Below are 94,489 nucleotides of genomic sequence, written 5' to 3' on the forward strand. Positions count from 1 at the left end.
CGATCCAGAGAAGAAGCAGGAAGAAGGTCGCGTGAATCCGCACCTCGGTGCCAAGGATGCGGCCAACGGGAAACGACCATGTCATGCGCCATCACCCCCTTTGGTGGCGCGGTGCAGCACCCTCAGAACGGAATTTCGTCGTCGAGATCGCTGCGCGCGGGCGCCTGGCCGCCACCGCCTCCGCCGTAGCTGTCGCCGTATCCGTCATCGCGCGAGCGGTCGTCGGGATAGCTGCCGCCACCGCCACCGCCGCCTTCGCCACGCCCGTCGAGAAGGGTCAGTTCGCCCCGATAGGGCCGCAGGACGACCTCGGTCGTATATCGGTCCTGGCCTGACTGGTCCTGCCATTTGCGGGTTTCGAGCTGGCCCTCGATATAGACCTTCGATCCCTTCTTCAGATACTGCTCGGCGATGCGGGCAAGCGGCTCCGAGAAAATCGCCACCGAATGCCATTCCGTGCGTTCGCGGCGTTCGCCGGTGCTGCGGTCCTTCCAGTTCTCGGAGGTGGCGATGCGCAGGTTGCAGACCTTGCCGCCGTTCTGAAACGTGCGAACCTCGGGGTCGCGTCCCAGATTGCCCACCAGGATGACCTTGTTCACCGATCCCGCCATTGCGCCGCCTCCGTTCGATTCGCCGATTTCCGGCAAACTTACACTCGGGGGATCGTGGTTAACAGGCCGCTAAGCCCTGCATCCGGCGCCCCGCGCGCGGCCTCGGCACCGCGAGTCTGGCGTTCGGCGCGCATTTCCGGTAGCGTGCGGCCGGCGATACGGACAACCGCGACGAGGGCAAAGAGTGACGCGCCGGATAACGTTTGGGATCGCTCTTGTGGCCGGGCTTGGGGCGCTGGCCGCGGGGGCGGGGGCCGAAACCCTCAGCATGTCGTCGAAATCCCGCATGGACATCTTCGCCAAGCAGGCGCGCGTCCTCGATCAGCGGGCGACGACGCAATACGAATTCTCGCAGCGGCTTCTGCCCGACTCGGTGCGCGAGGTCGGCGCACGGATGGGCACGCCGCGCTACACCGGCAGCTATCGGGGCGAGTTCTACCAGATGGCCCGCGACGCCGCCCGCCGGCACAACGTGCCCGAGGACCTGTTCCTTCGGCTGGTCCAGCAGGAAAGCGGCTGGAACCCCCGCGCCGTGTCCCACAAGGGCGCGATCGGTCTGGCCCAGCTGATGCCGGGCACGGCCGAGCTGTTGCGCGTCGACCCGACCGATCCGGCGCAGAACCTTGACGGCGGCGCGCGCTACCTGCGCACGCAATACGACCGCTTCCGCGACTGGCGGCTGGCGCTGGCGGCCTACAATGCCGGACCCGAGGCGGTGGAAGAACACGCCGGCATCCCGCCCTACCGCGAGACGCGCAATTACGTGGCGCGGGTCTGGGGCCTCTGAGTTTGGGGCCTTTGGCCCTGGGGCGTCTGGGCCTGCGGCTTCTGCTCGACTGAGCGGCGGAACTCGGTAGGACTTGTGCCCGTGCCCGACCGGAAGGCGCGCGTGAAATAGGCGGCCGAGGTGAAGCCAAGCGCCTTCGCGATGTCCTTCACCGGCTCCTGCGTCTCGGCCAGCCGGCGCCGCGCCTCGTAAAGCTTGCGGTCCGACAGAAGATCAAGCGCGCCGCGCCCGCAACTGGCCTTGCACGCACGGGTCAGATGCGTGGGTGTGACGCCCAGTTCGGCGGCATAGTCGGCCACGGGGCGCGGGCTGGGGAAGTCCCGCTCGACCAGCGCGGTGAAGGCGGCGGCCAGCCTGTCGGCCGACCTGCGCCGGCGCGGACCGGCGAACAGGTCGGGATCGTCGGCGTGGCGTTCAAGAAAGACCGAGATCAGCCCGGCCTGGAAATGCGCGGCCCGCGCGCTTGGGGCATCGGCGCCCTGCAACTCGCGCTCGAGCGTTTCCAGAAGGCCGGTCAGGTCGGTCTGGCCACGCACGTCGCGCAGGCGCAGGTGCAGCGGTTCGTCCGGCCAGGACAGACCGCCGCCGTCGCGCGGCAGGAACAGCGCGTGGCCGAAGACCTGCCCCAGCATGTCGAAGCCGTGCATGGTCCCGGGCGGCAGGAAGATCGCGTTGTGCGGGCCATAGCCGCGCGTGAGACCGGCCACCGTGATCCGGCCCTGGCCCTTGGTGAACCACAGCAGCAGCGGCACGGAATAGCTGCGCATCGCCTCGGTCCGCCAGCGTCCGCCGGCGGCAAGACGCTGGATCGGCACCATGCGCATGTCAGGCACGGCATGGAACCCGGCAACGGGCATGCTCAGACGCGGCGCCGTCATCGGCGTATGTCCCCCACTCACGAAAAACGTGCCGACCATGACGCAAGTCACGGGCCCGGGTCAATCCACTTCCACTCTGCCATCCGCGACCGGAACCAGGTGCGCTGGCGCTTGGCGTATTGCCGCGTCAGCGTGCAAAGCCGCGCGCCGGCCTCGTCAAGCGTGATCTCGCCCCGGTGGCAGGACACAAGATCGGCCGCGCCGATCGCCTTGGAGGACGGCAGGTCCGGCGCGAAACCCGGCGCGTTTCGCGCGACCTCGTCCATCAGGCCGGCCCCAAGCATCGCCTGGAAGCGCCGGTCGATCCGGGCGGCCAGCGCGTTGCGGTCGGGCGACAGGACGATCGCCGTCACACCGCCCAGCGGCAGAAGCGGCGGGCCGGTGCGGTCCTGCCAGCGGGCGATGCCCTCGCCGGTGGCGCGCAGCACCTCCCAGGCGCGCTGGACACGCATCGGGTTGGCGCGGTCGATGCGGGCGGCGCTTTCGGGGTCAAGTTCGGCCAGAAGCGCCGCGATCCCGCCGGCCGCGCGCCGCGCGTCCGCCTCGGCCCGCAGGGCGGGCGGGGTGGGCGGGATCTGCGCCAGTCCTTGCGTGAGGGCCGTGAAGTAAAGCCCTGTTCCGCCGACGACAATCGGCCGCTCGCCGTGCAGGAACGGCGCCGCGTCGCGCAGCCAGTGACCGACCGAATAGGGGCGATCGCCGGGCACATGACCGTAAAGCGCATGCGGCGCGCGCACGATGTCGTCGTCATCGGGGCGCGCGGTCAGGATGCGCCAGTCGGAAAAGACCTGAAGCGCGTCGGCGTTGATCACCCGGCCGCCCTGCGCCTCGGCGATGGCCAGCGCCAGGTCGGACTTGCCGCTGGCCGTCGGCCCGGCGATCAGCACCGGGGCGTCGGGCGCGATGCCGGCCAGAATGTCCGCCTTGCCTGTCATGTCCCGCGCCGTCCCGCTGTCCGTCTTCGCGATTGAACCCGCCCGCGTTTTCCGACATTTTGCGCCCGAAGCAAAGAACGGGCGGACATGATGGGCGAGAACGGGTCGACGGCGGCGAAGCCGGTCTATGGGCGGGTGCTTCTGAAGATCTCGGGCGAGGCGCTCATGGGCGATCAGGGCTATGGCCTGCATCCGCCGACCGTCAACCGCATCGCCGACGAGGTGAAGCGCGTCCACGACGCCGGTGTCGAGATCTGCATGGTGATCGGCGGCGGCAACATCTTCCGCGGCCTGTCGGGCGCGGCCCAGGGGATGGAGCGGACCACCGCCGACTACATGGGCATGCTCGCCACGGTGATGAACGCGCTTGCGATGCAGGCCGCGCTCGAGGCGCTGGGCATCCACACCCGTGTGATCAGCGCGATCCGCATGGACGAGGTGGCCGAACCCTACATCCGCCGCCGCGCCGTGCGGCACCTCGAGAAAAAGCGCGTCTGCATCTTCGCGGCGGGCACCGGAAACCCCTATTTCACCACTGACACGGCGGCGACTTTGCGCGCCAATGAAATGAGTTGCGAGGCGATCTTCAAGGGAACGAAGGTTGACGGCGTCTACGACAAGGACCCCAAGAAGCATTCCGACGCCAAGCGCTATGACCGCATCACCTTCGACGAGGTGCTGCAAAAGCATCTGGCGGTGATGGATGCCTCGGCCATCGCGCTGGCGCGCGACAACGATCTGCCGATCATCGTCTTCTCGCTGGACGAGCCGGGGGGCTTTCTGGGCGTGCTCGAAGGCAAAGGCACCTATACAATCGTGGAAGGTTAGCGCTATAAGGACCCCGCAAGGGACCGCGTGAAGACGACCGACGCAAGAAGAAGACGGACAGAAGAACAGGCCATGCAGGACGACACACTCGAACCGGACCTAGACGATCTGCAGCGTCGGATGGAAGGCGCGATGAGCGCGCTCAAGACCGAATTCGCCAGCCTGCGCACCGGGCGCGCCTCGGCCAGCATGCTCGAGCCGGTCACGGTCGACGCCTATGGCGCGCAGACCCCGATCAACCAGGTCGGCACTGTCAACGTCCCCGAGCCGCGCATGATCACTGTCAATGTCTGGGACAAGGGCTTGGTCAGCAAGGTGGAAAAGGCGATCCGGGACTCGGGTCTCGGGATCAATCCCGTGGTCGATGGCACGATCATCCGCCTGCCGATACCGGAACTGAACGAGGAACGCCGCCGCGAGCTGACGAAGGTCGCGGCGCAATACGCCGAACACGCCCGCGTGGCCATCCGCAACGTCCGACGCGACGGGATGGACCAGTTGAAGAAGGCGAAGTCGGGGGGAATGTCCGAGGATGACCACAAGGTCTGGTCGGACGAGGTGCAGGAGCTGACCGACGCCGCGATCGCACGGATCGACGCGGCGCTGGCGGCGAAGCAGGACGAGATCATGCAGGTCTGACCGCCTGTCTGCCCGTCCCCGAGCAGGAGAACGCCTGTGCCAGATGGCCAGATGAACGCACGAATGCCCCGCCACGTGGCCGTCATCATGGACGGCAACGGACGCTGGGCCCAGGCCCGCGGGCGGCCGCGGCTTTACGGACATCACGCCGGCGCCAAGCGCGTGCGCGAGATCGTCGAGGCCTGTCCCGACTTCGGCGTCGAGTACCTGACGATCTTCGCCTTCTCGACCGAGAACTGGAAGCGCACCCAGGCCGAGGTTTCGGGGCTGATGCGGCTGTTCCGCCGCTATCTGACGCGCGAGGCGCAGGCGCTGTTCGAAAGCGGCGTGCGCGTGCGGTTCATCGGCGACCGCGTCCGGCTGGACGAGACGCTTGTGCGCATGATGGACGAACTCGAGCTGATGACGGCGGGAAACTCGCGCGTGCACCTGACCGTGGCGCTGAACTATGGCGGCCGCGACGAGGTGGCGCGCGCCACCAAGCGGCTTGCGCGCGAAGTGGCCGCGGGCCGGCTGGACCCCGAAACGGTGGACGAGACGACGCTGGCGCGGTTTCTCGACACCTACGTTCTGCCCGACCCCGACCTTGTCATCCGCACCAGCGGCGAGGCGCGGATCTCGAACTTTCTGCTGTGGCAGTCGGCCTATGCCGAATACGAATTCGTCGACACGCTCTGGCCCGACTTCACCCGCGCCGAATTCGCGCGCGTGGTCACGGGCTTTGCCAGTCGCGAACGGCGGTTCGGTGCCGTCCTGGGATGACGGCGTCCTCCGGGCAATGGGATGACCTGATCGCCCGGATCGGCTCTGGCGGTGTCCTTGCATTCGTCGGGATCGCGGCGATGTGGGCCGGCGGGCTTTGGTTTCATGTGCTTGTCGCGCTGTGTTCAGGTGTCATGGTCTGGGAACTGGGCCGGATGCTGGGCGGCGGCGTCGGCGTGCGCTTCCTTGGGATTGCGGCGGCCCTCGCCATCCTGGTGGCGGGCGAGCTTGCCCCCGCGCTGGCGCTACCGGTTCTTCTGGCCCCCGCGATCGTGGCCTATGGGCAGGTGCCGGCGCATCGCCCGATCTTCGCGGCCTACACCGCGCTCATCCTGTTGGCGGGGTTCGAACTGATGGCCGTGCGCGACGGGTCGGGGTTCGTCTGGATGGCCTGGCTGGCGCTTGTGGTGATCGCCACCGACGTGCTGGGCTATTTCGCCGGGCGGATGATCGGCGGGCCGAAGTTCTGGCCGCGGGTCAGCCCCAAGAAGACCTGGTCGGGCACCGCCGCAGGGTGGATCGGGGCGGCGGTCGTGGGCACGGGCTTCCTGGCCGCCACGGGCAGCGGCGCGGCGCTGATCGCGCTATCGGTGCTGGTGTCGATGGCCTCGCAGGCCGGTGATCTGGCCGAAAGCGCGATCAAGCGGATGGCGGGCGTCAAGGACAGCTCGTCGATCCTGCCCGGGCACGGCGGGCTTTTCGACCGGTTCGACGGGATGCTGGGCGCCTCGATCCTGCTTCTGGTCCTGTCCACCCTTTTCGGCTTTCCGCCGGAGGCGGTGCAGGGGGCGCAATGACACGGCGGGTGTCGATCTTCGGCTCGACCGGGTCGATCGGCTGCAACACGGTCGAACTGGTGGCCGCCGGCGGCCCCGCCTACAAGGTCGTGGCCCTGACCGGTGGGCGCAACGTCGCGAAGCTGGCTGAACAGGCACGCGCCCTGCGCCCCGAGATCGCCGTGACCGCCGATGAAGGCAGCCTTGCCGCCCTGCGCGACGCGCTGGCCGGCACCGGCGTCGAGGTGGCCGCAGGCGCGCAGGCGATCGTCGAGGCCGCGCATCGCCCGGCCGACTGGGTGATGTCGGCCATCGTGGGGGCGGCGGGGTTGCCGCCCGGGCTGGTGGCGGCCGGGCAGGGGGCGACGCTGGCGCTGGCCAACAAGGAAAGCCTTGTCACCGCCGGCCCGCTGCTGATGGCGACGGCGCGCGCTGCCGGCACCCGCATCCTGCCCGTGGACAGCGAGCATTCGGCGATCTTCCAGGCGCTCGTGGGCGAGGATATCGCCGCGGTCGAACGGATCATCATCACCGCCTCGGGCGGCGCCTTCCGGGACTGGCCGGCCGAGAAGCTGGCCACGGCCACTCTGGCCCAAGCCTCGTCCCATCCCAACTGGGCGATGGGGCAACGGATCACGATCGACAGCGCAAGTCTGTTCAACAAGGCTTTGGAACTGATTGAGACCAAGGAGTATTTCGGTGTCGACCCCGCGCGGATCGAGGCCGTGATCCACCCCGAAAGCCTGGTGCATGCGCTGGTGGGCTTCGTCGACGGCGCGCTGATGGCGCATGTGGGGCCGCCCGACATGCGCCATGCGATCGGCTTTGCGCTGAACTGGCCGGAACGCCGCGCGCTGCCGGTCGAGCGGCTCGATCTGGCGAAGATCGGCCAGCTGACGTTCCGGGCCCCCGACGAGGGTCGCTATCCCGCGCTTCGGCTGGCGCGCGAGGTGATGGCGCAGGGCGGTCTTTACGGCGCGGCCTTCAACGCGGCCAAGGAAGCCGCGCTGGATGCCTTCATCGAAGGCCGCATCGGCTTCGTCGAGATGGCCGGGGTGGTCGAGGACGTTCTCGAAAAGATGACCGACGAACGCCGCATGAATGCCGCGATCACCCTTGATAGGGTGTGGGAAACGGACCATGTGGCCCGCATAAGGGCCAACGAACTGATTTTGGCACGGCACGGGCAGGGCTGACGCGCATATGGATATTCTTGGACTGATCCCCTCGTTCGGCGGGCTTCTCTACACCATCGGGGCCTTCGTCGTGGCGCTGTCGGTGATCGTCGCGATCCATGAATACGGGCATTACATCGTCGGGCGCTGGTGCGGCATCAAGGCCGAGGTGTTCTCGGTGGGCTTCGGCCCGGTGCTCTGGTCGCGCCGGGACCGGCACGGCACGCAATGGCAGGTCGCGGCGCTGCCCTTCGGCGGCTACGTCAAGTTCCTGGGCGACGCCTCGGCGGTGTCCGACCGCGCCGACGAAGAGACGATGGCCCACCTCGACGCCAAGGCGCGGCGGCAGACCATGCACGGCGCGCCGCTTTGGGCGCGGGCGGCGACGGTGGCCGCGGGACCGGTGTTCAACTTCATCCTGTCGTTCTTCGTCTTCGCCGCGATCCTGATGTTGCGCGGCGTGGCGGCCGACCCGCTGACCATCGACACCATCCGCCCGCTGCCGGCCGCGGTGCAGGAGTTGCAGCCGGGCGACCAGTTGCTGGCGGTCGATGGGCGCGCGGTGCCACCGATGGAGGAACTGTCGGGGTTCCTCGAAAGCCTTCCGCTGCGCGAGACCCTGGATTACAGCGTGCGCCGCGACGGGGCCGAAACCCTGGCGCGGGCGCCCTATCCCTATCCGCCGATCGCCCTTGGCATCACGCCCGGTTCGGCCGCGATGGACATCGACATGCGCCCCGGCGACGTGATCCGGGCCATCGACGGAGAGCCCATCTTCGCCTTCTCGCAGTTGCGCGACCGTGTCGCCGAGTCGGACGGGCGTGTCCTGCTGCTCGAGGTCTGGCGCGATGGCGAAACGCTGGAATTCGCGCTGGCGCCGCGGCGCATGGACCTGCCGCTGTCCGACGGCGGATTCGAGACGCGCTGGCTGATCGGGATCACCGGCGGCTGGCTGTTCGAGCCCCAGACCACCGCGCCCACGCTGATCGAGGCGGCGCGCTACGGCGTCGACCAGACGATCTACATCATCCAGTCAAGCCTTTCGGGGCTTTACCACATGGCGGCGGGCCTGATCTCGACCTGCAACCTGCAAGGCCCGATCGGCATCGCCGAAACCTCGGGGGCGGCGGCCAGCCAGGGCTGGCTCAGCTTCATCTGGTTCATCGCGGTGCTGTCGACGGCGGTGGGGCTGCTGAACCTGTTTCCGATTCCCGTGCTCGACGGCGGCCATCTGGTGTTCCACGCCTGGGAGGCGCTGACCGGACGTCCGCCCAGTGACGGCGCGCTGCGGGTGATGATGGGGGCGGGTCTTGCGCTGATGGGGGCGCTGATGATCTTCGCGCTCTCGAACGACCTGCTGTGCCCCTGATAGCGGCCTGAGATCGCCGCCGCCCAGACCCGCAGCCCTGACCCGGCGCGCGGACCCGGCGCCCAAAAACGGCCACATTTTCAGGTCATGCTGCGCGCAGGCTGAAGATGGGACGCTTTCCATGACTGCACTGGCGCGCAGATATCGCGGCATCGCATTGCTGGTCGACATGAACCTCGACCGTCTGATCTATGCCCTTGCCATCGTCGGCGGGCTGGCGCTTGGAAGCTATCTCGGGACGACGGCGCTGCAGGGTCTGCAGTAATCGGCCACGGCCTTTCCTCCAAACCCCGTCCTGCGGTGCCCGTTGGCATCGGCTGTCGGCCGTCCGCGGACCCGATCCGCCGCTGCCGCACGGCGCAACGCTTTTGACATCCCGCCCACTTCGATTTACTCAGTTGCCAACAGGCAAAACAACGGGGCAGAGGCATGGCGGGACTGGGCAGCGTGCTGGGCAGCATCTCTGCAGGGGTAACCCTCGGCCTTCGCATCGGCGTGGCGCCGGTGCTTTTGTCGGCCGGCGCGGTCTCTTTCGTTCCGGCCGCGGCATTTGCCCAGACCTTCGAGTTCGACCGCTTCGTGGTCGAGGGCAACCAGAGGATCGAGCCCGCCTCGGTCCTGAGCTTCGCCGGCCTCGCGCCGGGCCAGACGCTGTCGGCCGGTCAGGTCAACGACGCGCTGCAGCGGGTGATCGCCTCGGGCTTCTTCGAAACGGTCGAGTTCGAGCCGCGTGGCGACACGCTTGTGATCCGCGTCGTCGAACGCCCGACGATCAGCGCGATCAGCATCGAGGGCAACGCCCGCATCGACGACGAAGACCTATTGCCGCTGCTGACCTCGGCGGGCTCGCGCGTCTTCACGGCCGATGCCGCCGAAGCCGACGCGCAGGCCATCATCTCGGCCTACGAGGCGCGCGGGCGCTTCGTAGCCAGCGTCACGCCCAAGATCATCCGCCGCCCCGACAACCGTGTCGATCTGGTCTTCGAGGTGGTCGAGGGCAACGTGGTCGAGATCGAGCGGATCTCGTTCGTCGGCAACACCCAGTTCTCGGACCGCCGGCTGCGGCGCGTGCTTGCCAGCAAGCAGGCGGGCCTTCTGCGCAGCCTCGTGTCCAGCGACACCTTCGTGGCCGACCGCATCGCCTTCGACCGCCGGCTTCTGACCGACTTCTACCAGTCGCGCGGCTTCATCGATTTCGTGGTGCTCGACGTCGCCAGCGAGTTCTCGCGCGAACGCAACGCGACCTTCCTGACCTTCACCGTGCGGGAAGGGCAGAAATTCGAGTTCAACAACATCCGGGTGTCGACCCTGCTGCCCGAGGTCGTCCTGCCCGAGTTCGAGCGGGTCGTGAACATCCGCGCCGGACAGACCTATTCGCCGGTGGCGATCCAGAACCTGATCGACCGGCTCGAGAACGTGGCGACGAACAACCAGCTCGATTTCGTGCGGGTCGATCCGGTGATCACGCGCGACGACCGCAACCAGACGGTCAACGTCGACTTCCAGCTTGTGCGCGGACCCCGCATCTTCGTCGAGCGGATCGACATCGAGGGCAACGCCACCACGCTTGACCAGGTGATCCGCCAGCAGTTCCGGGTGGTCGAAGGCGATCCCTTCAACCCGCGCGAGATCCAGCGCGCGACCGAACGCATCCGCGCGCTTGGCTTCTTCGAGACGGCCGAGGTCGACACCCGCCAGGGCTCGGCGCCCGACCAGGTGCTGGTCGACGTCAACGTGGTCGAGCAGCCCACCGGTTCGCTGTCCTTCGGGGCAAGCTATTCGGTCGACGACGGCATCGGGTTCATCATTGGCTTCTCGGAACGCAACTTCCTTGGCCGGGGCCAGACGCTCAGCTTCGATATCGCGGCGGGCGCGCAGAACGCGAATTCGCAGATCACCTTCATCGAGCCCTTCTTCCTGGGGCGCGACCTGAGCTTCCGGTTCAACGCCTATTACACCGAAAGCAGCTTCGACAACGTCAGCTACAACACCCGCCGCGTGGGCCTGACGCCCAGCCTGACCTTCCCGCTGAACGAGGCCGCGCGGCTGACGGTGGGCTACGAAATCAGCAAGGACTCGATCCTTGACGTCGACGAAGGCGCCTCGCCGATCCTGCAGGAAGAAGAGGGCAGCACCTACACCAGTTCGGTGTCCTACCTCCTGTCCTACGACTCGCGCCGCACGGGGCTTTTCCCCTTCGGCGGCTATCGCCTGACCTTCGGCCAGGAGTTCGCCGGCCTCGGCGGCGACAATACCTTCATCCGCACGACCGCCCGCGCCTATGCCGAGCGCGACGTGCTGGGCGAGGAAGTGACCCTGAGCACGTACCTCGAAGGCGGCGCGCTCAACTGGTTCGACGGCGACAGCACCGTGATCAACCGCTTCAATTCGTCCTCGAACGCGCTGCGCGGCTTCGCCAGCCGGGGGATCGGTCCGCGCGACACCAATGCCGAGATCGACGACGTCCTGGGCGGCAACTACTACATGGTCTTCGGCGTCGAGGCCGAGTTCCCCCTGGGCCTGCCCGAGGAATACGGCATCACAGCCGGGGTCTTCTTCAACGCGGGCTCGGTCTGGGGCCTCGACAACACCGACGGGGCGGGCGGGCCGGATTCGGTGGACGACAGCTTCGAACTGCGAAGCGCCGCGGGCGTTTCGATCTTCTGGACCACGCCCCTTGGTCCGCTGCGCCTCGATTTCTCGCAGCCGATCGACTCGAATCCGCTCGACGAGACGCAGAACTTCAACCTTTCCGTCTCGACCCGGTTCTGATGCGTCGCTGGGCGTCCGTCGTCGCCGCTCTCGCGCTGGCCCTGCCGGGGCCGGCGGCGGCGCAGGACCCGATCGCGGTGCCCTCGCCGATCCTCACGATCGATCAGGATCGGCTGTTCGAGGAAACCCGGCTGGGCCAGCACAGCACGCGCGAGATCGACGCGGCCGCCGAGGCGCTGACCGACGAGAACCGCCGGATCGAGGAAGACCTGCGCGCCGAGGAAATCTCGCTGACCGAGCGTCGCGGGTCGATGTCGGCCGAGGAATTCGCGGGTCTCGCCGATGCCTTCGACGCCAAGGTGCAGGCGATCCGGGCCGAGCAGGACGCCAAGGCCCGCGCCCTTGCCAGCCGCCAGGAAGAGGCGCGCCAGGCCTTCTTCGTGGAGGTGGCCGAGATCCTGTCCGAGATCGTGCGCGAGGAAGGCGCGGTCGTGATCCTTGACCGGCGGGATGTCTTCCTGTCGGCCGACCGGATCGACATCACCGACCAGGCGATCGCGCGCATCAACGCCGCTGGGCGGCAAACGCCCGCCGCGCCCGCACCCGCCACACCCGCACCCGACCCCGTGCCCGACCCTGTGCCCCCGCCCGCGGACCAATAGGCTTGTGCCCTGTCCGCGCCGTTGCTACGCAAGCGGAACCACCGATCTGACGGGACAGAGATGACCGAGACACGCAGCGCAGACATCGACCTGATCCAGCGGATCATTCCCCACCGCTATCCCTTCCTTCTGGTCGACAAGGTCATCGGGATCGAAGGCGCCGAACGCTGCGTCGGCATCAAGAACGTGACCATGAACGAGCCGCAGTTCACCGGCCACTTCCCGCAGACCCCGGTCTTTCCCGGCGTCCTGCTGGTCGAGGCGATGGCCCAGACCGCGGCCGTCATGGTGGGGGTGGACAAGAACCTCGCTGATACCGGCACGCTGGTTTATTTCATGGGGATCGACGCCGCCAAGTTCCGGCGCAAGGTCGTCCCCGGCGATACGCTGCGCCTCGAGATCGAGACCAAGCGCGGCGGCGGAAAGGTCTGGAAATTCGCGGGTCGCGCCATGGTCGACGGCGAACTGGCCTGCGAGGCCGAGTTCACCGCGATGATGGACCTTCCGAAGGCCTGATCTCATGTCCGTCCACCCCGAGGCGCACATCCACCCCACGGCGATCGTCGACGCGGGCGCCGTTGTCGGCTCCGGCGCCGAGGTCGGCCCTTTCTCGGTCATCGGCCCCGAGGTGACGCTGGGACCGGGCGTCGTGGTGAAAAGCCACGCCGTCGTGACCGGCGCGACCGACGTGGGGGAGGGCACGGTGATCTTTCCTTTCGCCTCGCTGGGCGAGATTCCCCAGGACCTGAAGTTCCGCGGCGAACGGACACGGCTTGTGATCGGCCGGCGCAACCGCATCCGCGAAGGTGTCACGATGAACACCGGGACAGAAGGCGGCGGCGGCGTCACGCGCGTGGGCGACGACTGCCTGTTCATGACCGGCGCGCATGTCGGCCACGACGCGCAGGTGGGCGACCGCGTCATCGTGGCGAACCAGTCGGCGATCGCGGGGCATTGCGTCATCGGCGACGACGTGATCATCGGCGGCCTCGTCGGCATCCACCAGTTCGTCCGCATCGGCCGCGGCGCCTTCATCGGCGCCGTCGCCATGGTGACGAACGACGTCATTCCCTATGGCATGGTCCACGCGCCCCGGGGCGAGCTCGAGGGGCTGAACCTCGTCGGCCTCAAGCGCCGGGGCCTCGCGCGCGAGGATATCCATGCCCTGCGCGCGGCCTACCAGACGCTGGCCCAGGGCGAGGGCGCCTTCCTCGACCGCGCCCGCCGCCTGAACGACGAGACCGACAATCCCTTCGTCCGCGAGATCGCCGAATTCATCCTGGCCGACTCGGGTCGCTCGTTCCTGACGCCGGGGTAGGGGCCGGTGCTGGCGCTGATCGCGGGGCAGGGGGCGCTGCCCGCCCTGGTCCTTCGGCGCCGCCCCGACGCCCTGGTGTGCGAGCTTGCGGGCTTCCCCTCGGGCCTTGCCGCCAGCCGGACCTTCCGCATCGAACGCCTGGGCGCGTTCCTTCAGGACCTGCGGACCGCCGGCGTGACCGAGGTCTGCCTGGCCGGCCGCGTCGGCCGGCCGCGGCTCGACCCGGCGGCGATCGACACCGCGACGCTTCCCCTCGTGCCGCGCATGATGGCGGCGCTGGCCCAGGGCGACGACGCGGCCCTGCGGCTTGTGCTCGCCTTCTTCGAAGAGGCGGGCTTCGCCATCCGCGCCGCCCACGACCTTGTCCCCGAGGTTCTGCCCTCCGAAGGCGTCCTGACCGGGGCCGCCCCCGGCCCCACGGTCGAGCGCGATCTCGCCCGGGCGCGCGCGGCCCATGCCGCGCTTGGCGCGGCCGACGTGGGCCAGGCGGTCGTCGTCGCCGAAGGCCAGGTCATCGCGGTCGAGGCGCTGCCCGGTACCGACTGGATGCTGACCTCGCTTCTGGCGCGCGATCCGGTCTTCGCGCCCACCGGCGGGCTTTTCGACGACCCGCTCGGCGTGGCGGCCGATGTCTTCGGGGGCGTCGCACAAGGCCCGCGGCCGCGCCGCGACCCGGCGCTGCCGGCCGGCGGCATCCTCTACAAGGCACCGAAGCCCGGACAGGACCGCCGCGTCGACCTGCCCGCGATCGGCCCCGAGACGCTGCGGCGCGCGGCGGCGGCCGGCCTTGAGGGCATCGTGATCGAGGCGGGCGGGGTCATGCTTCTTGACCGCGACGCGGCGCTGGCCGTCGCCGACCGGACGGGCCTCTTCCTCTGGGTCCGGCCCCCGGACAAGGCCGCGTGATGCGCGCCTTCCTGATCGCGGGCGAGCCCTCGGGCGACAAGCTGGGGGGCGCGCTGATGGCGGCGCTGGCAGAACTGGTGCCCGACATTGCCTTCGATGGGGTCGGCGGCCCGCTGATGACGGCCGAAGGCCTGCGATCGCGCTTTCCGATGGACGAGTTGTCGGTGATGGGCATCGCCGAAGTGCTGCCGCGCTACCGCCAGCTCAAGGCCCGCATCGCCGAAACGGCCGACGCCGTGATCGCCACGAAGCCGGATGTGCTGATCACCATCGACAGCCCAGACTTCTGTCTGCGCGTGGCGCGCCGCGTCCGCGCCGCCGATGCCTCGATCCGGATCGTGCACTATGTCGCGCCCTCGGTCTGGGCCTGGCGTCCGGGGCGGGCGGCGAAGATGGCCCGCCACATCGACCAGGTGCTGGCGCTTCTGCCGTTCGAGCCGCCCTTCTTCCAGGCCGTGGGCCTCAGGTGCGATTTCGTGGGCCACCCGATCGCCGCGGAACCACCGGCCACCGACGCCGAAATCGCCGCCTTCCGGCGCGGCGCGGGCCTGGGCGAGGCGCCGATCCTGCTGGTCCTGCCGGGTTCGCGCCAGTCCGAGGTGGCGCGTCTGGCCCCGGTCTTCGGCGCGGCCCTGGGCCCCGTCGTGGCCGCCCATCCCGGCCTGCGCGTGGTGGTGCCCGCCGCCGCCCCAGTGGCCGATCAGGTGCACGCCGCCGTCGCCGACTGGCCGGGCGCGCCCCATGTCCTCGATCCGCGCGCCATGGAGCCCGAGATCGCGCTCATGGCCAAGCGCGCGGCCTTCGCGGCGGCCCGGGTCGCGCTCGCCGCCTCGGGGACCGTGTCGCTTGAACTTGCCGCCGCGGCGACGCCGATGGTGGTGGCCTACGACATGTCCTGGCTCAGCTGGCAGATCATGTCGCGCATGGCGCGCATCGACACGGTGACGCTGGTCAACCTGGTCGCCGAAAGCCGCACGGTGCCCGAATTCCTCGGCCCCGCCTGCCAGCCCGCGCCCATCGCCGCCGCCCTGGGCGCGCTCATCGACGATCCTTCGCGCCGCACGCTTCAGCTCGAGGCGATGGCGACGACCATGGCCCGCCTTGGCCGCGGCGGCGCGGCGCCGGGCCTGCGCGCCGCCCGCGCCGTTCTGGACGGCCTGGGCTGGGACGCCGCATGAAGAGGCGCCCGGAAGCCCCTTCTTCTCTTTGAAAATACTCACGGGGGTCCGGAGGCCGTCAGCCCCCGGTTCACTGCCGGCGCCAGTGTATCAGCGCCCGCGCCAGATCCAGCCGCCGCCCAGAACCCGCGTGCCGCCGGTCTCGTAGAAGACGCAGGCCTGGCCCGGGCTCACACCTTCCTCGGGCGTCAGTAACTCGACCTCGGCTTCGGTCGCCGACAGCGGCCGCAGGATCGCCTCGCGCGGGGGGCGGGTCGAGCGGACCTTGACCGAGACGGGATACTCGGCGGCGTCCGCGAAGGCGCCGTCGCCCAGCCAGTTGACCTCGCGCACCGGAACGGTCCGGGTCGACAGCATCTCCTTCGGGCCAACGATCACGCGGCGCGTGTCGACATCGAGCTTCACGACGTAAAGCGGCTCGTCGAGACCGCCGATGCCCAGGCCGCGGCGCTGGCCGATCGTATAGTGGATCAAGCCGGTGTGCGTACCCAGCATGCGGCCGTCGGCATGCACGATCTCGCCCGGTTCGGCGGCGCCGGGGCGCAGCTTCTCGATGACGCTGGCATAGTTGCCGTTCGGCACGAAGCAGATGTCCTGGCTGTCGGGCTTGTCGGCCACGGCCAGCCCGTGCCGCGCGGCCAGCGCGCGGGTTTCGGCCTTGGTCGCAAGCCCGCCCAGCGGAAAGCGCAGGAAGTCCAGCTGTTCCGGCGTGGTCGAGAACAGGAAATAGGACTGGTCGCGCGCCGGATCGGCCGCCACATGCAACTCGGGACCCGCCGCGCCCGCCTGGCGCCGGATGTAGTGCCCGGTGGCCATGCAGTCGGCCTCGAGATCGCGCGCGGTCTCGAGCAGGTCCTTGAACTTCACCCGTTCGTTGCAGCGGATGCAGGGCACGGGCGTGGCGCCGGCCAGATAGCTGTCGGCGAATTCGTCGATCACCGCCTCGCGGAAGACGTTCTCGTAATCCAGCACGTAATGCGGAAAGCCCATCGTCTCGGCCACGCGGCGCGCGTCGTGGATGTCGACGCCGGCGCAGCAGGCGCCTTTCTTGGCAAGCGCCGCGCCGTGGTCGTAAAGCTGAAGCGTCACGCCCACCACGTCATAGCCTTCCGCCGCCAGTTCGGCGGCCACGACCGAGCTGTCGACGCCGCCCGACATCGCCACGACGACGCGCGTCTCGGCCGGCGGCTTGGGAAAGCCCAGCGAGTTCAGGCGGGGGGTATCGTCAAGCGCCATGGGTCAGGTGTCCGGCCGGGTTGGGGATGGGGAAGCGGAATGGCCGGAATATAGGAAAATGCGACATACTCACAAGGGCCGACTTCACCCCTCCTTAAGCGCGACCGGCCAGTCTGCCCCCCGGGTGAACGAAACTTGGGTGAGAGACGATGTATCTCAAGAAGATCGACGGGCCGCGGGCGGTGACGCTGCCGGACGGCTCGGTGATGACGCGCGCCGACCTGCCGGACCCCGACACGCGCCGCTGGGTCGCAAGCCGCAAGGCTGCGGTGCTGCGGGCGGTCAGGCATGGGCTTCTCACGCGCGACGAGGCGCTGACGACCTATTCGCTGTCGGCCGAAGAGTTCGACAGCTGGCAGGCCGCGGTCGAACAGCATGGCGAAGTCGCCCTGAAATCGACGGCGCTGCAACGCTATAGACAACCCTAGGTTGCGTTGCTATCGTCAAACGGGCGTAACCTGCGATTAACCATTCTCGGCCAGTGTGACGGTCACTGACGGTACGATTGCGGAGATCTGACATGCGCGTGCTTCTGGTCGAGGATGATCCGACGACTTCCCGCAGCATCGAGCTGATGCTGACCCATGCCAACCTGAACGTCTACGCGACCGACCTGGGCGAGGAAGGGATCGATCTGGCGAAGCTTTACGACTACGACCTGATCCTGCTCGACCTGAACCTGCCCGACATGCACGGCCACGACGTGCTGCGCCAGCTGCGCCTGGCCAAGGTCGACACGCCGATCCTGATCCTGTCGGGCGCCGACGACACCGAGAACAAGATCAAGGGATTCGGTTTCGGCGCCGACGACTATCTGACGAAACCCTTCCACCGCGAGGAACTCGTGGCGCGCATCCACGCGATCATCCGCCGCTCGAAGGGCCATGCGCAGTCGATCATCCGCACCGGACAGGTCTCGGTGAACCTCGACGCCAAGACCGTCGACGTCGACGGCAAGCCGGTGCACCTGACCGGCAAGGAATACCAGATGCTCGAACTTCTCAGCCTGCGGAAGGGCACGACCCTGACGAAGGAGATGTTTCTCAACCACCTCTATGGCGGCATGGACGAGCCCGAGCTGAAGATCATCGACGTCTTCATCTGCAAGCTGCGCAAGAAGCTGAGCGAGGCGACCGGCGGGCAGAACCACATCGAAACCGTCTGGGGCCGCGGCTATGTGCTGCGCGACCCCGATCCAAGATCCGTCGAACGGACCGTCGCGGCGTCGGCCTGACCGAGTTCCCTCCCGTCGTGACTGGACCTTCCCCCGGGGCGCGCCTATCACCTGACTAGGGCGCTCCGGGGGAGGTGCAGATGAGCAAGGACGTCGCTGTCGCGGATCTGGACGAGGCCGCCGCCCGGGCCGAGCTGACGCGACTTGCCCGGGAAATCGGCCGCGCGAACGCGGCCTATCACGGCGCCGACGCGCCCGAAATCTCGGACGCGGACTATGACGCGCTCAAGCGCCGCAACGCCGAGATCGAGGCCCGCTTTCCCCATCTCAAGCGCACCGACAGCCCCAGCGATCAGGTCGGTGTCGCGCCCGCCGAGGGCTTCGAGAAGGTCCGCCATGACGTGCCCATGCTGTCACTGGGCAACGCCTTCACCGACGAGGATGTGGTGGACTTCATGCGCGGCGTGCGCAAGTTCCTCGGCCTTGCCGAGGACGCCCCGCTGGACGTCACCGCCGAACCCAAGATCGACGGGCTGTCGCTTTCGCTGCGCTACGAGGGCGGCAGGCTGGTGCGCGCCGCTACGCGGGGCGACGGGACCGAGGGCGAGAACGTCACCGCCAACGCCCGCACCATCGCCGACATCCCCCACGCCCTGACGGGTCCGGCGCCCGAGGTGCTCGAGGTGCGGGGCGAGGTCTACATGGCGCATGACGACTTCGCCGCGCTCAACGCCCGGCAGGCGGCGGCGGGCGAACGGACCTTCGCCAATCCACGCAACGCCGCCGCCGGGTCGCTGCGCCAGCTCGACCCCGCCGTGACCGCCGCGCGGCCCTTGCGCTTTTTCGCCTATGCCTGGGGCGCCCATTCCGAACCGGTGGCCGAAACGCAAAGCGGCGCGCTTGCGCGGCTTGCGCAGCTGGGCTTCCGGGTGAACCCGCTGACCAAGACCTGCCCGACCACGGACGACATGCTTGCGCACTACCGCGCGATCGAGGCGCAGCGCGCGACGCTGCCCTACGACATCGACGGTGTCGTCTACAAGGTCGACGACCTTGGGTTGCAACGCCGGCTCGGCTATCGCTCGACCACGCCGCGATGGGCGATCGCACACAAGTTCCCCGCCCAACTCGCCTGGACCCGGCTCGAGGCGATCGACATCCAGGTCGGCCGCACCGGCGCGCTCAGCCCGGTGGCGCGGCTTCACCCGGTCACCGTGGGCGGCGTCGTGGTTTCGAACGCCACGCTCCACAACGAGGATTACATCGCTGGCCGCGACGCCAGCGGCAACCCGATCCGCGGCGGCAAGGACATCCGCGTGGGCGACTGGGTGCAGGTCTATCGCGCCGGCGACGTGATCCCCAAGGTGGCCGATGTCGACCTGTCGAAACGACCCGCCGATGCCGTGCCTTACGTCTTTCCCACGGCCTGCCCCGAATGCGGATCGTACGCGATCCGCGAACCCGGCGACGCCGTGCGCCGCTGCACCGGCGGCCTTGTCTGCCCGGCGCAGGCGGTCGAGAAGCTGAAGCATTTCGTCAGCCGCGCCGCCTTCGACATCGACGGGCTGGGCGCGAAGATCGTGGAAGAACTCTATCAGGACGGCTGGGTGCGCGAACCGGCCGACATCTTCGCGCTGGAAGCTCGCTATGGCCCCGGCAACCTGACGCAACTGAAGAACCGCGAAGGCTGGGGAGAGAAATCGGCCGCCAAGCTTTTCGCCGCGATCGACGAGCGGCGCACCATCCCGCTTGCGCGCCTGATCTTCGCCCTTGGCATCCGCCATGTGGGCGAGGTGGTGGCCGCCACCATCGCCCGCCACTATGGCACATGGGAAGCCTTCCTCGCCGCGATGGATGCCGCCGAGGTGGGGCAGGGCGCCGCGTGGGAGGATCTTCTGAACACCGATGGCGTCGGCGCGGTGATCGCCCGCGCCCTTGTCACCACCGTCCACCAGGAGGCCGAACGCGCCTCGATCGACCGGCTTGCCGCCCAGCTGCGCGAGATCGTCCCGCCCCAGGCGCAGGCCAGCGACAGCCCGGTGGCCGGCAAGACCGTGGTCTTCACCGGCACGCTGGAAAAGATGACGCGGGCCGAGGCCAAGGCCCGAGCCGAGGCGCTGGGCGCGAAGGTGGCGGGCAGCGTGTCCGCCAAGACCGACCTCGTGGTGGCGGGGCCGGGCGCGGGGTCGAAGGCCGCGAAGGCCGCAGAGCTGGGCATCGAGACCATCGACGAGGACGCCTGGCTCGCCCTCATCGGCGCGGCATGAGCGGCGCGGGCGTGTCGGGTGGACGGCCCGAGATCCTGTTTCCGCTCTTTGCGGCGATCGAGGGGCTGGCGGGCGTCGGCCCCAAGACCGCAGGGCTCTTCGCCCAGATGGGCGTCGACACGCCGCGCGATCTTCTGTTCACGCTGCCTTACGCGGCGATCGACCGGCGGCTTCGGCCCTCGGCGCTGGACATCCCGCCGGGGGCGACGGGCTCGGTCGAGGTGACGGTGGGCGCGCACCAGCCGCCGCGGCGCAAGGGCGGACCCGCGCGCGTCACGGTCGAGGACGCGCGAACGGCCTTCCAGCTTGTCTTCTTCCACGCCCGCGCCGACTGGCTGCGGCGCGAACTGCCCGAAGGCGCGCGGCGCATCGTGTCGGGCAAGGTCGAACTTTTCGACGGCCAGCTTCAGATGGTCCACCCCCAGTACATCCTCGCCCCCGACGCGGCGGCCGACCTGCCGGGGTTCGAGCCGGTCTATCCCTTGACGCAGGGTCTGACGCAGAAGCAGGTGGCGAAGGCTGCGCAGGCGGCGGTGGCGCGCGCGCCCGATCTGGCCGAATGGATCGACCCGGCGCTGAAGGCGCGGCGCGGCTGGCCCAACTGGCGCGCAGCGATCGGGGCGGCGCATGGGCCCGCTTCGGCGGCCGACCTCGCGCCCGAGGCGCCGGCGCGCCTGCGGCTGGCCTATGACGAGCTGTTCTCGCACCAGTTGACGCTGGCGCTGGCGCGCGCGCGCCGGCGCAAGCGGCCCGGCCGGTCGTCGGTGGCGACAGGGCGGCTGTCGTCGCGGGTGCTGGCGGCGCTGCCCTATCGCCCGACCGGCGCGCAGGAGCGCGCCGTGGCCCAGATCGCGGCCGATCTTGCCACCCCGGAACGCATGAACAGGCTCCTGCAAGGCGATGTGGGGGCAGGAAAAACCCTTGTCGCCTTCCTTGCCGCGCTGATCGTGATCGAAGCCGGCGGGCAGGCGGTGATGATGGCCCCGACCGAGATCCTGGCGCGTCAGCACCTGTCGGCGCTGGCCCCGCTGGCGCGGGCGGCGGGCGTCCGCGTCGAGATCCTGACCGGGCGCGACAAGGGCGCCGACCGCGCGGCGAAGCTTGCCGATCTGGCCCAGGGCCGCATCGCCCTTCTGGTGGGCACCCATGCCGTCTTCCAGAAAGGCGTCGACTTCGCCGACCTGCGCCTGGCCATCATCGACGAACAGCACCGCTTCGGCGTGGCGCAGCGGATGCAACTGGGCGCCAAGGGGCAGGGGGTCGACGTGCTGGTGATGACCGCGACGCCGATCCCGCGCTCCTTGTCGCTGGCGCAGTATGGCGACATGGACGTCTCGATCCTTGACGAAAAGCCGCCCGGACGGACGCCGGTCAGGACCGCGCTCGTCTCGGCGGGGCGCATCGACGAGGTGGTCCAGCATCTGCGCGACGCCATCGCCGATGGCCGGCGCGCCTATTGGGTCTGCCCGCTGGTCGAGGAAAGCGAGGTCATGGATCTGACCGCGGCCGAGGAACGCTTCGCCCATCTGCGCGCGGCCCTGGGCGACGATGCGGTGGGGCTTGTCCACGGCCAGCTTCCCCCGGCTGAACGCGACGCGGCCATGGCGCGGTTCGTTTCGGGCCGGACGCAGGTCCTGGTGGCGACCACCGTGATCGAGGTCGGCGTCGACGTGCCCGACGCCACGATCATGGTGATCGAGCGGGCCGAAAGCTTCGGCCTGGCGCAGCTGCACCAGTTGCGCGGCCGGGTGGGGCGGGGGCAGGCGGCGTCGACCTGCCTTCTGATGTTCCAGCCGCCCCTGACCGACGCGGGCCGCCGGCGGCTTGAAATCCTGCGCGACACCGACGACGGCTTTCGCATCGCCGAAGAGGATCTTGCCATGCGCGGGGCGGGCGACGTGCTGGGGACGGCGCAATCGGGCCTGCCCCGGTTCCGCATCGCCGACCTCGAGCATCAGACCGGCCTCATGGCGACCGCCCAGACCGACGCGCGGGCGCTTCTCGCCGAGGACCCGTCCCTGTCCACGCCGCGCGGGCAGGCCGCGCGGGTCCTGCTTTGGCTGATGGGACGGGACGAGGCGATCCGCCTGATTTCCGTGGGATAGCGGCCGGCCGCACCCCCTTGTTCCGCTTTGTTCGCGAATGTTCTTAAAAAGTTCTTTACACAGCGCCGCCGCTGTGAGAACAAAGAAGCAACACCACTGCCGAAGCGGAGATGCCCCGATGATCCAGGACGCCTACGACAGCCTTCGCCGCACCTACCCGACGCTGGTGCAGGATTTCCTTGGCGCCGCGGCGCTTGTGGCGCTGCTTCTGATCGGTCTGTATCTGCCGGGCCTTCCCGTTTCCGGCCTGTTCTGAGTTCCGCTCTGCCTGCGGTCTGACGTCCCCCTTCCGCATCCTGTCCCCAACGTCGATGCGCAAGACACTGTCCCATGTCCCCAGGGGTGCCTGCGCCCCGCCCGGGAGGTCAGACACGCCACTTCCGCCGCCGATCCGCCCGGGTCGTGCGGCGGTTTCTTTTTCCGGGCGCCCGCCGTCGGTGCGGGCTCGGCCTCAGAACGCCAGCGCAAGGCGCAGGCCACCCCAGTGGCGCCCGCCGACGCGGATCGGGGCCGAGAGGTCGCGCATCAGCGCGAAGGTCCCGCCGCCCATGTCGCGACGGTAGACCTGCAGAAGGAAGGGCCGGGTGTTGCGCCCGGCCTTGAGGCCCACGCGGTCGTCGAAGATGCGGCGGTTGCGGCAGTTGGCGGCGTTCCAGACCGGGTCCCGACCCTGGGGGTGCGAGAACTTGCGATTGTGCGTGGGCAGATAGCCGTTGCGATCGACCGCGGCGCAGAACACGACCTTGGGGTCGAGCGCCAGAAGGCGTTCCTGGACCTCGGGCAGAAGCCGGTCGGCGATCGCGGTGAAGCGCGTAAGGTGCTGCTGCGGGTCGGAGCCGGCGATGGGGCGATAGTCGGTGTCGAAAAGATCGGGCAGGCTGCACTGGCCGGCGGCGATCGCGCCGTCGAACAGCCGCCCGATGTCGGCCGCGGCGGCCTGAACCGCGGCGACGACGCGCCGGTCGCGGTCGGTTCCGCCGGTTTCGAGGGTGCGCTGCACCAGGTCTTCGCCCATGTCGATCAGCGCGTTCACGCGGCCACGGGCGTCGGCGATGTCGTCGCGCGTGCTGGTGATCGCCGCGCTCATCTGGTCGAAGGCCGGCCCGAAGACGCTTCCCGCCGCGCCGACGGCGTCGGATTCGCGGCAGATGGCGCCGGTGTCGCCGGCCAGCGTCGCAAGACCGGTGGCGATCGACCCGAGCGCCGCGTCTGCGGCCTGCGACCCGCTGCGCACGCTGGCGGCCTCGCGCGATATTTCCTCGGCCTCGCCACGCAGCTCGTGCAGAGTGCGCGACAGCGCGCCGATGCTTCCGGTGATCTCTTCGGCGGCGGTCGAGGTCTTGCGCGACAGGGCATTGATCGCCTCGGCCACCACCGAGAAGCCACGCCCGGCGTCGCCCGCGCGCGCGGCCTCGATCTTGGCGTTGATGGCCAGGATGTTCACCTGCCGCGCGATATCCAGGATTTCCTCGGTGCTGCGCGTGACGGTCCTCAGCGTCTCTTCGATCACGTGCATCCGCCGGTCGAGGTCTTCGACCCAGGCCGCGACAAGGCGGGTCCGTTCGCCCGAGGTGCGCAGCGTGGCCAGCGAGTCGTCGACCTTGCCGAGGATCGCGGCGGCCGAGGCGCCGGCGGTGTCGGCCGCGTCGCGCACCGCGGCGTTGGCCCCCGCGATCCGGTCCGCGCAGGCGCGCACCGCGGTCAGGATTTCGGCCTGCTGTCCCGCCTGGGCATCCACCGAATCGAGAAAGCCCGCGACATCCACGATCTCGCGCGAGAGGCGCGTGGCCACCCGCGCCACGCTTCCGTCGGACGCGCCAGCGTCCGGGACGCGCGCGTGACCATCGGCGGCTTCGGCCGGATCGAAATCTGCCCTGGGAATCATCTGCCCTCCGTTTCGGGCAGACTGGCCGAGATCGCTTTCGGCGCGGTTAACGGGTGATGGCGGCCGCGCGCGTCAGGAGGCCGCGCGTGTGGCGGCGTCGTCCATCGCTTCGACCACCGCCTCGAGCGCCAGAAGGATCGAGGCGTGGCGGTTGCGGAAGGCGCGCGCCGGCACAAGCACCTCGTAGGCCTCGAACGGGGGCGGCGGCACGTGGCCGTCGGCGGCCAGCATCGCCTGCACCTGATCGCGCAGGCCCGCCAGCGTGGCGCGGTCCTGCCCGATCACCTGCGCCCCGAGAATGGCGGCCGACGCCTGGCCCAGGGCACAGGCCCGCACGTCCTGCGCGAAGGCCGCGATGCGGCCGTTTTCGACCACGACATCCACGGTCACGGTCGATCCGCATTGCGGCGCGCGCCGGCGCACGGTGGCCTGCGGCGCGGGCAGGCGGCCGGCATGGGGAATGTCGGCGGCAAGGTCGAGGATCCGCCCCGAGTAAAGCTTGATCAGATCGCTGTCGGCCATGGCGGCTTTCCTTGCACGTCGCTTGCCCCTAGATAGGGCAGCCGCGCCTTCAAGGAAAGTACGTGCCATGCCCTTCGATCCCCGAACCCTGCGCTTCAACGAGGCCGGCCTCGTCCCGGCCGTGGCCCAGGAGGCCGCCACCGGCGAGGTGCTGATGATGGCCTGGATGAACGCCGAGGCGGTGGAGCGGACGCTGCGAACGGGACGCGTGACCTACTGGTCACGCTCGCGCGCGGAATTCTGGGAGAAGGGGGCCACCTCGGGCCATACCCAGCGGCTGGTCGAGATGCGCGTCGACTGCGACCGCGACTGCCTTCTGCTGCTGGTCGAGCAGGACGGGCCCGCCTGCCACACCGGGCGGCGGTCGTGCTTCTTCACGGCGGTCCGGGGGGGCGACGAGGTCGAGATCCTGACCCCGATGGCGTAAGGGGGCTGTCTGCCCCCTCTGCGCCCGGGGCGCATTCACCCCCGAGGATACTTCGAGGTCGATGGAGTGACCGGCGCCCGAGCGGGCGGCGTCAAAGCCCGACCATGCGCCGGATATCGGCGGGCGTCGCCCCCTCGGCGCGGTAGGTGCGGATCGCGCGGGCATCGTCGCGCTTGGCCAGACGCTTGCCGGCCGCGTCCCGGATCAGCCTGTGGTGGCAATAGGTTGGGGCTGGTGCATCAAGCAGTGCCTGAAGCACGCGATGGATCGCCGTCGCCTCGAACAGGTCCTGGCCGCGCACGACATGGGTGACGCCCTGCGCGGCGTCGTCGGTCACGACCGCAAGGTGATAGCTTGTGCCCATGTCGCGGCGGGCAAGCACCACATCGCCGACGCCCGCCAGAAGATCGGCCTGCGGGACGGTGATGCGGCCGCTTTGACCATCGGGGCCGACGCCGGTTTCGATGAAGGTGACGGCGTCGCCGATCCGCCGAAGGGCGCGCGCCATGTCCAGCCGCAACACCGCGTCACCCGGCATCGGCCCGTCCCGCGCAACGGTGCGGCAGGTGCCGGGATAGACCGGGCCGTCGGGGCCAAGCGTCACGCCTTCCTGGGGCGCGTCGAGCGCGGACAGGATATCGCGGCGGGTGCAGGTGCAGGGGTAGAGAAGGCCGAGGTCCCACAAGTGCGCAAGGGCCGCCCGATAGGCGGGCAGGCGCGTGCTCTGGCGCATCACGGGGCCATCCCAGCTTAGCCCGAGCCAGGCGAGATCCTCGAAGATCGCGGCCTCCCACTCGGGACGGGCGCGGGCGCGGTCGATGTCCTCGATCCGCAGCAGGAACCGCCCGCCCGCCGCGCGCGCCATGTCATGGGCGGTGATCGCCGAGAAGGCGTGTCCAAGGTGCAGCGGCCCGGTCGGCGAGGGCGCGAATCGTGTGACGAAGATCACCGGCTTTCGGGAGCTTGCGGGTCGGTGTTCACGCGGCACCCCGGGCGGCGTCGCCCGAGGCGGCCTGAAGCCAGGCGGCCCAGTCGGCCTTGGCGCGGTCGGTGTAGGCCTTGTAGCGGTCGCGTCGTCCGCGCCGGCCGCCCTTGGCCTCGACCGGCGGGAAGAGGCCGAAGTTGACGTTCATCGGCTGGAACGTCCGCGCGTCGGCCCCGCCGGTGATATGCGCCAGAAGCGCGCCGACGGCGGTGGTGCCCGGCACCGGCGGCAGGGCCTGGCCCAAGATCTCGGCCGCCGCCAGACGGCCCGCCAGAAGCCCCATCGCGGCGCTTTCGACGTAGCCCTCGACCCCGGTGATCTGGCCCGCGAAGCGGATGTTGGGGCGCGAGCGCAGGCGCATCTGGCCGTCGAGCAGGCGGGGCGCGTTGATGAAGGTGTTGCGGTGGATGCCGCCCAGGCGCGCGAAACTTGCGTTTTCCAGACCGGGAATCATACGGAAAACATCCGTTTGAGCGCCATACTTCATCTTGGTCTGGAAGCCCACGATGTTGTAGAGCGTCCCCAGCGCATTGTCGCGGCGCAGCTGCACGACGGCATAGGGCTTTACATCCGGGCGGTGCGCGTTCGTCAGACCCACGGGCTTCATCGGGCCGTGGCGCAGCGTCTCGCGCCCGCGCTCGGCCATGACCTCGATCGGCAGGCAACCGTCGAAATAGCCGGCCGTTTCGCCCTCGTGGAACTCGGTCTTGTCGGCGGCCAGAAGCGCGTCGATGAAGGCCTCGTAGTCGTCCTTCGTCATCGGACAGTTGAGGTAGGCGGTCCGCTCCTCCTCCGTGTCGCCCTTGTCATAGCGCGACTGGCGCCAGGCCACGTCCATGTCGACCGTGTCGGCATAGACGATGGGGGCGATGGCGTCGAAGAAGGCCAGGCTGTCCTGGCCCGTCTCGGCGCGGATCGCCTCGGCCAGCGCGCCCGAGGTCAAGGGGCCGGTCGCGATGATCCAGTGGCCGTCGCGGGGCAGGTCGGTGATCTCGGCCGCCTCGACCCTGACGCGCGGGTGGGCGCGCAGGGCCTGCGTCACGGCCTGGCTGAAGGCGTCGCGGTCCACGGCAAGCGCGCCGCCGGCGGGCAGGCTGTGGCGGTCGCCCATGGTGATGATCAGGCCGCCCGCGGCCCGCATTTCCCAGTGCAGAAGCCCCACGGCGTTCTGTTCGTCGTCGTCCGAACGGAACGAGTTCGAGCAGACCATCTCGGCCAGGTCGCCGGTGCGGTGGGCGAAGGTGCCGACCTTCGGGCGCATCTCGTGGATGACCACGTTCAGCCCCGCCTCGGCGGCCTGCCAAGCCGCTTCTGACCCCGCCATTCCACCGCCGATGATGTGAAGTTCTTGCGTCATGGACGCGGATCTAAGCCATCGGGGCAGGGTTGGAAAGGGCCCCGGGCCAAACCGGGGCCGTCGCTTTACCCCGTGCGGGCGATGTCGAAGTCGTCGCGGAAGACGTTGAGTTCGCCATGGGGCAAGGACGGCCGCTGCACCGACCGCGCGGTTGCAGTGGCCGTGGAGCGCGCCGCGCCCCCTGACGCGGATCCCCGGGGGGACCCGGGCGACGAGTGGACGGGACCGACGTCATCCTGGGCCTGTGCGCGCAGCGAGGCGAAGGTGAAGGCCGGGGCCGGGCGCGACAGCTGCAGCAGGGCGGCGGCGGGACGGAACGGGATCACGGCGGCCTTGGGCGCGTTGGGCGCGAAGACGCGGCGCGGCGCGACCCGTTCGCCGGACGTCAGCAGGCGGCGGGGCGCCCGCAGGCTGCGCAGCGCGCTGCGGCGGGTCCGGGCGCGGGGGTCGGTTTCGGCATAGGTCAGGATCAGCGCGGCGATCAGCGCCATGTCGCGCCAGAAGCTGCCCAATTGCGGGGCGAAGCCCGCCTGCGCGGCCGAGATGTAGCTGGCCCAGAACATCACCAGCGCCAGCAGAAGGGCGGCCGGCCGCAGCCAGACGCCGACAAGGACAAGGTACGCCAGACCGAAGACCAGCGCCCCCGACAGAAGTCCCGCCAGAGGGTCGGGAATCACCGGCGAGAGCAGCGCCGAGACATCGGTGCCCGGGATCACGCCGGCACCAAGGGCAAGGAAATAGGATGCGATGACGATCCGGATCAGGTTGGCGCCTGTCGCGGTCAGCGTAATCCGGTCTTTCGCCGTGGCCTTCATCGGTCGACCCCTCGTGAGGTGGAAACGGTGAACGGGCACACACACACTGGCTACGGATGCGCGCGCGGGGAAACGGGTGCGCGCGACATGGTTAACGCTAGGGAAGGAAGGCGTCGGGAATGGGGAACGGGCGGGGAAATCACGCGACGATCCCGCGGCGCAAATCGGGCAGGGTCGCGGCCGGAAAGGACGGCGGGCCAGGACGTTGCGCCCCGGCCCGTAGGTCAGTCGGATGGCGATCGGCAGGTGGCGATCGGTCGGGGATCACGCCTCTGGGACGTCATCCTCTTCCGGTTCGGCGATCCAAGCGACCGAGACGACTTCCTCGCCTTCGCCGGTCGAGAAGACCTTGACCCCGCCGGCGGCGCGGGACCGGAACGAGATGCCGTCCACCGGCACCCGGATCGACTGCCCGGTCGAGGTGGCCAGCATGATCTGGTCGCCGGTTTCCACCGGGAAGGACGCGACCAGGCGGCCGCCGCGCATCGCCTTGTCCATCGCCATGACGCCTTGCCCGCCGCGCCCGCGCACCGGGTAGTCGTGGCTGGACGACAGTTTGCCCGATCCGCCCGCGGTCACGGTGAGGATCAGGTCTTCGGCCGCGGACATGCGGGCATAGTCCTCGGAGGTGAAGTCGGCGGCTTCGGCCGCGACCTCGTCCTCGTCGGCCTCGGCTTCCTCGGTGACGCCGGCCACGGCGCGGCGCATCTTGAGGTAGGCCGCGCGTTCATCCGGCGTCGCCTCGAAATGGCGGATGACCGCCATCGACACGACGCGGTCGCCTTCGGCCAGGCGGATGCCGCGCACGCCGGTCGAATCCCGGCCCTTGAAGACGCGCACCTCGGTCGTGGGGAAGCGGATCGCCCGGCCCAGGGCGGTGACGAGCATCACGTCGTCATCCTCGGTGCAGATGCGCGCGTTCACGAGGCTGACGCCCTCGGGCAGCTTCATCGCGATCTTGCCGTTCGACTTGACGTTGGTGAAGTCCGACAGCGCGTTGCGCCGCACGTCGCCGTCCGATGTGGCGAAGAAGATCTGAAGTTCGTCCCATTCCTCTTCCGGGCGGTCGACGGGCATGATCGCCGCGACCGAGACGCCGGTGGGAATGGGCAGGATGTTGACGATGGCCTTGCCCTTGGCCGTGCGCCCGCCCAGCGGCAGGCGCCAGCACTTGAGCTTGTAGACCATGCCCTCGGTCGTGAAGAACAGAAGCTGGGTGTGGGTGTTGGCCACGAAAAGCGTGGTCACCACGTCCTCGTCCTTGGTCGACATGCCCGACAGGCCCTTGCCGCCGCGCCGCTGGGCGCGGAACTCGGCCAGCGGCGTGCGCTTGATCCAGCCCGACTGGGTGACGGTCACGACCATCTCCTCGCGCTCGATCAGGTCCTCGTCCTCCATGTCGCCGGACCAGTCGACGATCTCGGTGCGGCGGGGCACGGCGAACTGGTCGCGGACTTCGCGCAGTTCGTCCGCGATGATGCCCATGATCCGCTCGCGCGAGCGAAGAATATCGAGGTATTCCTTGATCCTTGCGGCCAGATCCTCAAGCTCGTCGGTGACTTCCTTGACGCCCAGCTGGGTGAGGCGCTGCAGGCGCAGGTCAAGGATCGCGCGGGCCTGTGTCTCGGACAGGTTGTAGGTTCCGTCCTCGTTCATCTTGTGGGTCGGATCGTCGATCAGCCGGATGTAGTCGGCGATCTCGGCTGCGGGCCAGCGCCGCTCCATCAGCTTTTCGCGCGCCTCGGCCGCGTCGGCCGAGGCGCGGATCGTCGCCACGACCTCGTCCACGTTCGACACGGCCACCGCCAGGCCACACAGGATGTGGCTGCGCTCGCGCGCCTTGCGCAGGTCGAAGGCCGTGCGGCGGGCCACGACTTCCTCGCGGAAGGCGATGAAATGCGTGAGGAAATCGCGCAAGGTCAGCTGTTCGGGACGGCCGCCGTTCAGCGCCAGCATGTTGCAGCCGAACGAGGTCTGGAGCGGCGTGAAGCGCCAGAGCTGGTTCAGCACCACCTCGGGCGTGGCGTCGCGCTTGAGCTCGATCACCACGCGGACCCCGACGCGGTCGGATTCGTCGGCGATGCCCGAGATCCCCTCGAGCTTCTTGTCGCGCACCAGATCGGCGATCTTCTCGATCATGGCGGACTTGTTCACCTGGTAGGGGATCTCGTCCACGATGATGGCGAAGCGGTCCTTGCGGATTTCCTCGACGCGGGTCTTGGCGCGGATGATGACGCTGCCGCGCCCCTCGAGATAGGCCTTGCGCGCGCCCGAACGGCCAAGGATCTGCGCGCCGGTGGGAAAATCGGGCGCGGGCACATACTCCATCAGCTGGTCCGACGACAGGTCGGGGTCGGCGATCAGCGCCAGCGTGGCGTCCACCACCTCGCCCAGGTTGTGGGGCGGGATGTTGGTGGCCATGCCCACCGCGATGCCGCCGGCGCCGTTGACCAGCATGTTCGGAAAGCGCGCCGGCAGGACCGTGGGTTCGCGGTCCTTGCCGTCGTAGTTGTCCTGGAAATCCACCGTCTCCTTCTCGATGTCGGCGAGAAGGGCCGCGGCGGGCTTGTCCATGCGCACTTCGGTATAGCGCATGGCCGCCGGGTTATCGCCGTCCATGGACCCGAAGTTGCCCTGCCCGTCGAGCAGCGGCAGCGACATCGAGAAGTCCTGCGCCATGCGCACCAGCGCGTCGTAGATCGCGCTGTCGCCGTGGGGGTGGTATTTCCCCATCACGTCGCCCACCGGGCGCGCCGACTTGCGGTAGGGCTTTTCGTGGGTATTCCCGGTCTCGTGCATGGCGTAGAGGATGCGCCGGTGCACGGGCTTGAGCCCATCGCGCAGGTCGGGGATCGCGCGGCTGACGATCACGCTCATCGCGTAGTCGAGATAGGAGGCCTTCATCTCGTCCGAGATCGAGATGGTGGGGCCGGCGTGAACCATCCTCACGGGTGGCAGTCCGTCCGGCGTTTCCTCTGTGTTGTCAGGGGGTTGCGGCGTATCGCTCAACGTCTCTGCTGCCTGCTTGTGTGAACGCTATATCTTGTTGGCCGCAGAGTAGCAGATCGCGGATATTGGGTGCAATGCCAAGCCGGGGGATTTGCAAGCAGCCACCGGGCGAGAGTGCTACCATACTGTTTTCGTTGATTTGTTTTCCGCTTCGTGGCTCAATTGTCCGGGGGGATCGGCGATGAGGTGAGCGATGAGCCTTTCCGAGACCGAACTGATGCTACGCGGCTATGGCCTGACCACGGCCGAATTCTTCTACCGGATGCCGGATTACCGCAACGTGCTGAACACCTATGTCTGGCAGGACTACGACCTTGCCCCGGATCACCCGCGCCTGTTCCGGTTCATCGAGTTCTGGCAGGAGACGATCGAGGGGCCGCTGCATTCGGTGCGCTTCGTGCACCGCAAGCTGATCTCGCCCGGGGAGTGGACGAACGTGGTGGGCGAGTTCACGATCCACTGAGGCCGACCGGGGGCCTTGCCCCCGGACCCCCAGGATACTTGGCCCAAGAAGAACGCTCAGCGGACCGCGCGCCAGGCCATGAGCCAGACCGCCGCGAGGCCGAGCGAGATGACCGCGTTCCAGCTGGCCATGCTGAGGCCCGCAAACGCCCAGGCGACCTCGTCGCAGCGCACCAGCGGCGCGGCGAGGATCTGGTCCATCAGGTCCTGCGTCGACAGCCCGCTGATGTCGCCCGAGGTGCAGGTCGAGGGGCCGGCCCACCAGGTCCGCTCGACCCCCGTGTGATAGAGGCCGATCCCGGCCGTGGTCAGCGCGGAGAGCGCGCCGGCCAGCGTCAGGGCCGCCGCGGGGGCCGCGAGGCCAAGCGCGCCGATCGCCACCGCCGCCATGTGCGGCCAGCGCTGCCAGTAGCACATCGCGCAGGGCGCGAGCCCGGCGATGTACTGGAAGCCCCAGGCCCCGAGCAGCATCGCAAGCGATCCGCCCGCGGCAAGAAGGATGAGGGCACGTCTGGTCATAGGTACCTCAGGACCGCGAAGCCGCCGACGAGAAGCCCCACGAAGAGCGTGAACACAAGGCCCAGCCGGCGCTCGATGAAGTCGCGGATCGGGGGGCCGAACTTCCACAACAAGCCGGCGACGAGAAAGAAGCGCAAGCCCCGCGCGATCACGCTTGCGACAAGAAAGACCCAGACGTTCAGACCGGTCGCGCCCGACAGGATCGTGACGACCTTGTAGGGAAAGGGCGTGATGCCGGCGACCAGCACCGCCCAGGCGCCCCAGGCGTTGTAGGTCTGCGCGAACTCGTCGAAATAGACCTCCTTGCCGTAGAAGGCGAGGACGGGGCCGCCGATGCTGTCGAAGAGCGCGTGCCCGATCCAGTAGCCGAAAAGCCCCCCCAGGACCGAGGCGACCATCGCCACCGCCGCGATCCGGAAAGCGCGGTGCGGCGTGGCGATGATCATCGGGATCATCAGCACGTCCGGCGGGATCGGAAAGACCGAAGATTCGATGAAGGCAACCACCGCCAGCGCCCAGAGCGCGTGGGGGTGCCCGGCCAGGGACAGGGTCCAGTCGTAGAGTCGTCGGATCATCTGGGTCCCGCCCGCGATTTCGCCCCCCTTCAAGCTGTGGAATCGGTTACAGTCAAGGCCGGCACCAGGCGGAGGGCGGCGATGCGCTGGCAAGGCAGACGCGGGAGCGACAACATCGAGGACCGCCGCGCGTCGGCCGTGCCGGGCGGGCGTCTGGGGATCGGCGGCGTTCTGATCGTCCTTGCGGTCGGGCTGATCTTCGGCTTCGACGTGACCCCGCTTCTGCAGGAAACCGGGATCGGCGTGGAAGAGACCGCGCCCGCCCAGATCACCCCGGCCGATCAGCGCGCGGCCGAGTTCGTTTCGGTCACGCTGGCGGACACCGAAGAGGTCTGGCGCGAGATCTTCGCCACCGACCTTGGCCTGACCTATCAGCCGCCGGTTCTGGTGCTGTTCAAGGGCGTGACATCCTCGCCCTGCGGGGGCGCCTCGGGGGCGACGGGGCCGTTCTACTGCCCGCTCGACCGCAAGGCCTATCTGGACACCGATTTCTTCACCACGCTCGAGCGCCGGATGGGGGCGGGGGGCGATTTCGCCGCGGCCTATGTCGTGGCGCACGAGATCGCGCATCATGTCCAGAACGAGCTGGGCATCCTGGGCCAGGCCAACCAGGTCCGCCGGCAGGTCGGGCAGGCGGACTCGAACGCGATCTCGGTGCGGATCGAGCTTCAGGCCGATTGCCTGTCCGGCGTCTGGGCGCGGCACGCCGAGGCGCGCTTTGGCAGCCTCGAGGAGGGCGACATCGCCGAGGCGCTGAACGCGGCGGCGCGGATCGGCGACGACACGCTGCAGCGGCAGGCCGGACAGCCGGTGCGCCCGCACACCTTCACCCACGGCACGTCCGACCAGCGCCAGCGCTGGTTCGCGGCCGGCTATCGCAGCGGCGACGTGGCGGCCTGCGACACCTTCGGCGCGCGCGATCTGTGACGTTTTTCGGCTTGGAGGGCGCGCCGTCGCAGGCTAGGAACGCAGCGGTGGCCCGAGTGGCGAAATGGTAGACGCAGGGGATTCAAAATCCCCCGCTAGCGATAGCGTGTCGGTTCGAGTCCGACCTCGGGCACCAGACTTCAGCGACGCGAATCGCGGCGATGTCATTGTCCGCACTTGGCGACCAATCCGCGTCTGGGGATGCGATTAGGGCTGACTTCTTCCCACTGACGCCTGAAAGAGCGCCGCCGAACCCGGGACGGGTGCGCGAGCGCGCGCGTTTCCATTTGCGCAACAATGGTGGCGCAGCCAACGCGTGCGTCGCGACGACTTGTGGCGCGCCGCGCCCCAACAGCAAGAATTGGTGCGCCTGCAGTCATGTTTGGAAACAATGCCGCGCACGGGCGCCCGGCGATCGCGTGGCCTTCGCCATTCGGTCGCCCTGGGTTCGCCTTGTTTCCGCCGCTTTCTTCTTTGTGGGCAAAAGGGCGGGGCGTAGGCTTGGCTCGTCCTGCTGGGGGGTGGTTGTTTCGGTCCATGGGGGGGCCGGTGGTGCGTCTTCGGACGCGCGCGTGTGTAAAGGTGCTGCCAGTGGACAGCGGTGGCGTGCCCGGGGTCCCGACGGTCGTGGGTGGATGATACGATCGGGCCCCGGCACGCCCCGCGCCGTGAACCCGAAAATTCGATGTGTGTCGCGCCTGTTTTGCCGCCCCGCCGCAGAGGTTCGCTAACACCTGTCCGGCAGGGTGAGAGGCATGGATCATGCCGTCGACCATTCTGCCCCTGCCGGGCCAGTCCCGCCCCCACGTCCGATCGGATGGCGCCATGGCGCGGCGGTCGTTCAAGATGTCCTGTCGCGGACAGCGCCAGTCATGGCCTGGGCCTGCGACGCGCCCTTGGCGACACCCGATGGGCCGCGGCCGGCCGGGGCGCTGGACCCCGGAGACCTTGTCACCACGCTGGACGGGGGCGCCGAACCGGTGCTTTGGCGCAGCGCGCCGGCGCGCCTTCCGGTTGTGCGGCTTGCCGGGGCGCGGGTCACTTCGGACTGCCTCGTCCTGCGCCGCGACCCGCTGGCGGGCCTTCTGTTCGGCAACGTCGAGGTTCTGGCCCGGGCCGGGGATCTTGCGCCGCGCGCGCCGGGACGGGCGGATTGCGTGGCGATCCTGCTGGCCGGGCACGGGCTGGCGCGGGTCGGCGCCAACTGGTGCGGAACCTTCCTGCCCGACGCCGCGTCGCTTGCCGCGCTGGCCCCCGACCAGCGGCGCGCCCTGCGCCGCGCCCATCCGCGCGCCGGCCAGCTGTGCGGGCAGGCCGGCTATCTGATCGGACGTCCGGTCCTTGACCCGCGCGCGCTTGCCGTTCTGCGGGCGGCGGCGCCTAGCGCTCGGGGATGAGGCCGCGCGGATAGAAGCGCAGCACCAGAAGCAGGATCACCCCCATGGTCAGCAGGCGCATCTGCGCTGCGCTGTCGACAAGGTGGGCCTTCAGCCAGCTGCCATCCTCCATCCCCGCGGTCAGCACGCCGACAAGCCAGGTGCCGATCGGTTCGACCTGGACCCAGAGGAACCAGATCAGGAAGCCGCCCAGGATCGCGCCATAGTTGTTGCCCGAGCCGCCGACGATCACCATCACCCAGATCAGGAAGGTGAAGCGCAGCGGCTGGTAGGTGCCGGGGGTGAGCTGGCCGTCGAGCGTGGTCATCATTGCGCCCGCGACACCGCAGACCGCCGATCCCAGGATGAAGATCTGCAGGTGGCGGGCCTTGACGTCCTTGCCCATCGCCTCGGCCGCGACCTCGTTGTCGCGGATCGCGCGCATCATCCGCCCCCAGGGCGACTTGAGCGCGGCCTGCGACATCCACAGAAGGATCAGCAGCACGGTGACGAACAGCGCCGCATAGGCGAGCTTCACGGTGATCGACGAGGCGACGACCGGGTCATAGCCCCAGCCGGTGACCAAGGCGACGAAGTCGGGATCGTTCTGCAGGTCGATCTCGTAGGGGACGGGGCGGGGGATGCCGATGACGTTCTTGACGCCCCGGCCCAGCCAGTCCTCGTTCTTCATCACGGCGATGACGATTTCGGCGATGCCCAGCGTGGCGATCGCAAGATAGTCCGAGCGCAAGCCAAGCGCGGTCTTGCCGACGATCCACGCCGCCCCCGCTGCCAGAAGCCCGCCCACGGGCCAGGCCACCAGCACCGGCAGGCCCATGCCGCCCAGATAGCCCGTCGAGGCCGGGTTGATCGCCTCGACCGCGGCCACTCCGCCGTCGAAGACCGCGCGGAACAGGAAGAAGCCGCCGATTAGCACCACCAGCATCGCCAGCACCCGGGCCCGCCCCGGCGCCATGCGGCTGTAGATCAGGATCGCGGCAAGGATCGTCATCGCGCCCAGGATCAGCCCCAGGATGACCCTCAGACCGCCGGCCGCCCAGGCCTCGGCCACGGGCGGCATCGCGACGATCACGGCGGCAAGACCGCCAAGCGCCACGAAGCCCATGATCCCGATGTTGAAGAGGCCGGCATAGCCCCACTGCATGTTCACCCCAAGCGCCATGATCGCGCTGATCAGGCCCATGTTGAAGATCCCCAGCGCCACGTTCCAGCTGTCGAACAGGCCGGTCGCCGCGATCAGGCAGAACACCAGCACGAAGAGAAGGCTGGCTTTCGTGCGTTCGGAAAGGCCGCTCATCATACCGATTTCCCCGAGAATAGGCCCGTGGGCTTGAAGAGAAGCACGATCAGAAGGATCGCGAAGGAGACTGCGAACTTGTAATCCGTGGACAGAAGCTGGACGAGGCCGTCAGGCTCGAGCGCTTCGGGCAGGACGTAGGTCGCGACCTTGCGGAAGGCGTAGGTCACCGTGACCTCGGAGAACGCGATCACGAAGCCGCCGGCGATGGCGCCCAGTGGATTGCCAAGCCCGCCCACGATCGCGGCCGCGAAGATCGGCAGCAGAAGCTGGAAGTAGGTGAAGGGCTTGAAGCTTTTGTCGAGGCCGTACAGCACGCCCGCGATGGTCGCGAGGCCGGCCACGATCAGCCAGGTCACCGCCACGACGCGCTCGGGGTTGATGCCCGACAGAAGCGCCAGATCCTCGTTGTCCGAGAAGGCGCGCATCGACTTGCCGGTGCGGGTCTTGTTGAGAAACCAGAACAGCGCCGCCACGACGACGACGGCCGTGACCACGGTGATAACCGTGGTGGTGCGCACCGCCAGGCCTTCTTCAAGGCCCGTCATCTCGCGGAAGGTGCTGGCGGAAATGACGAAGCGCGCACCGTCCGAGAAGATCTGGTCGTCGACGCCGATGATGAAGCGCACGATGCCGTTCATCACGAACATCACGCCCATCGACACGATGACAAGGATCACCGGTGCCGCGCGCTTGCGGCGGTAGAAGCGATAGACCATGCGGTCGGTGACCAGCACCAGCGCGCCGGTCGCAGCGATCCCCACCGGCAGGGCCAGAAGGGCCGTGGGCAGCACGCCAAGGCTGACGCCCGCCCCCTGCAACCACCAGGTCACGAGGATCGTCACCATCGCGCCGAAGGCCATGGTGTCGCCATGGGCGAAGTTCGAAAACCGAAGGATGCCGTAGATCAGCGTCACCCCAAGCGCGCCAAGCGCAAGTTGCGCGCCATAGGCCGTGGCCGGGATGATCACGAAGTTCAGAAGCGCCACGATGGCGTTGAGAAGATCCATGGGCCTAGTCCTTGCGGCAATGGCCGGGCCGTACGCCCGCGGCACCGGCAGGGTCGGCGATCAGCGGGCGGCCGGTGAGGGCACGGGTCATGCCGGCCGGGGCGGGCAGGCGGGCGGACGAGGGGACAGTCGGCATTCCTATCCCCCCAGGAAGGTGCGACGGACCTCGGGGTCGGCCAGAAGCGCCTGTCCGGTGTCGGTAAAGGCATTGGCGCCCTGCACCAGCACATAGCCGCGGTCCGCGATTTCAAGGGCTTGCCGGGCGTTCTGTTCAACCATGAGGATCGAGATCCCGGTGCGGGCAACCTCGATGATGCGGTCGAACAACTCGTCCATCACGATCGGGCTGACGCCGGCGGTCGGTTCGTCCAGCATCAGGACCTGCGGCTGGGTCATCAGTGCGCGGCCCACGGCGACCTGCTGGCGCTGGCCGCCCGACAACTCGCCCGCGGCCTGCCGGCGCTTGTCCTTCAGGATCGGGAACAGGTCGTAGACCTGACCCATCGTGGCGCGGATGTCGTCACGGCGCAGGAAGGCGCCCATCTCGAGATTTTCCTCGACCGTCATCGAGGTGAAGATGTTGTTGGTCTGCGGCACGAAGGCCATGCCCTCGGCCACGCGCGCCTGGGGGCTGAGGTCGGTGATGTCCTTGCCGCCGATCCGGACCGAGCCCGAGCGCAGGTTCAGCATCCCGAAGATCGCCTTCATCGCGGTCGACTTGCCGGCCCCGTTCGGACCCACGATCACCGCGATCTCGCCCTTGTCGACGGCGATCGTGCAGTCCTCGAGGATGTTGGCGCCCGATCCGTAGCCGCCGGTCATGCTGTCGCCGATCAGGAAGGCCGATCCGGTGTTCACGGGCTTGCCGGTGCCTGCGCGGGTATAGGCGTCAAGCTCGCCCCGGCCCTTGGGGTTGGCGATCGAGGCGTCCCGGTTGCCGCGGTCGTCCTGCCAGGCGTTGTCGCTCATGCCCGGGCCTCCGCCTTGACCTTGTTCTTCAGGCCCGTGCCCAGATAGGCCTCGATCACGGCCTCGTTCTGCATGATCTCGGTCGCGCTGCCTTCGGCCAGCACCTTGCCCTCGGCCATGACGATCACCGGGTCGCAGAGGCGGCCGATGAAATCCATGTCGTGCTCGATCACGCAGAAGGTATAGCCGCGCTCCTTGTTGAGGCGCACGATGGCGTCGCCGATGGTGTTCAGAAGCGTGCGGTTCACGCCGGCGCCGACCTCGTCAAGAAAGACGATACGCGCGTCGACCATCATCGTGCGGCCCAGTTCCAGAAGCTTCTTCTGCCCGCCTGAAAGGTTCCCGGCCTTTTCGTCCTTCAGATGAGAAATCGTCAGGAAGTCAAGGACTTCGTCGGCCTTCTTCAAAAGCTCTGCCTCTTCCTCGCGGATCCGCGCGCGGCCGAACCAGGCGTTCCACAGCGTCTCGCCCGACTGGCCCGCGGGCACCATCATCAGGTTCTCGCGCACGGTCATCGACGAAAATTCGTGCGCGATCTGGAAGGTGCGCAGAAGGCCCTTGTGAAACAGATCGTGCGGCGGCAGGCCGGTGATGTCCTCGCCGTTCATGGTGACCTTGCCGCGGGTCGGCGGAAGCCGCCCGGCGATCACGTTGAACAGCGTCGTCTTGCCCGCACCGTTCGGGCCGATCAGCCCGGTGATCGACCCCTGCCTGATCTCAAGCGAGGCGCCGTCGACGGCGTGGAATCCGCCGAAATGCTTGTGAAGGTTCTCGACCCGGATCATGCCCCGTCCCTGCGCATGGTCTTTGCGCATCTCCCGATGCGACGAAGCAGCCCGGAGCGGTCCGGGCTGCTTCCCTGTGTCAGTCGATGCGTCTCAGCGGAACTGGACCGTCGAGATGACGCCGTCCTTGACCTCGACCTGACGGTAGTTGCCGGCGGATTCACCGGGTCCGATCAGTTCGACGGCCGAGGCGCCGATATAGTCGACGTCACCGCCGGCGGCGAGGATTTCCAGCGCCTTGGCCAGTTCGCCCGGCAGGATCGGCTCGCCCGGGGCGTTCGCCACATCCATCACCTTGTCCTTGTAGACGGCCGGGTCCGAAGATCCGGCGGCCTGCATGGCAAGCATGATCAGCGCCGCGGCGTCATAGGCCTCGGGCGAGAAGGGCGAGGTCGCGATGGCCGCGTCGCCGATGATCTCGACATACTTGGCCGCGCCTTCGCTGTCGGTGCCCGGGTGCTGGCCGGTCGAGCCGTCGATCTCGGACCCGAAGTTGGCCTCCAGCGCTTGGCTGATCATGCCGTCGGGGAAGTGGAACGTGTCGAACGCGCCCGAGTCGAGCGCCGCGCGCACGATGCCCGAACCGCCCTGGTCGACATAGCCCGCCACGACAAGCCGCTGACCGCCGGCCGAGGCCAGCGCGCCGACTTCGGCCGAATAGTCGGCCTTGCCGTCTTCGTGGGCGGCGTTAATCGTCACCTTGCCGCCACGCTCCTCGTAGGCGGCCTGGAAGGCGTCGGCCAGACCCTTGCCGTAGTCGTTGTTGGTATAGGTCACGGCGACTTCGTTGATGCCCTGCTCAAGCAGGACCTCGGCCATCACCACACCCTGACGGGCATCGGACGGCGCGGTGCGGAAGAACAGGCCGTTGTCTTCGGCGGTCGACAGCGCGGGCGAGGTCGCCGAGGGCGAGATCATCACGATGCCGTTCGGCATGGCGACGTTCTGCAGGATCGCGCCGGTCACGCCCGAGCAGTCGCCGCCGACGATGCCCTTGACCCCGTCCGAGGTGATCAGACGCTCGGCCGCGGCGGTCGCGGCGCCGGCGTCGATGCAGGTCGAGTCGCCGCGCACCGACGTCACGGTCGAGCCGCCAAGCAGCAGCCCGCTTTCGGTGACTTCGGCCATGGCCGTCTCGGCGCCCTGCGCCATCTGCTGGGCAAGCGATTCGAGCGGGCCTGTGAAGCCGACGATCACACCAAGCTTGATCTCTTCCTGTGCAAGCGCCGGGCCGGCCAGAAGGGCCGTCGCTGCCGTCGCCATCATCAGTCTTTTCATTGATATCTCCCTGACTGGATAACGTATCCGGCCCGAAACCTAGAACGGGCCGCGAGAAAAGAAAAGGCAAACCCGCCAAGACGATCACGGGATTGTTTCGACCATCTTTGGACGCGCCGGGCGCGCGGCCCTATCTGTGCGACCAAGTCCGACGACACGAGGGAACGACCCGATGCCCCACAGCCTGACCGCCCGCCTGATTCTGATGCTTTCGCTTGTGCTGCCCGCCGGGGTTCCGGACCCGGCGACCGCGCTTCAGACCTCGGCCGGGCGGGTCAGCATCGCGCCGGTGGCCTCGGGCCTGACCGAACCCTGGGGGCTGGCCTTCCTGCCCGGGGGCGAGGCGGGCGGCGGCGCGCTGGTGACCGAGCGCGACGGCCGCCTGCTTCTGTTGCGCGACGGTCGCGCGACCCCGGTCGCGGGCCTTCCCGAAGTGGCGGCCTCGGGGCAGGGCGGACTGCTCGATGTGATGGTGCCGCGTGACTTCGCCCAAACCCGCGAGGTCTTCCTCAGCTTCGCCCAGCCACAGGCCGGGGGCGCGGGAACGGCGCTGGCCGTGGGGCGGCTGTCGCAGGACGGCGGCCGACTTGAGGATCTGCGGGTGATCTTCGAGATGACCGGCGGCAATTCGGGCGGGCGCCACTTCGGCAGCCGCATCGTCGAAGCGCCGGACGGGACGATCTTCCTGACCATTGGCGACCGGGGCGACGGCATGCTGGCGCAGGTCCTGTCGCGCCACAACGGGTCGGTGCTGCGTCTGAACCGCGACGGCAGCGTGCCCGCCGACAACCCTTTCGTGGACGTCGCGGGCGCGCGCCCCGAGATCTGGAGCTATGGCCACCGCAACCCGCAGGGCGCGGCGCTGGATCTTCAGGGAAATCTCTGGATTCACGAACACGGCGCGCGCGGCGGGGACGAGGTGAACCGCATCCGCCGGGGCGCGAACTACGGCTGGCCGGTCATTTCCTACGGCCGCCACTATTCGGGCGGGCGCATCGGCGAGGGCACCGAGAAGCCGGGCATGGAACAACCCGCGTTCTATTGGGATCCCTCGATCGCGCCTTCGGGGATGCTGTTCTATTCCGGCCGGCTCTGGCCCGAGTGGCGGGGCGACATCTTCGTGGGCTCGCTCAACTCGGACCTCGTGATCCGGCTTGACGGCGAGACGGTGCGCGAGGCCGAGCGGTGGGACAGCCCCGAGACCACGCGGGTGCGAGACATTCGCGAGGCGCCTGACGGGTCGATCTGGTTCCTGTCGGTGGGCGAGGGGGCGATCTACCGGATGACGCCGGGCTGACCGGACTGCGGCACGGGATCAGCCGACGCGAAAGTGCTTGGACAGCTTCAGCCCCTGGCCCTGGTAGTTCGACGCAATCCCCGCGCCATACAGCCGGGCGGGCGGCGCGCTCATCCGTTCATAGACCAGGCGTCCCACGACCTGGCCGTGTTCCAGCACGAAGGGCGCTTCGTGGCAGCGCACCTCGAGCACGCCACGCGATCCCGCGCCGCCGGCCTCGGCCCAGCCGAAGCCTGGGTCGAAGAAGCCGGCGTAGTGCACGCGGAACTCGCCCACCATGGCCAGATAGGGGGCCATCTCGGCCGCATGACCGGGCGGAATCGTCACCGCCTCGCGGCTGACGAGGATGTAGAAGGCGCCGGGATCAAGGATCAGCCGGCCGTCCCGTCCGTGCAGTTCTTCCCAGTAGTCGGCCGGCTCATAGGCGCCGATCCGATCGAGGTCGATCACCCCGGTGTGGGGCTTGGCGCGATACCCCAGAAGGCTGCCCGTAGCGGGCTTCAGGTCGACCGAAAAGCCAAGGCCGTCCGAAATCAGCGGCGTGCCGTCCACCAGCGGCGTCCGGGCGTGGAGCGCGGCCAGTTCGGCATCGTCGAGCACCGCCTGGCCGCGACGGAAGCGGACCTGGTTCAGCCGCATCCCCGGCCGCACCAGCACCGAGAACGAGCGCGGACAGATCTCGGCGTAAAGCGGCCCGGCATAGCCGTCGGGAATGCGGTCGAACTCGGCCCCGCCGTCGGTGATGACCCGCGTCAGCAGGTCAAGCCGCCCGGTCGAGGACTTGGCGTTCGCCACGGCCGTCACGCCGGCCGGCAGCTGCAGCGATTCCATCAGCGGCACGACGTAGACGCAGCCCTTTTCCAGAACCGCCCCGGGCGTCAGGTCGACGCGGTGCATCTCGAACAGGGGAAGCCGGTCGGCCACCGTCGCCCCGCCCCCGGAAAGGAACGAGGCCCGCACGCGGTAGGCGACCGTCCCGAGCCTGAGGTCAAGCGACGCCGGCTGCACCTGCGCGGGCAGGATCGGAACGTCGGCCGCGATCGCGCCCGAGGCGATCATGTCGTCAATTCGGGTGTCGGGAAGAACGCCGGTCATGCATCGGCTCCGGCGGCCCTGCGGCCGGGGTGGCCCCGGTAGCGGGGCAGAGTGGTGTATGGTCGGGCTAGCAGGACTTGAACCTGCGACCTTCCGTCCCCCAGACGGACGCGCTACCAGGCTGCGCCATAGCCCGACGAGTGGCTTTCATACCCGATCTGTTCGTGGGGGCAAGGGCCGATTGGCGCGTCATGGCGTCATTTCCGCCGGCACATGCCGCCCTAATCCCGCCCGTCGATCCGGTCGCGCAGGGCCAGAAGGCGGCGATGCGCCTCGGCGATGCGTGGGGCATGGGTCGCCACCTCGGGACGGCGCGCGGCGATCAGCAGCCGCGAGGCCGCCGAAAGCACCGGCTGAAGGGCGGCGTCCTCGTCTTCGTCCTCGTCCTCGGCCAGGCTCTCGTCGGTCGGTGGGGCGGTCGGTGGCAGGGCGGCCGGGGCGGGTTCGTCCGGCGTCGGTTCAAGCGGCGCCGCGCCCGAGGCGACCGGCGCGACGGGGGCCTGGGCAGGGGCCTCGGCAGCAGCCTGAGCGGGGGCCACACGGTCAAACAGATCGCCCTCGGCCACCGGCGCAAGCGGCGCAGGCGCGTCTTCGACCTCGACGCCGATCGCGGCTTCACCCGCGTCCTCGGCGCCGACCTCTGCCTCGGCCTCGACGGCGGGCCAGGCGGTGTCCTCCTGCGCCACGAGGGCAGGGGCGGCGTCTTCGGCGGATTCCTCATCGGCCGGCTCGTCTGCGGCCATCTCCTCGATCGCGGCCACCGCGCCGGCGGCGTCCGCCTCGGGCGCCGGTTCCTCGACCGTCGCCTCGCCGGTCTGGTCGTCCCCGACCTCTCCGGCAGTGGCCTCGTCTTCGGGCAGAGGCTGCGCCGCGTCGGGCGCGCTGCGCACGTCGAAGGCCACGACCGTCGCCTCGGCCTCGACCACCGCGCCCTGATCGTCGTCGAGGAACAGCGGCGGCGACAGGCTTTGCACGTGGCGCACGCCTTTCTCGCGCAGCAGTTTCTGCACCCCGCGAATGGTCATCCCGTCGTCGTGAAGAAGCCGCTTGATCCCGCCGATCAGCTCCATGTCCGACGGGCGGTAATAGCGACGCCCACCCGCGCGCTTGACCGGCTTGACCTGCGTGAACCGGCTTTCCCAGAAGCGCAGCACGTGGGTCGGAACGCCAAGCCAGTCAGCGACTTCGCTGATCGTGCGGAAGGCGTCGGGGGACTTCTCCATCGCCGCCATTTACCGCTGGTTGCCCGCGGCCACGCGTTCCTTCATCAGATGCGAGGGGCGGAAGGTAAGAACCCGGCGGGGGTGGATCGGCACTTCCTCGCCGGTCTTCGGGTTGCGGCCCACGCGCGCCGACTTCTTGCGCACGCTGAAGGTCCCGAAAGAGGATATCTTGACCTGTTCGCCCGCAACCAGCGCGTCCGAGATGTGCTGAAGCACGCTCTCGACCAGTTGGGCGGACTCGTTGCGGCTCAGACCGACTTCGCGGAACACCGCTTCGCTCAGGTCCATCCGGGTCAGGGTCTTGTCGCTCATGTCGTCCCCCGTCATGTCTGCAGGGACCATAGGACCAGCGGAATTTCCGAGTCAATATCAAGGGCTTGTGGATAAGCTTTAAAAGCGGTTATCGGAGCCTCACCAGCGCAGCACCACAGCGCCCCAGGCAAGGCCGCCGCCGATGGCCTCGGCGACCAGAAGATCGCCCTGCTTTATCTGCCCGCTCTGCTTGCCCACGGACAGCGCCAGCGGGATCGAGGCGGCCGAAGTGTTGCCGTGGTCCTGCACCGTGACGATGACCCGTTCCATCGGCACCTGCATGCGCTGCGCGGTGGCCTTGATGATGCGAAGGTTGGCCTGATGCGGCACGATCCAGTCGACGTCGCCCCCGGTCAACCCGGCCTTGTCGAGCGCCGCATGCGCGGTGTCGGCCAGCTTTTCGACCGCGTGGCGGAAGACCTCCTTGCCCTGCATCCGCAGGTGTCCGGTGGTCTGGGTCGACACGCCGCCGTCGACGTAAAGGATATCGCGGTGCCGGCCATCGGAATGCAAATCCACCGCAAGAATCCCGCGGTCGTCCGTGGTCCCGGTGCCGTCGGCCGCCTCGAGCACCAGCGCGCCGGCGCCGTCGCCGAAGAGCACGCAGGTCGACCGGTCGGTCCAGTCGAGGATGCGCGAGAAGGTCTCGGCCCCGATGACCAGCACCCGCCGTGCCTGGCCCGCCACGATCAGCGCGTTGGCGTTGGCCAGCGCGAAGACGAAGCCCGCGCAGACCGCCTGTATATCGAAGGCGAAGCCGCCCGTCATGCCCAGCCCGTCCTGCACCATGGTCGCGGCCGAGGGAAAGGTCAGATCGGCGGTCGAGGTGGCGACGATCACCGTGTCGATGTCGTCGGGCTGAAGCCCCGCGTCGTCAAGTGCGGCGCGCGCCGCACGCACCGCCATGTCCGAGGTCGTCTGGCCTTCGGCCGCGAAATGCCGCTGTTCGATCCCCGAGCGCGAACGGATCCATTCGTCGCTGGTGTCGAGCGTCCTTTCGAATTCGCTGTTGGGGACGACTCGATCGGGCAGGTAGTGCCCGACGCCTCGCACGACGGCGCGTGGTGTCATTTGTTCTGGTCGCTCCCGTCACCCTGCCCGGAGCCATCTTGACGTGCCAGGGGAACCGATGCAACCCGCGCGGCCAGCCGCTCGGTGAAGCCCGATTGCGAGAGCTGGAAGGCCAGCTTGATGGCGGCGGCGACCCCGGTGGCGTCGGCCGAGCCGTGCGATTTCACCACCGTGCCGTTCAGGCCCAGAAAGACCCCGCCGTTGACGCGGCGCGGGTCGATGCGCTTGGTCAGCCGCCGCAGCGAGGTCAGCGCCAGAAGGGCCGCGATGCGCGACAGGGGCGTGGCCTTGAAGGCCTCGGTCAGGAATTCGCGGATCAGCGAGGCGGTGCCTTCGCCGGTCTTCAGCGCGACGTTTCCGGTAAAGCCGTCGGTCACGATCACGTCGGCGCGCGAGGACAGCAGATCGCCGCCCTCGACGAAGCCGACGAAGTCATAGCCGCCCGCCTCCTGCGCCCCCGAGATCAGGTCATGGGCGGCCCGCAGTTCGGCCCGGCCCTTGAATTCCTCGACGCCCACGTTCAGCAGGCCGACCCGCGGCCGGGTCAGACCCAACCCGTTGCGCGCGTAGGACGTGCCCATCATCGCGTATTGCAGAAGGTCCTCGGCATCGGCGCGGATGTCGGCGCCGGCGTCGAGCATGACGTTGAACCCGCCCGGATTGCGCGACGGCCAGAGCACGGCGATGGCCGGACGGTTGACCCCGGGCAGCTTCTTCAGCCGCACGATGCTGAGCAGCATCAGCGCCCCGGTGTTGCCGCAGGACACGACGACGTCGGCCTCGCCCAGGCGCACCGATTCGATGGCCGACCACATCGAGGTGTTCTGCCCATGCCGCATGACGTGGCTGGGCTTGTCCTCCATCCGCACGACGCCCTGGGCGTCGCGGATCTCGCACCGATCGGCGATCTTGCGCTTGGCGATCAGCCGCTCAAGCTGGTCGCGCGGCCCATGCACGATGAAGGCGATGTCGGGATTCTTCCACGCCGACTCGGCCAGGCCCGCGATCACGGCCGTGGGTCCCCGGTCGCCGCCCATCGCGTCGACCGACACGACAATGCGTCCCGAAGCTGCGCGCTGCTGCCCCGGTGCGTCGCTCATGCGCTGAAACCCGCGGTGCTGCCGCGCGCCGCTCAGGCGGCGTCTTCGTCGAGATCGACTTCGGCGGTCTGCGCGACGATTTCGCGGTCATCGTAATGACCACAGGCGCCGCAGACGTGATGCGGGCGCTTCAGTTCGCCGCAATTGGGGCACTCGGCCGGATTCGACGCGACAAGCGCGTCATGCGCGCGGCGCATGTTCCGGCGGGAGCGGGTAACTCGGTTCTGAGGGACGGCCATGTCTCAACCTCGGTCGTTCTTTGGGGGCCATGGCCCCTCATGTTTCGTTCGGTTCACGGCCTCTTACGCGCCGAAGCGCCGCCAGTGCAACCCTTCTTGGAAATGAGGCCGGGAACATACCTGCTTTTCCATCACACGCAAGGGGCAATCTGGGGACGGCGCAGAGGGGCGCGCGCAAGACTACTCGCCGTCCTTTTTCAACTTCGCGCGCAGGTTCGCAAGGCCGGCGAAGGGCTTCACGTCGTCGTCGGTCATCGGCGCTGTTCCCGGCCCGGCAAAGACCTGCGCCGTCTCTTCGGCATCGTCGGCGCGGGGGAAGGGGGGCAGGGCAAGCGCCAGCGCCTCGGCCAGCACCGCCCCAAGGTCGATCGCCTCGGGCAGCGGCTCGGCGGTGTCGTCTTCGGGCATCTCGGCCTCGGCCTTGGCCGGCTCGTCCCACCGCGCGAGGTAGCGGCGCAGCACGGCCTCGTCGAGGCGCGTCGTCACAGGCTTCAGCGTGACGCGACAGGGCTGCACCACGGTCGCGCCCAGCGTCGCTTCAAGCCGCCAGTCGCGCGGACCATCGGGCTCAAGCCGCCCGGCGAAACGCAGCTTGCGCAGGTCGAGCAGGTCAAGATCGGCCGCCAGCGCCGCAAGACGGTCGGGGCCGGGCGTCACGTCGAAGGCCAGGCGTTTGGTGCCCAGATCGGCCAGCCGGATCGGGTGGTCGAGGATCGCTTCGTCACGGGGTTCGGTCATGGGCGCGGGAACCTCACGGATCGGTTGCGGGGTCACTGGCGGCGGCCGGCCGGCCGGCCGGGGCACAAGGCCGTGCTTGAACTGCTGCACGACCTTCGGGTAAGGCGATAGCCATCAGGCAGGACGAAGGCAAGTGGGCGGCACATCTCGGATCATCGGCGCGGTCTGCGCGGGGCTTGTCGTGCTCAGCCTTTCGGGGTGCGCGCAGCGCTATCGCACCCACGGCTATGCGCCGACCCAGGCCGAGCTCGACTCGATCGAGGTCGGCCTCGACACGCGCGACACGGTCCGCGTCATCATCGGCGACCCGGTCGTCACCGGCGTCGTCGCCGATCAGGCCTGGTTCTACGTGAAGTCGGAATTCCTCGACTATGCCTGGCGCGCACCGCAGGAAACCGGCCGCACGGTCGTGGGCATCCTCTTCGACGAGCGCGGGCGCGTCGCCAACATCGAGACCTACGGGATCGAGGATGGCCAGGTCGTCGCCCTGTCGCGGCGCGTGTCCGATAGCGGGACGACCGGCGTGGGCCTCTTGCAGCAGATCATCGGCAACGTCGGCAACTTCAACCCGCTCGGCGCGCTGGGCGGCGACGAAGGGATCTAGAAGGGATCAAGTCTCGGGCGCCGCCAATCCCCGCGTCGGTTCCGGTGTCGGTCCCGCTTCAGGTCTCGGGCTCGAAGGTCAGGGCGACGCCGTTAATGCAGTACCGCAGACCCGTCGGCGCGGGCCCGTCGGGAAAAACGTGCCCCAGATGCGCCTCGCAGCGGTTGCAATGCACCTCGGTGCGGCGCATGAAGAAGCTGCGGTCGACGCTTTCGCCCACGCTTTCGCCCGAGACGCCGTCGACCGGCCGGGTGAAGCTGGGCCAGCCGGTGCCGCTTTCGAACTTGTCGGCCTGGTCGAACAGCGGCGCGCCGCAGCAGACGCAGTGGAAGGTGCCCGGCGCCTTGGGAAAGTCGTCATGGGTGCCGGCGCGTTCGGTCCCGTGCCGGCGCGTGACCTTGTAGGCCAGATCCGACAACTGCGCCCGCCATTCCGCGTCCGACTTCGTTACCTTGTCCATCACCCGTTCCCTTCGTCCGATCCAAGTCGCATCTTGAGCGGCCCGACGCCACGGGGGATACTTAGCCGAAGGCGGGCAGCCGTCCAATGCGGGAGCAGCCCATGGGGTTCACAAGAGCGGCACGCTATCGCTGGCGCCACGCGGCATCGCCCGAAGACATCGCGGCCGCCCAGGCCCTGCGGCATCGCGCGTTCCGGGGCGGCGACGGCACGGAACGCGACGCCGACGCCTTCGACGCGATCTGCACGCATGTCCTGGTCGAGGACCTGCGCACGGGCGCGCTGGTCTGCTGCTTTCGCATCCTGCCGCTGGCGCACGGCGGCGAGATCGGGCGAAGCTATTCGGCGCAGCATTACGGGCTGTCGGCGCTGTCGGCCTATCCGGGCCGCATGATCGAGCTTGGCCGCTTCTGCGTCGCGCCCGGCGTCTCGGACCCCGACGTGCTGCGCGTGGCCTGGGGCGCGGTCGCGCGCCTGGTCGAGGACACCGGGGTCGAGATGCTGTTCGGCTGTTCGTCCTTCCGGGGGACCGACGCGCTGAGCTATGCCGACGCCTTCGCCATGCTGAAGGCGCATCACCTCGCGCCGCCGCGCTGGCTGCCGCAGGTCAAGGCGCCCGATGTGTTTCGTTTCGCCCGGCGGCTGCGCCGCGCGCCTGACGTGCGTCGCGCGCTCTTGACCATGCCGCCGCTTCTGCGCAGCTACCTTGCGATGGGCGGCTGGGTCAGCGACCATGCCGTGGTCGACCGCGACCTGAACACGCTTCACGTCTTTACCGGGCTCGAGATCGGGGCGATCCCGCCGGCGCGCGCGCGGGCGCTGCGCGCGCTGGCGGGTTAAGGCGCATTGACCCTGCCGCGGGGCGGCATTAGCTGGCGCGCATGGCCGCCGCACCGCTTCTGCAACTGACCGACATTTCGCTGACCCACGGCGGCGATCCCGTTTTCGACGGGGTCACCCTGACCGTGCAGCCCGGCGACCGAATCGCGCTTGTGGGCCGCAACGGGTCGGGCAAGTCGACGCTGATGAAGATCATGGCGGGCCTCGTCGAACCCGACCGCGGCACCCGCGTCCTGCCGCAGGGCACCAGCGTGGGCTACATGGAACAGGACCCCGACATGGCGGGCTTCGTGACGCTGGGCGACTATGCCGCCGCCGCCCTTGCGGAGGGCGAGGAGTGGCGCCTGGCCGCCGCCGCCGAAGGCCTGTCCTTCGACCCCACGACCCCGGTCGCAGCGGCCTCGGGCGGCGAGCGGCGGCGCGCGGCGCTGGCGCGGCTTCTGGCCGAGGCGCCCGACCTGATGCTGCTGGACGAGCCCACGAACCATTTGGACATCGCGGCGATCGAATGGCTCGAGGCGACGCTGAAGGACCATGGCGGGGCCTTCGTCCTGATCAGCCACGACCGCGCGGTGCTGAAGGCGCTGACGCGGGCCACGCTCTGGATCGACCGGGGCGTGGTGCGCCGCCGCGAGGCCGGATTCGACGGGTTCGAGGCCTGGCGCGACAAGGTCTGGGACGACGAGGATGTCGCCCGCCACAAGCTGGACCGGCGCATCGCCTCGGAAGGCAAGTGGGCGGTGGAAGGCATCAGCGCCCGCCGAAAGCGCAACCAGGGCCGTCTGCGGGCGCTTCAGGAGATGCGCAAGGACCGGCGCGAGATGATCCGCCGCCAGGGCACCGCGGCGCTGGCCCTTGAGGCCGGGCCGCAGTCGGGCAAGAAGGTGATCGAGGCGCGCGGCATCTCGAAATCCTTTGGCGACAGGGTGATCTGCCGCGATCTTGATCTGCGCATCGCGCGCGGCGACCGGGTGGCCTTCGTCGGCCCGAACGGGGTCGGCAAGACCACGGTGCTCGAGATGCTGATCGGGCGGCTGCCGCCGGACACGGGCGCGGTGACGCTGGGCACCGGGGTCGAGCTGGCGGTCTTCGACCAGAAGCGCGCGGCCCTCGACCTGAACGCGACGCTGTGGGACAGCCTGACCAGCGATCCGGCGATGCGCGTCTCGGGGCAAAGCGACCAGGTCATGGTGCGCGGCACGCCCCGGCATGTCGTGGGCTATCTCAAGGATTTCCTGTTCGACGAGGGCCGGGCCCGCGCGCCCGTGCGCTCGTTGTCCGGGGGCGAGAAGGCTCGGCTTCTGCTGGCGCGCCTGATGGCGCGCGACAGCAACCTTCTGGTGCTGGACGAACCGACGAACGACCTGGACATCGAGACGCTCGACCTGCTTCAGGAACTGCTCGACGGCTATCCCGGCACGGTGCTTCTGGTCAGCCACGACCGCGACTTCCTTGACCGCGTGGCCACCGCGACGCTGCTGTTCGAAGGGCAGGGCCGGATCACGGCCTATGCCGGGGGCTGGTCCGACACCATGGCCCAGCGGGGCGCGGCACAGCCGCAGCCCGCCGTGCGGCCCGCGCCGAAAGCCCCGGCGAGGGACGCGGCGAAGGATGGGGCGAAAGACGGCGCAAAGAACGGTGCACCGCAGCCCAAGGCCGCGAAATCGGGACTGAGCTTCACCGAACGTCACCGGCTTGACGAACTGCCCGCCGTGATCGCGCGGCTCGAGGCCGAGATGGCCAAGCTGACCACGCTTCTGGCCGATGCCGATCTTTATACCCGCGAGCCGGCGAAGTTCGCCAAGGCGACCGAGGCGCTGGCCGACCGGCAGGCGCGGCTCTCGGCGGCCGAGGAGGAATGGCTGGCGCTGGCCGAACGGGCCGAGGGCGCCTAGCCCCTTCGAAGCGCGCCGTGAGGGCGCACGCCGGCGCCATTCAGAGGGTCGCTGTCGCCCGGCCGGGCCTCAAGGCCCCGCCGGTGACGACCCGCGATCCGACGCTGCATCGGAGCGTCAGCGCAGGATACGCGTGTACTTCGTGCCTTCGAGCGTCGCGCCCGCGATCATGCCGGCCTGCCCGAAGACCACCGCGATCACCGGCGAGGTCAGCGTGGTGGTGTCGGCCAGAAGCGTCTGCCCCTGCGCGTTCAGCGCGTACTTCACGTCCGCGCCCGCGGCCCAGCCCGGCGAGGTGCGGAAGGTCTGCAGCGCCTCTTCGGTCATGAAATACAGGACGTGCGAATACTGCTGCGCCCCGATCTGGAAGCCGACGCTTGCGTTCGCGGCCGAGTAGAAATCGACGGTCACGCCGTTGATGCGCAGCACGCCTTCGCCATAGGCGCCACCGACGCCGAAGCCGGCCTCGGTGATCAGCGGCATGATCAGCATGCCGGCCGAGTTGTTGCGCAGGTCCACCGTGCCCGGGTAGTTCGTCTCGAGAAAGCTCAGCGCCGCGTCGGCGCGTGCGTCGATCGTGGCGCCATTGCTGGTGCCAACGGCGTTGTTGCAGGCGGCGGCGGTGGTCAGCGCCAAGGCGGAAACGCCCAGCACGAAGCCGCGGCGGGTGGTGATGGTCATGGGGTCTGCCCCTTCTCTTGCGTGTCCAGTCTGCCTCAGTCGACGGCCTTATCTGACCGTTCGCCGCAAACTATAGGGGAACGCACCCGGGGTGTCACGCATATGTTGCGTCGCTCAGGCCGCGCCCGCGCGCAGTCGGCGGGCGACCGCCGGGGCGAAATAGGTCAGCACGCCGTCGCATCCGGCGCGCTTGAAGGCCATCAGGCTTTCCATCATCACCTTGTCGAGGTCGAGCCAGCCGTTCGCCGCCGCGGCCTGCAGCATCGCGTATTCGCCCGAGACCTGGTAGGCGAAGGTCGGGGCGCCGAAGGTGTCCTTCACCCGGCGGCAGATGTCGAGATAGGGCATCCCCGGCTTGACCATGACCATGTCAGCGCCTTCGGACAGGTCGCGGCGGACAAGGCGGATCGCCTCGTCCGAGTTGGCGGGGTCCATCTGGTAGGTGCGCTTGTCGCCCTTCAGGGCGCCCGAGGCGCCGACCGCGTCGCGGAAGGGCCCGTAGAAGGCACTGGCGTATTTGGCGGCATAGGACAGGATCGCCACGTCGCTGTGGCCCGCGGCCTCGAGTGCGCCGCGCATCGCGCCGATCCGGCCGTCCATCATGTCCGAGGGTCCAAGGATGTCGGCCCCGGCGTCGGCCTGCGCCAGCGCCATCTTCACCAGCGCTTCGAGCGTGGCGTCGTTCAGGATCACGCCGTCCTTCACGATGCCGTCATGGCCAAGGGCGTTGTAGGGATCGAGCGCCACGTCCGTCATCACCGCGATGTCCGGCACGGCGGCCTTGATCGCGCGGATCGCGCGGTTCGACAGGTTTTCGGGGTTCCAGGCCTCTTCGCAGGCTTCGGTCTTCAGCGCCGGGTCGGTATAGGGAAAAAGGCAGATCGCCGGAATGCCCAGCGTCGCGGCCTCTTCGGCGGCGCGGACGATCCGGTCGATGGTCAACCGCTCGACCCCCGGCATCGAGGGGATCTGGTGGCTTGCGTCGCGTCCCTCCATCACGAAGACGGGCCAGATCAGGTCGTCGACGCTCAGCGCCGTCTCGCTGACCAGGCGGCGGCGGGCGTCGGAGGCGCGGAGGCGCCGGAAGCGCATCATCGGGAAGGGTGCATGAGCCATGTTCGCATCCTCTTGTTTTTCCTCTGCGTGGCACGGATAAACCGCCTTCACAAGGCTGGTCATCGGCGGCAGGGCGCGCGACAAGGCCGGACGGGACACGGAACCGGGCGGAAGACGAGGGCAACGGGTGCAGTGGTACGAGACGATCTTCGAGTTGATCGACATGCGGTCGTTCTCGAACCTGTGGTACTGGATCGCCCTGGCGGTGCTGTGGTCGACGGTCAGCCACTGGGTGCTGGGCGTGCCCTTCGACATGGTCCAGCGCGCCCGCCGGCAGGGCGGCGAGGCCGAAGGCGATCTGCGCGACCTGGTGCGGATCAACGTGAACCGGATCGTCTATATCGCCGACACCGCGGGCGTCTTCATCATCGGCGCGGGCTGCGCGGCGATCACCGCGCTGGTCCTTCTGGGGTTCTGGTACGGGATCGAATTCGCGCAGGCGCTGTTCCTTCTGATCTTTCCCACCGCCATCGTGGGGGCGCTGTCGCTGCGGCAGGCGCGTCGCCTGCGCGCGACCAGTCCCGAGGGCGAGGCGCTGTTCCGCGCCCTCAACCGGCATCGCTTCTGGACCCAGGTGATCGGCGTGATCTCGATCTTCGTCACGGCGCTTTGGGGCATGTGGCAGAACATGACCATCGGCGTGCTCGGCGGTTGACTCCGCCGCCCGCCCGCCCCAGTTGACGCGGGCCATGACCGACCCGTCCCATATCCTTGCCAGCGGCGCGCCCGAAGGCTTCGACGCGCGGCTTGTCCTTGACGAGCTTGCCCGCGCGGGGTCGGGCGGCGGGGCGGTCATCCATGTGGCGCGCGACGACAAGCGGCTGGCCGCGATGCAGGCCGCGCTTGCCTTCTTCGACCCGACGCTTCCGGTCCTGACCTTTCCGGGCTGGGACTGCCTGCCCTATGACCGGGTGTCGCCCAACCCCGACATCTCGGCCGCGCGCATGGCGACGCTGGCGGCCCTCGTGCACGGGGCACCGAGGCGATTCGTCCTTCTGACGACACTGTCGGCGGCGACCCAGTTCGTGCCCGCCCGCGATGTGCTGGCCGATGCCGCCTTCACCGCCCGCGTGGGCGACCGGATCGACGAGGCCGCCCTGCGCAGCTTCCTCGTGCGCATGGGGTTCTCGCAGGCGCCCACGGTGACGGAACCGGGCGACTACGCCGTGCGCGGCGGCATCATCGACATCTTCCCCCCCGGCGAAGGCGGGCCGGTGCGGCTTGACCTGTTCGGCGACGTTCTCGACGGCGCGCGGCGGTTCGATCCCGGCAGCCAGCGCACGACCGAGACGCTGAACCTGGTCGAGCTTGCCCCGGTGAGCGAGGTCATCCTCGACGAGGCCGCAATCACCCGCTTTCGCCAGACCTACCGGCTTGAGTTCGGGGCCGCCGGCACCGACGATCCGCTTTACGAAGCGGTCAGCGCCGGCCGCAAGCACCAGGGGATGGAGCACTGGCTGGCCTTCTTCCACGAACGGCTCGAGACGCTGTTCGACTATCTGCCCGGCGCGCCGGTGCTGACCGACGACCAGCTGACGCCCGCGCGCCTTGCCCGGTGGGACGCGATCGCCGATCAATACGACGTCCGGCGCGAGGCGATGGGCGTGCGCGGGCGGATGGACACCGTCTACAAGCCCGCGCCGCCGCGCGGCCTTTACCTTGACGACGCGGCCTGGACGGCGGCCCTGAAGGGCCGGCGGGTGGTCGATCTGCGGGCGCTGCCGCAGCCCACGGGCCCTGGCGTGATCGACGCGGGCGGGCGGATCGGGCGCAACTTCGCGCCCGAGCGCCAGCAGGAAAAGATCAGTCTTTTCGGCGCGCTGGCCGCGCATATTCGGGCAAAGGCCAAGGACGGCGCGGTGGTCGTCGCCAGCTATTCCGAGGGCGCGCGCGACCGCCTTTCGACGCTGCTCGAGGACGAGGGGCTGGCCGGCGCCACCCCGATCGCGGACTTCCGCGACGTGCCCGATGCCCGGGGCGGCGTCTTCCTTGCCGTCTGGGCGCTCGAGCACGGGTTCGAGGGACGCGGACTGACCGTCGTTTCGGAACAGGACGTGCTGGGCGACCGCCTGATCCGCGCGCCGCGCAAGAAGCGCCGGGCCGAGAACTTCCTGACCGAGGCGCAAAGCCTCAGCCCCGGCGATCTGATCGTGCATGTCGATCACGGCGTCGGGCGCTATCAGGGGATGGAGGTGATCAGCGCGCTGGGGGCAGCGCATGAATGCCTGCTTCTGGAATACGCCGGCGGCGACAGGCTCTATCTGCCGGTCGAGAACATCGAACTTCTCAGCCGCTTCGGCCATGAAGAGGGGCTTCTCGACAAGCTGGGCGGCGGGGCCTGGCAGGCCAAGAAGGCCCGCCTGAAGGAACGCATCCGCGAGATGGCCGAGCGGCTGATCCGCATCGCCGCCGAACGCGCGCTGCGCACCGCCCCGGTGATCGAACAGCCCGACCACGCGTGGGAGGCCTTCTCGGCCCGCTTCCCCTATCAGGAGACGGACGACCAGCTGCGCGCGATCTCGGACGTGCTTGACGATCTGGCCTCGGGCAACCCGATGGACCGGCTGATCTGCGGCGACGTGGGCTTCGGCAAGACCGAGGTCGCGATGCGCGCGGCCTTCGTGGCGGCCATGTCGGGACTTCAGGTCGCCGTGATCGCGCCGACCACGCTGCTGGCGCGTCAGCATTTCCAAAGTTTTTCCGAACGGTTCCGGGGCTTTCCTCTGAACGTGCGTCAACTGTCGCGCTTCGTTTCGGCGAAAGAGGCGGCGGCGACGCGCGACGGGCTGGCGCGCGGCACGGTCGACATCGTCATCGGCACGCACGCGCTGCTGGCCAAGGGCGTGAGCTTCAAGAACCTCGGCCTGCTGATCATCGATGAGGAACAGCATTTCGGCGTCGCCCACAAGGAACGCCTGAAGGAGATGCGCAGCGACATCCACGTGCTGACGCTGACCGCCACGCCGATCCCGCGCACGCTGCAACTCAGCCTGACGGGGGTGCGCGATCTGTCGATCATCGGCACGCCGCCGGTCGACCGGCTGGCGATCCGCACCTATGTCAGCGAATTCGACACCGTCACCCTGCGCGAGGCGCTGCTGCGCGAGCATTATCGCGGGGGCCAGTCGTTCTTCGTCGTGCCGCGGATCGCCGATCTGCCCGAGATGGAGGAGTTCCTGCGCACCGAGGTGCCGGAAGTCACCTTCATCACCGCCCACGGCCAGCTTGCTGCGGGCGATCTCGACGAGCGGATGAACGCCTTCTACGACGGCAAGTACGACGTGCTTCTGGCCACGACGATCGTCGAATCTGGCCTCGACATCCCGACCGCCAACACCATGGTCATCCACCGCGCCGACATGTTCGGGCTGGCGCAGCTTTACCAGATCCGCGGGCGGGTCGGGCGGTCGAAGGCCCGCGCCTATGCCTATCTGACGACGAAGCCGCGCGCGAAGCTGACGCCGGCGGCGGAAAAGCGGCTGCGGGTGCTGGGGTCGCTCGACAGCCTTGGCGCGGGCTTCACGCTGGCCAGCCAGGACCTCGACATTCGCGGCGCGGGCAACCTTCTGGGCGAAGAGCAATCGGGCCAGATCCGCGAGGTGGGCTATGAACTTTACCAGTCGATGCTGGAAGAGGCGATCGCCCGCATCCGGCGCGGCGAGGTGGCCCTTCCGGACGTCGGCGACGGCCAGTGGGCGCCGCAGATCAACCTGGGCGTTCCGGTTCTCATTCCCGAAGAGTATGTGCCGGACCTCGATGTGCGGCTGGGCCTTTACCGCCGGCTGTCGGGCCTGCACACCAAGGTCGAACTGGAGGGCTTCGCGGCCGAACTGATCGACCGGTTCGGCAAGCTCCCGCGCGAGGTCAACACGCTGCTGCTGATCGTGCGCATCAAGGAAGAGTGCAAGAAGGCCGGCATCGCCAAGTTCGACGCGGGCCCCAAGGGCGCGACGATCCAGTTCCACATGGACAAGTTCGCCAATCCCGCGGGGCTGGTCGAATTCATCCAGGACCAGAAGGGCCTGGCCAGGGTGAAGGACAACAAGATCGTCGTGCGCCGCGACTGGGACAAGGAAAGCGACAAGATCAAGGGCGCCTTCGCCATCGCCCGCGACCTGGCCGAAAAGGCGAAGTCGGCGCCGGCGGCCCGCGCCGTCTAGCCGGCGCCCTCGGGCGGACGGCGCTTCGGTTCGGGGTCGATCTCGCGCGATCTGCGCATCAACAGAAGCGCCAGACCCGAACAGACGGCGGTGCCCGCCAGAAGCGGCACCGGCGTGCCGTCGAAGGCCAGCCCGATCGGGGCCGCGATCGGCACCGCAAGCACGGTCGAGACCGCGCCCACGACCGAAGCCGCCATGCCGGCGATGTGCCCCATCGGCTGAAGCGCCAGCGCGTTGAGGTTGCCGAAGGTGAGGCCCGCCATGAAGAAGATCGACGTGGACCAGAAGAAGAAGGCCGGGAAGGCCAGCCACCCCGGCATCAGCCCCGTGCCCCAAAGCGTCAGGAGAAGCACCGCGATCACCGTCTGCGCGGCATAGGCCGCGATGGCGAGGCGCCGCATCCCAAGCCGCATCACCAGCGTGGCGTTCAGGATCGTGCCGCCCGCCGACAGAAGCCCCGTCGCCATGAACCAGAAGTGGAAATAGGTGCCGCGCCCGAAGGTCTCGTCGTAAAGCTGCTGGATCGAGCTGAGCAGCGCGAACATCTGGCCGAAGCCCAGGCACAGGACCGCAATGTAGATCAGGACCATCCGGTGTGTCAGCACCTCGCGCGCGGCGGCCAGAAGGGGACCGGCGCGGAAGGGGCGGCGCGCCTCGGGCGGCAGCGTCTCGGGCTGGCGCAGGTTGAGCCAGAGCCCGCCGGCAAGTCCGAAGACGACGAAGGCCCCGAAGATCCCCTGCCAGGTGCCGCTCAGCGCGATGATGCCTGCACCCAGCGTGGGCGCGAAGGCGGGGACAAGGATGAAGACGGTCATCACGAAGGACACCACCTGCGCCATGCGGCGCCCCTCGTAGAGGTCGCGGATCATCGCCAGCGTGACCACGCGCGGACCAGAGGCCCCAAGCCCCTGCATCACGCGGGCAGCAAGAAGCGCCTCGAGCGATTGCGCCGTCATCGCCCAGAGCGACGCCGCGATGTAAAGCGCGATGCCGCAGGTGATGGTGGTGCGGCGACCCAGACGGTCCGAGATCGGGCCGGCGAAGAAGGTGCCGATCCCCATGCCCAGCACGAAGGCCGTCAGGACAAGCTGGACGCGGTTCGCATCACCGGGCGACAGGTCGGACGCGATCTGCGGCAGCGCGGGCAGCATCGCGTCGATCGAAAAGGCGATGGTGGCGAAAAGCATCGCCGACAGCGCCACGAACTCGGGCATGGGCAGCGGCCCCGAGGGCCTCATGCGTCGCCGGCCCGCAACTGTTCGGTCACTTCGTCGATGACCTGAAGCCACAGCTCGGTCGGCTGCGCACCGACCACGACATGCTGGTTGGCGATGACGAAGGTCGGCACGCCGGTCACGCCGCGCTGGCGGGCGTGCGCGTCGCGGGCCCGCACGTCCTCGGCATCCGCCTCGGTCGAGAAAAGCCGCGCGATCATCGCGCGGTCAAGGCCGATGGCGGCGGCGATGTCGGTCAGCACCTCGCGGTCGCCGATGTCGCGGCCTTCGATGAAATAGGCGCGGAAAAGCGCGGCGACCGCCGCGGTCTGCCGCCCCTCGAGCCCCGCCCAGTGGATCAGCCGGTGCGCGTCAAGCGTGCTGGGCGTGCGGGTGATCCCTTCGAAGTTGATCGCCAGCCCCGCCCTTTCGGCCGCCGTCACCACCGGGGCATAGGCCCGCACCGCGCCGTCGCGGCCGCCGAACTTGGCCTCCATGTAGGCGCGCCGCTCCATGCCCTCGGGCGGCATGTCGGGGTTGAGCTGGAAGGGATGCCATTCGATGGCGAAGGGGTGGTCGGGCCGCTGTTCCAGCGCCCGGTCCAGGTTGGCCTTGCCGATGAAGCACCAGGGGCAGATCGGGTCGGACAGGATATCAAGCTTGATCATCGGTGGTCTCGGACTGGGTGTCGGGCGTGATCCGCAGCGCACGGCGCGCCAGCTTGCCGTTCGCGGCGCGCGGCAGGCCGTCGACGCGGAAGAAGACGCGCGGGCGTTTGTAGGAGGCAAGCCTTTCGGCGCAATGCGCCGCCAGCTTTGCCTCATCCACGGGACCCTCCGCAACATAAAAGGCCGCGATCACACGGGTTGTGCGGTCAAGCACATGGTCGACGGCAGCGGCCTCGGCCACGCCGGGAAAGGCAGTCAGCGCGGCCTCGACCTCAAGCGGCGAGACCCGGAAGCCCCCCGCGGTCAGCAGGTCGTCGGCCCGCCCGATATAGTCGAGCGCGCCGTCGTCGCGCAGCACCATGCTGTCGCCGGTCAGGAACCAGTCGCCGCGCAGGTGCCGGGCCTCGGCCTCGGGGTCGTGCAGGTAGCCCAGCATCAGGCCCGGGTCGGCGCGGTGCACGGCAAGGATGCCCGGCATACCCCGGCCGACCGGCTGCCCATCTTCGCCCAGAAGCGCCATGCGGCGGCCGGGCTGGGGAAAGCCGAGGCTGCCCTCGGGGGCGGGGCGCGCCGGACTGCCCGAGACGAAGGTCGAGCATTCCGATTGTCCGAAGGCCTCGTGGATGTCGGTGCCGGTGCGGTCGCGCCAGTGCGCGCGGACCTCGTCGGGCAGTTTCTCGCCCGCCGACAGCCCATGCCGCAGCTTGGCCATCGGGGGCAGGGGGCCCTGACGCAGGAGCCGGCGAAAGACGCCGGGGACGGCGGCGAAGATCGTCACGTCATGGCGCGCGATCAGAAGCGGCAGCGCATCCGCAGAGATCCCCTCGGCCGGGATCAGCGCGGTCGCGCCCATCGCCCAGGGGTCGAGCAGCCCGGTTCCCAGCGTGTAGGTCCAGTTGAACGCGCCGGCGTGCATGACGCGGTCCTCGGGCGTCAGGCCATACCAGCCCTCGACCATCATCCGCCGCGCCCAGACCGCGCGATGGGCGTGGACGACACCGCGCGGCGCGCCGGAGGTGCCCGAGGTATAGACGATGTAGGCGGCGTCCTCGGCGCCGGTGTCGGCGGCGCGCAGATCGGCCTCGCCCGCTTCGGCCCGCAGGTCGGCCAGGGCCACCACGGGCGCGGGGTGTTCGGGGAGGGCGACGCCGGCTCCGGCCACGACCAGCGCGGGGTCGAGGTCGGCGGCGATCCGCGTGATCTCGCCCGCGGTCAGCGCGGCCGAGGTGGGGACGGGCACATGCCCCGCCGCGATCGCACCCAGAAAGACGATGGGGAAGTCGACCGAATTGCCGATGCGCAGAAGCACGCGCGTGCCGGGTGCCGGATGCGCGGCGCGGAACCACGCCGCCGCCCCGCCCACCGCGCGGCTCAGGCGCGCGAAGCTCCACCTGTCGGCGCGGGCGGGTCCGACGACGGCCAGCGCGATCTTGTCGGGGCAGGCGGCGCCCGCCGCCAGGACATGGGCAGCCAGGTTCAGGCGCGTGGGGCAGGCGGGCGGCGGGCCAAGGTCGACGACGGACAGCATGGCTGCGTCGCTACGCGCGCGAGTTGTGCGTTGCAAGCCCGGCGGAGGCCGCCCTATACCGCGCGGCATGAACCCGCGCGATGTCCCCAGCCTGATCCGACTTGCCCGCGAAAACGGTGCGCAGGACGACCCGCAGCCGCTTGACCTTGGCGCGCGGGTGCGCGAGCTGCGCCAGACCCGGAACTGGACGCTGGAACAGGCGGCGCGGCAGGCGGGTCTGGCGCGGTCCACCCTGTCGAAGATCGAGAACGGGCAGATGTCGCCCACCTACGACGCGCTGAAAAAGCTGGCCACCGGTCTTCAGATCCCGGTGCCGCAGCTCTTCACGCCGCCTCGCGCCGAAAAGGTCAACGGCCGGATGGGCGTCACGCGCTCGGGCGAGGGGACGGCCCATGCCACCACCACCTACGAGCACGAGCTTCTGGGCGGGGCGCTGACGAAGAAGGCCATGCTGCCCTACCGCGCGCGCATCCGGGCACGGGCCATCGACGAGTTCGACGGCTGGGTGCGCCACGACGGCGAAGAGTTCCTGTACGTCCTGACCGGCGTGATCCGGCTTTACACCGAGTTCTACGAACCGGTCGAGATGCGCCGGGGCGACAGCGCCTATTACGACGCCACGATGGGCCACAACGTCATCTCGCTGAGCGACGACGACGCCACGATCCTTTGGGTCACGACGATGGCCTGAGGCGCGGCGCCCCCCCCGGGGGCCCCGGATCAGAACGCGTCGTCGACGGCGCGCGCGCCTGCCGACAGGTCCTGCCCCAGCCCGTCGACCGTGTTGCAGGCCGAAAGCACAGCCAGAAGGCCGAAAAGAACAATGATCTTCTTCATCTCTGCTCAGTCCTCGAAGCTCAGTTCCTGAAGCTCAGTCCTCGTACCACCAGACATCGGGCTGAAAGCCGATCCAGTCTCCGTAAACCGGAGTGGTTGCGGGGTACTTAAGTTTGCTGGAATGGGCAATACGCGAGACCGTCGAATGCCAGACCGGAAGGACATAGCGCCCCGAGGTCAGGATGCGGTCGAGCGCCTGCACGGCGGCGACGAAGTCGTCCTGGCTCTTGGCGTTCAGCATCTCGCCCACCATGGCCTCGATCGCGGGCGACTTCACGCCCATCCAGTTGCGCGACCCCGGCGTGTCGGCGGCCTCGGTTCCCCAGTAAAGCAACTGCTCGTTGCCCGGGCTCAGCGACAGGCCGCGCGTGTACCAGGCCATGTCGAAGTCGAAGCCGTTGGTGCGTTCGGTGAACTGCGCACTGTCGACGGTGGTGATGGTGGGCGTGATGCCAAGGCGCGTCAGCGCGCCGGCGAAGATGTCGACGATCTGCTGGGGCTCGCTTGCGCCCTGGGTCAGCACGATCTCGAAGGTGAAGGGCTGGCCGGCGGCGTTCTTCATCACGCCGTCCTGCACCGTCCAGCCGGCCTGTTCCATAAGGTCGAGCGCCGCCGCGATGCCGGCGCGGTTGCGTTCGGACCCGTCCGAGACGGGCAGGGCATAGCCGTCGATCGCCCCGGGCAGAAGCTGGTCGGCGAAGGGTTCGAGCAACGCGCGCACGCGGCCCTCGGCCGGCCCCGGCGCCATGCCCAGGACCGAGTTCGAGAAATACGAGGTGATGCGCGGGTCGTTGCCGCCGTTCAGGGTCTGGCTGATGAATTCGAAGTTGAAGACGTGCAGCATCGCGTCGCGCACGCGCCAGTCGGCGAAGGCGGGGCGGCGGGTGTTCATCACCAGGCCGGTGATCCCCGAGGGCCGGCCATGGGGGACGAGCGACTTGACGACCTCGCCCGACTGGACGGCGGGAAAGCCATACTGCCTGTCCCACTTGGCGGCGTTGGTTTCGCGCATGGTCGTCAGGATGCCGGCCTTGAAGGCCTCGAACATCACGTTGGCGTCGGCGAAGAATTCCATCCGGATCTCGTCGAGGTTGGCCTGCCCGCGCATCAGCGGCAGATCCTTGCCCCAGTAGTCCGGGTCGCGCCGGAGCGAGACGTAGCGGCCGGCCTCGAAGCTGTCGATCACGTAGGGCGCGGTGGTGATCGGGATCACGTCAAGGCCCGACTCGGCGAAGTCGCGGCCGTCCCATTGCGCCTTCTTCAGGATCGGGCGCAGGCCCATCAGAAGCGCCAGTTCGCGGTCGGGTTCGGTGAAGGTGAAGCGCACGCTGCGCGGGCCGGTCGCCTCGGCCTTCGCGACCTTGGCCCAGGCACCGTGGAAGCGGGGATGGCCGACGGTTCCCAGCGTCTCATAGGACCACAGCACATCCTCGACCGTGACGGGGCTTCCGTCCGAGAAGCGGGCCTCTTCGCGAATCGTGAATTCGACCCAGCTGCGCGCCTCGTCCGTCTCGACCGATTCGGCGAGAAGGCCGTAAAGGGCGAAGGGCTCGTCCCAGTTCCGGCCCATGAGGCTTTCGTAGGCGACGTAGGCCAGTTGCCAGGGCGCTCGGCCCTTCAGGATGTGCGGATTGAGCGAATCGAAGCTGCCCACTTCGCCCTGCACGATCCGCCCGCCCTTCGGCGCGTCGGGGTTGGCATAGGGAAGCGACACAAAATCCGGTGGAAGCGCCGGCTCGCCATACATAGCTATGCCATGCTGCGGTGCGGCCAGGGTGGCTGTGGCGGCTGCGACCAAAAGTCCCGCCGCGACCATCGCCTGTTTGACGGGCAGGAAGAAAAACGCGCGCATCTTGCCGACTCTGCTCCTCAAGATGTTCTTTGTTGGCCGCAAGCGTAGACCTGCAAGTCAGCCTTTTCAAACTTTTAGCTTGGAGAGCGGCGAGAGGTTGCGTATAACCAACTCACTGCTCGATAGGTTTCTTGCCTGTATGAAACCTGCCTCAATAACTTAACGCCCGCTTCGTGCGGGCGTTTTTTTTGGGCGTTTCGCGAATGCGGGTCAGGCGGGCAACAGGACCGACGGGCGGCGTCCGCGGAACAGAATCAACGCCACGATCCCGATGTTCATCAGGTTCCAGGCGATGCCATTCACGAAGGCCATCTGGTAGGATCCGGTGACGTCGTAGATCCAGCCCGACATCCAGCCGCCAAGCGCCATGCCCACGATGGTGGCGAACATCACCGCGCCGACCCGCGCACCGGCCTCTTTCGGGGGCATGTATTCGCGCACGACGACCGCATAGCTGGGCACGATTCCGCCCTGGCTGAGGCCAAAGACCATCGAGACGAGGTACAGCGACACGATCCCCCCGGCGGGCAGGTAGAGCAACAGCGCCAGGCACTGCAGGACCGACCCGATCAGTAGCGTGCGCACACCGCCCAGCCGGTCGGCCAGCAGGCCCGAGATCAGCCGAGAGACGACGCCCCCCATCAGCATCAGCGACAGCATCTCGGCCCCCACGGCCGGGCCATATCCAAGGTCGACGCAATAGGCCACGATATGAACCTGCGGCATCGACATCGCCATGCAGCAGCCGATCCCGGCGAGGATCAGCATCCACTGCAGCGTGGCGGGCCGAAAGCCGGTGGCCGCGGCACGGGCGCTTGCGGCGGCGGCGGCGCGGGCGGTGGCCTCGACCGGGACGCGGGCGCGCAGAAGGAACGACAGCGGCACGACGATCGCGGGCACGATGACCGCCAGCGCCAGATAGGCCGCGCGCCAGCCGTGATCGGCCTGCACGCCGGACAGAAGCAGCGGCCAGATCGCCCCCGACAGGTAGTTGCCGCTGGCCGCGATCGCCACCGCGATGCCGCGCCGGCGCAGGAACCAGTGCGAGATGTCGGCGATGAGCGGGCCGAAGCTTGTGGCCGACCCGAAGCCGATCAGGACATGCAGCAGCGACAGCGTCCAGACCGATCCGCTGAGGCCCGAGGCGGCGAAGCCCACAGACATCAGCAGCGCCGACGCGATCAGCGCAGGTGTGATGCCGAAGCGGTCGACGACACGTCCGGTCAGCAGGTTGCCAAGCGCGAAGCCCGCCATCGTCAGCGTGTAGGGCAGCGACGCCCCGGCGCGATCCACGCCGAACTCGGCCTGGACCGAGGGCAGAACGACGATTACCGCCCACATGCCCACGTTGCCCGCCACCGCGATGCTCAGCGTCAGGGCAAGACGGCGCCAGGAGGCGCGGCTGTCAAGCGTGTCCGAGGCGGCGACGAAGGCGGTCATGGGCGGGACGCTAGCGCCGCGCCGTCGGGCCGTCCATCGCGCGGGCGCAGCGGCCGCCGGGCCTTTCCTTCGCACCCGCAGCATGTATGCTTCGGGCGAAACGAAACCGGAGGGCCCCGATGTCACTGAGCGGAAAGACAGCCGTCATCACCGGATCGAATTCGGGGATCGGTCTGGGCATCGCCTGGGAACTTGCCCGCGCCGGCGCCGACGTGGTGCTGAACAGCTTCACCGACCGTGACGAGGACCACGCGATCGCGCTTCGGATCGCCGCCGAGACCGGGGTCAACGCGCGCTATGTCGCGGCCGACATGTCGAAGGGCGACGCGTGCCGCGCCCTGGTCGAGGCGGCCGGGGCCTGCGACATCCTGGTGAACAACGCGGGCATCCAGCACGTCGCGCCGATCGACGCCTTCCCGGTCGCGAAATGGGACGCGATCATCGCGATCAACCTGACCTCGGCCTTCCACACCACGGCCGCGGCGCTGCCGATGATGCGCAAGGCGGGCTGGGGCAGGGTGATCAACATCGCGTCGGCCCACGGCCTGACCGCCTCGCCCTACAAGTCGGCCTATGTCGCGGCCAAGCACGGGATCGTCGGGCTGACCAAGACCACCGCGCTCGAGACCGCGGAAGAGCCGATCACCGCGAACGCGATCTGTCCGGGCTACGTCCTGACGCCGCTGGTCGAGGCGCAGATCCCCGACCAGATGAAGACGCATGGCATGGATCGCGAAACCGTGGTGCGCGAGGTGATGCTGGCACGCCAGCCCTCGAAGCAGTTCGCCACGGTCGAACAGATCGGCGGGACCACGGTTTTCCTGTGCTCGGATTCGGCGGCGCAGATCACCGGCACCACGATCAGCGTCGACGGTGGCTGGACCGCCCTTTAGGCACGGCCGCCCCCGGACAACCGGACACCCGGACACAAAGCCCCAAAAAGCAAAACGGCCCCGCGAAGGGGGCCGTCTGCATCCGGTTTCCCGGAAGGGTCGTTGGCTCAGTCGGCCATCGCGACGGCGGCCACGAGAGCGAGCACGATCACCGGAACGATCCAGGCGCCACCGGTGCCGGTCGATTCTTCGACGATGATCTCGGGCTCCATGACGGGCTCCGACATGCCGCCGGCGTAGGCAGCGGTGGACATCGTTGCGACGGCGGCGAGGGCGATCGCGGTATTCTTGATGAGGGTCATAGTTGCACCTGTGTGGTTAGATTGCGAATTTCTCTCTAGCCCTCACCGGCGCGCGCAGCAATCGGGAACTGTGATGGAGTTAACGCCTTGTTGCGTTATTGATACAGCGCCCGCTTTCGTCAGGCGTGGCTATTCCGCGGCGCGCTCGGCCGGGGCGGGCCCGGTGACGGGCGTGGTCTCGATCGCGGGGCCGTCGGTGCCCGCTGGATAGACGAGACCGGCCGAAATGATCAGCTTGGCGGCGTCCTCGACGCTCATGGTCAGTTCGATCAGGTCCGAGCGGGGCACATAGAGCAGGAACCCGGACGTCGGGTTCGGCGTGGTTGGCAGGAAGACCGACACGATTTCACTGTCGACGGGAATCTGGCGCGCGATCTCGCCCTTCGCATTGGTCGAGATGAAGGCGATCGCCCAGATGCCGGGGCGGGGATACTGGACAAGGCAGGCCTTGTCGAAGCTGGTCTCGGTCTGGGCGAAGACCGTCTCGGCGATCTGTTTCAGGCCGTTGTAGACCGAGCGCACGATCGGCATCCGGTCCACAAGCCCCTCGGCCCAGCCGATCAACGACCGCCCGATAAGGCCCTTGGCCAGCCATCCCACCATCACCGTGAAGATCAGGAAGATAACGACGCCGACGCCGCGCAGGTTGATGCCGATGTATTGTTCGGGCCGGTAGGTGTGCGGGATCAGCGGCAGCACCCAGCCGTCGATCCAGCCGACGACGGTCCAGACCAGCCAGATCGTCACGGCGATGGGAACGATCACCACAAGACCGGTCAGAAAGCTCGCGCGCAGACTGCCCAGAAGGGTGCGTCGCCGCTTCGGTTCGTTGTGGTCGTCCAGAAGGCCGGTCATGGCAGGGTGTTCCGTCTTGCCACGTCGAATCTAGGCATTCCGTCGGCCCGCGACAACAGCTTCGCCACGTGCCGGGCCGTCAGGGCGATCATCGTCCGCGATCCCGTGCAAGTTCGGACGCAATGGCCGCCGCAAGGCGCGCATTGTTGAGCACAAGCGCGATATTGGCCCGAAGCGAAGCCCCGTCGGTCAGCTCGTAAAGGCGTTGCAGAAGATAGGGCGTGACCGCCTTGCCGGTGATTCCAGCCATCTCCGCATCGGCCTGCGCCCGGCGGATCAGGGGCTGCAACGTCTCGCGCCGGATCTCGGCCTCGGCCGGGATCGGATTGGCGACGAGCTGTCCGCCCGGCAGACCCAGCGCCGCGCGCATGCGGTGCGCGGCCGCGATCTCGGCGGGGGTGTCCATGCGCAGGGGGGCCGCAATCCCCGATCCGCGCGACCAGAAGGCAGGGAACTCGTCCTGACCGTAGGCGATGACCGGAACGCCATAGGTTTCAAGGACTTCCAGCGTCTTGGGCAGGTCAAGGATCGCCTTGGCGCCGGCAGCGATGACGGTCACCGGCGTTTCCGCCAGTTCGCGCAGGTCGGCCGAGATGTCGAAGCTTTCCTCGGCCCCGCGGTGGACCCCGCCGATCCCGCCGGTGGCGAAGACAGCGATTCCGGCCTGCGCGGCCGCGATCATCGTGGCGGCGACCGTGGTGGCCCCGGTGCCGCCGCGCGCCAGGCACACCGCAAGATCCGCGCGCGAGAGCTTCGCCACCCGCCGCGCCCTGGCCAGCGCCTCGAGGCCCGCGTCGACAAGCCCGACGTGCAGCCGCCCGTCCATGACCGCGACCGTCGCCGGCACCGCGCCCGCCCCGCGCACCGCCGCCTCGACCGCGCGCGCGGTCTCGAGGTTGTCGGGATAGGGCATGCCGTGGGTGATGATCGTCGATTCGAGCGCGACGATCGGCTTGCCCCCGGCGCGCGCCTCGGCCACCTCGGGCGAATGGACGATATCGATGGTCATGACGGAACACCCCCCGAGACATAGGCAGCGGCTGCGGCCAGGGCAGCTTGAAGCGCCTCTTGCGGACCTTCGCCCGCGGCTTCGGCCGCGATATGCGCGGCCATGAACGTATCGCCCGCCCCGGTGACGCGCGTCACCAGCACCTCGGGTGGACGCGCGGTCAGCAGGCCGTTGGGGCCGGCCTCGGCGGCCAGCGCGCCGCCATCGGTCACCAGCACCCGCGCCGCGCCCGCAGCGACCAGCGCCTCGGCCGCCGCGGGCGCCGTTTCGTGGCGGGCATGGGTCAGGATGTTCGCTTCCTCGAGGTTCACGTAAAGCGTCGCGTGCGGCGCGGACAAAAGCGGCTGCAGCCGGTCGGCCTTGCCGGGCGAGGCCGGCGCCACCCGCAGGTCGGCCCGTGCCAGCAGCGGGCTTTCGGCGACCTCGGCCAGCAGTCCGATGGTCAGGTTGCCGTCAAGGGCCACGGAGCCGGCGAAGGGCGCGACCGCGCTGCCCAGCCGACCGTCCTCGAGCGGGCGGAGGATCTTCGCGCCCGCCGCCTCAAGCGAATGGGCGTCGGCAATTGCCGCCACCAGGCCGTTCGCCCCCTCGATCGCCATGTAGACATCGGTGGGCAGGTCGTCCGAGCGATAGACATAGTCGGTGATCAGGCCATGCGCGCGGGCGGCCGCGACAAGGTCGTGTCCTTCCTCGTCTTGCCCGATGGCGGTCAGAAGGGCGGGGCGCTGGCCGAACCGCTTGAGCGCCATGGCGATGTTCATCGCCACTCCGCCCGGAATACGCGTGATCCGCCCGGGCACGTCCGATCCCACCCGCATCACCGCCGGGGCACGCCCGATCACGTCCCACAGGACCGATCCGATGCACAGGATGTCGGGACGCGCCGTCATGGCGCGCATGTTGCCCGACCGGCCGCGCGCTGCAAGGCTCAATCGCCGCCCGCGGCACGCCCCGGCGTCTGACACACCCTTGGCCGACACCTGACGCGCGGGCCGGGTGGACAGGCGTCAGCCGCCGGTCGACGCGTTGGCGCGGTAGTAATCCCAGACGTCGACGACGCTCCCGTCGGGAAGGGTGCAGGTGCCGCCGCTTCCATCGGGCTGGCTCAGGGCGTAGGTGCCGCCCTGCGCGACGCAGAAGGTCGCGGCGGGATTGGCCAGCTCGGCCTGGTCGCTTTGCACCGAGCAGGCGGACGCCCCGGCAAGGGCAAGCGGCAAGAGGATGGTCGGGGATTTCATGGGTGGTCTCCTGTGCAGGGCGATATCCCTGCCTAACGTCTCGGGCGGCCCTTGTCATTTGCCGTGCGATGGCTTAGACGCGCGCTCACTTCACAGGCAGGGCTTGGGCCTTGCGGGGGAGACATCCCCGCAGGTCCGCCGGTTGAGGGCAACCTCTGACGCTCTGCCGAGGCGCAAACCGGAAAGGAAACGACATGGCGCTCCCCGAGTTCAATCTGCGTCAGCTTCTGGAAGCTGGCGTTCACTTCGGCCACCAGACCCAGCGCTGGAACCCCCGCATGGAGCCGTTCATCTACGGCGACCGCAACGGCATCCACATCATCGACCTGACGCAGACCGTCCCGATGCTGGACGCCGCGCTCAACGTCCTGCGCGAGACCGCCGCCAAGGGCGGACGCATTCTTTTCGTCGGCACCAAGCGTCAGGCGCAGAAGCCGATCGCCGAAGCCGCCGAGAAGTGCGCGCAGTACTACATGAACCACCGCTGGCTGGGCGGCACGCTGACCAACTGGAAGACCGTGTCGCAGTCGATCAGCCGTCTCAAGCAGATCGACGAACAGACCGCGCAGGGCTTCGAGGGCCTGACCAAGAAGGAACGCCTCGGGATGGAGCGCGAGCAGGCCAAGCTTCAGGCCTCGCTTGGCGGGATCCGTGAGATGGGCGGCGTGCCCGACCTTCTGTTCGTCATCGACGTGAACAAGGAAGACCTTGCGATCCTCGAGGCCCGGAAGCTTGGCATCCCCGTGGTCGCGGTCGTCGACACGAACTGCTCGCCCGCGGGCATCGACTATATCATCCCCGGCAACGACGACGCCGCCCGCGCCATCGCGCTTTACTGCGATCTCGCCGCGCGCGCCGTGCTTGACGGGATGAGCGCCCAGATGGGCGCGGCCGGCATCGACATCGGCGCGCTGGAAGAAGCCGCCGTCGAAGAGGCGCTGGCCGAGGCGACCGCCGAGGACGTGACCGCGACGGCCGAGTAACCCGGACCGTCACGACGCCTGCACCGGGCGCGGGGAATTCCCGCGCCCCTCATCCTTTCAAGACCTGAGGAGAGCCGAGATGGCAATCACCGCTGCACAGGTGAAAGAACTCCGCGACATGACCGGCGCGGGAATGATGGACGCCAAGAAGGCGCTGACCGAAACCGATGGCGACATGGAAGCCGCCGTCGACTGGCTGCGCACCAAGGGCCTTGCGAAGGCCGCCAAGAAGGCCGACCGCGTCGCCGCCGAAGGGCTGGTGGGCGTGATGGTCAAGGGCGGCCGGGGCGTCGCCGTGGAAGTGAACTCGGAAACCGACTTCGTGGCGAAGAACGCCGACTTCCAGGCGCTTGTCCGCAGCATCACCGATGCCGCGATGGCCGCCGGCGACCTTGACGCGCTGAAGGCCGCCCACGTGGGCGGCAAGACCGTCGAGGACACGCTGACCGCCGCCATCGCCACGATCGGCGAGAACATGACCCTGCGCCGCATGGCCTCGGTCGAGGGCGAAAGCGTCGCCGCCTATGTCCACAACGCGGCCGCCGACGGCCTTGGCAAGATCGGCGTCCTGGTCGCGCTGAAGGGTGCCGACGCCGGCATCGGCAAGCAGCTTGCGATGCACATCGCCGCGACCGCGCCGATGTCGCTGGGCGAGGCCGACCTCGATCCCGCGATCGTCGAGCGCGAGCGCGAGGTGCAGACGCAGAAGGCGCTGGAAGAGAACGCCGAATCGTCGAAGCCGAAGCCCGACGCGGTGATCCACAACAACATCATCCCCGGTCGGATGAAGAAGTTCCTCGAAGAGGTCACACTTCTTGGCCAGAAGTTCGTGATGAATCCCGACATCACCGTCGCGCAGGCCGCGAAGGATGCGGGCGTCGAGATCACGGGCTTCGTGCGCATGGCCGTGGGCGAAGGCATCGAGAAGAAGGAAGAGGACTTCGCCGCTGAGGTGGCCAAGGTCGCCCAGGGCTGACACGCGCAAGACATCCGGGCCAGTGGTCCGGCGGGGCGGGCGGACCTTCGGGCCCGCCCGTTTTCGTTTCCGCGGGAGGACGGCGCGAAACCGCGCCACCGGCACGAAACGCGGCCCCGGCTTGCACCGGGGCCGCCCCTCACTCGTGACTGAGCACCGTTTGAGGAGGCAAGGCGTATGGGGCCGCCTCGCCATGCCCGGCCGCGCCCATTGGGGATGAGAAAGCGCCGACCCGGCAGGTCTGTGTGCCGGTCCAGGCAACGGAAAAATACGCCCCTGAACCGACGGTCCGGTTTCCCGGTCCCCTCCTGTTGCACCCGATATCGCGGGCTGTTGCGGAGGGCTTGTTCCTAGGCTAACGCCACCACTCACGGAACACACACATCATGCGCATTAATCTTTCGTCAGGAAAGTCGGGGAATCCTTACCTAACGTCACCGTGATCGACGGCCGATGCGCCGCCGCACGCCGGCGCCTAGCCCTGGACGGCGTAAAGCTGGTTCTGGAACGAAGCCTTGAGCACCGCCTGCGCGGTGGTTTCGACGTCCAGCGCCTCGCGCGCGAGGCGCAGGTGCTTCTCGATCGTCGCGGCCGAGATTCCCATGATCGCCGAGATATCCTGCGTGGTCTTGCCGTCGCCCACCCATTCCAGAACTTCGCGCTGGCGCGCCGTCAGCGCGCGGCCCGGAGGCGTGTAGGGCAGGGTGGTGAAGACCAGGTGCGTCACCTGGCACATGACGTGGATCTCGTGGCCGCATCGTTGCCAAAGTGCGTCCACATCGGCCTGCGTCAGGCCCGGTTTCGCCGTCAGTCCAAGACCCGCGCGGTTGCGCACTTTCTGGTCGTGGAAGCTGATCGTATAGCCGGCGGTGACCCCCATCTGGCGGTTGAAGGCGACGACCTCGCGCTCGCGCTCGGAAAGCGCGTCAAAATTCCGTTCGACCCAGCTCCATGAACAGGCGCCGGTGTTGCGCAGCGCCCAGTTGAACATGGGGGCGTCGAAGTAAAGCCGGTCGTCGATGAAGCGCTTGGTATACTCGGGCGTGTGGGTCGACAGGATCATGAAGTCGCCCGGCCCACCCAGCCCGAACGTCGTCATGTTGCGCGTGAAGCCATAAAGCAGCCGGTCGAAGCCGTATGTCCGGAGTTTCTCGGTCAGAAGGGTCCAGACCTCTTCGACCGAGCGCGACCCGATCGCGCGATCGATATAGGCCAGCGGCATCTCAGGCCGCTCCCAGATGCACCGCCATGGCCCGCACCGCCAGTGGATAGCCCGCCGCCCCAAGGCCGCAGATCTGGCCAAGCGCGACCGGAGCGATATGCGAGACATGGCGGAACGCCTCGCGCGCATGGATGTTCGACAGGTGCAGTTCGATCACCGGGATCGCAACCGACGCGATCGCGTCGCGCAGGGCGATCGAGGTATGCGTATAGGCGCCGGCGTTCAGCACGATCCCGTCATGGCGCCCGCGCGCGGCATGGATCGCATCTATCAGCGCGCCTTCGTGGTTCGACTGCAGAACCTCAAGCGCCACGCCCAGCGACGCGGCCTCGGCGCGGCAGGCGTCTTCGATCTCCGACAGGGTGGTCGCGCCATAGACCTCGGGCTGACGAGTGCCCAGCAGATTGAGGTTAGGCCCGTTGAGAACCAGAATAGACGTCATTGTGAAATCCCCTGATTGCAACGCATTACAAACCGAAGCCGGACCTGTCGAGAGAGGTCGAGAATTCCCTTTCCGATTGTTGCGCGCATGATACCAAGCACTTCGGGAAGCCACGAGGAACGGCAGGACGCGCGGGCGATGAACGATCGGTGGGACGTTGTCATTGCGGGCGGCGGCATCATGGGCGTCTCGGCCGCCTTCTGGCTGACGAAGGCCGGGGCGGGGCGCGTCTGCGTCGTGGAACCCGACCCGGCGCTGACGCACAGTTCGACCGCCCTGTCGGTGGCCTCGATCCGGCTTCAGTTCAGCAACCCCGTGAATGTCCGCGTCTCGGCCTTCGGCATCCATTTTCTGAAGTATATCCGGGATTTCCTTGATCTTCCTGACGTCCCGGATCGGGTTCATCTTCAGGAAAACGGCTATCTCTTCCTGGCCGGAACGGCCGAAGCGGCCGCGCGCATGGCCGATCTTGCGGCGATGCAGCAGGCCGAGGGCGCGGCGACGCAGCTTCTGTCACCCGACGAGATCGCCGCGCGTTTTCCCTATCTTGCGACCGACGATGTCACGCGTGGGTCCTGGGGGCCCCGCGATGAAGGCTGGTTCGACAACATGGGCCTGCACGACCTCTTGCGGCGTGCGGCGCGCGCGCAGGGGGCGGTGTTCATCGAAGACCGCGTGACGGCGCTGGTGCGCGCGGGCGACCGGATCGAGGGCGCGGTGCTGGCATCGGGCCTGCGGCTGGACTGCGGCACACTGGTCAACGCCTCGGGCACGGCAGCGGCCAGGCTGTTGCGTTCCTTCGGTGAAGATATCCCGGTAGAGCCACGCAAACGCACGGTTTTCGTCGTCGATGCGCCAAGGGCGCGGCACGCGGACGCGCCGCTGCTGATCGACCACCAGGGCTACTACGCGCGTCCCGAGGGCCGGCACTGGCTGACCGCGACCGTGCCGCAGGAAGACGGTCCGGCGGATCCGCAGGACTTCGGGCCCGATTGGCATCTGTTCGAGGACGTGATCTGGGAGCGGATCTGGCGGCGCATGCCGGACTTCGACGAAGCGCGCGTGATCCGCGCCTGGGCCGGGCATTACGCCTTCAACACGCTGGATCAAAACGCCATCGTCGGCCGCTGGCCGTCATGCCCGAACCTGATCCTGATGAACGGCTTTTCCGGCCACGGACTGCAGCAGGCGCCGGCCATGGGCCGCGCCGTGGCGGAACTGATTGTCGACGGGGGGTACAGGACCCTCGATCTGTCCGACCTTGGACCCGAGCGCATCCTGAGCGGGACACCGTTTCTGGAACAGACCATCGTGTAAGTGCCTGTCCGGCCCGGGTATATCCGTATTTTACATAATACAGATTATGCGACTTTCAGATTGCCCGGAGATGACCCCTCATCCCAGGGCGTATCCGGCCCCCCGGACGGTGCGCACCGGGTCCTCGCCCCCGTGCTGGCACAGCGCCTTGCGCAGTCGCCCGATGTGGACGTCGACCGTGCGCGTGTCGACATAGATGTCGCGGCCCCAGACGCGATCCAAAAGCTGCTCGCGCGACCAGACGCGGCCGGGCTTTTCCATGAAGGTCGACAGAAGTCGAAATTCGGTCGGCCCCAGCTTCACCGGCTTTTCGCCGCGCGTGACCTTGTGCGTTTCCGAATCAAGGACGATGTCGCCGTATTCCAGCCGTTGTCCCACCGTGGCCGGTCGCGTGCGGCGCAACTGGCTGCGGACGCGGGCCATCAGTTCGACCACGGAATAGGGTTTGACGACATAGTCGTCGGCGCCGGTTTCCAGCCCCCTCACCCGGTCGACCTCTTCCGAGCGCGCCGACAGCATGATGATCGGCACCGCGCGCGATTCCGGCTTCGACTTGAGCCGCCGGCAGACCTCGATCCCCGAGACGCCGGGCAGCATCCAGTCCAGCACCACGACGTCGGGCTGGTTTTCCTCGAACAGCAGCAGCGCCTCGTCGCCGTTTTCTGCCTTGGCGACGCTGAAGCCCTCGGCCTCGAGGTTGTAGGCCAGCACCTCGCGCTGTGCGGGCTCGTCCTCGACGACGAGGACCCGGGGCTGGTCGGCCGACATCACACGCGCCCCTTGTCGAGCGTCTCGTAGGGCGTGCGGTCGTCCTTGGGACGGGCTTCCTCGGGATAGTCGCCGGTCACCAGATAGATCACCTGCTCGGCGATCGAGGTGACGTGATCGCCCATCCGTTCGATGTTCTTGGCGATGAAGTGCAGGTGCATGCAGCCGGTGATGTTGCGCGGGTCCTCCATCATGAAGGTCAGGAACTCGCGGAAGAGCGCGTTGTACATCTGGTCGACGTCGGCGTCGCGCATCCGCACCTGCTGGGCCAGCACCAGGTCGCGCTGGATATAGGCGTCCAGCGCGTCCTTCATCATCAACTCGACCTCGCGCGCCATGCGGCGCAGCGACTTGGCCGAGCCTTCGACAGGCTGCATCTGGATCAGCACGCCGGTGCGCTTGGCGATGTTCTTGGCATAGTCGCCGCAGCGTTCCAGATTGGTGGCGACCTTCAGCACGGTCAGCACCATGCGCAGGTCCGATGCCGTGGGCGCGCGCAGGGCGATCAGGCGCGCGGCTTCTTCGTTGACCTGCTCTTCCAGCGCGTCGATCGGCTTGTCGCCGTCGCGCACCTGCTTGGCAAGTTCCTCGTCCCGCGTCTCGAGCGCCTTCGCGGCGTTCAGGATCTGCGCCTCCACGAGGCCGCCCATCTTCATGATCAGCGCCTGGATCGACTCGAGATCGCGATCGAAGGCAGACTGGATGTGTTGTTCGCTCATGTGTGCTGCCCTGCCCTAGCCGATCCGTCCGGTGATGTAGGATTCGGTGCGCGGATCCTCGGGATTGGTGAAGATCTGTCCGGTCTCGCCGTATTCGACGAGATGACCGAGATGGAAGAACGCGGTCTTCTGGCTGACGCGCGCGGCCTGCTGCATCGAATGCGTCACGATCACCACCGAATAGTTCTGGCGCAGTTCGTCGATCAGTTCCTCGACCTGCGCGGTGGCGATCGGGTCCAGCGCGGAACAGGGTTCGTCCATCAGAAGGACCTCGGGTTCGGTCGCGACGGCCCGCGCGATGCACAGGCGCTGCTGCTGGCCGCCCGACAGGCCCGTGCCGGGCTCGGCCAGGCGGTCCTTGACCTCGTCCCAGATCGCGCCCCGGCGCAGCGAACGTTCGACGATCTCGTCCAGATCGGCCTTGCTGCGCGCCAGGCCATGAATGCGCGGGCCATAGGCGATGTTGTCGTAGATCGACTTGGGAAAGGGGTTGGGCTTCTGGAACACCATGCCCACCTTGGCGCGAAGCTGCACCGGGTCGACCTTGGGGTCATAGATGTTCTCGCCGTCCAGCGTGATCGTGCCTTCCACCCGGGCGATCGGGATCGTGTCGTTCATCCGGTTGATGCAGCGCAGGAAGGTCGACTTGCCGCAGCCCGACGGGCCGATGAAGGCGGTGACGGTCTTGTCCTCGATATCGACCGAGACGTCCTTCAACGCGTGGGTGTCGCCGTAATAGACCTGCACGTTGCGGGCCGAGACCTTGGTGTCGTTCATCTGCTTCGTTCTTTCGATTGTCCGCATGTCGTTCATGGCACGGTCCCTTCCCTACCAGCGGCGCTCGAAGCGGCGGCGCAGGATGATCGCGATGGCGTTCATTACCACGAGAAACACCAGAAGCACGATGATGGCCCCCGAGGCGCGCTCGACGAAGGCCGGATCGGCGCGCTGAGTCCAGTTGAAGACCTGCACCGGCAGGGCCGAGGCCGGGTCGAAGAAGCCTTCGGGCGGGGCGGCCGGAAACTCGCGCACGAAGGCCACCATCCCGATCAGCAGAAGCGGCGCGGTTTCGCCCAGGGCCTGGGCCAGACCGATGATCGTGCCGGTCAGGATGCCCGGCGCGGCCAGCGGCAGGACATGGTGGAAGACCGTCTGCATCTTCGAGGCCCCGACCCCCAGCGCGGCCTCGCGGATCGAGGGCGGCACCGCCTTGAGCGAGGCGCGGGTGGCGATGATGATCGTCGGCAGCGTCATCAGCGTCAGCACCAGGCCGCCCACGACGGGCGCCGACTGCGGCAGGCCCGCGAAGTTGATGAAGATCGCAAGGCCGAGGATCCCGAAGACGATCGACGGCACCGCGGCAAGGTTCGAGATGTTGACCTCGATCAGGTCGGTAAAGCGGTTCTTGGGGGCGAATTCCTCAAGATAGATCGACGCCGCGACCCCGATCGGCAGCGACAGGCAGAGCACGATGATCATCATGTAGAACGACCCGATGATCGCCACGCCAAGGCCCGAGGCCTCGGGCCGGTTCTCGGAGGCGTCCGGGCTGGTGATGAAGCCCCAGTTGAAGCGCTTTTCCAGCGTGCCGGCGTCGCGCAGGGCGTTCGCCAGCTCAAGTTGCTGGGGGCTGACCTGGCTGTCGAGCTGGGCCGATTCCATGCTGACCCGGCCCTTCAGATAGCCGTCGATCCGGGCATTGGCGAGGAACTCGAAGCTGATCGTGCTGCCGATCGCTTCGGGGTTGGCAAGGACGAAGTTGCGCAGCTGTGCCGGCGCCTCGTTCGAGATGATGCCGCCGGCGTCCTTGGGCGTCAGGCCCTCGATCGCGATGCCCAGTGCGGCCAACTTGGCGGCCATCGCCTCTTCGATCAGCGGCGCGTAGCCGAAGGTCGACACCTTCGCCAACTCTGCCGGATCGCGGTTGCCCGACTTGTCGAGCCGCTCTTCGGTCAGCGTCACGTCAAGCTGCACGAAGGTCTGCTGGAAGGCCGGCAGGCCCTGGCTGAGGATCGACGTCAGAAGCAGGATCAGCGCGCCAAGGCCGATGCCAACGGCGATCATCCCGTAGACCTTGAAGCGCTTCTCGGCGGCGTTGCGCCGGCGCGTGCGTTCGTCAAGCTCAAGCAGCGAGCCCTTGCGCGGCGCGTCCGGCGCGGCCGGCACAGGAACGGTGGCGTCGGTCATTCGTACTGCTCCCGGTAGCGGCGCACGATGTAGAGCGCCAGCACGTTCAGCCCCAGCGTGATGACGAACAGCGTCAGGCCAAGCGCGAAGGCGACAAGGGTCTCGGGGCTTGAGAAATCGGTGTCGCCGGTCAGCTGGCTGACAATCTTCACCGTCACCGTCGTCATCGCCTCGAACGGGTTGACCAGCGGCCCGAGCCCCTGGTTGAACTGCGCGGCCGCCGCCCCTGCCCCCAGCACCACGATCATCGTCTCACCGATGGCGCGCGAGGCCGCCAGCAGGATCGCACCGACGATGCCCGGAAGTGCCGCGGGCAGCACGACCTGGCGGATCGTCTCGGAATGGGTGGCGCCAAGCCCGAGCGAGCCGTCGCGCATCGCTTGGGGCACCGCGTTGATGATGTCGTCGGACAGCGAGCTGACGAAGGGGATCAGCATCACCCCCATGACAAGCCCCGCGGTCATGACCGAGGACGAGCTTTGCCCAAGACCCAGCGGCTGGGCGAAGTAGTCGCGCAGCATCGGACCCACGGTGATCAGCGCGAAAAGGCCATAGACGATCGTCGGGATACCGGCGAGAATCTCGATCATCGGCTTGGCCACGGCGCGCATCCGGGGGCCGGCATATTCCGACAGGTAGATCGCGGCGAAAAGCCCGATCGGCACCGCCACGAGCAGCGCGATGAACGAGATGAAGAGCGTGCCCCACAGCAGCGGGACGATCCCGAGGCTCGAGTTGCCGCGGAAGTCGGGCGACCATTCGAGGCCGAAGAAGAAGCTTTGCCAGGGATACTGCTGGAAGAAGTTCCGGGTCTCGAACAGCATCGACAGCACGATCCCCAGCGTCGTCAGGATCGCGATCGAGGCGGCGACGATCAGGATCGCCAGGATGCCGCGTTCGACCACGTTGCGGGCGCGGAAGTCGGGCGCGGTCAGGCGGTAGGACACCGCGAAACCGCCAAGGGCGACGGCAAGGACGGCCGCCCACATCAGCGTCGTGCCGGTGTTCGACAGCACCCGATAGCTTTGCGCGGCGACCAGAACCTCGGGCCCCACGTCCGAACCAAGCGCCACGCCCACCTGCCCCAGCGTCTCGCGCACGTTCGTGGCGTCGGCGTCCATCCCGCGCGCCTCATCCGCGGACAGCGCGCCGCGGGCGACGGCCACGTCAAGGCCGTTGGCCACCCGGCGCACGTCGCTCATCACCAGATCGCGGGTCGAGGTATCGGCGATGGCGCTGTCGGGGATCAGTCCCGCGACGCGCGCCTCGATCAGCACGGGCTGGACCAGAAGCCACAGGGCCAGCAGGCCAAGCGCGGGGGTCAGCACCGTCAGCGCGACGTTGGCGCCGTAGTAGGAGGGAAGCGAATGCAGCCCCCGGATATCGCCGCCCGCCCGCGCCAGAGCACGGTTGCGCCCCATGAAATAGCCGACAAGCGCCAGCACGGCGACGATCGCGAGAAGCCAGATAAGCGGCGGCATGGACCAGTTCCCCCAGGGTCGTTTCGCGCCGTCACCGGACGCGGTGTGGCGCGGCCCCGCGAAGGGCCGCGCCGGCAGCGTCAGCGGCTCACATCGACGAGCCCATCACCTCGCCCGCGGCGACGGCCGCCTGGGTTTCCGGCAGCGCCGGGTCGGCGACAAGACCGTAGGCGGCAAGCGGGCCGTCCGGGCCGGCGATTTCGTCCGAGATGAAGAACTCGGCGAATTCCTGCAGGCCGGGGATCACGCCGATATGGGCCTTCTTGATGTAGAAGAACAGCGGACGCGAGACCGGGTATTCGCCGGACGAGATCGTCTCGACGGTCGGCGCGACGCCGCCCATCGTGGCGACCTTCAGCTTGTCGGTGTTGTTCTCGTAGAACGCGAGACCGAAGACACCGACCCCGTTGGGGTTCGCGTCGATGCGCGCCAGCGTCTCGGTGTAGTCGCCGTCGATGTCGACCGACTTGCCGTCGGTGCGGATCGCCATGCACTTGGCCTCGGCGGTGTCCTCGTCGACGCCGCCGTCGAGCATGGCCTGCATGTGGCCGCCTTCCTCGCAGCCGGCAAGGATCACCTTCTCTTCGAAGACTTCACGGGTGCCGTGTTTGGTGCCCGGGATGAAGGCCGCGATCTCGACCGCCGGAAGCGCCGGGTCGACCTGGTCCCAGGTGGTGAAGGTGTTCGGCACCAGCGCGCCGTCGACGAAGTGCTCGGCGGCAAGCGCCTTGTACCACTGCTCGGGGGTGAAGGTGGTGAAGGCCGGGCCGTTGATCTGGCTGGCGAACACGATCCCGTCGTAGCCGATGCGAACTTCGATGATGTCGGTCACGCCGTTCGCGGCGCATTCGGCGACTTCGCCTTCGCGGATCGGGCGGGACGAGTTGGCGATGTCGATCGTGGTCTCGCCCAGGCCTTCGCAGAAGCGCTTGAGGCCCGCCGACGAGCCGCCCGATTCGACGACCGGCGTCGGGAAGTCGAAGTTCTCGCCGAAGGCTTCGGCGACGATCGAGGCGTAGGGCAGCACGGTCGAGGACCCGGCGACCTGAACCTGGTCACGGGCAGAGGCAGCAGTGGCGGAAACTGCGGCGATCGCCAGGGTCGAGGCGGTCAGTTTCACGAAGGTCATGTGGATCAGCTCCTGATTCGGTTTCTGCGGGCGGCGTTCGGCAGCCCCCCGCGACGGCCTTAGGCCCACGCGGCTATGCTTTTGTGACAGGTTGGTAACAGTTTTATGACACATCCCGTCTCCGGGCGGCGGCGTGGGTCAGGTCCCCGCCGCCGCGTCCGGCCGCACCGGCCCGACCGACGCGCCCGGCGCGCCCGGACCCGCCGATGCCGCAAGCGGCAGGATGACGGTGAAGGCGCTGCCCTTGCCCGGTTCGCTTTCGATCCGCATCCGCCCGCGGTGCCGGTTCACGATGTGCTTGACGATGGCAAGGCCCAGCCCGGTCCCGCCCAGTTCGCGCGACCGGTGGCTGTCGACGCGGTAGAAGCGTTCGGTCAGGCGCGGGATATGGACGGGGTCGATCCCTTCCCCGGTGTCGACGACCGAGATCGTGACGGACGGCGCGCGCAGCACGACGTCATGGTCCGAGCGCGCCAGCGACACCGTGACCGATGCCCCTGCGCCGCTGTACTTGATGGCGTTCTCCAGAAGATTGGTCAGGACCTGCAGAAGCTGGTCCTCGTCACCCGGAACGTCGACCGGCTCGGGCAGACCTTCGACCCGCAGGGTGACGTCCTGCGTGCGCGCCATCGGCGCCAGCGTCAGCGCCACGGACGCGACAAGCGCGGTGATGTCGACCGGATCGGTCGGGCGCATCCGCTCGGCCTCTTCGACCCGGCTCAACGACAGAAGGTCCTTCACCAGCCGGTTCATCCGCTCGGCCTCGCGCTCCATGATTCCCAAGAAGCGCTCGCGCGCGGCGGCATCGTCGCGGGCCGCGCCCTTCAGAGTCTCGATGAAGCCCAGAAGCGCGGTCAGCGGCGTGCGCAGTTCGTGGCTGACGTTGGCCACGAAGTCGCGCCGCATCTGGTCGGCCTCGCGCATGGGGGTGGTGTCGAGGAAGGTCACCAGCACCCCCTGCCCGCCCAATTCAAGCCGCACCGGCGCGGCGGTGGCGCGCCACGTCATCTCGCGCGAGGCTTCGCTCGACAGGAAGATCGCCTCGGCCGGCCGTCCCAGACGAAGCGCGGTCTCGACCGCGTCAAGAAGCGCGGGCTGGCGCAGACCGGTGATGTAGTGGCGCCCTGTAAGGGACGGCCCGAACAGCCGTTCGGCCGGCGCGTTGAGCTTGCGCAGCCGCTCGTCCGCGCCCACCAGCACGGACGGGATCGGGATCGCGTTCAGAAAGGAAGCCTCCATCACACCCTCGCGCGCGTCGGTCCGCCGTCCGGACCCGTCCACCCCGCCCCGACGCCGCCCTCCGCCTTGGGCACCTGCCGCAGGTCATGTCGCGGATGCCGCACCCTGCGCCAGCCCGGGTGGGAAGTAAACCGACGCCGCGTTCGCCGCCAGTCTGCACAGGAATTCGGCAGTCCGCGGGCGGCGCCCGCCCCCCTGTCGTGGCGATGTGACACATCTGGCGCCAGTCGCGCAAAAGGGGATGTTCATACAAGTTTACTCGCCTTATATTTGTAATCGGGAAGTGTGCGTGTTGACAGGCCGGACGGGGCTGGTCCGGCGAAGCTGAAGGAGGATGTCATGCATCCGTTCGGGTGGACCAACGCATGAAACGGCAGGATCTCGGTCTTGGGCCGGAGGCGGGCGCTGGCCCCGCGTCAGAGAACAGGGAACTGCCGACCGTTCTGGCGGTGGGCGATATCGAAGAGTGGCGCCGCCACGGGGGCGACATTCCCGCCGACAGCAGGCTTGCCTTCACCGACTTCGGATCGGTGACGCCCGAGCTGTTCCAGGTCATGGCACCGACGCTGGTGCTGTCGCCGCTTCTGGCGCGCGGGTTCGACTGCATCGACCTTTCGCAGGTCCTTCATGCACTGGGCTTCAAGGGCCGCTACCGCGCCATCGCCGAGCATCTGCCCGACCCCGAGATGATCCGCCGCGAGATCGCCGGCCTGTGCCCGGGGCTTGATTTCGACGTGATCGTGATGCCGCCCCGGTCGAGCCTGACGCACTAGACCGCCGCCGCGCCCGATCCTTCGACGGCCCGCGCGAAGGCCTCGCACAGCGCGTCGGTCGGCTCGCATCCGGCCGAAACGCGGAAGAACCCTTCGCCCATGCCCAGGTCGGCGCGCCGCTCGGGCGTCAGGCCCCGGTGCGACGAGCTTGCCGGATGCGACAGCGTCGTGGCCACGTCGCCCAGCGTCGGCGCGAAGGCGATTCCCTCGGCCGCGCGCACCAGTGCGTTGGCCTCGGCCCGGCCGCCGGCGATCTCGAAGCTGACCATGTGCGATCCGTGCCCGCCCAGCAGCGCGGCCGCGCGGTTGTGGTCGGGATGATCGGCGCGCGTGGGATACAGCACGCGCCGGACCCCCGGCAATCGGGCAAGCGTGTCGGCCAGCGCGGCGGCGTTCGCCTCGGCCCGGTCATAGCGCAGGTCGAAGGTGAACAGCCCGCGCTCGGCCAGCCAGCAGTCGAAGGGGCTGGCGGTCAGACCCGTCGTCACCGCCAGCGTGGCGATCCGCGCCCGCAGGTCGGCGTCGCGCGCCGCGACGTAGCCCAGCGTGGCGTCCGAATGCCCCGCCAGCAGTTTGGTCACCGAATGGATCACGATGTCGGCGCCATGGTCGAAGGGCCGGAAGGCCCGTGGCGTGGTGAAGGTGTTGTCGATGGCCAGAAGCAGGCCGCGATCCCGCGCCAGCCGCGCGATCCCGGCCACGTCGGCCACGCGGATGGTCGGGTTCGACACGACCTCGATCAGGATCATCCGCGTCTCGGGCCGGATCGCCGCCGCCATCGCCGCCGCGTCGGTCGCGTCGGCGGTCGAGGTCGCGATGCCAAGCCCGGGCAGCGTCTCGGAGAAAAGCCGCAGCGTGCGCCCGTAAAGCTGGTCGCCCCCCAGCACGTGATCGCCGGCCTTCAGCGCGCCAAGAAGCGCCGCCGTCACCGCCGCCATCCCCGAGCCCACCACCAGACCGTCCTGGGCGCCTTCCATCGCGTCGATCCGCCGGGCCAGGGCCACCGCGTTCGGATGGCCTTCGCGTGCATAGGTGAAGCCCTGCGCCCGGCCTTCATAGATCGCGTCCAGATCGTCCGGCGCGCCGGTCGCATAGACGACCGAGGGCTGGATCGGCGTCAGAAGCGGCCGGCTGGCGCTGTCGGGCCAGGCGCCGCGCGGGGGGGACCTGCGCGTCATCCTAAAGCGCCCTGAGGTCGGCCCGGAAGCGCGCGGCGTTGTCCTGATAGTGCAGCGCCGAGGCGCGCAGCTTCGCGGCCGCCGCTTCGTCCAGGGTGCGGACGACACGCCCGGGCGCCCCCATCACCAGCGAGAAATCGGGGATCTCCTTGCCTTCGGTGACCAGCGCACCCGCGCCGATCAGGCAGTTCCGGCCGATCTTTGCGCCGTTCAGGATCGTGGCGCCCATGCCGATCAGCGTCTCGTCGCCGATGGTGCAGCCGTGCAGCATCGCCTTGTGGCCGATGGTGCAGTTGCGCCCGATGGTCAGCGGGAACCCCATGTCGGTATGGCAGACGGTGTTTTCCTGAAGGTTCGTCCCCTCGCCCACCGTGATCGGTTCGTTGTCGCCGCGCAGCGTCGCGGCGAACCAGACCGACACGCGCGCGCCCAGGATCACGCGGCCGATGACATTGGCGTCGGGCGCCACCCAGGCGTCGGGATCGACGGTCGGGCGCAGGTTGCCCAGGGCGTAAAGCGTCATGACAGATCCTCGAACTCGGTCTGAAGGCTGCGGACGTGGTCGATCAGGCCCGGCTGCTGCGTCGCCTTCAGGCGTTCGGCCGCGACGATGGTCCGCAGCTTGTCCTCGGTCCGGTCGAGGTCGTCATTGATCAGCACATAGCTGTAGGCGTCCCAATGGCTGATCTCGTCCCAGCTGCGCTGCATGCGCCGGGCGATCACCTCGGGCGCGTCCTGCCCGCGGCTGACCAGCCGGCGGCGCAGTTCGATGATCGAGGGCGGCAGAAGGAAGATCGACAGGACATGGTTGGCCAGCGCGCTTTTCTGGATCTGCTGCGCCCCCTGCCAGTCGATGTCGAACAGGACATCCGCCCCGGCCTCGATCGCGCCCTGCACGGGGGCCACGGGCGAGCCGTAGAAATTCCCGAAGACATGGGCGTGTTCCAGCATCTCGCCGTCGCGCACCATGCGCTTGAATTCGGCCTCCGATACGAAGTGATATTCGCGCCCGTCGACCTCGCCCGGGCGGGGCGCGCGCGTGGTGGCCGAGACCGAAAAGCGGATCGTCGGGTCCCAGGCGCGCAGGCGCTTGGCCAGCGTCGATTTGCCGGCCCCCGAAGGTGACGACAGGATGATCAGAAGGCCCCGCCGCTGCATCGTCATTCCACGTTCTGAACCTGTTCGCGCATCTGGTCGATCACGGTCTTGAGGTCAAGGCCGATGGCCGTCAGCGCGGCCGAGCCCGCCTTCGAGCACAGCGTGTTCGCTTCTCGGTTGAACTCCTGCATCAGGAAGTCGAGCTTGCGGCCCCGCGGCCCCTGCCCCGTCACAAGCGCGCGCGCCGCGCCGACATGGGCGCGCAGCCGGTCGAGTTCCTCGGTCACGTCCGACTTCACCGCCAGAAGCGCAAGCTCCTGCGCGATGCGGCCTTCGTCCACGCCTTCGGCGGCGTCAAGAATGCGGGCAAGGGCGGCCGTCAGCGCGGCGCGCTGGGCCTCGGCCCGCGCCTCGGCGCTGTCGGCGGCCTGCGCGGTCAGCGCCTCGATCCGGTCGATCTGCGCCCCGATCACCTTGGCCAGCGCCGCGCCCTCGGCCTCGCGCGAGGCATGGAAGGCCGCGATCAACCGGTCGAGATCGGCCAGGACCGCCGTCCGCAGCGCGCCCGCGTCGACCTCATCGGCGGGGGCGGACAGCACGCCGGGAAGGGCCGCGATCTCGGCCGCGGTGGCGTGGCGCACGGCAAGCTCGTTCTCGGCGGCCAGATCCTCGATCTCGCGCAGGATCACCACCGTCCGGCGCAAGGCCGCGCGGTCAAGGGTCGCGGTCCCCGCCCCTTCGGACCGCGTCAGCTTCAGCGACAAGGTCACGCTCCCGCGCGAGATTTCGGCCTGAAGCGCGGCCCGCGCCGCGGGTTCCAGCCCTTCGATCCAGTCCGGAAGTCTGAGCCGCAGGTCAAGACCGCGGCCGTTGACCGACCGCAGGTCCCAGACCCAGCTCCAGTCCGCGGTCTGGCCGCGCACGGTGGCATATCCGGTCATCGAGCGCGTCATGACGGTGTCCCTCCGCATTAACCCTTTGGTAAGTTTTCCGCGGATTTCCGCGCCCTGCCGTGGCATCTTAAGGCCACGGAAACCACCCTTGCCGCCAGCGTTACCAGAGGCCTCGGACCTCGGCAACCAAGGCGCCCCAGCCGACCGGAGGCCCGGATGCCGCAGGACGCGTCGCCCGACAACGTCATCTCGCTCGACGCGATCCGCGCCGCGCGCCGCCAGCCCGCGCTGTCGCTGGTCGAGGACTATTGGGAAAGCCTGCGCGAGGACCGCCTCGTGCCCCGGCGCGACGATGTCGAACCCGCCGCACTGGCCGGCGGGCTGTCGCGCGCCTTCTTGATCGAGCGGGTCGCCCCCGGGCTGGCGCGCGTCCGCGTGGCGGGCAGCCACCTGACCGAGCTTCTGGGGATGGAGGTGCGGGGGATGCCGATCTCGGCCCTGTTCGAGCCGCACTGCCGCACCCGCCTTGCCGAAGCGCTGGAAACCGTCTTCGCCCGCACCGCCGTCGTGCGGATCGGGCTGGGATGCCGGGGCGGGATCGGCCGTCCGGCCCTGATCGGCGGCATGGTGCTTCTGCCGCTTCTCGACCGGGGCGAGGTGCGCTGCGCGCTGGGGGCGCTGTCGATGGACGGCCGCATCGGCCGTCCGCCGCGCCGCCCCGAGATCCGCAGCATGGCACGCCGCCACCTGATCGGCGCGGGGCCGGCCCAGGGCGACGGCGGCGCGGGCCTGCCTGCCTGATCGCAGGGCCGCAAACGCGACGGGCGGCCCGAAGGCCGCCCGCAGGGCACGGTCCGTCCGGGCTCAGACCGCTGCGGCGCGGGCCGTGGCAAGCCGCCGGTTGGTCAGTTCCTCGGCCACGAGGAAGGCCAGTTCCAGCGACTGCGAGGCGTTCAGACGCGGGTCGCAGGCGGTGTGGTAGCGGTCCGACAGATCCTCGTCGGTCACCGCGCGCACGCCGCCGGTGCATTCGGTCACGTCGCGGCCGGTCATCTCGAAATGCACGCCGCCGGGGATCGTGCCCTCGGCCGAATGCACCGCGAAGAATTCGCGCACCTCGCGCAGCACCAGTTCGAACGGCCGGGTCTTGTAGCCGGTCGACGACTTGATCGTGTTGCCGTGCATCGGGTCGCAGGACCAGACCACCTTGGCGCCCTCTTCCTCGACCGCGCGGATCAGGCGCGGCAGGTGATCGCCGACCTTGCCCGCGCCGAACCGCGCGATCAGCGTGAGCCGCCCGGGGTCGTTCTTGGGGTTGAGCTTGGCCATCAGCACCTTGAGGTCCTCGGCCGTGGTCGAGGGGCCGCATTTCAGCCCGATCGGGTTCATCACGCCGCGGCAGTATTCGACATGCGCTCCGTCGGGCTGCCGCGTGCGGTCGCCGATCCAGATCATGTGGCCTGAACCCGCCAGCCACTGGCCGGACGTCGAATCGACCCGGGTCAGCGCCTCTTCGTATTCCAGAAGCAGCGCCTCGTGGCTGGTGTAGAAGTCCACCGTCGAGAATTCGTGCGTGGTCGAGCCGTCGATGCCCGCCGCCGCCATGAAGTCGAGCGTGTCCTGGATGCGGTTGGCGATGTCGCGGTAGCGTTCCGCCTCGTCGCGGTCGGTGAAGCCCAGCGTCCAGGAATGCACCCGGTGCATGTCGGCGAATCCACCCTTCGAGAAGGCGCGCAACAGGTTCAGCGTGGCCGCCGACTGGGTATAGGCCTGCAGCATCTTCTTGGGGTTGGGCACCCGCGCCGACGGCGTGAAGTCAAGTTCGTTGACGATATCGCCGCGGTAGCTGGGCAGTTCCGCGTCACCCTTCACCTCGGTCGGCGCGCTGCGCGGCTTGGCGAACTGGCCCGCCATGCGGCCCACCTTCACCACCGGCACCTTGGCGCCGTAAGTCAGCACCATCGCCATCTGCAGCATCACCTTGAAAGTGTCGCGGATGTTGTCGGCGCTGAACTCGGCGAAGCTTTCGGCGCAGTCGCCGCCCTGAAGCAGGAACGCCTCGCCGCGCGAGGCCTTGGCGAGTTCCGCCCTGAGCTTGCGCGCCTCGCCCGCGAAGACGAGCGGGGGATAGGAGGCGAGCTTGGCCTCGACCGACCGCAGCTTGTCCTGGTCGGGATAGTCCGGCATCTGCACCCGCGGGCGCTTGCGCCAGTCGGTTTTCTGCCACTCGGTCATCGTCGTCACTCCGTCAGCGCGTTCGGGGGCCGCTTATAGGCGAGGTGGCGGCGAAGGCAAACGCCAAAAACGCCGCGCCCGGGGCCGGGGCCGCACATGCGCCGGCGTCTTGATCCCGCGCGGCAAACCTGTTTCGGTCGGTCAGCCGTTCCACATGGGGAGAGACGGGTGGACACGCCCCCGCAGCCAGTCAAGATCGCGGTCGTTCCGGACCGCCCGCGCCGCTTTGTCTTCGTTCTGATGCCCCGCTTCACGCTGATCGCCTTCGCCAGCGCGGTCGAGGCGCTGCGCATCGCCAACCGGATGTCGGGCCGCAGGCTGTACGACTGGCGCGTGATCGGCGAAGGCGGGACAAGCGTCGCCTGCTCGGCCGGGATCGCCTTCGCGCTGGACGGCGATCTCGGCGAGCTGACGCGCGACGACACGATCGTGCTGTGCGGCGGGCTCGACGTGGCGCAGGCGACCACGAAGCGGCTCCTGAACTGGCTCAGGCGCGAGGCGCGGCACGGCGCGCCGGTGGCGGGGCTGTGCACGGCAAGCTACGCGCTGGCCCGGGCCGGGCTTCTCGACGGGCGGCGCGCCACCATCCACTGGGAAAATCACGACGGTTTTCTTGAGGAATTCGAGGAGGTCGAGTTGACGAAGTCGGTCTTCGTCATGGATGGCAACCGGTATACCACGGCCGGAGGCACGGCTTCGATCGACCTGATGCTGAAGATCATCGCCGACGAGCATGGCGAGGAACTGGCCGGCGCGGTCGCAGACCAGCTGATCTATACCTCGATCCGCACCGACCAGGACACCCAGCGACTGAGCGTGCCGACCCGCATCGGCGTGCGTCACCCGCGGCTGTCGCGCGTGATCCAGATGATGGAAGCCAACATCGAGGACCCGATCAGCCCGGCGATCCTTGCGCGCGACGTGGGCCTGTCGACCCGGCAACTGGAACGGCTGTTCCGGCGCTACCTGAACCGCAGCCCCAAGCGCTATTACATGGAATTGCGCCTGGGCAAGGCGCGCAACCTGCTGCTTCAGACAGACATGAGCGTGATCAACGTGGCGCTGGCCTGCGGCTTCACGAGCCCGTCGCATTTCTCGAAGTGCTACCGGGCGCAGTATCACATCACGCCCTACCGCGAGCGCGGCGCGCAGGGCACCCGCACCGAGGCCTGACCCCCTGAACCGGCGCATGGGGGCTCTGCCCCCGGCCCCGCTGGCGCGGGACCTCCCCCGGAGTATTTCCGAAAGAGAAGACGCCCGGGCCGAAGATCAGCTTTCGTCTTCGAACATGTCGGACTGATCGCCGTCGTCGTCGTCCTCGGCCGGCGCAAGGCCAGGCGGCGGGCGGCTTTCGAGAAGGCCCGCGGCGCGCAGTTCCTTCAAGCCCGGCAGGTCGCGCGCGCTTTCCAGCCCGAAGTGGTCGAGAAAGCCCTCGGTCACGACATAGGTGACGGGGCGGCCGGGGGTCATGCGCCGGCGCCCGAAGCGAATCCATTCAAGTTCAAGCAGTTGGTCGATGGTGCCGCGGCTGACGCTGACGCCGCGGATCTCCTCGATCTCGGCGCGGGTGACGGGCTGGTGATAGGCCACGATCGCCAGCGTCTCGATCGCGGCGCGCGAGAGCTTGCGCGTCTCGACCGTTTCCTTCTGCATCAGGAAGCCGAGGTCGGGCGCGGTGCGGATCGCCCAGCGGTCGCCCACGCGCACGACCTGCACGCCGCGGCCTTCGTAGCGCTTGCGCAGCGCCTCGAGCGCGGCGGCGGCGTCGGCGCCGTGGGGCATGCGCGCGTTGAGTTCGGCGATGCCTACCGGTTCGGCCGTGGCGAAGAGGATGGCCTCGACCATCCGTTCCTGCTCGGCCGCAGGCGGCGCCTCGAAAAGGCTGTCGCGCACGGGATCGCCGGTCATTGCGGGACGCGTCGGATCTGGATCGGTTCGAAGAGCCCGTGCTGGCGGATCTGGATCTGACCGGATTTCACCAGTTCGAGCGAGGCCGCGAAATGCGAGGCCGTGGCCGAGCGGCGCCGCGCGGGCGAGGCGTCCCAGCCCTCGGGCAGGTAGGTGGCAAGATCGGTCCATTCGCCGGCGTAGCCGATGAGGTGGCGCATGCGGTCCAGCGCCTGCTCCATCGTCATCAGGTTCTCGCGGTCCATGGCATAGGGGCGGAACTCGTCCTTGGTGCGGATGCGCGCATAGCCCTGCATCAGGTCGAGAAGCGTGGCCGTCCACTTGACCTTGCGCACGCGGGTGACGTCCTCGGTCAGGCCGCGGGCGAAGAAGTCGCGGCCCTTCTGGTCGCGCGCCATCAGCTGCGCCGCCGCCTCGCGCATGGCCTGCAGCCGTTCAAGCTGGAACGCCAGGTGCGCGGCCAGTTCCTCGCCCGAGGGGCCGTCGTCGGCGGGATCGGGCGGCAGGAGAAGCCGCGACTTGAGAAAGGCGAGCCAGGCCGCCATCACGAGGTAGTCGGCGGCCAGTTCGATGCGCAGCGCCGTGGCCTGCTCGATGAAGGCGAGGTACTGCCGGGCCAGGGCCAGGATCGAGATCTTGCGCAGGTCCACCTTCTGGGTGCGCGACATCGTCAGCAGCAGATCGAGCGGGCCTTCGTAGCCGTCGACGTCCACGATCAGCGCCTCGGCCTGTCTCCGGGCGTCGACCGGATCGAAGGAATCGTCCATGCGGGTGTCCGCCTGCTCAGCGTTCTGCCATCAAGGCCTCAAGTTCGGCCTCTGCGGCGGCGATGTCAATCGGCTGGGGCGCGTGGCGCAGGGCAAGTGCCGCCTCGGCGCGCGCCTGCGCGGCGTCGGTCATCGGCCCAAGGGCGGCAGGCAGCGTCGCCATCTCGGCCATGTCGCCATTGCAGTGCAGGACCAGATCGCAGCCCGCCGCCAGGGCCGCCACACCGCGCTGGGCCACCGTGCCAGACAGCGCCTGCATCGAGATGTCGTCGGTCATCAGAAGGCCGCCGAATCCGATCTCGTCGCGGATGAGCGCGATCATCGCGGGGTCGATGGTGGCGGGGCGGTCGCTCAGCGCCTCGAAGACGAGGTGCGAGGTCATGCCCATCGGCAGGTCGTTGAGGCCCCGGAAGACGGCGAAGTCGGTGGCACGCAGGGTTGCGGCGTCGGTCGGCACGCGGGGCGGCTCGAGGTGGCTGTCGACCATCGCGCGGCCGTGACCGGGCATGTGCTTCATCACCGGCAGGACGCCGCCGGCGATCAGCGCCCGGGCCACCGCCCGGCCAAGGGCCACCACCGGGTCCACGTCCGAGCCGTAGCAGCGGTTCTTCAGGATCGCGTGGGTTTCGGGCCGGGCAAGGTCGCCGCAGGGCACGCAGTCGACGTCGATGCCGACCTCGCGCAATTCCTGCGCGATGATCCGGTAGCGCAGCTCGAAGGCGCGGGGCGCCCGGTCGCCCGCGCGCATCGCCTGATCGAGCGGCGGCAGCCATTCACGCCAATGCGGCGCGCGCATCCGCTGGACGCGCCCGCCCTCCTGGTCGATCAGGATCGGGGCGTCGCGCCCGAGGGCCGCGCGCAGATCGGCGGTCAGGCGGCGAAGCTGGCCCGGGTCCTCGACGTTGCGGGCGAAAAGGATGAAGCCCCAGGGCTGCGCCTCGGCGAAGAAGGCGCGTTCCTCGGGGCCAAGGCGCGGCCCCGCGCAGCCAAGGATGTAGGCCCCCTGCCCGGTCATGGCGCTGCCGCGTCAGCGCGCGACGACGGGGATGCAGCTTGCCTCGCCCGCGACGAGCACCGCGCAGAAGCGGCGGGCGTCGCTGAGATCGGCAAAGCCCATGGCGCGCAGCCGGTAGAAGGTGGTCCCGCCGGTTTCGGCCTGCTGGATCAGGCGGCGCTTGCCGTCCATGTAGTCACCGAAGGCACTGTCGATGCGCGTCCATTCGGCGACGGCCTCGGCCTGGGTCGGGAAGGCGCCCAGCTGCACGAGGCGCGTGCCCACGGGGACGCTGGCGGGGTCGACGTCGATGCCCGAAGAGGCCGTCGAGACCGGCGTCACCGCGCCATCAAGCGCCAGATCGGTGGCCGAGGCGACGGCGGGCGAAATCGCGACCCCCATGTCGTCGGACATCGAGACGGCGGACGGGGCAAGTTCCGCGGGCGCCATCGCGGCGAAGCTGGCGGGCGCCGGACGCGCCGCGGGACGCGGCACCGGACGGGGCGACATCGTCATGCCGCCCGCCGAAGCCGCGACCGCGCCGGCCGCCACCTCTGCATCCGCTTCGGGGGCGGGGTCGGCGATCAGGTCGGGCTCGAGCTCGGCCAGGGCGGCCAGAACGGCGAGATCGGTGGGTGACATGTTGAGCGTCGGGTCCACCGCAAGCACGCTGGCGCCTGAGGGCGTCGGGGCGTCCGCGGCGGCCGCATCGGCGGGGGTCGCGGGCGCGGTCCCGGCCGCGGCGGTGGCTTCGGGAAGAAGCGTCGCCATCGGCGCGTCCTCGTCGGCGAGCCCCGCGGGCGACGGCGCCAACACCACGCTGTCAGCGCCCGGAGCGGCTTCGCCCACGGCGGCGACGCGGTTGACCGCCAGCCCCTGGTGATCGGCGATCTCGCCGCCGGGATTGTCGGGCGCCACGCGCATCGGCCCTTCGAGCGCGGTGATCACCGGAACGCCCGAGACGTCGCGCACCAGAAGCTGCCAGCCCCAGTAGCCAAGCCCGCCAAGAAGCGCGAGCGACACGATCGCCCCCGCCCAGTTCACGAAGGTGGTAACCGAGGCGCCCTGCGCCGCCTCGTCGACGCCATAGGCGTCGTCATAGGTGAAATCCGCCATCTTGCCCGTGCCTCATTTCCGGCCCCGGTCTGCGCCAGGTGCCCGTGACTGCTCTCGTCCCCCGGGCGGGCGCTTGATTTGTCAGCGCATTTCCTCGACCGGAGTAACGCCAAGAATACCAAGACCTGTGGAAATGACAACGCCGACGGCACGTGGCAGCGCGATTTTTGCGGCTGTTGCGTCCGGATCGTCCTCTTGCACGAAGCGCAGGGCCGGTGTGTCGTTGCCTCGGTTCCAGAGCGCGTGGAAGTCGGACGCCAGTTCGTAGAGGTAGAAGGCGATCCGGTGGGGTTCGTGATTGCGGGCGGCAATCTCGACCAGGCGGGGCCATTCGGCGATCTTCCGGGCCACGGCGAACTCGGCCTCGTCCTCGAGCCGGGGATGGTCCGAGATCGGCAGACCCAGGTCCTCGGCCCGGCGCATGACGCTGCGGATGCGGGCGTGGGCGTACTGGACGTAGAAGACCGGGTTCTCCTTCGACTGCTCGAGCACGCGGGCGAAGTCGAAGTCGAGAGGCGCGTCGTTCTTGCGCGTCAGCATCACGAAGCGGGTGACATCGGGGCCGACCTGGTCGACCACGTCGCGCAGGGTCACGAAATGGCCCGCGCGCTTCGACATCTTGAAGGGCTCGCCGTTCTTGAACAGGCGCACAAGCTGCATGAGCTTGATGTCGACGGGCACCGACCCGTCCGACAGCGCCGAGACGGCGGCCTTCAGCCGCTTGACGTAGCCCGCGTGATCGGCGCCGAAGACGTTGATCAGCTCGTCGAAGCCGCGCGCGACCTTGTCGTAGTGATAGGCGATGTCGGGGGCGAAATAGGTCCAGCCGCCGTCCGACTTCATCACCGGGCGGTCGACGTCGTCGCCGTGCTCGGTCGAGCGGAACAGCGTCTGTTCGCGCGGCTCCCAGTCCTCGGGCGTCTTGCCCTTGGGCGGCTCGAGCACGCCTTCGTAGATCAGGCCCTTCTGGCGCAGAAGGGCAAGCGCGCCTTCGATCCGGCCCGAGCCGTAGAGCGACTTCTCGCTGAAATAGACGTCCATCGTCACGCCGAGCGCGGCAAGATCGTCGCGGATGAGGTCCAGCATCCGGTCGATGGCGAAGGCGCGCACGGTGTCGAGCCAGGCCGATTCCGGCTTGTCGAGCAGGCTTTCGCCATAGGTGGCCTTCAGCGCCTCGCCCACCGGGACAAGGTAGTCGCCGGGGTAAAGCCCCTCGGCGATCTCGGGGGCGTGGCCGCAGGCCTCGCGGTAGCGTTCATAAGCCGAGCGGGCAAGCACGTCGACCTGCGCGCCGCCGTCGTTGATGTAGTACTCCCGCGTCACCTGGTAGCCGGCGAAGGTCAGCAGGCTGGCCAGCGCATCGCCGAAGACCGCGCCGCGGGTGTGGCCCACGTGCAGCGGGCCCGTCGGGTTGGCCGAGACGAACTCGACGTTGATCTTCACGCCGGCGCCAAGACCCGAGTGGCCGAAGGCGGGGCCGGCGTCGATCGCTTCGGTCACGACGTCGTGCCAGACCAGCGGCGCAAGGCGCAGGTTCAGGAAGCCCGGTCCGGCCACCTCGGCGGTCTCGACGCGCGGATCGGCCTGAAGCCGGGGGGCCAGCGCCTCGGCGATCTGGCGCGGCGGCAGGCCTGCGGGCCGGGCCAGCACCATCGCCGCATTGGTGGCCATGTCGCCATGCGCCGCGTCGCGCGGCGGCTCGACCGCGACCGGGCCGTAATCGAGGCCAGTGGGCAGGGCGCCGTCGGCCACCATGGCGTCGAGCGTCTCGACCACAAGCCGGCGGATGTCGGAAAAGAGGTTCATAAGCATCCCTTTCGTGGCCCCGGGGTTTAGCACGCCGCCCCTCGCCGTCAACGGT

Annotated in this window: 95 protein-coding genes and 2 tRNA genes (1 of these 97 only partly in view); 38 read left to right on the plus strand and 59 right to left on the minus strand. The window is 68.6% G+C overall.

What is annotated here, in order from left to right; translation table 11 throughout:
• Nucleotides 1-85: the 5' portion of a site-2 protease family protein gene (locus tag ACRDNQ_RS06080; RefSeq protein WP_431827734.1), read on the minus strand. 995 nt of this gene lie to the left of the window's left edge; the window shows 85 of its 1,080 coding nt (coding positions 1-85); its start codon is at nucleotides 83-85; its stop codon lies beyond the left edge, outside the window.
• A 37-nt stretch (nucleotides 86-122) separates the two neighbouring features.
• Nucleotides 123-611, minus strand: a complete 489-nt coding sequence (ssb, locus tag ACRDNQ_RS06085) for a single-stranded DNA-binding protein (protein WP_431827735.1) — start codon at nucleotides 609-611, stop codon at nucleotides 123-125.
• Between the two features lie 184 nt (nucleotides 612-795).
• On the opposite strand from ssb, the gene ACRDNQ_RS06090 reads away from it, so the two are divergent.
• Entirely contained in the window at nucleotides 796-1,398 is a 603-nt protein-coding gene (locus ACRDNQ_RS06090; RefSeq protein WP_431827736.1) for a lytic transglycosylase domain-containing protein, read from the plus strand.
• Here ACRDNQ_RS06090 and ACRDNQ_RS06095 read toward each other — a convergent pair.
• Together ACRDNQ_RS06095 and miaA are read right to left on the minus strand one after the other, a co-directional pair.
• Complete coding sequence (locus ACRDNQ_RS06095; protein WP_431827737.1) at nucleotides 1,371-2,276, minus strand: helix-turn-helix domain-containing protein; 906 nt, start codon at nucleotides 2,274-2,276, stop codon at nucleotides 1,371-1,373. The two genes, ACRDNQ_RS06090 and ACRDNQ_RS06095, sit on opposite strands and share 28 nt — an antisense overlap.
• 47 nt (nucleotides 2,277-2,323) lie before the next feature.
• Nucleotides 2,324-3,211 carry a tRNA (adenosine(37)-N6)-dimethylallyltransferase MiaA gene (miaA, locus tag ACRDNQ_RS06100; protein ID WP_431827738.1) on the minus strand — a complete coding sequence of 296 codons (888 nt, stop codon included), beginning with the start codon at nucleotides 3,209-3,211 and terminating at the stop codon, nucleotides 2,324-2,326.
• Nucleotides 3,212-3,298: 87 nt separating this feature from the next.
• On the opposite strand from miaA, the gene pyrH reads away from it, so the two are divergent.
• From pyrH to lpxB, 13 genes are all read left to right on the plus strand, one after another.
• A complete protein-coding gene (gene pyrH, locus ACRDNQ_RS06105; protein ID WP_431827739.1) occupies nucleotides 3,299-4,039 on the plus strand; it encodes a UMP kinase in 741 nt (246 codons plus the stop codon).
• 72 nt (nucleotides 4,040-4,111) lie between these two features.
• Nucleotides 4,112-4,678 (plus strand): ribosome recycling factor, encoded by a 567-nt coding sequence (frr, locus tag ACRDNQ_RS06110; protein WP_431827740.1) that lies wholly within the window; start codon nucleotides 4,112-4,114, stop codon nucleotides 4,676-4,678.
• Nucleotides 4,679-4,741: 63 nt separating this feature from the next.
• Nucleotides 4,742-5,440: a polyprenyl diphosphate synthase gene (gene uppS, locus ACRDNQ_RS06115; RefSeq protein WP_431827741.1), complete on the plus strand. Its 699-nt coding sequence runs from the start codon at nucleotides 4,742-4,744 to the stop codon at nucleotides 5,438-5,440.
• Nucleotides 5,437-6,237: a phosphatidate cytidylyltransferase gene (locus ACRDNQ_RS06120; RefSeq protein ID WP_431827742.1), complete on the plus strand. Its 801-nt coding sequence runs from the start codon at nucleotides 5,437-5,439 to the stop codon at nucleotides 6,235-6,237. The genes uppS and ACRDNQ_RS06120 overlap by 4 nt, the downstream gene beginning before the upstream one ends.
• Nucleotides 6,234-7,412, plus strand: a complete 1,179-nt coding sequence (dxr, locus tag ACRDNQ_RS06125) for a 1-deoxy-D-xylulose-5-phosphate reductoisomerase (protein ID WP_431827743.1) — start codon at nucleotides 6,234-6,236, stop codon at nucleotides 7,410-7,412. The genes ACRDNQ_RS06120 and dxr overlap by 4 nt, the downstream gene beginning before the upstream one ends.
• A 7-nt stretch (nucleotides 7,413-7,419) precedes the next feature.
• Nucleotides 7,420-8,760, plus strand: a complete 1,341-nt coding sequence (gene rseP / locus ACRDNQ_RS06130; RefSeq protein ID WP_431827744.1) for an RIP metalloprotease RseP — start codon at nucleotides 7,420-7,422, stop codon at nucleotides 8,758-8,760.
• A gap of 121 nt (nucleotides 8,761-8,881) precedes the next feature.
• A complete protein-coding gene (locus tag ACRDNQ_RS06135; RefSeq protein WP_431827745.1) occupies nucleotides 8,882-9,025 on the plus strand; it encodes a hypothetical protein in 144 nt (47 codons plus the stop codon).
• Between the two features lie 164 nt (nucleotides 9,026-9,189).
• The gene (bamA, locus tag ACRDNQ_RS06140; protein WP_431827746.1) at nucleotides 9,190-11,532 is read left to right on the plus strand and encodes an outer membrane protein assembly factor BamA; all 2,343 of its coding nucleotides are present in this window, start codon (nucleotides 9,190-9,192) and stop codon (nucleotides 11,530-11,532) included.
• Nucleotides 11,532-12,134 (plus strand): OmpH/Skp family outer membrane protein, encoded by a 603-nt coding sequence (locus ACRDNQ_RS06145; RefSeq protein ID WP_431827747.1) that lies wholly within the window; start codon nucleotides 11,532-11,534, stop codon nucleotides 12,132-12,134. The genes bamA and ACRDNQ_RS06145 overlap by 1 nt, the downstream gene beginning before the upstream one ends.
• Before the next feature lie 60 nt (nucleotides 12,135-12,194).
• Entirely contained in the window at nucleotides 12,195-12,650 is a 456-nt protein-coding gene (gene fabZ / locus ACRDNQ_RS06150; RefSeq protein WP_431827748.1) for a 3-hydroxyacyl-ACP dehydratase FabZ, read from the plus strand.
• 4 nt (nucleotides 12,651-12,654) lie between these two features.
• Nucleotides 12,655-13,452 (plus strand): acyl-ACP--UDP-N-acetylglucosamine O-acyltransferase, encoded by a 798-nt coding sequence (gene lpxA / locus ACRDNQ_RS06155; RefSeq protein ID WP_431827749.1) that lies wholly within the window; start codon nucleotides 12,655-12,657, stop codon nucleotides 13,450-13,452.
• 6 nt (nucleotides 13,453-13,458) lie between these two features.
• A complete protein-coding gene (locus ACRDNQ_RS06160) occupies nucleotides 13,459-14,358 on the plus strand; it encodes an LpxI family protein (RefSeq protein ID WP_431827750.1) in 900 nt (299 codons plus the stop codon).
• A complete protein-coding gene (gene lpxB / locus ACRDNQ_RS06165) occupies nucleotides 14,358-15,536 on the plus strand; it encodes a lipid-A-disaccharide synthase (protein ID WP_431827751.1) in 1,179 nt (392 codons plus the stop codon). The genes ACRDNQ_RS06160 and lpxB overlap by 1 nt, the downstream gene beginning before the upstream one ends.
• A gap of 90 nt (nucleotides 15,537-15,626) precedes the next feature.
• Here lpxB and mnmA read toward each other — a convergent pair whose 3' ends face one another.
• Entirely contained in the window at nucleotides 15,627-16,772 is a 1,146-nt protein-coding gene (mnmA, locus tag ACRDNQ_RS06170) for a tRNA 2-thiouridine(34) synthase MnmA (protein WP_431827752.1), read from the minus strand.
• A 149-nt stretch (nucleotides 16,773-16,921) separates the two neighbouring features.
• On the opposite strand from mnmA, the gene sciP reads away from it, so the two are divergent.
• The 5 genes from sciP (at nucleotide 16,922) to ACRDNQ_RS06195 (ending at nucleotide 22,574) form a co-directional block, all read left to right on the plus strand.
• Entirely contained in the window at nucleotides 16,922-17,200 is a 279-nt protein-coding gene (gene sciP, locus ACRDNQ_RS06175; RefSeq protein WP_431827753.1) for a CtrA inhibitor SciP, read from the plus strand.
• Nucleotides 17,201-17,292: 92 nt separating this feature from the next.
• A complete protein-coding gene (ctrA, locus tag ACRDNQ_RS06180; protein WP_431827754.1) occupies nucleotides 17,293-18,006 on the plus strand; it encodes a response regulator transcription factor CtrA in 714 nt (237 codons plus the stop codon).
• Nucleotides 18,007-18,086: 80 nt separating this feature from the next.
• Nucleotides 18,087-20,213, plus strand: coding sequence for an NAD-dependent DNA ligase LigA (gene ligA / locus ACRDNQ_RS06185; RefSeq protein WP_431827755.1), 2,127 nt, complete (start codon nucleotides 18,087-18,089; stop codon nucleotides 20,211-20,213).
• On the plus strand, nucleotides 20,210-22,318 hold the full coding sequence (recG, locus tag ACRDNQ_RS06190; protein ID WP_431827756.1) for an ATP-dependent DNA helicase RecG: 2,109 nt from the start codon (nucleotides 20,210-20,212) through the stop codon (nucleotides 22,316-22,318). Before ligA ends, recG begins: the two co-directional genes overlap by 4 nt.
• Before the next feature lie 118 nt (nucleotides 22,319-22,436).
• Nucleotides 22,437-22,574: a hypothetical protein gene (locus tag ACRDNQ_RS06195; RefSeq protein WP_431827757.1), complete on the plus strand. Its 138-nt coding sequence runs from the start codon at nucleotides 22,437-22,439 to the stop codon at nucleotides 22,572-22,574.
• 195 nt (nucleotides 22,575-22,769) lie between these two features.
• On the opposite strand, the gene ACRDNQ_RS06200 is transcribed toward ACRDNQ_RS06195, so the two are convergent.
• Entirely contained in the window at nucleotides 22,770-24,203 is a 1,434-nt protein-coding gene (locus ACRDNQ_RS06200; RefSeq protein WP_431827758.1) for a methyl-accepting chemotaxis protein, read from the minus strand.
• A gap of 72 nt (nucleotides 24,204-24,275) precedes the next feature.
• Nucleotides 24,276-24,725 carry an iron-sulfur cluster assembly scaffold protein gene (locus tag ACRDNQ_RS06205; protein ID WP_431827759.1) on the minus strand — a complete coding sequence of 150 codons (450 nt, stop codon included), beginning with the start codon at nucleotides 24,723-24,725 and terminating at the stop codon, nucleotides 24,276-24,278.
• A gap of 67 nt (nucleotides 24,726-24,792) precedes the next feature.
• Here ACRDNQ_RS06205 and hisI point away from each other — a divergent pair, with 67 nt between their 5' ends.
• Nucleotides 24,793-25,152, plus strand: coding sequence for a phosphoribosyl-AMP cyclohydrolase (gene hisI, locus ACRDNQ_RS06210; protein ID WP_431827760.1), 360 nt, complete (start codon nucleotides 24,793-24,795; stop codon nucleotides 25,150-25,152).
• Between the two features lie 91 nt (nucleotides 25,153-25,243).
• Here the strand turns inward: hisI and gluQRS are convergent, their stop codons facing one another.
• The 4 genes from gluQRS to gyrA all read right to left on the minus strand — a co-directional run bounded on the left by gluQRS (nucleotide 25,244) and on the right by gyrA (nucleotide 31,318).
• Nucleotides 25,244-26,101 (minus strand): tRNA glutamyl-Q(34) synthetase GluQRS, encoded by an 858-nt coding sequence (gene gluQRS / locus ACRDNQ_RS06215; protein ID WP_431827761.1) that lies wholly within the window; start codon nucleotides 26,099-26,101, stop codon nucleotides 25,244-25,246.
• A gap of 28 nt (nucleotides 26,102-26,129) precedes the next feature.
• Nucleotides 26,130-27,494, minus strand: coding sequence for a methylenetetrahydrofolate--tRNA-(uracil(54)-C(5))-methyltransferase (FADH(2)-oxidizing) TrmFO (gene trmFO, locus ACRDNQ_RS06220; RefSeq protein ID WP_431827762.1), 1,365 nt, complete (start codon nucleotides 27,492-27,494; stop codon nucleotides 26,130-26,132).
• A 65-nt stretch (nucleotides 27,495-27,559) separates the two neighbouring features.
• Nucleotides 27,560-28,309, minus strand: coding sequence for a hypothetical protein (locus tag ACRDNQ_RS06225; protein WP_431827763.1), 750 nt, complete (start codon nucleotides 28,307-28,309; stop codon nucleotides 27,560-27,562).
• Between the two features lie 264 nt (nucleotides 28,310-28,573).
• Complete coding sequence (gene gyrA / locus ACRDNQ_RS06230; RefSeq protein ID WP_431827764.1) at nucleotides 28,574-31,318, minus strand: DNA gyrase subunit A; 2,745 nt, start codon at nucleotides 31,316-31,318, stop codon at nucleotides 28,574-28,576.
• Nucleotides 31,319-31,511: 193 nt separating this feature from the next.
• Here gyrA and ACRDNQ_RS06235 point away from each other — a divergent pair, with 193 nt between their 5' ends.
• Nucleotides 31,512-31,781, plus strand: a complete 270-nt coding sequence (locus ACRDNQ_RS06235; RefSeq protein ID WP_431827765.1) for an usg protein — start codon at nucleotides 31,512-31,514, stop codon at nucleotides 31,779-31,781.
• A gap of 56 nt (nucleotides 31,782-31,837) precedes the next feature.
• Here ACRDNQ_RS06235 and ACRDNQ_RS06240 read toward each other — a convergent pair whose 3' ends face one another.
• Together ACRDNQ_RS06240 and ACRDNQ_RS06245 are read right to left on the minus strand one after the other, a co-directional pair.
• Nucleotides 31,838-32,299 (minus strand): disulfide bond formation protein B, encoded by a 462-nt coding sequence (locus ACRDNQ_RS06240; protein ID WP_431827766.1) that lies wholly within the window; start codon nucleotides 32,297-32,299, stop codon nucleotides 31,838-31,840.
• Nucleotides 32,296-32,874: a YqaA family protein gene (locus ACRDNQ_RS06245; protein WP_431827767.1), complete on the minus strand. Its 579-nt coding sequence runs from the start codon at nucleotides 32,872-32,874 to the stop codon at nucleotides 32,296-32,298. The genes ACRDNQ_RS06240 and ACRDNQ_RS06245 overlap by 4 nt, the downstream gene beginning before the upstream one ends.
• Before the next feature lie 81 nt (nucleotides 32,875-32,955).
• On the opposite strand from ACRDNQ_RS06245, the gene ypfJ reads away from it, so the two are divergent.
• The 3 genes from ypfJ to ACRDNQ_RS06260 all read left to right on the plus strand — a co-directional run bounded on the left by ypfJ (nucleotide 32,956) and on the right by ACRDNQ_RS06260 (nucleotide 35,198).
• Nucleotides 32,956-33,801 (plus strand): KPN_02809 family neutral zinc metallopeptidase, encoded by an 846-nt coding sequence (ypfJ, locus tag ACRDNQ_RS06250; protein ID WP_431827768.1) that lies wholly within the window; start codon nucleotides 32,956-32,958, stop codon nucleotides 33,799-33,801.
• Nucleotides 33,802-33,851: 50 nt separating this feature from the next.
• Nucleotides 33,852-33,937, plus strand: a tRNA-Leu gene (locus tag ACRDNQ_RS06255).
• 736 nt (nucleotides 33,938-34,673) lie between these two features.
• A complete protein-coding gene (locus tag ACRDNQ_RS06260) occupies nucleotides 34,674-35,198 on the plus strand; it encodes a Hint domain-containing protein (protein ID WP_431827769.1) in 525 nt (174 codons plus the stop codon).
• Here ACRDNQ_RS06260 and ACRDNQ_RS06265 read toward each other — a convergent pair.
• The 5 genes from ACRDNQ_RS06265 to ACRDNQ_RS06285 form a co-directional block, all read right to left on the minus strand.
• The gene (locus tag ACRDNQ_RS06265; protein ID WP_431827770.1) at nucleotides 35,182-36,495 is read right to left on the minus strand and encodes a branched-chain amino acid ABC transporter permease; all 1,314 of its coding nucleotides are present in this window, start codon (nucleotides 36,493-36,495) and stop codon (nucleotides 35,182-35,184) included. The genes ACRDNQ_RS06260 and ACRDNQ_RS06265 overlap by 17 nt on opposite strands.
• A complete protein-coding gene (locus ACRDNQ_RS06270) occupies nucleotides 36,495-37,505 on the minus strand; it encodes a branched-chain amino acid ABC transporter permease (RefSeq protein WP_431827771.1) in 1,011 nt (336 codons plus the stop codon). Before ACRDNQ_RS06270 ends, ACRDNQ_RS06265 begins: the two co-directional genes overlap by 1 nt.
• Nucleotides 37,506-37,643: 138 nt before the next feature.
• Nucleotides 37,644-38,474 (minus strand): ABC transporter ATP-binding protein, encoded by an 831-nt coding sequence (locus ACRDNQ_RS06275; protein ID WP_431827772.1) that lies wholly within the window; start codon nucleotides 38,472-38,474, stop codon nucleotides 37,644-37,646.
• Nucleotides 38,471-39,259: an ABC transporter ATP-binding protein gene (locus tag ACRDNQ_RS06280; RefSeq protein WP_431827773.1), complete on the minus strand. Its 789-nt coding sequence runs from the start codon at nucleotides 39,257-39,259 to the stop codon at nucleotides 38,471-38,473. Before ACRDNQ_RS06280 ends, ACRDNQ_RS06275 begins: the two co-directional genes overlap by 4 nt.
• 93 nt (nucleotides 39,260-39,352) lie before the next feature.
• Nucleotides 39,353-40,537, minus strand: coding sequence for an ABC transporter substrate-binding protein (locus ACRDNQ_RS06285; protein WP_431827774.1), 1,185 nt, complete (start codon nucleotides 40,535-40,537; stop codon nucleotides 39,353-39,355).
• 172 nt (nucleotides 40,538-40,709) lie between these two features.
• Between ACRDNQ_RS06285 and ACRDNQ_RS06290 the strand changes: the two genes are divergently transcribed.
• Nucleotides 40,710-41,834, plus strand: coding sequence for a PQQ-dependent sugar dehydrogenase (locus tag ACRDNQ_RS06290; protein ID WP_431827775.1), 1,125 nt, complete (start codon nucleotides 40,710-40,712; stop codon nucleotides 41,832-41,834).
• A gap of 18 nt (nucleotides 41,835-41,852) precedes the next feature.
• On the opposite strand, the gene ACRDNQ_RS06295 is transcribed toward ACRDNQ_RS06290, so the two are convergent.
• The 8 genes from ACRDNQ_RS06295 to ACRDNQ_RS06330 all read right to left on the minus strand — a co-directional run bounded on the left by ACRDNQ_RS06295 (nucleotide 41,853) and on the right by ACRDNQ_RS06330 (nucleotide 47,612).
• Nucleotides 41,853-42,929 (minus strand): 2'-deoxycytidine 5'-triphosphate deaminase, encoded by a 1,077-nt coding sequence (locus ACRDNQ_RS06295; RefSeq protein ID WP_431827776.1) that lies wholly within the window; start codon nucleotides 42,927-42,929, stop codon nucleotides 41,853-41,855.
• Nucleotides 42,930-42,988: 59 nt separating this feature from the next.
• Nucleotides 42,989-43,065 (minus strand) — tRNA-Pro (locus tag ACRDNQ_RS06300).
• An 85-nt stretch (nucleotides 43,066-43,150) separates the two neighbouring features.
• On the minus strand, nucleotides 43,151-44,161 hold the full coding sequence (locus tag ACRDNQ_RS06305; RefSeq protein WP_431827777.1) for a MerR family transcriptional regulator: 1,011 nt from the start codon (nucleotides 44,159-44,161) through the stop codon (nucleotides 43,151-43,153).
• Nucleotides 44,162-44,464, minus strand: coding sequence for an integration host factor subunit alpha (ihfA, locus tag ACRDNQ_RS06310; RefSeq protein ID WP_431827778.1), 303 nt, complete (start codon nucleotides 44,462-44,464; stop codon nucleotides 44,162-44,164).
• A gap of 99 nt (nucleotides 44,465-44,563) precedes the next feature.
• Nucleotides 44,564-45,535 carry a beta-ketoacyl-ACP synthase III gene (locus tag ACRDNQ_RS06315; protein WP_431827779.1) on the minus strand — a complete coding sequence of 324 codons (972 nt, stop codon included), beginning with the start codon at nucleotides 45,533-45,535 and terminating at the stop codon, nucleotides 44,564-44,566.
• Nucleotides 45,532-46,635, minus strand: coding sequence for a phosphate acyltransferase PlsX (plsX, locus tag ACRDNQ_RS06320; RefSeq protein WP_431827780.1), 1,104 nt, complete (start codon nucleotides 46,633-46,635; stop codon nucleotides 45,532-45,534). Before plsX ends, ACRDNQ_RS06315 begins: the two co-directional genes overlap by 4 nt.
• A 32-nt stretch (nucleotides 46,636-46,667) precedes the next feature.
• Nucleotides 46,668-46,874 carry a 50S ribosomal protein L32 gene (gene rpmF / locus ACRDNQ_RS06325; protein WP_431827781.1) on the minus strand — a complete coding sequence of 69 codons (207 nt, stop codon included), beginning with the start codon at nucleotides 46,872-46,874 and terminating at the stop codon, nucleotides 46,668-46,670.
• A 180-nt stretch (nucleotides 46,875-47,054) separates the two neighbouring features.
• Nucleotides 47,055-47,612: a YceD family protein gene (locus ACRDNQ_RS06330; RefSeq protein ID WP_431827782.1), complete on the minus strand. Its 558-nt coding sequence runs from the start codon at nucleotides 47,610-47,612 to the stop codon at nucleotides 47,055-47,057.
• A gap of 133 nt (nucleotides 47,613-47,745) precedes the next feature.
• Here ACRDNQ_RS06330 and ACRDNQ_RS06335 point away from each other — a divergent pair, with 133 nt between their 5' ends.
• Nucleotides 47,746-48,216 (plus strand): outer membrane protein assembly factor BamE, encoded by a 471-nt coding sequence (locus tag ACRDNQ_RS06335; RefSeq protein WP_431827783.1) that lies wholly within the window; start codon nucleotides 47,746-47,748, stop codon nucleotides 48,214-48,216.
• Between the two features lie 58 nt (nucleotides 48,217-48,274).
• On the opposite strand, the gene msrB is transcribed toward ACRDNQ_RS06335, so the two are convergent.
• Entirely contained in the window at nucleotides 48,275-48,676 is a 402-nt protein-coding gene (msrB, locus tag ACRDNQ_RS06340; RefSeq protein WP_431827784.1) for a peptide-methionine (R)-S-oxide reductase MsrB, read from the minus strand.
• A 101-nt stretch (nucleotides 48,677-48,777) separates the two neighbouring features.
• On the opposite strand from msrB, the gene ACRDNQ_RS06345 reads away from it, so the two are divergent.
• Together ACRDNQ_RS06345 and ACRDNQ_RS06350 are read left to right on the plus strand one after the other, a co-directional pair.
• Complete coding sequence (locus tag ACRDNQ_RS06345; protein ID WP_431827785.1) at nucleotides 48,778-49,515, plus strand: GNAT family N-acetyltransferase; 738 nt, start codon at nucleotides 48,778-48,780, stop codon at nucleotides 49,513-49,515.
• Between the two features lie 41 nt (nucleotides 49,516-49,556).
• The gene (locus ACRDNQ_RS06350; protein WP_431827786.1) at nucleotides 49,557-51,410 is read left to right on the plus strand and encodes an ABC-F family ATP-binding cassette domain-containing protein; all 1,854 of its coding nucleotides are present in this window, start codon (nucleotides 49,557-49,559) and stop codon (nucleotides 51,408-51,410) included.
• A 117-nt stretch (nucleotides 51,411-51,527) separates the two neighbouring features.
• Here ACRDNQ_RS06350 and ACRDNQ_RS06355 read toward each other — a convergent pair whose 3' ends face one another.
• On the minus strand, nucleotides 51,528-52,091 hold the full coding sequence (locus tag ACRDNQ_RS06355; protein WP_431827787.1) for a lipid-binding SYLF domain-containing protein: 564 nt from the start codon (nucleotides 52,089-52,091) through the stop codon (nucleotides 51,528-51,530).
• 114 nt (nucleotides 52,092-52,205) lie between these two features.
• Entirely contained in the window at nucleotides 52,206-53,207 is a 1,002-nt protein-coding gene (gene hemB / locus ACRDNQ_RS06360; protein ID WP_431827788.1) for a porphobilinogen synthase, read from the minus strand.
• Between the two features lie 127 nt (nucleotides 53,208-53,334).
• Between hemB and ACRDNQ_RS06365 the strand changes: the two genes are divergently transcribed.
• On the plus strand, nucleotides 53,335-53,862 hold the full coding sequence (locus ACRDNQ_RS06365) for a component of SufBCD complex (RefSeq protein WP_431827789.1): 528 nt from the start codon (nucleotides 53,335-53,337) through the stop codon (nucleotides 53,860-53,862).
• 34 nt (nucleotides 53,863-53,896) lie between these two features.
• Nucleotides 53,897-57,367 (plus strand): transcription-repair coupling factor, encoded by a 3,471-nt coding sequence (gene mfd / locus ACRDNQ_RS06370; RefSeq protein WP_431827790.1) that lies wholly within the window; start codon nucleotides 53,897-53,899, stop codon nucleotides 57,365-57,367.
• On the opposite strand, the gene ACRDNQ_RS06375 is transcribed toward mfd, so the two are convergent.
• The 3 genes from ACRDNQ_RS06375 to ACRDNQ_RS06385 are packed head-to-tail and all read right to left on the minus strand — an operon-like array spanning nucleotide 57,364 to nucleotide 60,777.
• On the minus strand, nucleotides 57,364-58,605 hold the full coding sequence (locus ACRDNQ_RS06375) for a multidrug effflux MFS transporter (protein WP_431827791.1): 1,242 nt from the start codon (nucleotides 58,603-58,605) through the stop codon (nucleotides 57,364-57,366). The two genes, mfd and ACRDNQ_RS06375, sit on opposite strands and share 4 nt — an antisense overlap.
• A complete protein-coding gene (locus ACRDNQ_RS06380) occupies nucleotides 58,602-59,249 on the minus strand; it encodes a DsbA family oxidoreductase (protein WP_431827792.1) in 648 nt (215 codons plus the stop codon). The genes ACRDNQ_RS06375 and ACRDNQ_RS06380 overlap by 4 nt, the downstream gene beginning before the upstream one ends.
• Nucleotides 59,236-60,777, minus strand: coding sequence for a class I adenylate-forming enzyme family protein (locus tag ACRDNQ_RS06385; protein WP_431827793.1), 1,542 nt, complete (start codon nucleotides 60,775-60,777; stop codon nucleotides 59,236-59,238). The genes ACRDNQ_RS06380 and ACRDNQ_RS06385 overlap by 14 nt, the downstream gene beginning before the upstream one ends.
• Nucleotides 60,778-60,844: 67 nt before the next feature.
• Between ACRDNQ_RS06385 and ACRDNQ_RS06390 the strand changes: the two genes are divergently transcribed.
• Nucleotides 60,845-61,468 carry a helix-turn-helix domain-containing protein gene (locus ACRDNQ_RS06390; protein ID WP_431827794.1) on the plus strand — a complete coding sequence of 208 codons (624 nt, stop codon included), beginning with the start codon at nucleotides 60,845-60,847 and terminating at the stop codon, nucleotides 61,466-61,468.
• Between the two features lie 29 nt (nucleotides 61,469-61,497).
• On the opposite strand, the gene ACRDNQ_RS06395 is transcribed toward ACRDNQ_RS06390, so the two are convergent.
• The 3 genes from ACRDNQ_RS06395 to ACRDNQ_RS06405 form a co-directional block, all read right to left on the minus strand.
• Nucleotides 61,498-61,614, minus strand: coding sequence for a lipoprotein (locus tag ACRDNQ_RS06395; RefSeq protein WP_431827795.1), 117 nt, complete (start codon nucleotides 61,612-61,614; stop codon nucleotides 61,498-61,500).
• A gap of 34 nt (nucleotides 61,615-61,648) precedes the next feature.
• Nucleotides 61,649-63,466, minus strand: coding sequence for an extracellular solute-binding protein (locus tag ACRDNQ_RS06400; RefSeq protein ID WP_431827796.1), 1,818 nt, complete (start codon nucleotides 63,464-63,466; stop codon nucleotides 61,649-61,651).
• Nucleotides 63,467-63,676: 210 nt separating this feature from the next.
• Nucleotides 63,677-64,906, minus strand: a complete 1,230-nt coding sequence (locus ACRDNQ_RS06405; RefSeq protein ID WP_431827797.1) for an MFS transporter — start codon at nucleotides 64,904-64,906, stop codon at nucleotides 63,677-63,679.
• Nucleotides 64,907-65,025: 119 nt separating this feature from the next.
• Between ACRDNQ_RS06405 and ACRDNQ_RS06410 the strand changes: the two genes are divergently transcribed.
• Entirely contained in the window at nucleotides 65,026-65,799 is a 774-nt protein-coding gene (locus ACRDNQ_RS06410) for a 3-hydroxybutyrate dehydrogenase (protein WP_431827798.1), read from the plus strand.
• A gap of 107 nt (nucleotides 65,800-65,906) precedes the next feature.
• On the opposite strand, the gene ACRDNQ_RS06415 is transcribed toward ACRDNQ_RS06410, so the two are convergent.
• The 5 genes from ACRDNQ_RS06415 to ACRDNQ_RS06435 form a co-directional block, all read right to left on the minus strand.
• Nucleotides 65,907-66,101 carry a hypothetical protein gene (locus ACRDNQ_RS06415; RefSeq protein ID WP_431827799.1) on the minus strand — a complete coding sequence of 65 codons (195 nt, stop codon included), beginning with the start codon at nucleotides 66,099-66,101 and terminating at the stop codon, nucleotides 65,907-65,909.
• 129 nt (nucleotides 66,102-66,230) lie between these two features.
• Nucleotides 66,231-66,956: a DUF502 domain-containing protein gene (locus tag ACRDNQ_RS06420; RefSeq protein WP_431827800.1), complete on the minus strand. Its 726-nt coding sequence runs from the start codon at nucleotides 66,954-66,956 to the stop codon at nucleotides 66,231-66,233.
• Nucleotides 66,957-67,044: 88 nt separating this feature from the next.
• Nucleotides 67,045-67,965 carry a pseudouridine-5'-phosphate glycosidase gene (locus tag ACRDNQ_RS06425; RefSeq protein ID WP_431827801.1) on the minus strand — a complete coding sequence of 307 codons (921 nt, stop codon included), beginning with the start codon at nucleotides 67,963-67,965 and terminating at the stop codon, nucleotides 67,045-67,047.
• On the minus strand, nucleotides 67,962-68,855 hold the full coding sequence (locus ACRDNQ_RS06430; protein ID WP_431827802.1) for a PfkB family carbohydrate kinase: 894 nt from the start codon (nucleotides 68,853-68,855) through the stop codon (nucleotides 67,962-67,964). The genes ACRDNQ_RS06425 and ACRDNQ_RS06430 overlap by 4 nt, the downstream gene beginning before the upstream one ends.
• Nucleotides 68,856-68,972: 117 nt before the next feature.
• Nucleotides 68,973-69,203: a putative hemolysin gene (locus ACRDNQ_RS06435; protein WP_431827803.1), complete on the minus strand. Its 231-nt coding sequence runs from the start codon at nucleotides 69,201-69,203 to the stop codon at nucleotides 68,973-68,975.
• 194 nt (nucleotides 69,204-69,397) lie between these two features.
• Between ACRDNQ_RS06435 and rpsB the strand changes: the two genes are divergently transcribed.
• Nucleotides 69,398-70,186: a 30S ribosomal protein S2 gene (gene rpsB, locus ACRDNQ_RS06440; protein WP_431827804.1), complete on the plus strand. Its 789-nt coding sequence runs from the start codon at nucleotides 69,398-69,400 to the stop codon at nucleotides 70,184-70,186.
• Between the two features lie 79 nt (nucleotides 70,187-70,265).
• The gene (gene tsf / locus ACRDNQ_RS06445) at nucleotides 70,266-71,162 is read left to right on the plus strand and encodes a translation elongation factor Ts (protein WP_431827805.1); all 897 of its coding nucleotides are present in this window, start codon (nucleotides 70,266-70,268) and stop codon (nucleotides 71,160-71,162) included.
• Nucleotides 71,163-71,637: 475 nt separating this feature from the next.
• Here tsf and ACRDNQ_RS06450 read toward each other — a convergent pair whose 3' ends face one another.
• Together ACRDNQ_RS06450 and aroQ are read right to left on the minus strand one after the other, a co-directional pair.
• Nucleotides 71,638-72,384 (minus strand): LuxR family transcriptional regulator, encoded by a 747-nt coding sequence (locus tag ACRDNQ_RS06450; protein ID WP_431827806.1) that lies wholly within the window; start codon nucleotides 72,382-72,384, stop codon nucleotides 71,638-71,640.
• Between the two features lies 1 nt (nucleotide 72,385).
• The gene (gene aroQ / locus ACRDNQ_RS06455; protein WP_431827807.1) at nucleotides 72,386-72,826 is read right to left on the minus strand and encodes a type II 3-dehydroquinate dehydratase; all 441 of its coding nucleotides are present in this window, start codon (nucleotides 72,824-72,826) and stop codon (nucleotides 72,386-72,388) included.
• Between the two features lie 87 nt (nucleotides 72,827-72,913).
• On the opposite strand from aroQ, the gene ACRDNQ_RS06460 reads away from it, so the two are divergent.
• Entirely contained in the window at nucleotides 72,914-74,143 is a 1,230-nt protein-coding gene (locus tag ACRDNQ_RS06460) for an NAD(P)/FAD-dependent oxidoreductase (protein ID WP_431827808.1), read from the plus strand.
• Nucleotides 74,144-74,221: 78 nt separating this feature from the next.
• Here the strand turns inward: ACRDNQ_RS06460 and phoB are convergent, their stop codons facing one another.
• From phoB to ACRDNQ_RS06495, 7 genes are all read right to left on the minus strand, one after another.
• Nucleotides 74,222-74,911: a phosphate regulon transcriptional regulator PhoB gene (gene phoB, locus ACRDNQ_RS06465; RefSeq protein ID WP_431827809.1), complete on the minus strand. Its 690-nt coding sequence runs from the start codon at nucleotides 74,909-74,911 to the stop codon at nucleotides 74,222-74,224.
• Complete coding sequence (phoU, locus tag ACRDNQ_RS06470; RefSeq protein ID WP_431827810.1) at nucleotides 74,911-75,630, minus strand: phosphate signaling complex protein PhoU; 720 nt, start codon at nucleotides 75,628-75,630, stop codon at nucleotides 74,911-74,913. Before phoU ends, phoB begins: the two co-directional genes overlap by 1 nt.
• A gap of 15 nt (nucleotides 75,631-75,645) precedes the next feature.
• Nucleotides 75,646-76,407 (minus strand): phosphate ABC transporter ATP-binding protein PstB, encoded by a 762-nt coding sequence (gene pstB / locus ACRDNQ_RS06475; RefSeq protein WP_431827811.1) that lies wholly within the window; start codon nucleotides 76,405-76,407, stop codon nucleotides 75,646-75,648.
• Nucleotides 76,408-76,458: 51 nt separating this feature from the next.
• On the minus strand, nucleotides 76,459-77,817 hold the full coding sequence (gene pstA / locus ACRDNQ_RS06480) for a phosphate ABC transporter permease PstA (protein ID WP_431827812.1): 1,359 nt from the start codon (nucleotides 77,815-77,817) through the stop codon (nucleotides 76,459-76,461).
• Nucleotides 77,814-79,298 (minus strand): phosphate ABC transporter permease subunit PstC, encoded by a 1,485-nt coding sequence (gene pstC, locus ACRDNQ_RS06485; RefSeq protein WP_431827813.1) that lies wholly within the window; start codon nucleotides 79,296-79,298, stop codon nucleotides 77,814-77,816. The genes pstA and pstC overlap by 4 nt, the downstream gene beginning before the upstream one ends.
• A gap of 88 nt (nucleotides 79,299-79,386) precedes the next feature.
• Nucleotides 79,387-80,427 (minus strand): substrate-binding domain-containing protein, encoded by a 1,041-nt coding sequence (locus ACRDNQ_RS06490; protein WP_431827814.1) that lies wholly within the window; start codon nucleotides 80,425-80,427, stop codon nucleotides 79,387-79,389.
• Nucleotides 80,428-80,565: 138 nt separating this feature from the next.
• The gene (locus ACRDNQ_RS06495) at nucleotides 80,566-81,666 is read right to left on the minus strand and encodes a sensor histidine kinase (protein WP_431827815.1); all 1,101 of its coding nucleotides are present in this window, start codon (nucleotides 81,664-81,666) and stop codon (nucleotides 80,566-80,568) included.
• A 365-nt stretch (nucleotides 81,667-82,031) separates the two neighbouring features.
• Between ACRDNQ_RS06495 and ACRDNQ_RS06500 the strand changes: the two genes are divergently transcribed.
• A complete protein-coding gene (locus ACRDNQ_RS06500; RefSeq protein WP_431827816.1) occupies nucleotides 82,032-82,439 on the plus strand; it encodes a hypothetical protein in 408 nt (135 codons plus the stop codon).
• Here ACRDNQ_RS06500 and ACRDNQ_RS06505 read toward each other — a convergent pair.
• Genes ACRDNQ_RS06505 through ACRDNQ_RS06520 form a run of 4 tightly spaced genes read right to left on the minus strand, consistent with a single transcriptional unit; the run spans nucleotide 82,436 to nucleotide 85,668 of the window.
• On the minus strand, nucleotides 82,436-83,617 hold the full coding sequence (locus tag ACRDNQ_RS06505; protein ID WP_431827817.1) for a trans-sulfuration enzyme family protein: 1,182 nt from the start codon (nucleotides 83,615-83,617) through the stop codon (nucleotides 82,436-82,438). The two genes, ACRDNQ_RS06500 and ACRDNQ_RS06505, sit on opposite strands and share 4 nt — an antisense overlap.
• Before the next feature lies 1 nt (nucleotide 83,618).
• Nucleotides 83,619-84,140, minus strand: a complete 522-nt coding sequence (locus ACRDNQ_RS06510) for a gamma carbonic anhydrase family protein (RefSeq protein WP_431827818.1) — start codon at nucleotides 84,138-84,140, stop codon at nucleotides 83,619-83,621.
• Nucleotides 84,137-84,775: a guanylate kinase gene (gene gmk, locus ACRDNQ_RS06515; RefSeq protein WP_431827854.1), complete on the minus strand. Its 639-nt coding sequence runs from the start codon at nucleotides 84,773-84,775 to the stop codon at nucleotides 84,137-84,139. The genes ACRDNQ_RS06510 and gmk overlap by 4 nt, the downstream gene beginning before the upstream one ends.
• Before the next feature lie 2 nt (nucleotides 84,776-84,777).
• Nucleotides 84,778-85,668 carry a YicC/YloC family endoribonuclease gene (locus tag ACRDNQ_RS06520; protein WP_431827819.1) on the minus strand — a complete coding sequence of 297 codons (891 nt, stop codon included), beginning with the start codon at nucleotides 85,666-85,668 and terminating at the stop codon, nucleotides 84,778-84,780.
• A 156-nt stretch (nucleotides 85,669-85,824) separates the two neighbouring features.
• On the opposite strand from ACRDNQ_RS06520, the gene ACRDNQ_RS06525 reads away from it, so the two are divergent.
• Nucleotides 85,825-86,409, plus strand: a complete 585-nt coding sequence (locus tag ACRDNQ_RS06525) for a PAS domain-containing protein (protein ID WP_431827820.1) — start codon at nucleotides 85,825-85,827, stop codon at nucleotides 86,407-86,409.
• 63 nt (nucleotides 86,410-86,472) lie between these two features.
• Here ACRDNQ_RS06525 and ACRDNQ_RS06530 read toward each other — a convergent pair whose 3' ends face one another.
• Nucleotides 86,473-87,843: a class II 3-deoxy-7-phosphoheptulonate synthase gene (locus ACRDNQ_RS06530; RefSeq protein WP_431827821.1), complete on the minus strand. Its 1,371-nt coding sequence runs from the start codon at nucleotides 87,841-87,843 to the stop codon at nucleotides 86,473-86,475.
• Nucleotides 87,844-88,011: 168 nt separating this feature from the next.
• On the opposite strand from ACRDNQ_RS06530, the gene ACRDNQ_RS06535 reads away from it, so the two are divergent.
• Entirely contained in the window at nucleotides 88,012-89,016 is a 1,005-nt protein-coding gene (locus ACRDNQ_RS06535) for a GlxA family transcriptional regulator (protein WP_431827822.1), read from the plus strand.
• 96 nt (nucleotides 89,017-89,112) lie between these two features.
• Here ACRDNQ_RS06535 and scpB read toward each other — a convergent pair whose 3' ends face one another.
• From scpB to argS, 5 genes are all read right to left on the minus strand, one after another.
• On the minus strand, nucleotides 89,113-89,751 hold the full coding sequence (scpB, locus tag ACRDNQ_RS06540) for an SMC-Scp complex subunit ScpB (protein ID WP_431827823.1): 639 nt from the start codon (nucleotides 89,749-89,751) through the stop codon (nucleotides 89,113-89,115).
• A complete protein-coding gene (locus ACRDNQ_RS06545) occupies nucleotides 89,748-90,518 on the minus strand; it encodes a segregation and condensation protein A (RefSeq protein ID WP_431827824.1) in 771 nt (256 codons plus the stop codon). Before ACRDNQ_RS06545 ends, scpB begins: the two co-directional genes overlap by 4 nt.
• 16 nt (nucleotides 90,519-90,534) lie before the next feature.
• Nucleotides 90,535-91,533 carry a glycoside hydrolase family 3 N-terminal domain-containing protein gene (locus ACRDNQ_RS06550; RefSeq protein ID WP_431827825.1) on the minus strand — a complete coding sequence of 333 codons (999 nt, stop codon included), beginning with the start codon at nucleotides 91,531-91,533 and terminating at the stop codon, nucleotides 90,535-90,537.
• Between the two features lie 12 nt (nucleotides 91,534-91,545).
• On the minus strand, nucleotides 91,546-92,628 hold the full coding sequence (locus ACRDNQ_RS06555; RefSeq protein WP_431827826.1) for an SPOR domain-containing protein: 1,083 nt from the start codon (nucleotides 92,626-92,628) through the stop codon (nucleotides 91,546-91,548).
• Between the two features lie 81 nt (nucleotides 92,629-92,709).
• A complete protein-coding gene (gene argS / locus ACRDNQ_RS06560) occupies nucleotides 92,710-94,434 on the minus strand; it encodes an arginine--tRNA ligase (protein WP_431827855.1) in 1,725 nt (574 codons plus the stop codon).
• Between the last annotated feature and the right edge of the window lie 55 nt (nucleotides 94,435-94,489).

Origin of the sequence: Saliniferula longa, from assembly GCF_050789285.1 — a bacterium.
Lineage (GTDB): Bacteria > Pseudomonadota > Alphaproteobacteria > Rhodobacterales > Rhodobacteraceae > CAVPWP01.

Excerpts from the sequence above, each read along its gene's own strand:
- ssb (WP_431827735.1), bottom strand. The coding sequence starts at position 611 with ATGGCGGGATCGGTGAACAAGGTCATCCTGGTGGGCAATCTGGGACGC.
- ACRDNQ_RS06095 (WP_431827737.1), bottom strand. The coding sequence starts at position 2,276 with ATGACGGCGCCGCGTCTGAGCATGCCCGTTGCCGGGTTCCATGCCGTG.
- miaA (WP_431827738.1), bottom strand. The coding sequence starts at position 3,211 with ATGACAGGCAAGGCGGACATTCTGGCCGGCATCGCGCCCGACGCCCCG.
- pyrH (WP_431827739.1), top strand. The coding sequence starts at position 3,299 with ATGATGGGCGAGAACGGGTCGACGGCGGCGAAGCCGGTCTATGGGCGG.
- frr (WP_431827740.1), top strand. The coding sequence starts at position 4,112 with ATGCAGGACGACACACTCGAACCGGACCTAGACGATCTGCAGCGTCGG.
- uppS (WP_431827741.1), top strand. The coding sequence starts at position 4,742 with ATGCCCCGCCACGTGGCCGTCATCATGGACGGCAACGGACGCTGGGCC.
- ACRDNQ_RS06120 (WP_431827742.1), top strand. The coding sequence starts at position 5,437 with ATGACGGCGTCCTCCGGGCAATGGGATGACCTGATCGCCCGGATCGGC.
- dxr (WP_431827743.1), top strand. The coding sequence starts at position 6,234 with ATGACACGGCGGGTGTCGATCTTCGGCTCGACCGGGTCGATCGGCTGC.
- rseP (WP_431827744.1), top strand. The coding sequence starts at position 7,420 with ATGGATATTCTTGGACTGATCCCCTCGTTCGGCGGGCTTCTCTACACC.
- ACRDNQ_RS06135 (WP_431827745.1), top strand. The coding sequence starts at position 8,882 with ATGACTGCACTGGCGCGCAGATATCGCGGCATCGCATTGCTGGTCGAC.
- bamA (WP_431827746.1), top strand. The coding sequence starts at position 9,190 with ATGGCGGGACTGGGCAGCGTGCTGGGCAGCATCTCTGCAGGGGTAACC.
- ACRDNQ_RS06145 (WP_431827747.1), top strand. The coding sequence starts at position 11,532 with ATGCGTCGCTGGGCGTCCGTCGTCGCCGCTCTCGCGCTGGCCCTGCCG.
- fabZ (WP_431827748.1), top strand. The coding sequence starts at position 12,195 with ATGACCGAGACACGCAGCGCAGACATCGACCTGATCCAGCGGATCATT.
- lpxA (WP_431827749.1), top strand. The coding sequence starts at position 12,655 with ATGTCCGTCCACCCCGAGGCGCACATCCACCCCACGGCGATCGTCGAC.
- lpxB (WP_431827751.1), top strand. The coding sequence starts at position 14,358 with ATGCGCGCCTTCCTGATCGCGGGCGAGCCCTCGGGCGACAAGCTGGGG.
- mnmA (WP_431827752.1), bottom strand. The coding sequence starts at position 16,772 with ATGGCGCTTGACGATACCCCCCGCCTGAACTCGCTGGGCTTTCCCAAG.
- sciP (WP_431827753.1), top strand. The coding sequence starts at position 16,922 with ATGTATCTCAAGAAGATCGACGGGCCGCGGGCGGTGACGCTGCCGGAC.
- ctrA (WP_431827754.1), top strand. The coding sequence starts at position 17,293 with ATGCGCGTGCTTCTGGTCGAGGATGATCCGACGACTTCCCGCAGCATC.
- ligA (WP_431827755.1), top strand. The coding sequence starts at position 18,087 with ATGAGCAAGGACGTCGCTGTCGCGGATCTGGACGAGGCCGCCGCCCGG.
- recG (WP_431827756.1), top strand. The coding sequence starts at position 20,210 with ATGAGCGGCGCGGGCGTGTCGGGTGGACGGCCCGAGATCCTGTTTCCG.
- ACRDNQ_RS06195 (WP_431827757.1), top strand. The coding sequence starts at position 22,437 with ATGATCCAGGACGCCTACGACAGCCTTCGCCGCACCTACCCGACGCTG.
- ACRDNQ_RS06200 (WP_431827758.1), bottom strand. The coding sequence starts at position 24,203 with ATGATTCCCAGGGCAGATTTCGATCCGGCCGAAGCCGCCGATGGTCAC.
- ACRDNQ_RS06205 (WP_431827759.1), bottom strand. The coding sequence starts at position 24,725 with ATGGCCGACAGCGATCTGATCAAGCTTTACTCGGGGCGGATCCTCGAC.
- hisI (WP_431827760.1), top strand. The coding sequence starts at position 24,793 with ATGCCCTTCGATCCCCGAACCCTGCGCTTCAACGAGGCCGGCCTCGTC.
- trmFO (WP_431827762.1), bottom strand. The coding sequence starts at position 27,494 with ATGACGCAAGAACTTCACATCATCGGCGGTGGAATGGCGGGGTCAGAA.
- ACRDNQ_RS06225 (WP_431827763.1), bottom strand. The coding sequence starts at position 28,309 with ATGAAGGCCACGGCGAAAGACCGGATTACGCTGACCGCGACAGGCGCC.
- ACRDNQ_RS06235 (WP_431827765.1), top strand. The coding sequence starts at position 31,512 with ATGAGCCTTTCCGAGACCGAACTGATGCTACGCGGCTATGGCCTGACC.
- ACRDNQ_RS06240 (WP_431827766.1), bottom strand. The coding sequence starts at position 32,299 with ATGACCAGACGTGCCCTCATCCTTCTTGCCGCGGGCGGATCGCTTGCG.
- ACRDNQ_RS06245 (WP_431827767.1), bottom strand. The coding sequence starts at position 32,874 with ATGATCCGACGACTCTACGACTGGACCCTGTCCCTGGCCGGGCACCCC.
- ypfJ (WP_431827768.1), top strand. The coding sequence starts at position 32,956 with ATGCGCTGGCAAGGCAGACGCGGGAGCGACAACATCGAGGACCGCCGC.
- ACRDNQ_RS06260 (WP_431827769.1), top strand. The coding sequence starts at position 34,674 with ATGGCCTGGGCCTGCGACGCGCCCTTGGCGACACCCGATGGGCCGCGG.
- ACRDNQ_RS06265 (WP_431827770.1), bottom strand. The coding sequence starts at position 36,495 with ATGAGCGGCCTTTCCGAACGCACGAAAGCCAGCCTTCTCTTCGTGCTG.
- ACRDNQ_RS06270 (WP_431827771.1), bottom strand. The coding sequence starts at position 37,505 with ATGGATCTTCTCAACGCCATCGTGGCGCTTCTGAACTTCGTGATCATC.
- ACRDNQ_RS06275 (WP_431827772.1), bottom strand. The coding sequence starts at position 38,474 with ATGAGCGACAACGCCTGGCAGGACGACCGCGGCAACCGGGACGCCTCG.
- ACRDNQ_RS06280 (WP_431827773.1), bottom strand. The coding sequence starts at position 39,259 with ATGATCCGGGTCGAGAACCTTCACAAGCATTTCGGCGGATTCCACGCC.
- ACRDNQ_RS06285 (WP_431827774.1), bottom strand. The coding sequence starts at position 40,537 with ATGAAAAGACTGATGATGGCGACGGCAGCGACGGCCCTTCTGGCCGGC.
- ACRDNQ_RS06290 (WP_431827775.1), top strand. The coding sequence starts at position 40,710 with ATGCCCCACAGCCTGACCGCCCGCCTGATTCTGATGCTTTCGCTTGTG.
- ACRDNQ_RS06295 (WP_431827776.1), bottom strand. The coding sequence starts at position 42,929 with ATGACCGGCGTTCTTCCCGACACCCGAATTGACGACATGATCGCCTCG.
- ACRDNQ_RS06305 (WP_431827777.1), bottom strand. The coding sequence starts at position 44,161 with ATGGCGGCGATGGAGAAGTCCCCCGACGCCTTCCGCACGATCAGCGAA.
- ihfA (WP_431827778.1), bottom strand. The coding sequence starts at position 44,464 with ATGAGCGACAAGACCCTGACCCGGATGGACCTGAGCGAAGCGGTGTTC.
- ACRDNQ_RS06315 (WP_431827779.1), bottom strand. The coding sequence starts at position 45,535 with ATGACACCACGCGCCGTCGTGCGAGGCGTCGGGCACTACCTGCCCGAT.
- plsX (WP_431827780.1), bottom strand. The coding sequence starts at position 46,635 with ATGAGCGACGCACCGGGGCAGCAGCGCGCAGCTTCGGGACGCATTGTC.
- rpmF (WP_431827781.1), bottom strand. The coding sequence starts at position 46,874 with ATGGCCGTCCCTCAGAACCGAGTTACCCGCTCCCGCCGGAACATGCGC.
- ACRDNQ_RS06330 (WP_431827782.1), bottom strand. The coding sequence starts at position 47,612 with ATGACCGAACCCCGTGACGAAGCGATCCTCGACCACCCGATCCGGCTG.
- msrB (WP_431827784.1), bottom strand. The coding sequence starts at position 48,676 with ATGGACAAGGTAACGAAGTCGGACGCGGAATGGCGGGCGCAGTTGTCG.
- ACRDNQ_RS06345 (WP_431827785.1), top strand. The coding sequence starts at position 48,778 with ATGGGGTTCACAAGAGCGGCACGCTATCGCTGGCGCCACGCGGCATCG.
- ACRDNQ_RS06350 (WP_431827786.1), top strand. The coding sequence starts at position 49,557 with ATGGCCGCCGCACCGCTTCTGCAACTGACCGACATTTCGCTGACCCAC.
- ACRDNQ_RS06355 (WP_431827787.1), bottom strand. The coding sequence starts at position 52,091 with ATGACCATCACCACCCGCCGCGGCTTCGTGCTGGGCGTTTCCGCCTTG.
- hemB (WP_431827788.1), bottom strand. The coding sequence starts at position 53,207 with ATGGCTCATGCACCCTTCCCGATGATGCGCTTCCGGCGCCTCCGCGCC.
- mfd (WP_431827790.1), top strand. The coding sequence starts at position 53,897 with ATGACCGACCCGTCCCATATCCTTGCCAGCGGCGCGCCCGAAGGCTTC.
- ACRDNQ_RS06375 (WP_431827791.1), bottom strand. The coding sequence starts at position 58,605 with ATGAGGCCCTCGGGGCCGCTGCCCATGCCCGAGTTCGTGGCGCTGTCG.
- ACRDNQ_RS06380 (WP_431827792.1), bottom strand. The coding sequence starts at position 59,249 with ATGATCAAGCTTGATATCCTGTCCGACCCGATCTGCCCCTGGTGCTTC.
- ACRDNQ_RS06385 (WP_431827793.1), bottom strand. The coding sequence starts at position 60,777 with ATGCTGTCCGTCGTCGACCTTGGCCCGCCGCCCGCCTGCCCCACGCGC.
- ACRDNQ_RS06390 (WP_431827794.1), top strand. The coding sequence starts at position 60,845 with ATGAACCCGCGCGATGTCCCCAGCCTGATCCGACTTGCCCGCGAAAAC.
- ACRDNQ_RS06395 (WP_431827795.1), bottom strand. The coding sequence starts at position 61,614 with ATGAAGAAGATCATTGTTCTTTTCGGCCTTCTGGCTGTGCTTTCGGCC.
- ACRDNQ_RS06400 (WP_431827796.1), bottom strand. The coding sequence starts at position 63,466 with ATGCGCGCGTTTTTCTTCCTGCCCGTCAAACAGGCGATGGTCGCGGCG.
- ACRDNQ_RS06405 (WP_431827797.1), bottom strand. The coding sequence starts at position 64,906 with ATGACCGCCTTCGTCGCCGCCTCGGACACGCTTGACAGCCGCGCCTCC.
- ACRDNQ_RS06410 (WP_431827798.1), top strand. The coding sequence starts at position 65,026 with ATGTCACTGAGCGGAAAGACAGCCGTCATCACCGGATCGAATTCGGGG.
- ACRDNQ_RS06415 (WP_431827799.1), bottom strand. The coding sequence starts at position 66,101 with ATGACCCTCATCAAGAATACCGCGATCGCCCTCGCCGCCGTCGCAACG.
- ACRDNQ_RS06420 (WP_431827800.1), bottom strand. The coding sequence starts at position 66,956 with ATGACCGGCCTTCTGGACGACCACAACGAACCGAAGCGGCGACGCACC.
- ACRDNQ_RS06425 (WP_431827801.1), bottom strand. The coding sequence starts at position 67,965 with ATGACCATCGATATCGTCCATTCGCCCGAGGTGGCCGAGGCGCGCGCC.
- ACRDNQ_RS06430 (WP_431827802.1), bottom strand. The coding sequence starts at position 68,855 with ATGACGGCGCGTCCCGACATCCTGTGCATCGGATCGGTCCTGTGGGAC.
- ACRDNQ_RS06435 (WP_431827803.1), bottom strand. The coding sequence starts at position 69,203 with ATGAAATCCCCGACCATCCTCTTGCCGCTTGCCCTTGCCGGGGCGTCC.
- rpsB (WP_431827804.1), top strand. The coding sequence starts at position 69,398 with ATGGCGCTCCCCGAGTTCAATCTGCGTCAGCTTCTGGAAGCTGGCGTT.
- tsf (WP_431827805.1), top strand. The coding sequence starts at position 70,266 with ATGGCAATCACCGCTGCACAGGTGAAAGAACTCCGCGACATGACCGGC.
- ACRDNQ_RS06450 (WP_431827806.1), bottom strand. The coding sequence starts at position 72,384 with ATGCCGCTGGCCTATATCGATCGCGCGATCGGGTCGCGCTCGGTCGAA.
- aroQ (WP_431827807.1), bottom strand. The coding sequence starts at position 72,826 with ATGACGTCTATTCTGGTTCTCAACGGGCCTAACCTCAATCTGCTGGGC.
- ACRDNQ_RS06460 (WP_431827808.1), top strand. The coding sequence starts at position 72,914 with ATGATACCAAGCACTTCGGGAAGCCACGAGGAACGGCAGGACGCGCGG.
- phoB (WP_431827809.1), bottom strand. The coding sequence starts at position 74,911 with ATGTCGGCCGACCAGCCCCGGGTCCTCGTCGTCGAGGACGAGCCCGCA.
- phoU (WP_431827810.1), bottom strand. The coding sequence starts at position 75,630 with ATGAGCGAACAACACATCCAGTCTGCCTTCGATCGCGATCTCGAGTCG.
- pstB (WP_431827811.1), bottom strand. The coding sequence starts at position 76,407 with ATGAACGACACCAAGGTCTCGGCCCGCAACGTGCAGGTCTATTACGGC.
- pstA (WP_431827812.1), bottom strand. The coding sequence starts at position 77,817 with ATGACCGACGCCACCGTTCCTGTGCCGGCCGCGCCGGACGCGCCGCGC.
- pstC (WP_431827813.1), bottom strand. The coding sequence starts at position 79,298 with ATGCCGCCGCTTATCTGGCTTCTCGCGATCGTCGCCGTGCTGGCGCTT.
- ACRDNQ_RS06490 (WP_431827814.1), bottom strand. The coding sequence starts at position 80,427 with ATGACCTTCGTGAAACTGACCGCCTCGACCCTGGCGATCGCCGCAGTT.
- ACRDNQ_RS06495 (WP_431827815.1), bottom strand. The coding sequence starts at position 81,666 with ATGGAGGCTTCCTTTCTGAACGCGATCCCGATCCCGTCCGTGCTGGTG.
- ACRDNQ_RS06500 (WP_431827816.1), top strand. The coding sequence starts at position 82,032 with ATGAAACGGCAGGATCTCGGTCTTGGGCCGGAGGCGGGCGCTGGCCCC.
- ACRDNQ_RS06505 (WP_431827817.1), bottom strand. The coding sequence starts at position 83,617 with ATGACGCGCAGGTCCCCCCCGCGCGGCGCCTGGCCCGACAGCGCCAGC.
- ACRDNQ_RS06510 (WP_431827818.1), bottom strand. The coding sequence starts at position 84,140 with ATGACGCTTTACGCCCTGGGCAACCTGCGCCCGACCGTCGATCCCGAC.
- gmk (WP_431827854.1), bottom strand. The coding sequence starts at position 84,775 with ATGCAGCGGCGGGGCCTTCTGATCATCCTGTCGTCACCTTCGGGGGCC.
- ACRDNQ_RS06520 (WP_431827819.1), bottom strand. The coding sequence starts at position 85,668 with ATGACGCGCTCGATGACCGGATATGCCACCGTGCGCGGCCAGACCGCG.
- ACRDNQ_RS06525 (WP_431827820.1), top strand. The coding sequence starts at position 85,825 with ATGCCGCAGGACGCGTCGCCCGACAACGTCATCTCGCTCGACGCGATC.
- ACRDNQ_RS06530 (WP_431827821.1), bottom strand. The coding sequence starts at position 87,843 with ATGACCGAGTGGCAGAAAACCGACTGGCGCAAGCGCCCGCGGGTGCAG.
- scpB (WP_431827823.1), bottom strand. The coding sequence starts at position 89,751 with ATGACCGGCGATCCCGTGCGCGACAGCCTTTTCGAGGCGCCGCCTGCG.
- ACRDNQ_RS06545 (WP_431827824.1), bottom strand. The coding sequence starts at position 90,518 with ATGGACGATTCCTTCGATCCGGTCGACGCCCGGAGACAGGCCGAGGCG.
- ACRDNQ_RS06550 (WP_431827825.1), bottom strand. The coding sequence starts at position 91,533 with ATGACCGGGCAGGGGGCCTACATCCTTGGCTGCGCGGGGCCGCGCCTT.
- ACRDNQ_RS06555 (WP_431827826.1), bottom strand. The coding sequence starts at position 92,628 with ATGGCGGATTTCACCTATGACGACGCCTATGGCGTCGACGAGGCGGCG.
- argS (WP_431827855.1), bottom strand. The coding sequence starts at position 94,434 with ATGAACCTCTTTTCCGACATCCGCCGGCTTGTGGTCGAGACGCTCGAC.